This is a genomic window from Sphingomonas sp. Leaf4, from assembly GCF_920939515.1.
In the GTDB taxonomy this organism is placed as follows: Bacteria; Pseudomonadota; Alphaproteobacteria; order Sphingomonadales; family Sphingomonadaceae; genus Sphingomonas.
In genome coordinates, this window is record NZ_CAKLBB010000007.1 from 221,911 (window position 1) to 312,611 (window position 90,701).

The following is a 90,701-nucleotide window of genomic DNA, read 5'->3' on the forward strand; positions in this document are numbered from 1 at the left end:
GTTTCAGGGAGGTCGCGATGCCCGATAGCACGCCGCTTCTCGACGAAATGGAGCGCTGCACCGACGCGCTCGACCTCCTGATCGCGCAGGGTCGCGCTGCCATCCCAAGCCATCGGCTTTACGAAACGATGGCCGATGGCGCGCGCGACATTGCGCGCCGGCTCGACGAGGCGGCCCGGGGCAAGCCCCAGCCGGCCACCAACCCACCGCGCTATCTCAGCGCGGACGGCCAGCGAGGCGGTTGGTAGGCGGTCAAATCGTCCCAACTGTTGGGATGGACCCCCTTTGGGTCCTCCCCGGCATCTGAGGTTAATGCGGGGGGCGACGGCTCATCGCACGCGCGTTTCCTGCTCCGGGAAACCGTTACGCCTTATTATTACGCCTTTGGGTCCGGTGGCGGGGGCGCTGGAGGTGTCATGGCCGATCTCGATCACGACGAGGATCGGTCGGACCTGGTCGTCACCCTCGACGAGCTGGCATCGATCTGCGGCGTCACGCCCGAGACGATGCGCAAGCATCTGAAGGCTGCCCCCGACGATGCCGACTGGCTGCTCGAGCGTGGCCGCGCCGGCGTCAGTTATCAGATCCTCGCGGCCGGCGCGGTCGACTGGTGGAAGGCGCGGGAGCAGGGCGGGGGGGAGGACGCCGCGCGGCGGGCGGTGCTGGCGCAGTGGCGCCAAGCCGCGCTCGGCGATCTCGCCGACAGTGAAAATGAGCTGACGGGTAAGCAGCGGTACGAGGAATTCCGCGCTGCGCAGGCTGAGCTGAATTACCGGATGCTGATCGGGGAACTCTGCCGCGCGGCAGAGGTCGAGGACCATACCGTCAACGCCGTGATCGAGCTGCGCCGCAAGCTCCAGCAGGTCGGCGCGGCGATCCGGAGGCAGTTCAATCTGTCCCGCGAGGTCGAGGACGCGATCGAGGCGAAGATCGGTGAGCAGCTCGCTGCGTTCGTCAAGAAGCTGGGCACTGACGGTGAGCCCGGCGAGACCGATGCTGAAGCTTAACCAGGCGCGAATTGCGGTCCTCGCCGAGCTCGAGCGTGCGAAGGGTGTCCCGCCTCGATTTGCACGGGCAGCGGCAGCGATGCAGCGCGCTTTCGCGGAGATCCTGTTCCCCAAGAAGCTGACGCCGATGGAGGCGGCGGACGAACACCGGTTCCTGCGCAACCCGGGCGCATATAGCGGTCCGTGGCGCGACAGCCCGGTGCCGATGCAGCACCTGGTCCAGCCGACGAATTCGCTGGCGATGACCAGCCCCTACGCGATCGTCGCGGTGATGGGGCCGAGCCAGATGGGCAAGTCGGAGGTCGGCAACAACTGGCAGGTCCACTCGGTCATCTACGACCCGGCGGACATCGCCTTCTATGCGCCGACCAAGGAGCTGGTCGCGTCGTATGTCACGACGCAGATCGACAAGCTGCTGGAGGAATGCCCCGACGTCTATGCCCGCCAGCTTAGCGGGATCGGGTCGGACAATATCAATATCAAGCGGTTCAAGGGGTGCGACTGGCACTTCCTGCACCCGAGCGGACCGAATTTTCGCGCCCGGCCGTTCTCGCGCGGTCGCATGGACGACCTCGACGATTTCGACGACGACATCGGCGATCAGGGCGATGCGGTGTCGCTGTTCGGCGGGCGCACCACCAGCTTCCTCGAATACGGCACCAAGCTGTATGTGAATTCGAGCCCGAAGAAGGGGCCGAAGCGAGGCATCGAGCCGCTGGTGGCGTCGGGCACCGCGAATAGGTGGTATGTCGACTGCCAAGCCTGCGGCGATCCTTTCGAGATGTCGTGGGACCGGCTGGACTTCGTGCGCGACGGGACCGCTATGCAGGCCGGCGCCAGTGTCGAAATGATCTGCCCGACCTGTGGCGGCTCGCACAAGCAGACCGACAAGCCGGCGCTGATGGCAACCGGCCGCTGGATCGGGAAGGGGCAGCGCGCGGTTCCAGGCGGACGCGAGGGTGAGCTCGAGCCGAATACGATCGACAGCTATTACTGGGACGGGACCTTCGGCCTCGCGCCCTGGTCGAGCATGGCGGAGAAATACCGCCTCGCCGAGCTGCGGTTCGCGGACCACCAGGACGAAGGCCCGCTGAAGTCGCATTCGCAGACGGTCATCGGTCGAAATTACGTCTCGCGGGGATCGGGGGACGCGCCGGTGACGGTCGACATGCTGACGCAGCGCGCGGCGGCGTCGACCTATGTCATGGGTGTGGTGCCCGATGGCGTGGTCGCGCTGACCGCCACGGTCGATCTGGGCATCGACCGCTTTTCGGTGATGATCGTCGGGCATGGCGTCGGCAATCGGGCGTGGATCATCGACCGGTACGACATCCTGACGCTGGCGGACGGGATTACCAAGCTCGAGCCATTCAAGCGGCCCGAGCATTGGAGCGTGCTGTACGAGAAGGTCCTTTCGCGGACCTACCCGATGCAGCGCGATCCCAGTCTTCGGATGAAGATCCTCTGCACCGGGGTCGATACCGGCGGCACCGACGACGCTACCGACAATGCCTATGCCTGGTGGCACGATATGGTCACCGGCAATCGGAAGGCGAAGCGGGCGGCCTTGGCGGCGACAGTCATCACGCTGCTGAAGGGCGGCAATAAGCCGAACGGGCGGTTGCTGCCGCCGCCGACGGTCGATGCCAAGCGACAGGTGAAGGGCGCGCCGGAGTGCGAGCTCTACGTGCCGAACGTCAACCGCATGAAATCGATCGCCGATTATCGCCTGCGGCGTCCGCATGCCGGGCCGGCATTCATCGATCTGCCGTCCGATCTGCCAAGCAATCGGATCGACGAGCTGCGGGCCGAGGAGCAGGCCGAGGGGCTGTGGACCAAGCCGGAAGGCGTCCGCAACGAGACGTGGGATCTACTGGTCTATTCGCTGGTCGTGATGCTGCGGCTGGTCGGGCTCGACCAGAATTTGACGCGGGTGCCGCAATGGGCGCGACCGCCGCGCGCGATCGCGCCGGCAATCGTGCTGGCGACCGACACGCCGGCGACCGAGCAGCCGAAGCCTGCGGCGGCCACCACCACCGTTCAGGTGCAACGTCCAGCGGCCGTTCGACCGGCGCAACCGAAACGCCGCGGCGTCCGCGTCGTCCGCCAGCATTGAAAGGAGATGCCATGACCGACGTCGGCATCACGCTGGAAACCGCGTCCGCGCGCCTCGCCCTGTATATGAAGGCAGAGGCGCGCGTGCTCGACAACCAGAGCTATGAGATCGCCGGGCGCAAGATGACGCGCGCCGATCTGGTCGAGATCCGCAATGGCATCGACTATTGGTCGAGCTGGGTCGACAAGCTCAATCCGGTGCAACGCGCGCTACCGACGCCCCGCGCGGTCGGTCGGGTGCGCGGCGGCCGGTACCGGATGCGCTGACGATGGGATTCGAGGTGCGCCCGACCCTGCTCGATCGCGCGATCGGCTTCTTCAGCCCGCGCGCCGGTGCCGAGCGTATCGTCCAGCGCGGTGTGATCGCCGCGTCGACATCGATGCTCGGCACCGGCGGATACCGCGGCGCGAACAGCGAGCGGGGCCGCCGGCGGGGCAGCACAGCGCGGGCGCGATCGGCGAATGCCGATATGCTGCCGGGATCGGATCGTCTCCGTGCCGAGCAGCGTGATGCGGTGATGAACCAGCCGATCGCGACCGCGGCGATCGGGCGGATGGTGACCTTCGCGATCGGCACCGGCCTCATGGCAATGCCGGCGATCGACGGCGAGGCGCTGGGGCTGACGCCGGAGCAGACCGAGGCTTGGCAGCTCCGCATCGCGACCGACTATGATGCCTATCTGTCGTCGAAGGACCCGGATGCCGAGCGCAAGTCGACGGGCTATGGCCAGCAGGCGGTGGTCTATGGCGGGGCAATTACCTCGGGCGACATCCTCGCACTGCGCGTCATGCCCGACGATCAGCCCGGGCGGGTGGCGCTGACCGCGTGGAAGCTGATCGAAGCGGATCGGCTGCGCAATCCGCCGGGCGTGATGGATGGTGGGATCGACCCGAAGACCGGCCGGCAGATCGCCGGCGGTGTCGAGGTCGATGCCTATGGCGCGGCGGTCGCCTATCATATCCTCAAGCAGCATCCGGGCGACCTGGTGCTGCGCAGCGCCGACCATCTGGTCCCCGAGCGTATCGAAGCCTGGGACCGCGACCTCCAGCTTCCGCGCGTGGTCCATATCTTCAAAAGGGAGCGGCCCGAGCAGGTGCGCGGCGTCGGCATGCTCGCGCCGATCATCGAGCCGCTCAAGACGATCTCCGATGCCAGCGACGCCGAGCTGTATGCTACGGTGCTCTCGGCGATGCTGGCGATCGTCTACAAGACGCCCGGCGGCCAGCCGATGCCCGAGCCGGATTATGGCGACGGGACGGACGGCGAGGATGGTGTCGCCCCGCTGGAAGCCCCGGCCGAGCCGAACCAATACCGATTCGAGTCGGGGTCGGTGCTGGAAATCGACAGCGACGCCGAGGTCGAAATTTCGACGCCGGGGCGGCCGAATTCCAATTTCGACCCGTTCTTTCAGGCGATTTGCCGGCAGATCGGCGCGGCGATCGGCGTGCCGCATGGCGTGCTGATGCTGATGTTCAATTCCAGCTATACGGCTTCGAAAGCCGAGCTGGAGGCGCTGTACCTCAAGGTTCGCGCCGAGCGGGCATGGATCGGGGGCGACCATTGCGTCCCGACCTATGTCTGCTTCCTCGCCGAGCAGGTCGCGACCGGCGCGTACAAGATGCCGGGCTTCTTCCGTGACCTGCGCGTGCGCGCGGCATGGTGCGGCGTCGACTGGCGCGGCGATGGCAAGATCTCGCTCAATCCGGCGCAGGAGGCAAAGGGCTTCCAGACCCAGCAGGACAATGGCTGGCGGACCGGTGAGGACATCACCGCCGAGCTGACCGGCGGCAGCTTCCGCGAGAATATCCGCCGGCGCGGCGCCGAGCATCGCGCCTGGCTGGCCGAAGGATTGCCGGTGCCATCGCAGCCGGGTGCCGCGAAACCCACGGCCGAGCCGGCCGACGCCGAGCCAGCCGACCAGAAAAAGGACGAGGAATGAGCATGCGCTCCTTCAGTCGCGCGGACATCACGCGCCGGCTCTTCAATACACCGCTCGCGGTGCTGCCCTCGACCGCCTCAATCGTGCTCGGCGCGGTCGGGCCGCGCTTCGATGTCGGGCAGCTCCTCGTCCACGCCGGTGGCGAGCAGCTCGGCATCGACGCACTGGTCGCGCGTGCGGCTGGCGCGCGTGCGGAAATCGAGGCCAAGCGCACCTCGGCCGAGCGCTTCCCAGCCGCCAATACCGGCGAGTGGGGTATCGACGTCCAGGAAGGCGTCGCCCACATCAATATCCGGGGTGAGCTGATCGCCGAGAACGGCGGCGGTGTGAATCCGTCGTCGGGCTTCACCGGCTATGACGCGATCCGCGCGGCGTGGACGATCGCGCAGCGCGACGCCGGCGTGAAGGGCACCATCGTCGACATCCATTCGGACGGCGGCGAGGTGACCGACCTCAACGAGCTTTGCGCGATGATGATGGCGGACCGGGGCAAGAAGCCCAGCCGTGCGATCATCCGCGGGTCGGGCTGCTCGGCCGCCTATGCGATCGCGGCGTGCTGCGACGAGATCACCGTCCAGGACCTCGGCTTCGCCGGATCGATCGGCGTCATCTGCATGCACGCCGATTTCTCGGCCAAGCTGGAGAAGGACGGGGTCAAGGTCACGCTGATCCACGGCGGAGCGCACAAGGCGGACGGGAACCCGTTCGAAGCGCTGCCCGAGGAGGTCCGCCAGTCGATCCAGACGAATATCGACCATGCCTATGGCCGCTTCGTGGCGCACGTCGCGACGGCGCGCGGCATGTCGGAAGAGGCGGTCCGGGCCACCGAGGCCCGCGTCTATCGCGGCGAGGAAGCGGTCAAGGCCGGCCTCGTCGACAAGGTCATGGGATGGGCGGATTCGCAGGCCGAATTCGTCTCCCGCGTCAACGGCCGGACTTCGCCGGCACAACCCTCGCGAGCCGGACGGTCCGGTGCGCGCCAATCCACGGAGAATACCGCCATGGCGAAGACCATCGCCGGAATCACTGCCCTTTCGATCATGGGGTCGGCCGACATTGCCGCTGCCATCCAGTCCCAGCTCGCCGAGGCGGGCTTCGAGGGCACCACCGTCACCGCCGTCGCCGAGCCGACCGAGACCACCGCGCAGGCAGCGGACGGCGAACGCGGTCGGATCCTCGCGCTCGCCGAGCTGTGCCCGGAGACGAGCATGTCGGCATCGCTGCGCGCGGCGATCGACACCGGTCAGAGCGCCGGCGACTTCGCGATCGGGCTGGCAAAGGCGAGCCGTGACCGCGGTGCGACCGTCGACCAGCTCCGTGCGGGTTCGGTGCAGCCGGGCGAGCTGCCGGTGACCGGGGCATCGGCGACCGCCGACCCCAGCAAGCCGAAGACGGGCGCGGACAAGGCGGCGGGTATCCTCGCCTTCGCCCGGACCGCCGGTCACGCCGCGCTGTCGCATTTGAAGGGCTGACGCCCACCCCTCCGGCGGCGCGGACGGTCCGCGCGGCCCATTCCAGAAGGACCCGCGCATGTACGCAAACGCGCAATTTTCGTCGGAGACCTCGTCGCCGGCCAAGACCCTCATCCGCAGCGGATCGCCCATCACCCGCAAGGTTACGCTGGTGGCCGGTGTGCTGTATGCCGCCGGCAGCGTGCTCGGCACCGTCACCGCCGATGGCAAGGCGAAGCTGTCGGCCGCCGCATCGAGCGATGGTAGCCAGACGCCCGATGTCGTGCTGCCCTACGCCGTCGACACCCGCGATGGCGAGAAGCAGGCGGTGGTGTACGAGCGCGCCGATCTGATCGGCGACCAGCTCGTCCTCGGCGCCGGCCACACCCTCACGAGCATCCGCGAGGGCCTGCGTCTGAAGAGCATCACCTTCTCGATCTGATCGGTCGGCACTCGCCCTCTACACCCATTCAAGGGGCCGTCCGACGGTGATCGGGCGGCCCTTCTCCGTTTCCGGAAGGAGTATCCGCGATGGATACCTATGACGTCACGACCCTCGCCGGCCTGATCGCCCCGCTGCGCGGCCCCGGCAATTTCCTCCGCGCGCTGTTCTTCGGCGCCGCTCCGATCGAATTCGACACGCCCGACGTGAAATTCGATCGCGTGTTCGACGACCTGCGCATCGCGCCGTGGGTCAGTCCCTATGCGCCCGGCACGCCCGACCAGGACAAGCCGTTCCAGACTGACAGCTTCGCCCCGGGCTATACCAAGCCGCTGACGCGCATCGAGCCGGACAAGATCTCGAAGCGGCGGCCGGGCGAACCGCTCGGCGGCGCGTTCACGCTGGCCCAGCGCCGCGATCTGTATTTCCTCGATTATCTCCAGAAGCACGTCAATCGTATCGACCGGCGCGAAGAGGTCATGTCGGCCGAGATCCTGCGCACCGGCGGTGTCATCATCGAGGGCAAGGACTATCCGCGATCGGTGGTCAGCTTCGGGCGCAAGGCATCGCTGACCAAGGCCCTCCTCAATACCGCGCGCTGGGGCGAGAGCGGCGTGTCGCCGTTCGACAGCCTCGATGCGTTCATCGAGGAGATCGCCGAGGAGTGCGGCGCGGCACCGAGCCATGTCGTCTTCGAGAAACTGGCGTGGGCGCTGTTCGCCGCCGATCCCAAGCTGAAGGACCGGCTCGACACGACCTATGCCGGCAACACGAGCGCCATCGATCTCGGCTTCAAGCCGGGCGTGCTCGGATCGCCGGTCTTCAAGGGCCGCGTCGGCACGGTCGAGCTGTACGTCTACAATGACAGCTACGAGGACGTCGACGGCACGCTGCGCAAGCTGCTCCAGCCGTACGATCTGATCGTCGGTGCGCCGGGCGCCTACGAGGGTACGCCCTGCTACGGCGCGATTCAGGACCCGCGCAACAATTACGGCGCGGCGCGGCTCTTCAGCAAAAACTGGATCGAGGAAAATCCGGGCGCCGAGATCCTCATGACGCAGTCGGCACCAATCTTCGTGCCGAAGCGCGTCAACGCCAGCGGGCGCATGACCGTCCGCTGACGCCGAACGATCGGGCCTCCCGGTAGCCTAGCTACCGGGGCGTCTTCCTGTCCGATCGATCACGGTCGGCACTCTCCAACGGGAAAATACAATGGACCCCACGACCTCCACCGCACGCGGATCGCGTGGCAAGCCTGCCGATACCGCCGACGATACCACCACGGCCGATACCGGCACGACCGCGCCGCGCGAGGAAAAGTTGCCGCGCGCGGTCCACGAGCTGCGCACCGGCCCGGAGCCCGACGACAAGATCGATGGCGGCACGATCATCACCGACGAGCTCGCCGCCGAGCATGATCTCGACGACGCCCAGCTCGAAAAGCTGTTCGGTGCCGGCGCGATCGAGCTGGTCGACGTCCTGATCCGCTGACGCCCATGCCTATCGAATCGCCCGACGACATCGCGTCCTTCTTCAATGAGGAGGAATTCGGCACGTCGGTGCGGATCGATGGGCAAGGTCCCTTCGCGGCGATCCGGGAAGAGGGATCGGCGATGGCGAGCTGGGGCGACGGTGAATACGTCCAGCCGAAAACGCGCTTTTTGTTTCCCACATTGCCTGCCGTCGCATTGGTGGAGGGCGGAACCATCGAAATCGTCGATAGCGGCGAGCAATTCGAGGTTTTCGGCGCGCCGACGAATGACGAGGGTATCTGGAGCGTCACCGGGTCGCCGATCGCGTGAAGATCTCGCTCGACCTTCCCGACTTTCAGGAGGTGGCACGCGAAATCCGCGGTGAAATCGGCTCCGTCGCCACCGAGACCATGCGAGTCACCACCAGAAAGACGATTCTGGATCTGCGCCGCTCGACGGTCGACGCCGGGCTCTCGCAGCGTCTCGCGAATACGTGGCGCGACCGGGTCTATCCCGAGCAGCGCCGCAGCATGACGCCGACCGGCTATATCTGGTCGAATGCCCCCGAGATCATCGACAGCCTGAGCCGCGGCGCGACGATTTATCCGAAGAACGGGCAGCGCTTTCTCGCCATTCCGACCGACAAGGTGCCCTATTCCCGACGCAGTGGCTTCGGCGGCCGGCGGGTCAAGAGCGGCCGGATGACGCCCAACGAAGTCGAGCGCGCCTTCAACCAGGACCTGTTCTACCAGAAGGGGAAGGGCGGGAATCAGCTCGCCTTCCTCAACCTGGTCCGCGCGAAAAGCGCGAGGCGCCCGGGTTTTCGTCCCGCCTCGGCAGGGCGATTGAAGGCAGGTCGGGAGACCGAGCGCGTGCTGATGTTCGTGCTCGTCCCGCGCGTCACCATGCCCAAGCTCTTCGACCTCGATCACGTCGCCGACGAATGGGCCGGTCGCTACAGCGCGGAATTCGCGCGCCGCATGGGGGGCTGACATGGCCAAGCGCGACGACGTCCTCTTTGCGATCCGTGCCCTGGTCGCGCGGGCGCTGCCCTTGATGGAGGTCATCGGCCTTGATGGCGACGATGCGCCGCCGGGGAGGGTGGGCCCGCACGGACGCGCGATCGTCCGCAGCGGCGAGCCGGGCGATCCCGAGGTCGACCTCGGCGCGCTGTCGTACAATTACGACCACCGGGTGCCGGTCGAGATCATCCTGCCGGCACCGGCGGGAGCGATCAGCGAGCGGGCGATCGCGCTGAGCCTTGGCGCGATCGGCCGCGAGATCGTCGCCGACCGTTTCCTCAGCGGCCTGTGCGACTGGATCGAGGCTACGGCGCCGATGACCGGCGATGTCCATGCCGAGGGTTCCGGCCGCCCTCCGCGTGGCGCGCTGCTCGACATCGTCGCATCCTATTCGACCAGCTCGCCGATCTGATTTTCCGGCTGCGATCCGCGCGGCCCACCTTCCACGCCATTTTCGACAGGAGACCCTATTATGGCGGTCATTCCGACCAAGCGCGCGCGCGGCGCGAATGCGCTGCTACATACCGGCTTCGAGAGCACCTATGGCCAGCCGCCGGCGAGCGGCTATCGGCGCGTGCCGTTCGTCAGCCACCAGCTCGGCGCGACGCGCGGCTGGATCGAGAGCGATCTGCTCGGGCAGGGGCGCGCGCCCTTCGATCCGACGCAGGATGTGACGGTCAACGACGGCAATCTCGTCGTGCCCGTCGATACCCGCGCGATCGGGGTGTGGCTGCGCGCCCTCTTCGGCGCGCCGGTGACGACCGGGCCGGTGTCGGGCCTCTATACCCACGTCTTCACCAGCGGTGCCGCGGCGCTGCCGTCGCTCGCCGCCGAGGTCGCGCTGCCCGAAATTCCGCGCTACTCGACGAATTATGGCCTGCGCGCCAATTCGGTGCAGATCGCCATGTCTCGCACCGGCCTGCTGAACGCCACGTTGGCGATGATCGGCAAGGGCGAGACGTCGCCGCTCACCGCGTCGTCGGCCGGCGCGCCGACCGCTTATGCGGCGATCGACCGCTTCGCGCAGGCGGTCGGCTATGTCGGTGCGGCCAGCGACACCTACAACGGGGTCGCCAGCGCGCAGTTCACCTATTCGAACGCGCTCGACAAGGTCGAGACGATCCAGCCGGACGGCGAGATCGAGGACGTCGACCCCGGCATGCCGTCGTTCACCGGCAGCCTGACCTTGCGGGGGCTGGATACGCCGATGGAAGCATCGGGGCGTGATGGCACGCCGCGTCCGCTGGTGTTCGGCTGGGCGCGCGGCACGTCGTCGCTGCGCTTCTCGGCGCCGCGCGTGTTCTTCCCGCGCGTGAAGACCCCGATCGAGGGGCCGAATGGCATCCAGCAGAGCGTCGATTTTCTCGCCGCCGCGTCGGCCGGCGTGCTGGTCACGGCCACGCTCGTCAATGACGTCGCGAGCTATTGAGGTGGACACGATGCAGCACCTGACCAGCGCCCCGGCCGCCGATATGCGCGTGGTCGACGCCGCCACTGGCGACGAGATCACCCACGTCCTGACCCTCGACGAAGGTGCCGGCCGAATCCGCCGCCTGAAGGTCAACGGGGACAGCCTCGTCGTCGAGCGCGGCGACTTCGTCATCATCGATGAGGAACGTGCGTTCCGGATCGAGCCGCGCGTCGCACTGTTGCCGGCGCCGAGCGAAGAAGCTCCAGCCGGGGATGACGCGGAATGATGCTCGTCGCCCCCGCCGCTCCCAAGGAGGAGTGGAAGACGATCATGGGCGCGCGCGTCCTTTTCGCGCCGATCGATCGAGCGATGATGCGCCGCGCCCGCCGCGCTGCGCTTGCAGCACTAGGGCAGGATGAACACGGGCCGGAGCCCGAGGACGATGCGACCGACACGCTGCATGATCTGACCGACAGGCTGAGCCACGCGCTCATCATGGCGGGCGCGCGCGACTGGGACGCATCGACCGTGGCGGTCCATCGGCTCGACGATGACGGCAATATCGTGCTCGGCGACGACAACCATCCGGTTTTCGACCAGCTTCCATTCTCGAGCGACGCGCTCGCACGCCTGCTCGCCGATCCGGTGATCTTCGACGCTTTCGACAATGCCTATGTCCTGCCCTTCGCGCAGCGGGAGCGGGCAAAAAACGGCTTCGCCGCCTCTCCGACTGGCACTGGAGCGGCGGCGACGCAGGCGAGCGATATTGTGAGCTTAGCTGCGATGCCCGGCAGCACGGACGGTGCGAAGCCTGCCCCTATCGTGCCGAAGCGCCGCAAGACGCGGAAGCCGAAGGCGTCTGGGACGTCCTGACGACCTGTCAGCGACAATTGCGGGTCAGCGGCACCGGGCTGCCGTTCGCACTCGATTACGGCGCGGTGATGAGCGTCGGCCAGGCGCTCGGCGCGGATCTCGACATGCTGGCGGACGTCCTGCCGCGTGCCGATGCGGCGATCGTGCGGCGGATCAATGCCGATAGCGACGAAGGGGGCAGTGATGAGTGATCGCAAGGCTGCCATCCGCCTTGGCACCGAGGGCAAGGCCCAAGTCATCCGCGACATCGGCGAAATCGCGGACAGCGGGGATGCCGGCGCGAAGCGCTGGGCGCGCGCCTATCAGCGTGCCGGTGAGGACGTCGAGGAGGCGATGCAGCGTCAGGCACGGACCGCTGCGAAGCTGGCCACCTTCATGCCGACCAGCCCCGTCCAGCAGCGTGTGGACGCCACCGCTGGCCCGGCATCGGTATCGGGCAAGTCGGCGCGCGATTCCGCGCTGGCGTTCAAGGAACTGCTCGACGCGCAGGAGAGGGCCGAAGCCCGCGCCCGGGCGCTGATGCTGGCGATTGATCCCCTCGCCGCCGCGCAGGACCGGTTCAATCGCGCGATGTCCGAAGCAGACGAGCTCGCAGCGGCCGGCGCGCTGTCCAGCGACGACTATGCGAAAAAGCTGTCCTACGAGCAGCAGGCGCTCGACCGGGTCACCGAAGCGCTGAAGCGGAAGTCGGTCGCCGAGCAGGGCGTGGCCTATGGTGGGGTCAGCGCCGAGCGGCTAGGGCCGCTTCCCGGTCCAGCCGCGCCGAGCAAGTCGGCACAGGAATCCGCATCGGCCTTCACCGACCATTACGACCAGCTCGAAGCGCGCGCGCGGGCGATGGTGCTGGCGATCGACCCGGCCGCCGCCGCGCAGGACCGCTTCAATCGGGAGATCGAGGAGGCGCGGACGCTGGTCAGCGCCGGTGTGCTGTCGCTCGACGACTATGCCGCCAAGCTGCGCCACGAGAAAGCCGCGCTCGATACCGTAGCTGTCGCCAAGGCGCGTGACGTGCAGATGTCCGGGCAGCAGCGCGCCGGCTATCAGCAGCTCGGGTTCCAGATCAACGACGTGGCCGCCAGCTACGCATCGGGCGGTAGCTTGATGACGATCCTGTCGGTTCAGGCCGGCCAGTTCTTCCAGGCTCTCGGGATGATTACCGAGGGCAGCACCAAGGCGGGGACCGCGATCGAGGCGACCGGCGGGGCGTCGGACGACGCTGCCGTCGATGTAGGCGGCCTCGCCGAAAGCGTCGCCGGCGTCAGCGAGAAGGTCGAAGGCGCGACGGGTAAATTCGGTGCGTTCGTAGGTTTCATGTCGGGTCCGTGGGGCGCGGCGGTGGTCGCGGCGATCACCATTCTGACGCCTTTCGTCATGAAGCTGTTCGAGACGGAGGAATCGCTCGACGATGTCGTCGCCAAGCTGAAGGAGGATGCTGCCGCCAGCGACAAGGCGGCACAGGCGAAAATTCTCTTCGGCCAGTCGCTCGACGGGCTGGTACAGGCGCTTCGTGCGGAGGAGGAGGCGCTGAAGGGCGTCGCTGCCAGCGAGGAAAGCGCCGCCGTGCGCGCCGCGAGCCAGACCCGCGACATCCGCGACCGGGTGCTGGCGATCCGGATGGAGACGCAGGCTATCCTCGAGCGCGAACTGGCGAAGCGCCAGGCACTGGAGGAGAGTGCGTTCGCCAACACCGATCCGCGTGCTGCTGCCATGGCGCGCCGTGATCGCGACGACCGGATCGAATTCCTCGAGGAGCGGCTGGCGCAGGCGAAGCAAGCCACCGATGCTGCCCAGCGCCTGTTGAATATGCGCATCGTCGACGTCATCGCTGAGAACGTCGCGACGCAGACCGATCCGATCAAGCGGATCACCAAGCATTACGACGATCTGGCGAAGGCGGTGAAGGATCGGGCCCGGCTGGCAGCCGACGGCAGCAAGGCGGCGCGCGCCGCGCTGGACGCCGAGCTGCGCGCGATCACCAAGAACCGCGACGCCGCGATCGAGGCCGAGCAGGCCAAGCAGCGCGAGCGGAACAAGACCACGTCGCTTGGCAGCGAGCTGTCGGCCGAGCGCGGCGCGGCGCTGCTCGCCACCGCTCGGCGGTATAATGGCCTGAGCGAGAACACCGCCGGCGGCCGCTCCGATCTTCAGGCGCTTTTCAAGTCGGCGAGCATGAATGTCGATCCGAAGATGGTCGCGTGGTGCGCCGCCTTCGTGAATGCCGTGCTGGCGACCAATGGCCTGCCGGGCACCGGCAGCCTGTCGGCGCGCAGCTTCCTCGGCTATGGCACCGCCACGACGAAGCCACAGCAGGGCGACATCGTCGTCCTGAAGCGCGGCGACAATGCCGCGCAGGGCCATGTCGGCTTCTACGCCGGGACCGCGGCGAACGGGCGCGTGCTGGTGACCGGCGGCAATCAGGGCGACGCGGTGAACACCTCGTCCTTCAAACGTAGCGACGTGCTCGGCTTCCGCCGCGCGCCGACCGATGCCGCCACCTTCAAGGATGCCGCGCAGCAAGCGAAGGAAGACGCGGACGCGCTGGCGGACCTGACCCGCCAGTATCTGCCGCTCACCGCTGCCGCGGACAGCTACCGTGTGACGCTTGCGGAGATCGCGCGGCTGTCGCCGGCCAATGCCGAGGAGCTGAAGACGGCGGCGCGGACCGACTATCTGAAATCACGCGCCGGACTGCTTGGCGACCGGATTGGACTGTCAGGGTTGGAGGCCGGCGGCCGGGAAGAGCAGGCCGCGATCGATAAGCGCGCCGAGCAGGACAAGCGCCGCGCCGAATTCGTGAAGGGCATGCTCGCCGACCAGGGTGACGCGCTCGGCATCGCCCGGGCGGAGTTGTCGCTGGTTGCCGCGAACGATAACATCCGCGAAGAGACGCTGTCGAAACTGAAGCTCATCGCTGACCTGAAGCGCGCTGGCGTCGCGATCGACAGCGCCGAAGGCGTGCAAATCCTCGCCAATGCCGACGCCTTGAACGAAGTGCTGGCACAAATGCAGCGTCAGCGCGCGATCTGGGAGGAGATCCGTGGCTTCGGCAGCGACCTCGTCGATACGGTCCTGTCGCCTGACACGTGGAAGGACTGGGGCGATGGCGGCAAGCGCGTGCTGGACATGCTGAAAGCCGAATTCGTGAAGCTCGCGCTGCTCAACCCGGTCCGAAATCTGTTGTTCGGCGAAAGCAATGCCACGCTGAGCAGCGTCTTTGGCGCGCTGGGCAAGGTCTTTGGTGCGGGCGCCGGCGTCGCAACGCCGGCCGCCGGCGGGTCGCAGGGCTTCATCGGTCCGCCGGGCGCGGCCAGCGGCACGCCGTACACCTCGGGCGGCGACATGCTGGTCGGCGAATTCGGACCCGAGATTGCGCGCATGCCACGCGGCGCGAGCATCGTCCCAGCCGGCGAGACGCGGCGGATGCTGGCGGCGAATGATCGAGGACCGGCACAGGTGTCGCAGTATTTCGATCTGCGCGGCGCGCTGGTGCAGGAGAAGGTGTACCAGGACATGGCCGCCATGGGAGCACAGGCGGCAACCGCCGGTGCCGCCGGTGGTGCCGCGATGGGGCAGGCGGAAGCGAGCGCCGCTGGCGCGCGGCGGCTGGGGCGGCAGTGGTGAGCGTCGAGATCCCGTGGACGCGGATTCGGTCGCTCACCGTCCGGCCACGCATCTTCGGCGGGGAGCAGGCCGGCGCTTTCGGCGTCGACCTGCGCACGCCGCGCCCGGGTGATCGATGGGCGGCTGACCTTGCCACTGCCAATCTGCGGCGGGACACCGACACGCTGCTGCTGATCTCGGCGTTGACCGAGGCGCTGTCGATTGATGGTCGCATCGAGCTGCGCCAGCCGGGGATCAAGCGCCCGCTCTATGGCTATGCCGTCGAGGTCGACGGCGCGGGCCAGGCGGGGTCGGTGCTGAAGGTGCGCGGCGTCCGCCGGTCGGCGCCGGTGACCCCGGGCCAGCAATTCTCGATAGTGCACAAGGGGGTGCATCACGTCTATCAGGTTGCGGGGACGCGCCAGATCCTCGCTGGCGCTGACGGGAAGATGACCTTTCCGATCTGGCCGATGCTGCGCGGCCTGACCGTCGACGGCTCGCGCGTCGCGCTCGACGATCCGATGATCGAGGGCAAGGTGCTGGGCTTCGCCGAGAAGGGTGTGACCAGCGTGCTGAATCGCACCGAGCCAGTCAGCTTCACGATCGAGGAGCGGCGATGACCTTTCGACTGACTCCTGCGATGTCAGCCGAACTGCGCGCCGGCGTTTCGCCAATCGCGCCGCTGATCGAGATTGCCTTCCCCGACCACACGCTTCGCCACGTCGTCGGATCGATCGAGGTCATGTGGGGTGACCGCCTGTTCGCGGGCGAAGACGAGCGGTTCGGGGTGCTCGATGCAGCCGGCACCCTGATGGACGGCGTGGGCGATGATGCGCCGGACTGGTTGCTGACTTTCCGGCCGCCGTCATCCGCTGCGGTGGAGGATCTGACGCGCGCAAACGTGCAGGGCAGCGAGGTGTCCGGCTGGCTGGCGGTGATCGATCGCGCGACGGGGTTGCTGATCCCTGAGCCGATCCGCGTCTTTTCGGGATCGCTTGATATGGCGCGGCTGAAGGTAGGAAAGGATGGGCGGTCGGTCGAATGGCGGTGCGTTTCGGCGCTGGAGGTCTTTCACGACACCGAGCGGGGCATGCGACTATCTGACGCGACACACCAAATGGTGTGGCCGGGCGAAACCGGGCTGGCGAATATGACCGGCATCGAGCGGACCTCGTACTGGGGTGTCGAGAAGGTACCAGCCGGGGTCACTTACGGCACCGGCGGCGGTGGTGGCTCCGAGTATCTGGCCCGCGCGCTATGAGCCGGATGATCCGACGCCAGCAGGCGACGCAGGCGGCCGTTGATCGCTTTCAGGGCAAACCCTTCGAATGGGGCCGATACGACTGCGTGCGCCTCGCCGCTTTCATGCTCCGCGAGATGGGGCACCGGCCGGGCCTTGGTCGTGCCGGGAGCTACAAGACTGCGAAGGGAGCGGTCGGGGCTTTGCGGCGAGCGGGCTATGCTACGCTCGCCGAGGCGATGGACGGACTGGGATTGCAACGGATACCGCCAGCCGCCGCACTGCCCGGTGATATTGTCATGGTGCCGAGCGATGGTGCGTGGAGCGGTTCGCTTATGGTCGCAGTCGGCAACGGGCGGACGATCGGCTGGGCGGAAGGCTTGGAAGCTGCTGACGTTTTCCAGCCGGTGGCATTCGTTGCGGCGTGGCGGGCGTAGTTCAGCACATATCCGCGCGTAGTAGGCCCGTCAGATCCCCGCACACTCCCGTATAGCTTTTACCGGAAGCCAGGATTTAACCGTCGTTTTCGAGCCATCGCGACTAAGGTCGACCCGGCCTGCGGCATTGCCAGCAGCAGTCCATACGATTGTCACTTGGTCCGGCCGGTCGGGCTGCCGATAGACGATCGGTGGGTATCCATACCGGATCATACACCGTTCAACGTCCTCCATCTTGCGATCGACCGTTGCTGAAAATGCCGGGGGCCGGCTGTCGAACTTGTCGATCTGCTGGCTGAGCAGCGCCGCAACCGTGAGAAAAATCATTTCACCTCCGGAGGTTGTATGCCCAAGGCATTGAAGACGGCCGCGCTAGTAGTAGGCGCTGCCGCGCTAATCGCAACCGGAGTTGGAGCGGCCGCCACGGTTGGACTTCTTGGCGCCGCGGCCACCACTGGCACCATAGCCGGCATCGCGACCGCGACCACGCTCACCACGATCGGCTCACTTGCGGGCGCCGCCAGCGCGCTTGCCATGGCCGGGGCGCAAGTCGCCACGCCGAAAGGCACGGTCGGCGGCAACCCCACGAAATATAAGATCGATAAGGATGCTGGCATCCCCATTGTTTTCGGCCGGACCTCAGTCGGCGGCAACGTGGTCCACCGTCAGTATTACGACGACCCCGCTTCGCGCATGCGCAATCAGCGCGAAAGCTGGGTGACCGCACTCTCGCTTGGGCCGGTAAAGAGCATCGGGCCGCTGATGGTTGACAAGGTCGCGGTGACGTTCGACGCGAACGGTGCGGCGATCGGCAGCTACGCCGGGAACATGTGGCTCGACACCCAGCTCGGCGCATGTCCCGAAACGCGCGCACTGCGCGGCCCGACGGGCAACTTCCCCGGCTGGGATGCAACGTCGAAGCTGTCTGGCCTAGCGGCGGATCTCTGGACGCTGGATTACGACAGCAAGGGCGTCAAATATCCGAACGGCATTCCCCAGCGAGCGCGTGTCGTCGAGGGCGTGTTCGTCTGGGACCCGCGGCTGGATGACACCTATCCCGGCGGTATGGGGCCGTGCCGTAGGGACGATCCGAGCACGCACGTCTACAGCGAGAACCCATGGCTGCTCGATCTCCAGTTCGCGCTGGGCTTCCGGCAGAACGGGCACCTGATGGCCGGCGGCGGCATGGCTCCCGGCGGCGTGGACGTGAATGCGTTCGTTCAAGCCGCCAACGTGGCTGATGAGAATGAGTGGGTAGCCGGCGGGCAGGCATACACCACGTCGGACAATGACTGGGATGTCCTCAAGATGCTTGCCCAGGCGGGCGGCGGCGAAGTCATGACGGTGGCGGGTACGCTGTCGTGCTTGTGCGCGACGCCGCGCGTCTCGATCGGCACCATCACGTCGGAAGACATCATCGGCGACCTTGACGTGCCGTCGACCGCATCGATGCGGAAGCGGCGCAACACGGTGATTCCGCGCGTGCGGCTGGAGGCGCAAGGCTGGGAAGTCGTGCCGCTTCAGGCGGTCAGCGTGCCGGAATATGTCACGCTCGACGGCGCCCCGCGTCCGCGTGAGATCGAATATCCGCTGGTGCAGAATGCGAAGCAGGGCGCGCAGTTGGCGATGTACGATATGCTGAACGACCGCGAGCTCGACGGCATCGTGCTGCCATGCTCGATCGCGGCACTGGGTTATCTGCCGGGCGACTGCCTGACGCTCAACATTCCCGAAGCCAATCTCATCAACCGGCAAGTAGTACTGCGCACGCGCGAGCTCGACGGTGGATCGCTTGGCGTGACGTTCACGGCGCGGACGGAGGATGCGGCGAAGCATGGATATGCGCTCGGTGCGGTCGGCGTGCCGCCGCGCACGCCGGACCTGTCGATTCCCAGCCCCGACACCGCCGCGCCGAGCGCTCTGGATTGGAATGCGGCGGGCACGACGTTGACGGCCGGGGGCGTCTCGATCCCGGCGCTGATCGTCTCGGGCGCCGCGCCGCGGGGCAATGTCGAGGCGGTCGTCTTTGACTTTCGCGTCCACGCCGCCGGCCAAGCGGCAGAGGCGGGCTGGATCGCTGCGGGCAGCGAGGTGCCGACGGTCGCACGCAAGGAGTTGACCGGCGTCACGCCCGGCACGTCGTACGACGTCAGCGTGCGCTATCGCATCCGGGGGTTGCTGACCGCGCGGCTGATTCTGGGGCCGGCGACATCGGGCGACTTCGGAACCCCGCCGGCCGAGCGCGCCGCGTATCAGATCGTCAGCCGCAGCGTGGCCTATCCGATCACCAGCGACGACAATTCGGTGATCGTCACAGCATTTACCGGCGTGCTCGATGACGGCCGATCGATCGCCTTCCCGGCGGCCGACATCGCGGCGGGCTCGGGCATCACCTATGGCCTGTTCTACGACCTGAGCGCGGGCACCTATTCGATCGTCGCCAGTCCGGCGCTGGCCGAGCGCGCATCTCCCGCGTTCGCCTTCCTCGGGTGGAGCACGACGTCGAGCGGCGGCACCTACCCGACGCAGCCGACACCGCCGCCGGGCTGGGGCGGCAACGGGCAGTATGTGGAGCAGGCGGCGTGACGCATATGGTCCCCGACCCGCACGTGCAGCGGCGGGTATACCTGACGCTATCGATCGGCCTCGACGGCAGGGTGGCTTTGCAGGCGTCCTATACCCAGCCAACGGTCGGTGTCTGCGCGGTGCTGCTCAATGGGCGCGGCATGCTGGCCACCGATCCGCTGAGCATCCCGCTTATCAGCCTGCTGCCAGCCCCACTGGTAAACGACCTCGGCACGGTCACGATCGCCGAAAAGGCTTTGGTGCAAATCGCCGCCGGACCGCGCACGATCGCGCTGCCCCTTGCGGGTGTGGTGAAGGGCGACGCGCTGCTGCTGTTCCCGACCGACCCGCTGCCTGCCGGCTTCATGATCCAGACCGCCGCCGTCGCGCCGGCCGCTGGCACGCTGCGCGCCACGCTCATCGCGCCGCTACTCGCGATCGGCGCATCCTATTCCATCACCTGCCGCGTCATCCGGCTCGGCTAGAAAGGGTCACCCCATGGCAATCGACGCACGCTTCGGGCTTCGCCTGCGGCGCAATGAGGCGCGCACCTTCCTGATCCGGGTGATCGGTCTTTCCGCCGAGACGCTCGCCGCCGCAGTGCCGCGCATGCAGATCCGTGACAGTCAGGACGCCGCCGGCGCACCGCTGGTCGACCTCGGTGTCGTGTCCGGTGATGCGCAGGGCATTCGGATCGAACCGCTGGCCATCGAAGGCGGCGTGCCCCGTGCAATGCTGCGCGTCCAGATCAGCAAGGCGACTGCGACCAATCCGGCGATCTTCCAATATGGCGCGCTCGGCGAGCCGGTGCCCTTCGCCTATGGATTGCAGTGGGGCGGCACGACCCGCCTGCACGGTGAGATCGAGGTGGTCGGCAACGCGATCGACAGCGACGGCGCGCCTGCGAACCGCCCGCTGCACGGCGGGGCCGCCGATCAGGGCGCGATCGATCAGGGTCTGACCCTCACGATCGCTGCCGACCAAGTCGTCGACTTGGTGATCGACGGTGCGGGCCAGCTCGGCGATATTGCCGCAGTCGCCAAGACGGAGGCGGACCGTGCCGTCGCGGCGGGAGTAACCGCGACGGCCGCGCGCGACGGCGCGAAAGAGATCCTCGACAAAGCCACCGCGCGCGGTCGTGAGGTCGCGTCGACGCGCTATGCCGCCGTCACCACCGACCAGTCGGACAAGGTGGTCGACGCGATCGGGCTGGACGGGGTAAGCCGGGTCGCCTCGGCGCGCATCCGCACGCTGAACGGGCGGAGGCCCGAGGCAATGACGCTCGGGCAGCTTCCCTTCGCCGGGCAAAATCTGACCGCCATGACGCTCATGCTCAATGCCGGGCAGTCGCTCGCCGCGAATCATAGCGGCGGCGGCAATATGACGCTGACGCAGCCGGGCAAGGCGCTCGCCTTTCCCTTCGGCGTCGACGCGCCGGCGGCCGTCGCGGCCACGCTGCTGCCGCTGATCTCCACCGACGCGAATGTGACGGGGGCGGAGGTAGCGATCCGCGACGGCGAAGCGCCGCTCTTCGGGATGTGCGAATTCCTCGCCGAGCTGATCCAAAAGGAGAATGGCCTTTCGCCGGCGGATCTCGGGCTGGTGCCGGTGACGGCGCAGAATGCCCGGGGCGGCACGGCGATCGTCGAAAACAACAAGGGCACCGCCCGATACCAGCGCGGTATCGCGCAGGCCGGTGCGCTGCGGACGATCGCGCAGGCGGGCGGCGGGCGGGCGCGCTGCTTCGGCGTCGCGTGGTATCAGGGGGAGAGCGATGTGCCGAACGGCTACGCCTATTACCTCCAGAAATTGCGCGAATTGGCGCGCGACTATTCCGCCGACCTGCGCGCGGCGTTGCCCGAACAAGGGTTCGCGCCGCACCTCGTCACCTATCAGACCTGCCAGTATTCGACCGGCACCGATCCCTTCGGCGTCGGTCGGGCGCAGCTTCAGGCGGCGATCGACTTCGCCGCAGGCACGGTGCCGGCCGGCTTCGCCAGCGCGCCGCCGGTCGGCTTCAGCACGCCGATCTATCACATGGATTTCCGCGCCGATCCGACCGGCGTCCATGTGAAGGCGCGCGATGCCAAGTGGCTCGGGGCCTATGCCGCGCTCTACTTCAAGCGGGTATTCATTGACGGCGCGGGCTGGCCGCCGATGGTCCCGATCGCGGTCGAACGCGAGGGCCGCGCCCTCTACATCCGCTACCGGCTGCGCAGCCCGGCGGTGCGCCTGATCGTTGCCGAGGGCCCGGGCTTCGACGGACTGACGGTGCCGGCGCAGCCCGGCCGGGGTTGGGCGGCAGCAGCGGCCGCCGGCGGCGCGATCGGGCTGGCGCAGGTGCCCGACGTGGTCGCGCCCGACACGATCCGCGTCGTGCTGGCGCGTGCGCCGGTCAATGGCGATCGGCTGCTGTACGCGCAGTCGGCATCGGTGAAGATGCGGCCGTTCGTCGGCGGTGCCGGCAATTTCCGCGACACCCACGGCGACCTTGTTCGGTACGACGCGATCAATCGTCGCATGGACAACTGGTTGCCGGCCCATTCCATCGTGCTCGACGCATCGTCGGGCGGCTTCCAGATCGGATAATCCCATGGCGATCGTTATCCAGCTTCCCGATGTCGCCTCGGCGGGCGACTTCGGTCTCATCGCGCTGCCCTCGCTGTCGAAATGCCGGGCGTATCACCTGCTCGGCGGTTCGCAGGCGGAGAGCATCGCCAACCGCGTGGCGGCGGATCAGCCGCTGACCGTCGCCGGTTTGCCAATCTACGAACCGGATTGCGCGGTGCTGAGCAGCACCGCCGGCTTCGTCCGTCCGGTCGCCGGATCGCAATACGACCGCACCGTCGTGATCGTCTTTGCCGATCCGTATCAGGCACCTGCCAGTGCGCCGGCCGAGCCAACCGAGGCGGCGATGGCCGACAGCCTCCCCGTCGTGTGGTGGGGCGGCCAGTACAATGGGCTCTTCCTTTTCGCGAACGTCTGGAAGCTGCGGCCGCGTGCGGACGGAGGCACGTCCGACATTGATACCAGCGCATACAACGGCAGCGCCGATCGGCCGTGGTTCTATCCTGACGGCACGATGCGCAAGGGCGGCTATCGTATGGCCGTGATCCGCCAGCGTGCGGCCGACGCGACGCTGTGGGTGCAGAATGGTGCGATCCTCCAGCTTATCGGCACGGTCGCCCGCAATGATGTCGGCGGCGCGCCCATGGCATCGAAATTCGGCGGGATCGGCGGCACCGCCGCGTCGGTGCTGCGCGTCGCGGCGATCGCCGAATTCACCGCGCTGACCGATGCCGAGGTCGCGGCGGTGGCCGATTTCATCGCCGCCGACGTCGAGGCGCGCGGCATCGATTTCTGGGGCCGGTCGGCCGGCTGACCCGACCGCTCACTTAGCTGAAAAATCAAACCGAAGGATAAGACATGGAACAGATCACCGCAGGCGGACCCTATCCTTCGTCGGTCGGGATCGCTTTCGGCGCGAACGCCGGACAGGCGACCGATGTTAGCACCACCACGCCGCTGCCGGCGTACATGCCCGGCGGACTGACCGTCGTGTCCGCCTCGCTGACGCGGCCGGCTGACACCACCGCCTATGCCGCCGGCGATCTGGTCGCAAATAATGTCGCCGCCGGCGCGGTCGTGCCGATCGAGCTGACCGAGGTCACGCGCGCCGGCGTCGAGGCGATCCGCATCGAGCGGGTGCGGCTGCGCAAGACCAGCTCGGCGCTGGTGGGAGCGGTGTTTCGCGTCCACCTGTTTCGCCGCGTACCGGTGGTGACGGCGGGCGACAATGCCGCGTTCGACAATGGCGCGGGCCTGCTCAGCCTCGCTGACATCACCGGCTATGTCGGGTCGGCCGACATCATCATGGACCGCGCGGCGGCGATCGGCGCGATCGGCATGGGGCTGGTCAATGGCGGCGGCGGGATCACCTGCGAGACGGGCGCGGTCGTCGGCAAGGAGCGCAGCCTGTGGGCGCTGATCGAGGCGCGCGGGGCGTACACCCCGGCCGCCGGCGAGACGTTCGCGCTGATGATCGAGGGGGCGCGGAGCTGATGCACGCCGCCCTTCGATCCGCGCTGTTCGGCAGCGCGCTTCCGCTCGCTGGCTTCGAGCTGGGGATGGATTTCCGTGCCGGGTGGTATCGATCGGGCGCGGTCGTCACGCGCGATCCGGCTGCGCTGCCGGGGCAGGCATTTACGCGGCCCGACCTGAAATTCGAGGAAGTGGGCGGCGTATTGGTGCGGGTCGCTCCAAGCGCGCCCCTCATTGTCCCCGGTCTTGGGTTCCTTGCCCGAACTTCGTACCGAAATTTCATGCCGAACAGCAGTTGGTCGGGGGCGGCGCCCAATAGCCAAGTCCCGCAGATTGGGATTGCCACCGCCGCACAGAATGGAATTACCCGCCGTGTCGAGGCATTGGGCAGCATAGATTTTGGCAACGGGACCGTACTGCCATACATAGACTTGCGCGTATTTGGGACCGCGACGGCGAACACCAGCACTTATCCAGTGCTAAGTGGCACGAATAACGCCTCGATGCCTGACGCGGCCGTAGATGAGCGGTGGACGGCGTCGATAGGCGCGCGGCTCCTTCCCGGTGGCGTCATGCCGGGCTGCAACATCGGCCTGACCGCCAGTGCGCGAAGCCGGGATGGAAGTACCATTTACGGCACATACAGTAATGACCTGATGACGCTGGGCGAATGGAAAGTCGCAGGTGACTGGGCCATCACCACGACCCCGGCGCTACCTGCAAATACCGGTAGCATGTGGATGTTTCTTTCAATGTTCATCCCGTCTGGGGCGACCGTGGATTATACCATCCGCCTGTTCGCGCCGAGCCTTGTGAAAGCCGCGATCCGTGGGCCGTACATTCCGACCGGTGGCGCGTCCGTCGGCATCAACACCGATAACATGCGTCTGGGGCAACCGATCCCTGCTGACGATAACTGGGTGATTTTGCACTCCGCCGTCATGCAGCGGACGACGGCGCAGCAGAATGGGAACGATCGCCTCTGGAACCTCGCGCATGGTGCGGTGGAGCGCTTTGCCGTTTACCGAAGTGGTCCTGCCGATGGTGCGCCTGGTCGGATCAATGCCTTGTCCACCATTGCTGATGGCACGCGGACGGGATCGGGGACGGCCACTATCCTGCCTGCTGGGCGGATCGTCACCGCGCTTGTGAAGACGGGCGGAAGCTACCGTCTCGTTGTGCGGGGGCCGGACGGCGCGATCTCCTACTCGCCGCAATGGACGCCAAGCGCCTATCCGTCGCCTATCGACTATTTCTACCTGTCACCGGCCATCGACGGCTACCACGAATTCTTCGGCTATCGACGGGGCACCTTCAGCGATGCGCAGGTCGCCGGCATGATGGCGGCGGTGGCATGAGCGCCGATCCCCGGCCGGCGTTCGGGTGGAAGGAAGCGGTGATGCTCGCCTGCTCGATCGTCGGCCCGATCGCCGTCGTCGGTGGCGCGGTCCGGTCGGACGGCAAGACCGAGGCGCTGATCGAGGACACGTCGCGGCGTGTCGTCCAGCTCGAGGCGGAGATCCGCACCGATCGCGAGCGGCGCGAGGCCGACCGCGAGATCGAGCGCGTGCAGGCCGGGCAGACCGCCGACCGGCTCGCCCGGATCGAGACGCGGGTGCTGCTGGTGCTGCCGGCGGCGGGGGCAGGGCGATGATGCCCGATCCCGCCGCCCTGATCCTCGCCGGCTCGGCGATCTCCGCCGTGCCGCCGCTCGGCCGCCTGCTCTCCACGCTGCGGCCCCGCCGGCCGGACATCGCCGCCGCCGCGGCGCTGCTCGCCTCGACCCCGCTCTATCATCTCGACCCGGCGCTGATCGGCGCGCCACCGCGCGCGATCGTCACCCGGGCATAGACCCAAGCTTAGACCGAAGCTTGCGCCCAAGCTCGGCATAGACCGCCGGCGGCCGGACGCCGCCCTCCCGAAAGGACACTCCGACATGAAGACGTTGCTCGAACGGGCACGGGTGCTGACGCGCGCGTGGTCCGTGCAGCTCGCCGCGATCGGCGCACTGCTCTCCGCCATCCTCGCGATCGATCCGGTCGCCCTGCAGGCGGGCTGGCAGACGATGCCGCCCGAGCTGCGCGCGCTGATCCCGGCCCATGTGTCGACGTGGATCACCGCGATCCTTTTCGCCGCCGTGATCGCGGCGCGCGCCATGCCGCAGTCGGCGGTGACGGCGCGCCTGGGCCTGCTCTCGACAGCGCCGGCACCGGTGCCGGCATGGCTGACGGCCGCGCGCGCGCCGATCGCCCGCGCGATCAATGGCATCGTCATCCATTGCTCGGCTACCCGCGAAGGGCAGCATTTCACGGCAGCCGATATTCGCGCGTGGCACCTCGCCAAGAAGTGGGCCGACATCGGCTATCATTTCGTGATCGGACTCGATGGCACGATCGAGATCGGCCGGCCGCTGGCTCAGCCCGGCGCGCATGTCGCCGGCTACAACGCGCGGACGATCGGCATCTGCTATGTCGGCGGCTGCGCGGCCGACGGGAAGACGATCAAGGACACGCGGACGCCGGAGCAGAAGGCGGCGCTGGTCACGCTGCTGACCGCGCTGAAGGCGCGGTGGCCGAAGGCGACGATCAAGGGGCACCGTGATTATTCGCCGGATACCAACGGCGACGGCCGGATCACGCCGGGCGAATGGATCAAGGGGTGCCCGAGCTTCGATGCCGCCGCCGAGTACAAGGGCCTGTGATGGTGCGGCCCTTCGCTCCCGTCGCGATCGCCATGGCGCTGGCGACCACCGGCTGCACCGCCGGCGTCCGCCTCGCGACCGCCGGCGCCGCGATCGATGTCGTGCAGCAGCAGCTCGATCGCCTTCAGACGATCCGCACCGAGATCCTGCCCGCGCTTGACCCGGACCGGGCCGCCCGGATCGAGCGCGCGATCGTCGCGGCCGAGGAGCTGCTGCGCATCGCCCGCGTCGCCGTCGACGTCACCACCCGGGCGGCCGCGCTGCGCCAGGCGGACCGGACCGTCGCGGTGATCGAAAAGGCATCGGCGCGATAGACGGGCGCGGGCTGATCTGGCATCGAGCGGGCGCTGGTCCGATCGTAGCCGTGAAGGTCAGCCCGCGCGCGCGGAAATAGGTCAACCGGTTCGCCGGGTGGCCTGCGAAATACAAGACCCCTCCGGGGAATACGCGGGGCGCAGTGCCTATTCTGCGCGGCTAACCACCCGGTACCAGGTGGTCGTGCCAAGCACCGTCTCCGTATTCCCCGGAGCCACCCCACCATCGATCGCCATCCTTCCAACCGCCGGCCCCGGGCCAGCGGTTCGATGGGTCGCGACCCTATCCGGCGTCCCGCCGGCTCACCGAGCGTGCGTAGCCGACCGCTCCTCTCGATGAGGAATATTCCCGCATGCGTACAATCACCGCCGCCGTTCCCCCTGCGCCGTACCTTGGCGGCAAGCGCAATCTCGCGAAGCGCCTATGCGCCTTGATCGAGACCGTGCCGCACCGCGCCTACATTGAACCGTTCGTGGGCATGGGCGGCATCTTCCTGCGCCGGCCGACGCCAGCGCCGATCGAGGTCATCAATGACGCCGCCGGCGACGTCGCCAATCTCTTTCGGATCGTGCGCCGGCACTACGAGCCTTTCGTCGCCGAGATGCGCTTCCTCCCTGCCGGGCGCGACGAATTTTACCGGCAGAAGGCGCTCGACCCATCGGCGCTGACCGACATCGAGCGCGCCGTCCGTTTCCTCTACCTCCAAAAGCTCACCTTCGGCGGCAAGGTCGACGGGCGGACCTTCGGCGTCCGGCGCGACCAGTCGTCGCGCTTCGACCATGCCCGGCTGCGCGCCGAGCTGCGTCTGCTCAGCAAGCGCCTCGGGCGCGTGACGATCGAGCAGCTTGATTTCGCCGAGCTGATCCGCCGGTATGATTCCGCCGGCGCGCTGTTCTATCTCGACCCGCCGTACGACGAGACGACCGGCTATGGCCTGCCCTTCGGCCGGGAGCGGTATGTCGAGCTGGCGGCGCAGCTCGCCGGCATCGCCGGGCAATTCATCATGTCGATCAATGCCACCGACTTCATCCGGCAGACCTTCGCCGACTTCGTGATCGAGGAAGTGCCGACGACCTGGACGGTCGGCGGCCATGCCCGGGGCGAAGGTCAGCACGTGACCGAGCTGGTGATCCGAAGCCGGCCACGGTAGGCGGACCCTAAGCCCGCCGATCCTGACTTTCGCTCTAGGCAGATTTTCTAGCCATGGTATGAAACATGGACATTCTGTCCAACAGTGTTCCAGACCCTAGGATTTCTGCGGGTTTCGGGGTTTGGTTCGGCGGGCTCCCTCTCCGCCACTACACGCATGAAATCCGGCGGCTCGGCGATTTCTCGCTAGCCCGTCAGGCATGTGGCCAATCCTGGCGATTTGCTTTCGCCATCGCACGGTCGACCATGTGGTTGGTCTTGTCTTCGGTCAAAATTTGGCTTTGCCGGTTGGCCGGCCTGTTTCTTTGTCGGGCGACGTGCCACGTCCTTGCGCAACCCGTGCGAGGAGCAATGAGGCCGATCGGGTCCTGATCGAAAATGTGTCGCTGACTCGCCATTCGCCGATGCGGCAGATCGCCAGCGAATAGCCAGCAGTCTATCGGATTCTGCCAAGCTATATGCTTGGGCGAACGATGTCCTGACGAGCATTGTTCTACATGGTTCGGGTTGACTGCGAACCGTTTTGGTCGGAAATTATCTTCATCATTCTCTGAACCAAATATCACGCACGAATGCGCGATAATTTTCGGTGCCTTGTAATATTGAAAAATATTTATGAAGTAATTATATGACTTACCCGCGCGTTTCGATTTTGATCGGTAAGTAATGTTATGATAAAAGTGATTTAAATTGAAGCTATCAAGAATTTTAAACAGAAAATACCCGTTTTTCATTTACGTGTATTGTATAATATTGCAGCTTATTTTCGGGAACACCCAGAACGTAACCAAGCCGGCATAGCATTATTTCCATATTGCTTCGGAACCGATGCGGTATGTTGCACGATTAGCTGCGGACCATGCGGGTTCGACTAGGTTCGGACACCCAAGCCCATGCACGACTTCCATCAGGAAGTCTTGCACAAGCATTGAGCCAAATCCTGTCTGGTCGGATTTGGGCGGCGCTTCGATAGAAGCGTCGCCGCCATCGATGTGTAGACAAGTCGGAGAGACGTAATGGCAACGGCAATCGTCCCTCCCGGCACCGCCCGAAGCTCGCGCGGCACGACGCCGACCGGTACGCTCGATGCGCTCAACTTCTTTCTCGCCGATGTGCGCGACGGACTGGGTCCGTATCTGGCGATCTATCTGCTGGTGGTACGCGGGCCGTCGCATGGCTGGAACGAGGCGACGGTCGGGCTGGTCCTGACCATCGCCGGGATCGTCGGGCTGTTGTCGCAGACGCCGGCAGGCGGGCTGATCGACCGGGCGAAGAACAAGCCGCGCATCGTCATCGCCGCCGCGCTGCTGGTGACGGCGAGCAGCCTGTCGCTGCCGATCGTCTCCGGCTTCACGATGGTGACGATCACCCAGTCGATCGCGGCGGCGGCGGGTGCGGTGTTCGCCCCCGCCATCTCGGCGATCACGCTGGGACTGGTCGGGCCCAAGCTGTTCGCCAAGCGCGTCGGTCGCAACGAAGCGTTCAACCATGCCGGCAACGCGGTGTCAGCCGGGCTGGCAGGCGTGCTCGCGTGGTCGTTCGGACCGGTCGTCGTCTTCTGGCTGATGGCGGCGCTGACCGTCGCCAGCGTCGTGGTGTCGGCGCGGCTGAACAACGACGACATCGACAACGCCGTCGCGCGTGGCCTCGACTGCGAACCCGAGGAGGGGTGCGAGGAGCCGAGCGGGTGGAAGACGCTGCTCGAAAACCGCCCGCTGATGATCTTCGCGCTCGCCGCCTTCACCTTTCACCTCGCCAATGCGGCGATGCTGACGTCGGTCAGCCAGTTGCTGGGGCGCACCGTCGGCACCGACAAGGCGACGTCGCTGACCGCCGCGTGCATCGTCGCCGCGCAACTGGTGATGGTGCCGGTCGCGATCGTCGTCGGCCGCAACACCGAACGCTGGGGCACCAAGCCGATGTTCCTCGTCGCGTTCGGTTTCCTCGCGATCCGGGGCGCGCTCTACACCGTATCAAACGATCCGTGGTGGCTGGTCGGGGTGCAGGCGCTCGACGGGATCGGCGCCGGCATCTTCGGTGCGCTGTTCCCGGTGATCGTCGCCGATCTGACCAAGGGGTCGGGCCGGTTCAATGTCAGCCAGGGGGTGGTGTCGAGCGTCTTCGGGCTTGGCGCGGCACTGTCGGCGACGCTCGCCGGATCGATCATCGTGTGGGCGGGATATAGCGCCGGCTTCCTGACGCTGGCCGGTATCGCTGCCGTCGGCTTCGTCCTGTACCTGATCGCGATGCCGGAAACGCACAAATGACCCGGCCGGCGGTGCTGAGCTGGGTCCATATCGGCGACCTGCATATGGACGAGGCGAGCGGCTGGGAAAGCCGCGACCGGCTGGCGGCGATCGTCGCCGAGATCAACGACCATGTCGGTGACGGCGTGGATTTCGTCTACCTGCCCGGCGACAACGCAAACCATGCCACCGCCGAACAATATCGCGTGATAACCGATACGCTGGCGTCGCTGCGCCTGCCGTACCGCGTGATCCCCGGCGACCATGATTACGAAACGGTCGATCTTGCACGGTATGAGGCGGCCTTTCCGGCAGAAAACCGGCCAGAGGTGGAAGTGGTCGCCGGTCATCGCTGCATCTTCCTCGACATCGTGTCCGCCGGCGCGGGCGGCCCCGACTTCCGCCTGACCATGCACCACCGCAACCGCTTGCTGGCCGAACTGGCGCGAGCGGAGGCGGCGGGGCAGGTGCCGGTGGTGTTCATGCACGCCTATCCCGGCGACCTTGCGGCGGATGGCGAGGAGATCGCCCGCATCCTCGCCGATGCCCGTGTCGCGTTCGTCGATACCGGCCATACCCATTATAACGAACTGCTGAACGACGGCCGTGTCGTCTATGGCGCGACCCGGTCGACCGGCGAGATCGAGGAAGGCGACGGCCGGCCCGGCTTTTCGATCATCACGCTCCACGACCGCGTGCCGAGCTGGCGGTTCAAGGAAACGGGTGGCACTTGGCCGTTCGTGCAGATCGTCGCCCCCGCCGACATCCGGCTGGTGACGCGCCCCGCCGATCCGACGCAGGTGCCGCGCCCCGGCACGGTCGACATCGTCGCCAGGCTATTCGGCGATACCGGTGGCCCGGTGCTGCTGTCGGTCGACGGCGGCTCTGACACGCCGATGGTCGCGGCCGGCGAGGGCGGGCTGTGGTCGGCGGCGGTCGAACTGGCGGCCGGCGCGCACCGGATCGCCGTCACCGCCGGCGACGACCGCGACGTGATCGGGATATTGGTGCGCGGCGAGGCCGATATTCCCCGGCGCGGTGCGCCGATCGCTCCCGGCCGCGACCTCCACACCATTGGTGCATGGCCCGACCATGGCATCATGGGCACGCAACTCGGCCCCAACAAGAACGGACGACACTGGTGATCCTCGCGACCGGGGCGACCTGGGGAATCTGTGCGGCCGCAACCGCGGCGGTGATCGCGCGGCCGTTCCGCTGGCCCGAAGCGGTCTGGGCGCTGGCCGGTGCCGCCATGCTGCTGATCCTCGGCCTCCTGCCGGTGTCGGCGGCGCTGGGGGCGGTGGCGAAGGGTGGCGACGTCTATCTGTTCCTGATCGGCATGATGCTGCTGAGCGAGGTCGCGCGCGCCGAAGGACTGTTCGACTGGGTGGCGGCGACCGCCGCGATCCATGCGCGCGGATCGCCCACCCGGCTGTTCGCGCTGGTCTATGTCACCGGCATCGTCACCACCACCTTCCTGTCGAACGACGCGACCGCCGTCGTGCTGACCCCGGCGGTGTATGCCGCCGCGAAGAAGGCGAAGGCCGATCCGCTGCCGTTGCTGTTCGCCTGCGCGCTGATCGCCAATGCCGCCAGCTTCGTCCTGCCGATCTCCAATCCCGCCAACCTCGTGCTGTATGGCGGCAAGATGCCGCCGCTCGGGCAATGGTTCGCGTCGTTCGCTTGGCCGTCGCTGGCGGCGATCGGGGTGACGTTCCTCGTCCTGCGCTGGCTGGAGCGCGACCGGTTGGCGGGAACGTGCATCAGCACCGTCGAGCGCACGCCGCTGACGCTAGGGGGCAAGGCCGCGTTCGTCGGTATCGTCGCCACGGCGGCGGTGTTGCTGGTGGTATCGGCGCTCGACATCGAACTGGGGCTGCCGACCGCGATCGCCGGGATTGCGACGACGCTGGTCGTCTGCGCCATCGCCCGCTCGTCGCCGGTCACGTTGCTGCGCGACGTGTCGTGGAGCGTGCTGCCGCTCGTCGCCGGGCTGTTCGTACTGGTCGAGGCACTCGACCTGACCGGAGTGATCGGACAGGTCGCGGCGGCGCTGCGCGCGGCATCGTCCGATCCGGTCCGGGCAGCGGCGGTGTCGGGCACGATCCTCGCCTTCGCATCGAACCTGATGAACAACCTGCCCGCCGGGCTGGTCGCCAGTACCGCCGTGGCACAGGCGCAGCCGCCGCGGCTGGTGGTCGATGCGCTGCTGATCGGCGTCGACCTCGGCCCCAACCTGTCGATCACCGGTAGTCTGGCGACGATCCTGTGGTTGCAGGCGATCCGCCGCGAGGGGCAGGACGTCGGCTTCTGGCGCTTCCTGAAGGTCGGCGCCGTCGCGATGCCGCTGGCGCTTGTGGCGGCGCTCGGCACGCGGATCGCGCTGGGCTGACGCGACCACCCATCGGCGTGCCGGAGCGGCGCGAGTTGCCGCCAAACTGCCGTGTTTCCCGATCGCTTCGGTTCTTGTGCGGAATTACTGTCAGACGCCGGCCGGGTTCGGTCCGATCGACCCGCACGGTCGTGGCGTCAGGCTTCCGCTGCTGCCGAGTGACGAACCCCGCTGCCTCATGCCGGCCGCGTTCCTCAAGGGACGACGGGGCAGGGGTCGATCACGAACATCAGGCGACGGCCGCCGGTCGCCGCGATCGGTGGCGACCGGTGCAGGACGCTCGGCGGGTCGAGCAGCAGCCGGCCCTTGAACACTCCGACCGACCCGGTCGCGACATCGCGAACCGCGTCCGGTTCGTCGGCGTCGCACCACTGCGTCCCCGGCCCGGCATAGGTGCATAGCAGCCGCAGCGTGACGTAATCGGCGTGAAACCGGCGGCAGGAGTCGGTCTCGATCACGTCGAGCCGGACCCGCAGCCGGTCCTCGCCGGTCAGCGCGGCATGACGGGCGACGAGCATCGCCATATCCCGCCCCAGCACATCCGCGAGCATGTCGTCATAGCCGGCTGCCCGCAGGTCGCCGTCGAGCGCATCGCCCGCGCGGCAATCGAGACGGACGTCGTCGATCGTCGCATAGTCGAGCCCTTCGAGCGCATCGCGGAGCGCCGGGTCGAGTTCGCGCGACCAGAGCGCGAGCGCGGCTTCCGGCCGGGCGATCGCATCGAGCGCGGCGGCATCGGTGCCGGCGACGACCTGCCGGGGCAGCGTCGTCACGGTCATGCCGCCAGCTCCGGCTGCGGCTGGCCCCATTGCGGGAACGGGTCGGCAAGGTCCCGCCAGCGTTCGGGGGCGAAGCCGTCCGCCGCGACAAGACAGGCGTCGAGGCGATCGCGAATGCGTCCCTCATCCATGTCGATACCGATGAACACCAGTTCCTGCCTGCGATCCCCCCAGATGCCGTCCCAGTGGCGGGCGACGAATTCCTCGAACCGGCCGTCGTCGGGCCAGTGGTGCTTGGGGAGGGCGGCCCACCACTTGCCCATGCGCGACGTCGTCGTCTGGCTGCCCGCCACCGCCAGTTCACCGACCCAGTCGGGGCGGGTCGCCAGCCAGAAATGCCCCTTGGCCCGCACGACATGGTCGAGCCCGCCATCGGTCAGGAAGCGGTGGAATTTCGCCGGATCGAACGGGCGGCGCGCGCGATAGACGAAGCTTTCGATGCCATATTCCTCGGTCTCCGGCTGATGCTGCGCATAGCCATAGAGTTCCTTGGCCCATAGCGGGTGGCGCGACGCCGCTTCCTCGTCGAACCGGCCGGTCGCCAGCACATGGTCGAGGGCGACCCGGCCATGATCGGCGGCAACGATCAGCGCATCGGCGTTGAGGCTGGCGACCAGCTTTTTCACGATCGCCAGTTGCTCGGGAGAAACCGACGACGCCTTGTTGACCACGACGACATCGGCGAACTCGATCTGTTCGACCAGCAGCCCGACGAGGCTGCGATCATCCTCGTCGCCCATCGCCGCGCCGCGCTGGGCAAGGAAATCCTGGCTCGAATAATCGGCGAGCAGGTTCACCGCGTCGACCACCGTCACCATCGTGTCGAGCCGCGCGACGTCGCCGAGCGACACGTCCTCCTCGTCGCGGAACGAGAAGGTCGTGGCCACCGGCAACGGTTCGGAAACGCCGGTGCTTTCGATCAACAGATAGTCGAACCGTCCCGCCTCGGCCAATGCGCGCACCTCGGCCAGCAGGTCGTCGCGCAGCGTGCAGCAGATGCAGCCGTTGGTCATCTCGACCAGCGCCTCCTCCGACCGCGACAGCGCCGCCTCGCCGCCGCGGACGAGGTCGGCGTCGATATTCACCTCGCTCATGTCGTTGACGATCACCGCCACCCGCCGTCCCTCGCGATTGGCGAGAATATGGTTGAGCAGCGTCGTCTTGCCCGCCCCCAGAAAGCCCGACAATACGGTAACGGGGAGGCGGCGGTCCACGGCGGCAGAGATACCCATAGCGATAGTCCAGATAGTAATGTTACAACATTACATAACGGATGGATCGACCGCTGTCCACGCCGACGATCACCGGACAGGTTCAATCGCGGTGGGGCACGACGTCCCGATATACCGCGCGATAGGCCGCCGCCTGTCGGTCCAGCCCATGGTCCGCAACCCGCTGGCGCGCCGCGCTGCCGAGGCGGTGTCGCAGGTCGGGCGAGGTCGCCAGTCGCTCGATCGCCTCCGCCAGCGCGCGCGGGCTGCGGCGGGGGACGAGCAGGCCGGCATCGCCGACCAGCGCCGGGATGCCACCCACCGCCGAGGCGACGATAGGCAGGCCGGCGGCCATCGCCTCGATCAATGCCACCGGCGTACCTTCATGATCGGACGGCAGAACGAAGCCGTCGAGCCGGCCGAGAAACCCCGCGACATCATCGACCGCGCCGAGCAGCATGACGTCGAGCCCCGCGCCTGCCTGACGGATCGTGTCGTCGGCGGGGCCATCGCCGGCGATCAGCAACCGGTAGCGTTGACCCCGCCGATCGAGCAGGCGCAACGCTGCGATCAGGTCGCCGTGCCGCTTGACCGGGTGAAGCCGGGCGACGATGCCGAGCGTGAAGCCGCCGTCGCCGACCCGCTGCACGCCGGCGAAGCGGGCAAGATCGATCCCCGGCGCAATCACGCGGACCGGACGCCCGGCCCAGCGAAAGCGGCGGGCGAGATCGTGCGAAACGGCGGTGATCGCAGCGCTGCGGCGAAGCCCGGCCGCGATCGCCGGAAGCCAGCGCCAGCCGCTGCCCAGCGCGACATGCAGCGTCGTCACCACCGGCACGGCAAGCCTTGGCAACAGCGCGGCGGTGACATGGCCATGTGCATGGACGACGTCGATCCGCTCCGCCGCGATCGTTTCGTGCAGCGACCGGGCGAAGGTCGCGGACCGCCGATCGAGCGCAACGACCGGGGCCTCCGGTTCGACAACCGCGCCGGTCGCCGCGTCGAAGGTGACGATGACCGGCATCACCCCGTGGCGCGGCGTGGTTCGGCAAAGATCGGCCACGATCCGTTCACGTCCGCCCACCGCCATATGTGGCAGGACGTGCGCGACGCGGATCACGTTCGGGCGAGCCGATCGGCCGCGTCGCGGCGGTATTTGCGGAACGACGGGGCGTGCTTCTCGACCCGTGCGCCCGCCTCGCAATGGCAATTGGGGCAGTTGAGCTGGAACGCATCGCGTGCCGCGCGATGATGTTCGGGGGTGTAGAGGATCTCCGCCAGCCGCTTCTCGTGCAGATTGCCAAGCGGGAAGGTGACGTAGCAGAGCATCACCGACCCGTCGGCGCCGACCCACAACAGCTTGCGGGCATCGCACGGGATGCGCATCCCCTGCTGCTCCATCGCCCAGTCGGCGAAGGCGGCGATCGCCGGGGCGGACTCGGTCAGCAGGTCGGGCTCGGCCGCCTTCAGCTTCAGCAGATGGTCGATGACGCGGTCGATCGCCGGCTTGTCCTCCGGCCGGAACTGCAACTCGCGCTCCGGCCCCTCCTGAAAATAGGGCAGCGAGTAATGGACGACGTCGACATGCACCTTGGCCTGAAACCGCCGGGCAAAGGCGATCATGTCGTCGACCGCCTGAAGATTCGCCGAACGCCGGCTGAGCAGGAAGTTTATCTGAATATCGAGCTCGTCCGGCCCGAACATCGCGCGGGTATTTTCGAGGCTCTCGACGAACCGGGCATAGCGGCCCGGCCGCTGGACATACTCGTCGAACGCACCATCCTGCCCATAATAGCCGATCGTCACCTTGCGCAGCCCGGCGGCGTGAAGGTCGGCGATCTTGCGGTCGAGGATCAGGGCGTTGGTCGTCATGTAGCAGCCGACGCCCAGCCGGTTGGCGGTTTCGACCATGCGCACCACGTCGGGATGGAGCAGCGGCTCGCCGCCATAGAGCCGCACCGCCGGCACCTTGGCGACGGCCGCATCCTCTAGCAGTTTCTCGACGATTTCGAACGGCAGTTGCGCGCCGGGCATGAAGTCGCGCCCGTATTTGCACCCCTGACATCGCAGGTTGCAGTGCGCGGTGATGGCGATCGTGATCTTTTCGGTGTTGGCGCGGATGGTCTGCGGCCAATGGGCGGCGAGCGATGATCGCATCCGTTCGGACACGCGATACCCCGCCTTCAACGTCGGTGCGGTCGCGGGAAGGGCTTTGGCCAGCGAACGTGCAAGCGTCTCGATCGTCATTGTCGGAACCTCCAGTATTGGCGACGGTATACGGTCGGAAGGTTGACGGTATCTTGCGTTGTCGGCCATGGCGGCGGCGCATTGTCGACGGACAGGCGCGTTACCGCGACGCCTTCCATGATTTCCTCGAACCGGACAGCCATCATGCCCAGCATTCTTCCCGGCAGACGGACGTTACTCGGCTGCGTCGCGGCGGCCGCATTGTGTCAGCTCGTGCCGGCCCCGGCGACCGGCGGGCAACGTGCCGGCGGCGTGCCTAGCGCGCTGACGACATGGCTCGAACGGCCGGCGGCCGAACGGGCGATCGATGCGCCGGTCCTCGCGCGCCCGCTCGACCGGGCGGCGGCGGCACGGGCGTTGTCGCTGCTCTCGGCGGCGCGGTTGCGGACCGTCGCCGAGGCGGGGCGCGCGGCGATCGATGCCAAGGCGATCACGCTGGATGGCCGGACGCTGCGCTGGGAAAGCCGGACCTTCGGCAACGCTCCCGCCGGCAGCCGCAGCCTGTGGATCTCGCTCCATGGCGGCGGCAATGCCCCGGCGGCGGTCAACGACCAGCAATGGCGTAACCAGATTCGCCTCTACGAACCGGCGGAGGGCATCTATCTGGCGCCGCGCGCACCGACCGATACGTGGAACCTGTGGCATGAGCCGCATATCGATCCGCTGTTCCAGCGGCTGATCGACTATCAGGTCGCGGTCAACGGCGTTGATCCCGACAAGGTGTATCTGCTGGGCTATTCGGCCGGGGGCGACGGCGTGTGGCAGCTCGCGCCGCGCATGGCGGACCGCTTCGCGGCGGCGGCGACGATGGCGGGCCATCCCAACGAAGCCCGGCTCGAACCGGTGCGCAACCTGCCGTTCGCGATCTTCATGGGCGGGGCCGATGCCGCCTACGACCGCAACCGGATCGCCGCCGAGAAGAGCGCCGAGCTCGCAGCGCTGCGCCGTGCCGATCCGGGTGGCTATGTCGGGCTGTCGCGCATCTATCCCGGATTGCCGCACTGGATGAACCGCAAAGACGCCGAGGCGCTGCCGTGGATGGCGCAGTTCCGCCGCGACCCTTGGCCCAAACGCATCGTGTGGGTGCAGGACGATGTGACGAGCGACCGCTTCTACTGGTTGCAGATTCCACCGGGTGCCAAGGTCGCCGCCGGGGACCGGATCGTTGCCACCGTCACCGGACAGACCATCGCGCTGACCGGCGCGGTCCCGGCGGGAACGACGCTGCGCCTGTCCGACCGGCTGCTCGATCTCGACCGGCCGGTCACGGTGACGATCGATGGCCGCCGGGCGTTTCACGGGCGGGTGCCGCGCACCGCGCGGGCGATGTGGCTGTCGCTGCTCGATCGTGCCGATCCGGCGAGTGCCGCCAGCGCGCTGCTGCCGCTCAAATAACGAAAAGGCCCGCCGCGAACCAGTCGCGGCGGGCCTGTCCGGTAGCGCAGGATCAGAAGTTCAGGCCGATCCCGGCGACGACGTTGCGACCGAGCAGGTCGTAGCGGAACACCGTGTTGGTGCGCAGCAGGCCCAGCAGGTTGCGCGAGTTCGGCACCAGCGGCGGATCGGTGTCGAACACGTTGTTGACCGACAGGCGGAACGTCATCCGCTTGGCGATTTCGAACGCGAAGGCGACGTCGATGTAGTCATAGGCATCGATCCCGCCATAGGTCGTGCGGCGGTCGGCGGCGGTGAACGGAATGCCCAGATCGGTATCGGTGACGTTATAGGTCACCGTGGTCGGCGCGGTATGCCGCCAGTTGACCGACGTGTTGAACACGTTGTCGGCGGTCGTCCAGGTGGCGCGCATGTTGTGCGTCCACTTGGGCAGGCTCTCGCCGCAGAACGGCCCGTAATAGCCTACGCAGTTGCGATCGGCGAGTTCGGGGGCGTCCTGGTTGCCGACCTTGGTGGCGAGCGATCCGTTGAACGACAGGTCGATCCGGCCCGCTTTGCCGAGCGAGCGGCCATATTGGCCTTGGAAGTCCCAGCTATGGAACGACGACTTGAAGGCGTTGGTCAGCCCCTGTGCGAAGAAGCCGGTTGTCGGATTGTCCGCTGCCGGGCTGAACAGCGTGAAGGTGCCCGGATTGCGCACCACGCCACGGCAGTAGAAGTCGGTCTGGATGCTCAGACAGCCGTTCAGGAAGTCGTTGGCGGCGTAGTAATTGATCGAATCCTCAAGGTCGACGAGGATGCGATCGACCGACACGGTCAGGCCCGGCAGGAAGCGCGGACGCAGGATCATGCCGAACGTCTTGGTATAGGCGGTTTCCGGGGTCAGCCCGAAGCCGCCGTTGCGGATCGTGCAGGCGTCGTCGGGGCAGCTCAGCGTCCGGCTGCCGTACAGATTGTCGGGCAGCCCGGTCGCGCGGCACTGGGCGATCGTCGCGGTCGGTGCGCGGAAGTTGTTGGGGTTGCTCGGGTCCGGCGTGCTGGCGCACGGATCGTTGCGCGAACCGATGTTGTTATAGACGATGTTGCTCGCCGAATCGGCCTGGGTCACGCTCGGTGCGCGCTGCGCCTTGTTGTATGCGCCACGGAAACCGATATCGGGAATCGGCGACCAGATGCCTTCCAGTTTCCAGGTGTTGAACGTGCCGCGCAGGCGGTTGTACTTCGATACGCGGTAGCCGGCGTTGAACTGGAGCAGTTCGGTCCATGGCCGGTTCTCGATCAGCGGCGCCTGCAACTCGGCGTTCACTTCGACGATGTTCTGCGTGAAGCGGGCGTCGGTGCCGCCGGCCGCCGCACGGAACGCGGCATTGGCGGTGTTGGTCTGCTTCTCGGCGCGGAACTCCCCGCCGAAGGCGACCGCGACGCCCTGTTCGGCGAGCGGCGAGGTGATGCCGTATTTGCCGAGATCGCCGCTCAGCGTGGCCAGCGCCTGCCACATCTGCGGGCTGCTGGTTTGCGACGTGTTGGAGAAGTTCACTGGTCCGACCGCGAAATAATAGGCGTTGACCGCCGGATCGCTGTTGTACGGGATGAAGGCGTTGAACGGTACGCAGGCAGGATCGCTGCCGTTGATGACCGAGCGGCACGTCGGCACGCCGTTGACCAGCGTCACGTCGAGCGAGCGGTTCACCCGGTTGAAGTCGGGATTGGCGAGGCCGAAGCTGGTGGTGTTCAGCCGCGACAGCACGCCCGCCACGTCATAGTTCCAGTTGTCGTCCAGCACCTGTCCGCGCAGACCCGCCGTGACGCGGAAGCCCTTGTTCACGAAGCGCGCGTTCACCGGCGGTGCGCCGTCGAAGCGATAGCGCAGGTCGATCGGTGCATAGGTAGCGGTGCCCGCCGCCGCGCCGCAGATCGTCGTCGCCTGCGACGCCGACAGATAGGGGTTGTTGCAGGGCAGCGAATACGGCGTCGAGCCATAGGCGCCGAAGTTCAGCGTCCGGTTGAGCTGCGGGTTGCGCGACTTGTCGCGATAGAACAGCGCCGACGAATAGAGTTCGATGTCGTCGGAAATCCGCGCGGTCAGGAAGCCGCCGGTGTTGATCCGCTCGAACTCGCGCTGGAAGCTGAAACCGTCGAACGGATTGGCGGCGGTGTTCGGCCCCGAATTGATCGGGACCAAGGTCCGGTTGCCGGTCGGGCTGTTGACCAGCACGCGTCCGCGATTGGCCCCCGATTGCGGGATGATCGTGCCGTTGGGGGTGAAGCTGGCGATCGAGCAGGCGAGCGGCCCGTCGCGGGTCGGCTGGGTCACTTCGCAGGCGGCATAGGACCGGTCAGCCGTGCGCACGAGGTCCGACTGGCGATAGTTGACGAAACCGGTGATGTTCACCGCGCTGTCGAACAGGTTCTTGCCGAACGACACGGTGATGTTGCTGCGCCCGCCGTCGTTGGCGGTGCCGGTGCGCGCCGGGAAGAACGCGCGGCCGGCGGCGTCGGTCACGGCGTTGGCGCGGTTGTCGTGGTTGTAGAAGCTGTAGTTGGCGTCGAGCCGCACCCCGTCGAAATTCTTCTTCAGGATGAAGTTGACGACGCCCGAGATCGCATCCGATCCGTACACCGACGACGCACCGCCGCTCAGCACGTCGATCCGTTCGACCAGCGCGCTGGGGATGATGCTGGTATCCATCTGGTTGACCAGACCCAGGCGAAGCCCGTCGACCAGCGACAGCGTGCGCTCGAAGCCCAGGCTGCGCAACTTGATCCGCTGCGCGCCGTTCGAATCGGCGTAGTTCTGTTCGGCGTTGGGCTGGATCTGCGGAAGGCGGTTCAGCACTTCCTCGATCGTCGTCGCGCCCTGTGCCGCGATCTCGGCGGCGGTCGTGGTCACGATCGGTGCGGCCGACTTGTTGTTCGGACGGACGATGCGCGTGCCGGTGACGATGATCGTGTCATCGTTCCGCTGCCCCGAATTGTCGGTGGCGCGGGTATCCTCCAGCTTGGCATCGGCGACCGGATCGCCGGTAGTCGTCTGTTCTCCGGTCGATCCGACCTGCGCGACCGCGGGAAACACCATTCCCGTCGCCAGCACTGTCGACAATAGCGACAGTATCACCGTACGTTTCATTCCCACCATTCCTTCCCTGTTGGTATTACAGCACTTTTTAGTGCGTTCCTGTCAAAGCGCTCGTCGGACGCGGTCCGGTGTCGAAGTCTTGCGACCGCGAACCCGGCTGACCGCGTGACGCCGGCTCTGGCCGGTCGTTCGATCGACGAGTGACATCAGAACGGGGCTGGATTTGATTGCCGCGAACAAAGTCGGCGGTTCGCAGCAATGGAACCGGTTCCGGCAGCATCGTATCGCGTGGCGAATAGAATTATGCTCAAAATCATTCCCCCCGAAATGTCCAGCCCCGGGCGGAACCTGCGTGTTTCGCAGAACTTTTCAATTGTAAAATGCTACGTCACCTAGAAAAAACGTCATTTTGTATAAATGATGCGGAACTGTCACCTTCCGCTATGCTATTGTTAGCGTACGCACCAACCCGTGCCGCCTGCCGGTGGCCCACGCCGACCCCCAAGAGGAACCGCATGGTATCGCCCTTGCTCACCGTGCTGCTCGCCGGAGCGCTTCAGGCCGCCCCGCCGCAGCAGCCGGCCGAAGGCGAGATCGTCGTTACCGCCGCGCAACGCGACGCGATGCGCGAAACCGCGCGCCGGGTGGAGGCGGTGCTTCCCCCGACGACCATCGATCAGCCGCTGGCGCGGTTTACCGATCCGATCTGTCCGGGGGTGGTCGGCCTGTCGCGTGAAACCGGGCAGGCGATCGTCGACCGGATCGGCATCGTTGCCGACGGCATCGGCTTGCGCATCGGGGCACCGGGATGCGACCCCAACGTCCTGCTGATCGTCACCGCCGACGGGCGCGCCATGGTGCGCGGCCTGATGACGCGGCGCACCGCCAACCTGCGCGCGCAGACCCTTGCCGACATGCGCCGTATCCTCGGCGAGCCGGGCGGCGCGCGCGGCTGGGTGGAGTGGGAGACGCGCAGCCGCGACGGCGAACGTGCGACCGTGAGTGGCGACGGACCGCCGACGCTGGAGGTGCAGGGGGCCAGCCGGCTGGCGAACGCCTTCCGCCGCGACATCGTCAGCGCGGTGGTGGTGATCGATACCGCCGCCGCCACGACCCGGTCCCCGCTGCAGATCGCCGATTACGTGGCGATGCGCGCGCTGGCCGACGCCCGCCCCGGGCGACGGATCGAGGCGGAATCGATTCTCGCCGCGTTCGCTCCCGGCGACGGGCAGGCGACACCGGACACGCTGACCCCGTTCGATCGCGGTATCCTGCGCGGGCTCTACAGCGGGCAGGGTAATGTAACCGCCGGAATGAAGCGCGCGACGATGGTGCGCGCGATCCTCGATCCCGGCGGTGGCGAGGCACCCGGCGGCTAAGGCGAACCGCCGGTGCTTGCCCGTCATCGTCAGGATCGTCGGTAGGTTGGCGGATCGATCGACAGGACGAGGCGGCGGCCGTCGCTGGCGGCGATCGGCGGCGGCCAATAAAGCACCTCGGGCGGGTTCAGTAGTTCCCGGCCCCTGAACCCGCCGGTCGCGCCGGTCGGCACCTCGCAGATCGCATCCGGCCCATCGACGCAGCATCATTGCGTGCCGGGACCGACATAGATGGGTTCAGGCCCAGCGTGCGGCAGCCGGTGTGAAAGCGGCTACCCGCATCGGTTTCGATCAGGTCGAACCGAACCCTTAACCGGTTCTCGCCGGTCAACGCGGCACGACGCCGGACGAGCAGGGCGGTACCGACCGATCGGTCCGCATCGACCTCGTCCGACAGATCGCCGATGCTCGCCAAGTCGATCGTCGCGATCACCGCCCGCACCGGGCCGGGCGATACGATCAGGGCTGATACGGCAGCGATGACTGGTGAAGGACGATCCGCACCTTGCCATCGCCGCATTCCTTGAACACGAAGCTCTTGTTCACGAAGATGTGGCTGTCGTCGGCGCCGATGAAGTGGACGTTGCACTGCACGATGGCGATGTCGCCGTGCAGGACATAATCGAGCTTGTTGTACCACACCTTGACCCATGGTTTGAGCTTGAACCCCTTGTCATCGGGGAACTCGGGATCGCCACCGACGAAATAGGACAGCGCACCGGCCTTTGTCGGGCGGAAGGTCTGCGCACCATGGGTCAGGGTCGGCTTGAACAGCACCTTGCCCGCGCCATAGTCGTAATTGTCGCTCAATACCTGGGTCGCGAACGCATGGACGTCGCCACTGTCGCTGTGGACCTTGCCGACCGCGACGACATTGTCGCACCACGTCTGCAACGTCGCATGCACCATCTGATCCGTAAACATTCCGTTCGCCTCTTCGTGCATGACCTTCGGACCAGCAACAGGTAGAGGATATAATATTACACTGTATTGGCGAAGTGTGAATAATCGTTTCCGGCACGGGGAAGGCGCGGACCGTGTCGACCTGTCCCGCGCCGGCCCGGCCGGTCAGCGCTTCGGCGGCTCGAACAACCGGCGCAGGAACACCGTCTCGACCTCGCGGCGCAGGTCGTTGTTCGGTTTCTTCTGGAAGCCATGCCCTTCGTCGGCGAACAGCACATACCATGCCTCATTGCCCCTGGCGCGCAGGCTGGCGACCACTTGGTCGGACTCGGATTGCGGCACGCGGGGATCGTTGGCGCCCTGCATCACCAGCATCGGCTTCGTGATCCGGCCGACATCGGCGACCGGCGAAATCCGCGTCAGCACCTCGCGCATCGCGGGCACGCGCTCGTCGCCATATTCGGCGCGGCGATTGTCGCGGCGATAGGCTTCGGTGTTCTGGAGAAAGGTGATCCAGTTGCTGATGCCGTACCGCTCGACCCCGCCGACCAGCCGGTCGGAATAATGCGTCATGACCGCAAGGCTCATATAGCCGCCATAGGACTGGCCATAGACCGCGACCCGCTTCGCATCGAGGCCCGGCTGGCGCGCGATCCAGTCGAGCAGCGCGCCGATGTCCTTCACCGAATCCTCGCGCTTCTCGGCATTGTCGAGGTTCAGATAGCGCCGGCCATAGCCGTCGCTGCCGCGGACGTTGGGCAGGATGACCGTCGCTTTGAGTACATCGGCGAAATATTGCGCGCCATAGTTCCAGCCGGGGCGGGTCTGCGCTTCCGGACCGCCATGGATGTCGATGATGACCGGGGTGCGCGTGCCGGGAGCTACGTCCTTCGGGCGATAGACGAACGCCGGGACCGACAGCCCGTCGAACGAGAGGAAGCGGATCAGCTCGGGTTCGACCAGTTTCGCGGGGTCAAGATCGCCCAGTTCCGACATCGTCCAGCGGGTCAGCGTGCCATCGGCCACGCCCCAGCTCCACACGTCGCCCGCCGAGGTCGCCGACGTCAGCCCGATCGCGAGGTTGCTGCCATTCCTCGAGAAGCGCAGCGCGGTCAGCACGCCCTGCGGCAGTTTCGGCTGTGGCAATGCGCGGCGGGTGATCCGGTCCTGCACCACCACCCGCGACAGCCCGTCCTCGTTCACCGAATAGGCGAGCACCCGGCCATCGTCGGTCAGGTCATAACTTTCGACGTCCCATTTGAGGCCGGGAGTCAGCACCGTCCGCTTGCCCGTGGCCAGGTCGATCTCGACCAGGTGCCGCGTGTCGCTGCCCGCATCGGAAATGGCGATCAGCCGCTTGCCGTCGGGCAGGTAGCGCGGATCGTTATAGAGCGCCGGCGGGGCATCGGCGGCGATGCGGCGCGCCTTGCCGGTGGCGATGTCCAGTTCGAACAACTGGTCCTCGCGGTTCGACAGGCTGCGCACGAAGATCAGCCGCGATGCGTCGGCGGCGATGGCCGCCGGCGCGACGGCCCCGTCCGCGCGATAGAGCACTCGCGCCGCGCCGCCGGCCTTCGGATCGGCGGCGAGGATCGAATAGGCGGCGCTGCCCTTGGTCGCCTGCGACCACGCCAGCAGCGTGCCGTCCTTGCTGAACACCGGATTCTCGTTGCGCGTCCCCGCCTCGGTCAATTGCCGCGCCGGCCCGGTCAGCCCGCGCGCATAGAGCTGGAACCATTCGTCGCCGCCGGTGTCGCGGGTCAGCACGAAACGGTCGGTGCCGGGGATCACCATGGCCCCCGCCACCGGCTCGGCCCCGAAGGTCAACTGGGTGCGGCCCCCGCCTGGCCGCGCGACGTGATGGAGCTGCTGGGTCGAACCGAACCGGGTGGCGATCAGCATCGACCCGTCGGGCAACCAGTCCTCGAACTGCGCGGCGCGGCTGTTCTGATAGCGCTGGACCGCCTCGCGCACGTCGCCCGGAATGTCGGGCACGCCCGACAGGGTGGCGCTGCCCACCTGCCGCTGCGGGGCGGTCTGGGCGGAGACGCCTGCGGCAAGGGCCAGCAGGCTGATCGAAAGCGCGATGGGTTTCAGCATGGCGCGATCATCGGACAGCACCGGTGACGGCGTCAAGCGGTCCGCATACGCGGCGTGGCGTCGAGGCGCATGGATCGACTATAGCCCTGCCATGGTTCGCGTATTCTTCCGCTTCTGCACGGCGTTGCTGACGCTTGCGGCATCATCGCCCGCCCTGGCCCAGCAGGGCGGGTTCGACCTGACCGGCCCGCAACTGACGATCACCGTCGGCCGGGGCGACGCCACGCTGCCGCTGACCGCCGTGCCGTCGCTCAAGCCCGGCGACCGGCTGGTCGCGCGGGCGGAGCTGCCGGCGGACCAGTCGGCACGCTATCTGATGGTCGTCGCCTTCCTGCGCGGCGCGACCAATCCGCCGCCCAAGCCATGGTTCTTCCGTGCCGAGACGTGGAAGCCCAAACGCAGCACGCTGACCCTGAGCGTGCCCGAAGGCGCCGAACAGGCGATCGTGCTGATGGTGCCCGATGCCGGCGGCGGCTTCGACGCGGTACGCGATGCCGTACGCGGTAGGCCCGGCATCTTCGTGCGGGCGGCGCAGGATCTCTATCAGGCGTCGCTCGACCGGGCACGGCTCGACACCTTCGTCGCCATGGTCGGGTCGATCGGCGAGCGTGCTCCCGAACGGCTGGCATCGGTCGCGCCGGTCCTGGCCGACGCGCTGCGGATCAAGCTGAATGCGGAATGCCTGACGCGCCAGCGGGCGTTGCAGGCGGCGTGCCTGATGCAGGATCGCAGCGCGACGATCCTTCAGGCCGGGCGGGGCACTAGCTTCACCGAAACGCTGACCGGCGCGCCGGTGAACCTCGCCTATGGCGTTGCCGCGACGCGCGAGGGCGGGGCGGGGTTCTACAGCCCCTATATCGGCCTCGCGCGTGATCTGGCGCGGCTGTTCGGCGCGTTTCAGAGCGCGCAATATCAATATCTTCCCGCGCTGACGACGGGCAGCGGCGATCGGATGACGCTGCAACTGAACGCCGCGCCTTCGTTTCAGAATCCGCGATCGGTGCTGGTGGCACCGCTGCCGCCGATCGGCCCGGCGATGCCGCCGCTGTTCCGGGCCGGTGCGACCGCCCCGGTCTGCCTGACCCGGCCCGATGCGGTGCTGACGCTCGACGATGCGTCGTTGCTGTTCGCGACCGATTACACCCAGGATCTGACGCTGCGGATCACCACCACCAACGGGCAAAGCGTTGACGTGCCGATGGTGCGCGACGTGGAACGTGGCGGCGTTCGCGCCACATCGGGAATGCCGGCGATCGCCGGGCCGGTCACGGGCGGCGTGCTGCAAGGGCGCTGGGGCTTCGATCGCTTCACCGGGCCGCGCCTTGCGGTGCAGGCCGATGCCGCCGGTACGTGGCACGCCGAGCCCGACGCCTCGGTGGTCGTCGGTCGCGAATCGCCGCTGACGTTGCGTGGCGGAGCATCGGCGTGTGTCGCCGGCCTCGCGATCGTCGCGGGCGACGACACGATCCTGCCGGTCGAGTGGAAGGCCACCGCACCCGACGAACTGCGCGCGATGTTGCCGCTGGGCAAGGTCCGGCCGGGTCCGCTGACGCTCCGGATCGCGCGCTACGGCGTGGCCGATCCGGTCGCGCTCGCCCTGACCGGCCGGGTCGAGGCGAGCCGGCTGGATCGCTTCACGGTCCATGCCGGCGACCGCGACGGGGTGCTGACCGGGCAACGGCTGGATCAGGTCCAGTCGCTCGATTTCGCCGGGCGGCGCTTCGTGGCGGGTGTGTTGACGCGCGGCGCGAAGGGCGACCGGCTGGTCCTGCAAGCCGATGGCGCGATCGACGGTGGCCAGAAGGCGACGACCGCGAAGGTGCGGCTGCGCGACGAGCGGACCGCCGGCGTCGACGCGACGCTCGCCCCACAGCGTCCGTCGCTCGCCGTCATTGGTCGGGACGTGACGGTTCGGCCGGTGGCGGGAACGTTGCCGCTGCGGCTGCCCGACGGGATCGTGCCGGTCGATGCGACGCTGCGCTTCTCGCTGCGGGTCGACGGCGGCGTGACCGGCGATGACACGATCGAGATCGCCGGCGCGGAGGGAAGGACCGTATCGCTCGATTTCGCGTCGGGCGGGGTACAGCGGATCGGCAGTGACGTCGTCGTTGCGTCGATCGTGCCGCAGGCGTTGCTCGGGCCCGACGCGGCGGGGCCGCTCAGGGTCCGGGTCCGGCGCGGGGAGGCGGCGGGGGACTGGCGGCCGTTGGCGCAGGTCGTCCGCCTGCCGGCGATCACCGGCGTGACCTGTGGCGCGAGCGGCGGGTGCGTGCTGAGCGGACGCGACCTGTTCGTGATTGCGGCGGCGGGCGATCCGGCCGATCCGCAGCGGATGACGATGGTGCCGGCCGGGTTCGTCGGATCGTCGATCACGCTGCCGGCGCCGTCGGGAAGAACGGTCGCGCTGCGGCTGCATGACGCGCTCGACACGCCGGTAGAGCTCGAACGGCCCGCCGGCAGCTAACCGACGGCCCCGCCAAGACAGGCGTCGAGCCGGTCGGCGGTGCCGGCGGGAACATGCAGGCCGAGCTTGCTGCGGCGATACAGGATGTCCTCCGCCGTCCGCGCCCATTCGCTGCGGACGAGGTAATCGACTTCGGCGCGATATAGCCCGCCGCCGAAATCCTGCCCCAGATCGTCCAGCGTCCGCGCCTGCCCCAGCAGCCGGTCGACCCGCGACCCATAGGCACGCGCGAGGCGGCGCAGCAGCGGTTCGGGCAGTGCTGGATAACGATCGATGACCCCTGCCACAAATCGATCGAAATCGGCGAAATCGCCGCCGGGCAGCGCGCTCGCTCCGGTCCATGGTCCGCCCGCGTCGCGAAAGAACGGCGCCAGATCGCGCATCGCCTGTTCGGCGAGACGGCGATAGGTGGTGATCTTGCCACCGAACACGCTGAGCAGCGGTGCGTCGACACCCCCGGACCCGGCATCGAGATCGAGCACATAATCGCGCGTGACCGCCGAAGCATTGGCGGCATGGTCGTCGTAGAGCGGACGGATGCCGGCATAGCTCCACACGATGTCGCCTTCCGCCACGGTCCGCGCGAAATAGCGGTTGATGGTGCCCAGCAGATAGCGGGTTTCCTCCGCGCCGATCGCCGCCTTTGCCGGGGCACCGGTCCATGGCAGATCGGTCGTGCCGATCAGGGTGAAGCGCCCTTCATAGGGGATCGCGAAGACGATCCGGCGATCGTCGTTCTGGAGCATGAACGCATGGTCGCCGTCGTAGAGGCGCGGCACGACGATGTGGCTGCCCTTGACCAGCCTGACGCCACGATCGGCACGCGCGCCACCGATGCGGCCGATTACGTCGGCGACCCACGGTCCGGCGGCATTGACCAGCGCCGTGGCCCGGACGATCCGCGCGCCGCCGTCGGACCGCAGCGTCGCGACCCAGCCGTCGCCCTCGCGCCGCGCATCGATCAGCGTTGTGCGGGTGGCGATCGTCGCCCCCCGTTCGGCGGCGTCGAGCGCGTTGAGCACGACCAGACGGCTGTCCTCGACCCAGCAATCGGCATAGACGAACGCCTTGCCGCGCCGCTCGCGCAAGCCCTTGCCCAGCGGCGAACGGTCGAGCCGGACGGTGCGTGTCGCCGGCAGCGTTTTCCGCCCGCCGAGGTGATCGTAGAGGAACAGCCCCAGCCGGACCATCCACGCCGCCCGCGGGCTGTGCGTCTGCGGCAGGACGAACGACAATGGCCAGATGATGTGCGGGGCGATGGCCAACAGCCGCTCGCGCTCGATCAACGCCTCGCGCACCAGCCGGACCTCGCCATATTCGAGGTAGCGCAGGCCGCCGTGGATCAGCTTGGTCGAGGCGGACGAGGTATGCGCCGCCAGATCGTCCTGCTCGACCAGCAGCACCGACAGGCCGCGCCCGGCGACATCGCGCGCGATGCCGGTGCCGTTGATCCCACCGCCGACCACCAGCAGGTCGAAGCGTTCGGTATCGTCCTGCGCCATCGTGGTCCTTGACCCCCTGCCGTGCCGGTGATCGAACGAAACGACCGCCCGGCGCGTTCCGGCGGGTGAAGGGAGAGCGCAGGTGGCGTCGCATCTATTGGTCGTCGATCAGGGGACCACCTCGACCCGCAGCATCCTGTTCAATGCGGCGGCCCGCCGCATCGCCATCGCGCAAACCGAATTCACGCAACATTATCCCGCACCCGGCAGGGTCGAACATGATCCGGAGGAAATTTGGCGCGACGTGGTGGCGACCGCGCGCGAGGCGATCGCGACCAGCGGGGTGCCGGTGGCATCGATCGCCGCGATCGGCATCACCAACCAGCGCGAGACGGCGGTGGTGTGGGACCGCGCGACCGGTGTGCCGATCCACCGCGCGATCGTGTGGCAGGACCGGCGCGGGACCCCGCAATGCCAGCAGCTTCGGGCCGACGGTGCCGAGGACATGATCCGCGAGCGCACCGGACTGATCGTCGACCCCTATTTTTCCGCCACCAAGATCGCGTGGCTGCTCGATCATGTGCCGGGCGCGCGGGCGCGGGTCGAGCGCGGCGAACTGGCGTTCGGGACGATCGACAGTTTCCTGCTGTGGCGGCTGACCGGCGGCAGGTCCCACGCGACCGATGCGACCAACGCCAGCCGGACGATGTTGTTCGACATCCACCGCCAGTGCTGGGACGAGGAATTGTGCCGGCTGCTGCGCGTGCCGATGGCGCTGCTGCCCGAGGTTCACGACAATGCGCATGGGTTCGGCACGACCATGCCCGACCTGTTCGGCCGCGCCATCCCGGTCGCCGGCATGGCGGGCGATCAGCATGCCGCGCTGTTCGGGCAGGCCTGTGTCGACAAGGGCATGGCCAAGTCGACCTATGGCACCGGCTGTTTCATGCTGCTCAACACCGGCGATACGGCGGTCGCGTCGCGCCACCGGTTGCTGACCACCCCGGCCTATCGGCTGGGTGGCCGGACCACCTATGCGCTGGAAGGATCGATCTTCATCGCCGGCGCGGCGATCAAATGGCTGCGCGATGGCCTTGGCGTCATCACCCACGCCAGCCAGACCGACGATCTGGCGACGCAGGTGCCCGACAGCCACGGCGTCTATATGGTCCCGGCGTTCGTCGGGATGGGCGCGCCCTATTGGGAGCCGGACGCGCGCGGCGCGATCTTCGGGCTGACGCTCGGCGCGACCGCCGCGCACCTTGCCCGGGCGGCGCTTGAATCGGTCGCCTATCAGACGATGGATCTGACACAGGCGATGGTGGCCGATGGCGGTGGGCAGCCGGCGAAGCTGCGGGTGGACGGCGGCATGGCGGCGAACGACTGGCTGTGCCGCTTCCTCGCCAACATGATCGGCGTGCCGGTCGAACGCCCCGCCGATCTGGAGACGACCGCGCGCGGCGCGGCGTTCTTCGCGGGGCTGGCGACCGGCGTCTGGTCGGGACTCGGTGACATTCGGGCGTTGTGGGCGCGCGAACATTGCTTCGACCCAGCGATGAGCGCCGACGAGCGCGCGCCACTCGTCGCCGGGTGGCGCGACGCGGTGCGCCGCACGCTTGGTTAACTGGTCTGCGGCAGCGCGGCCAGTTCGCCGCTCTCCCGGCCCTTGCGGCCATAGAACAGCTCGAACAACGGGCTGGCCATCATCGTCGTCACGATCGCCATCAGCACCAGCATCGAGAACAGCGTCGGGCCGATGATGCCCTTTTGCAGCCCGATGTTGATGATGATGAGTTCCATCAGCCCGCGCGAGTTCATCAGCGCGCCGATGCCCAGCGCCGTGCGATTGTCCTCGCCCGACAGGCGCGCGGCGAGATAGCAGGCACCGCCCTTCGCCAGAATCGACGCGACGAGGATGCCGAACGCGATCAGCAGCAGCCCCGGCGAATTGACCATGTCCATCCGCGTGTTCAGCCCCGAATAGGTGAAGAACATCGGCAGCAGCAGCACGACCGTCAGCGGTTCGAGCTTGCGGCGGATTTCCTCCGTCAGCAATCCGCGCGGCATCACCGCGCCGAGGATGAACCCGCCGAAGATCGCATGAATGCCCACGACGTCCATCAGGAACGCCGAGACGCAGAAGGCGATCATCACCAGCGCGAACACCGGAATGCGCAACTCCCCGTCGCGCTCGACCATGCGGGCGAGCGGGGCGAGCAGCCGTGGTCCGGCCAGCAGCACGAACAGCGCCCATGCCAGCCCGCCGCCGATCGCGAGGATCGCGACGCCCGCGCCCCCGCCAAACGTGGCCAGCACAATCGCCAGCACGCACCACGACACGGCATCGTCGAACGCCCCGGCGGTCAGCGACAGCGTGCCGAGCGCGCTGTCGGCAAGGCCGCGTTCGTTGATGATCCGCGCGAGCATCGGAAAGGCGGTCAGCGCAATGCACGCGCCGAGGAACAGCGTGGCGTTCGACTGGCTGATGCCCGGCGTGAACAGGTCGGGCACGCCGAGCAGCATCGGCGTGATGAGGACCGCGATGCCGAACGGCGCAACGATCCCGGCCAGCGACACGAACGACGCGCTGCGTGCCTTCGACTTGAAATGATCGAGCCGCAGCGTCGTGCCGACGAGGAACATGTACAGGCCGACACCCAGTTGCGCGCCGGCATACAGGACGTTCTTCGTTTCCTTCGGGAAAATCGCCGCCTGAAGATCGGGCGAGAACAGCCCCAGCAGCGAGGGGCCGAGCACCACCCCGGCGATCATCTCGCCGACCACCTGCGGCTGCGCCAGCAGCTTCTTGCCGAGCCAGCCGACAACACGGCAGGCAATGAGGATGACCGCGAGTTGCAGGAAGAAATGGACGCTGAAATCGCCCGGCGCATAGCTTTGCGCGGTGGCGGGTATCGCCGGCCCATGCGCCGACAATAGTCCCGATGCCGTGCGTCCAAGGCTGTCCAGCCAGTCGTTCATTCCTGTTCCTCCCCCATGACGGCCGGCCGTCTGCGGACCGTATCGGGCGCTTACACGCACGGCACGCGATCGATGCAATAGGCCGTTCGGATCGACGGCCATGATTTTCGCCGACGGGCGGGCGATCGTTGTACCGGTGCCACAAGATAGGTACGTACCTACATATCTTGCGATCGATACGGGGCATTTCGCCATGAAACTGCTGTCCAGCCGGGCGTTCAATCAGGACGTCAGCCATGCCAAGCGACTCGCGCAGGACGGTCCGGTGGTCGTAACCGATCGTGGGCGGCCGACGCATGTGCTGGTCGGTATCGACCTGTTCCGGCACCTGTCGGGGCAGGGCGACGGCATCGTCGAGGCGCTGGCGATCGACGAGGCGATCGCGACCGATCCCGACTGGCGGGCGATCCGGGGACGGGTGCCATGATCCTGCTCGACACCGATGTGCTGTGGGAATTGCGCCACGTTAGCAGCGGCCGGGGTGATGCGGCGGTCGCGGCATGGGCGGTGGGGCAGTCGCGCGCCGACCTGTTCGTGTCCGCGCTGGCGCTGGCCGAACTGGGGGCAGGGGCACGATCGATCGAACGCGCGGACAAGGCGGGTGCGGCGGCGCTGCGGCGCTGGGCGGACGGGGCGGTGCGGCGCGCGTTCGACGGGCGCATCCTGCCGGTCGATACCGGGGTGGCGATGCGGGCGGCGACGCTCGGCTATGCCAACATGGTCGACGGGCTGATCGCCGCCACCGCGCTCGAACAGGGGCTGACGCTTGCGACCGGCAATCCCGCCGCGTTTCGGATGGGCAAGGTGCGGACGGTCAATCCGTGGCGCTATACGCCCGCGCCGGGCGAGCTGCCCGCCGACGACGGCGACTGGCGACAGGCATCGCGCGGGCGCGCGACATGGCTCAGGAACCTGTTCGCGCGGGGATAGCCGGCAGTCCGCGCAATCCGTCGACCAGCACGCGATGCGGCGGCAGGTCGCGCACCGCATGGTCGCCATAGCTGCGGATACGGGCGAACAGCCGCTGCGCCTCGGCATGCTGTGCCGCGCCGCCCGGCGGCGGCACCGTCGCGAAGCCCATGCCGTACAGGATATATTGATAGTTGAAGAAGGCGAAGGTTTCGGTGTCGACCGGAAAGTCGAACCGGCTGGGCGGGCGATGCCGCCACTGGTCGAGCAGATCGGTCAGTCGTGGCGACCAACTGGCAGGATCGGCATTGTCGCGCCAGAACGGCTCGGTCCGGTCGCTGAGGCAATAGTGCAGCTTCAGAAAATCGACGATCCCCGCGAAGCGCGCTGCCATCACTGCATTGAACCGCCCGGCCGGGGCATCGACCGGCCCGGCATGCGGCAACAGTTCGGCGATCATCGCCGCCGCCGCCTCGATCAGCACGACGCCGGTCGATTCCAGCGGTTCGAGGAACCCGGCCGACAGGCCGACCGCGACGCAATTGCCAACCCATTGTCGCGGACGCCAGCCGGCGTCGAACGTCAACCGGCGTGGCGTGACCCCGTCCGCCGCCGGCCCCAGATAGGCGCGCAACAACTGGGCGGCGCGATCGTCGTCGATATAGCGGCTAGCATAGACGCAGCCGATGCCGCGCGCGCCCGACAGGCCGATGTCCCAGATCCAGCCCGCCTCGTGTGCGGTCGCGATCGTCGTGCTCTCGATCGGGGCGTCGGGATCGCCGCAGGGCAGCTTGCAGGTCAGCGCCCGGTCGGTGAACAACTGGTCGGCCACCGACCGGAACGCCGCGCCGGGCAACCGGCCGATCAGTTCGGCGCGAAAGCCGGTGCAGTCGACGAACAGGTCGGCGTGGAGCGGTCCGGCATCGGTATCGATCCGCTCGATCGTGCCGTCGTCATTCTGGACCACGTCCGCGATCCGCCCCTCGACATGGGTGACGCCCGATGCGCGGGCGCGATCGGCGAGGACGCCGGCCAGCCGCACCGCGTCGAAGTGATAGGCATAGGCGAGCGGGCCGTCGAAATCCTCGTCGCCGGGCTGTTTGGGCGCGCGGTTGGCGGCGGCTACCGGATGCTGGATCGTCACCGCCTGCGCGAACGGCGGGCGGGTCGCGGGATCGGCGCGCAGCCAGTGCGCGACCAGCCGGTCGGCGGGGAAGGGCGGCTCGAACGGATGATAATAGCGGTGCGGCACCGCTCCGCCGCGCCGCCATCCGTCGAAGCGCACGCCCTGCTTGAACGTCGCTCCGGCGGCGGTGACGAACTGCGCCTCGTCGATGCCGAGGAAGCGGAGCGTTTCGCGAATCGTCGGGAAAGTGCCTTCGCCGACGCCGATGATGCCGATGCCGGGCGATTCGAGCAGGGTGATCCGCACCGAACTGCCCAGCGCCCGTGCCAGATAGGCGGCGGTCAGCCAGCCGGCGGTGCCGCCACCGACGATCGCGATGCGTCTCTCTGCGCCCATACCCGCAGGTCTAGCGCGGATCGACATTCAGCGAAATGGCTTCCCAATCTGCTCCCCTCCCTGACAAGGGAGGGGTTGGGGGTGGGGCGGCCAGTTGTGGAGCGATTACGTTTCCTATCGGGCCGACCCACCCCCGGCCCTTCCCTTGTCAAGGAGGGGAGCCGCCTAGAGCCGCCGCCTGGCTGAATGTCGATCGGCCCTAGCGCAAAGTGCTGCTCAACGCACGGGCCGGAAGTCGAGATTGGCGTCGCGGGCATGGGCGTCCCACGCCGCCGCCGAGCGGAACCCGCCGACGCCGCGACTCCACGCCGATCCGGCATGATAGACGAACGGCTGCCCCGGCCGGACGCGCAGGAAGATGAGGTAATTATCGGCATCCTGCCCGATGCCGACGATCGTCGCCGGATCGACGCGGATCGCAAGGCCCATCGTTCCATGCCCGGGATGCTCCGGCCCCCATAACGTCATCACGCCGCGCGCGCGATCGACGTTCAGCGTCGGGCCGTCGCCGCCGGCCTTCTTCGACAAGCCGATGCCAACCGTCAGCGGCCCGGGCGAACTGGAGCGGAGGACCGACTGCATCCGCGTGAAATGCGTCCCCATCGGCAGGGTGAATCGCCGCGTTTCCCATACCCGCCGGCCGGTATCGACCGGCCACGGGGCATAGTCGACCTCGAACTCGGCGACCGCGCCGCCGGTCTGGCGGATGCGGTGCGCGGTGAAGTTGCGCGATGTCCACAGCTTGTTGTCGAACCAGATGCCGAGGCCCCCCATGCCCCGACTGCCACCGACATTGTAGAAGTCGATCCCCTCGCCATGAAAGCCATGCTGGTCGCCGGTGCGAAGCTGGCGATCCATGAACGGCCGCGCGACATTCTTGCCCCACGCATCGATGCCCGATCCCGATGGCGGCTCTACCGCTTCGAGCGCATGGCCATAGATGCGATGCGCGGAGCGATCATTCTCCCACAACAGGTCGTCGTGGCGATAGTCGGCCAGCACCACCCGCGCGCCCGGCAGGCGATCAGCGGCGGGCGGTTCGGGCAGCGGGCGGATGACCGGCGGCAGCGGCACATCCTGCGCCGGCCCGGTCGCGGTGGTCAGCAGTCCGAGGGCGGCGATCCAGCCGTGGCGCATGTCCGATTCTCTCCGCCATTCCGGCTGTCCTGCCGGCAGGATAGGGCAACCGACCGGCAAAGTCATCGAACGGTGTCGGCCCGCTCGCCGCTCAGGGCAGGACAAGCCGCAGCGTCGTCGGCTCGGGAATGTCCGCCGTCGGCCGGTCGCGGTTCGGCGGGCGGGTCGGCCATGCGATCGCCACGCCGTCGCTCTCGACGGTGTTCAGCGTCATGCCCGGCGGCGTCGCGATCAGCGGCGCAAGCGTGTCGGCCAGTGTCGTGCCGGGGCGCTCACCCCGTCGGGCGAGCGTCGCCTCGTCGACGATCAGGTCGATCGGCGCGCCGTCGCGCCGGACCCGGATGCGCAGCAGCCCAGCGGCATCGGCCACCGCGCCCTCGACGAACAGCCGGCTGTCGAGCGACCCGCCGCCGCCGAAGTCCCAGCGGAACCCCGCCCACTCGCTCGCCTGTGCGATGTGCCAGCGGCGTCCCTCCCACCGCGCGAGGAATATCTGGGTCGATCCGTCGGCGACGAACTTGTGATAGGTGATGATCGGCCGATCCTGCCGGTCGAAGCCGATGACGCTGTTGTTGTTTATCATGCCGCCGCGCACCGGTACCGGATCGACGATCCCTGCTGCCTTCAGCGTGATCGGCAGCGGCAGCGGCGTGCCATCGGCCCGGGTCCAGTGGACCAGATCGCGGCTGACGGCATAGGACAGGTCGTGGTTGGTCGCGGCGTCGGGCGTCTCGCGCCACACCCATGCCAGATGAAAGCGCCCGTCCGGCCCCGGCGTAGGTCCCACGAAATAGGCGTTGCGCCGCCCCTCGCCATTGACGAGCGGGCTGGCGAGCAGCGCGCTCCACCGTCCGGTGGCGGGGTCGTAGCGATTGTAGATCTCGTTGCCGTTGCCGCTGCCCCCGTCGCGATATTTGAAGATCAGCCCGCCCGCGCCGTCGCGAAGGAAGACGGGATAGGTCATCCGTCGTTCGCGCTGTCCATCGACCATCGCCGCCACGCCCACGAAGCTGCGCGGATCGCCCGCACGCATGGTACGGAAATAGACCAGCGGATCATTGTGCAGATTGGCGACGACATGAATCTGCCCGGCGGAATCCACCGCCGCCGCGATATAGTTATGGCTGTCCCACCCGGTCCAGCTCGCCAGCCGGTGATAGACCCAGCTCGCGCCATCGTCGCGCGCACGGGTCGCGACGGTCAGTTGCCGGTTGGCATCATAATAGGCGACGATGATCCGCCGCTCGGTCGTGACCAGCGCGAAGCGGCTGTAATGGCCCGCCCATACCCGGTCGATCGCTTCGATACGCGGCAAGGCTGGCCGTGCCGCCGACGACATGGTCAACATCAGCGTGGCAAACAGCAGGCGGGCGATCGGCATCGGCGGCATCCGTTGGAACAGGCGTGACCACCGGTATCCCACCACCGGGGTGCTGCACAGGGGCGGTAGTGCTGCACGTCGGGACGGCACTCTTGGTGCGAGCGGTGCGCTGCTGGATCGTTTCGATCTCGAATCCCAAGCGTATCGACAGAGATCGATCCAGATATGGAATTAAAGTCCGTTCTGGATCAAATTGCGGTCCGCGCTATCACCTGCCTTGCAAAGACAAGGCGGATAGAAATATGAAAATAATCTTTCGGTTTGTTTCTGTAGCCACTTGCGTACATCATGCTTCGCCACCCGTTGTTTGCGATGGACAGTATTCGCGGACTGCGATAGCGCTGCCCCCCGATACAGGGGGAATGTTATGATGAATCGCGCGTCCGGTCGTGGCTTGGTCAAGTCGCGGGCTCTGGCCTCGAGCGGGATGTTGTTCGCGATGATGGTCGCGGCACCCGCCTATGCCGAATGCGCCCCCGACCCGGCCGTCGCAAATACCGACGTTACCTGCAGCGGGACCGACAACAACGGCATACGGATCGCCGTCGTCAATCCGCGTGTCATCGTCGAAAACGGTGCCGTCGTGCGCGGGGCAGGGGCGCCCGCGATCGATTTGACGCCACCGGCGGAGAATTATTCGTCGGCATCGGTCACGGTCAACGGTTCGGTCGACGGCAACGGCAGCGCCGGTATCCGGCTGCTGCGCGCGTCGTCGAACAACTTCTACAACTTCCAGTCGCTGTATCTGAACCTGAACGTTGCCGCCGGGGCGAGTGTTACCGGCAATGTCGGCGTTGTGCTGACCGGACCGGCGGTGCCAAGCAACTTGTATTTTGGCGATACCTTCGCGACGATCGACAACGCCGGCACGATCAACGGCACCACCGGCATCGGACTGCTGGCCAATGCGTCGAACAGCGGTTTCCAGTCGATCATCAACCGGACGGGCGGCACGATCGGCGCGATCGTGGGTCAGGTGCGCAGCCTGACCAACAACGGCACGATCGACGGTGGCACTCGCGGCGCGTTGATCCCGCTCGGTAACAGCACGTTCTACTACACCACCTCAATCACCAACACCGGCACGATCACCGCGTCGGCCACCGGAGCGACAATCCAGAGCGATCTGTCGTCCAATAATTTCGGTTCGCTCAATCTGACCAACAGCGGCGTCATCGCTAATGCCGGGACCGGTGCTGCGCTCAATACCCGCACGGCGTATCTGTCCAACACGGCGACCGGGCAGATCACCACCGCCGGTTCGACCGCGATCCGCGCCGCCGACCTGCTGTCGCTCGAAAATCGCGGCACCATCACCGGCGACGTCGTGGTGGCCGCCACGTCGAACGGCTCGAACTTCGTCAATGGCAGCACGATCACCAACCGTACCGGCACGATCACCGGCAACGTCCGTTTCGGTGCGGGCAACGACACGCTGGTCGTCACCTATGAAAACGGCGCGCTGCGCACCGGTATCAGCGGCGCGATCGACGGCGGGGCGGGCACCGATCAGTTCCAGGTCCGCTTCGCCGACAGCGCGACGCTCGCGTCGTCGCTGTTGCAGTCCGCGACCGGGTTCGAAACGCTCGGCCTGTATCTGGCACCTGCGACCACCGTGACGCTCGCGACCGGTTTCACCTCGCCGGGCACGTTGCGCGTCGGCGGCGATGGCACGCTCGTCAACAACATCGATCTGACGGCCGCGCAAACGGTCGTGATTAACGATCTGGGCAGCCAGTCCTACAACGGGTCGAACTTCACCAACGCCGGCACGATCCGTTCGACCGCCGCGACGCCCGATGTCTATGCCGTGGCATGGAACAACGGTGGCCGGGTCGATAACAGCGGCAGCATCGTGTCGACCGGATCGGGTGTCTCGCTTCAGTCCGGCTCGGCAAGCCGTCTGGTCAACACCGGTACGATCACGGCTGTGGGGACCGGCGCGAACCTGTTCTCCGCCGGGCTGACCAACAGCGGCACGATCCGTTCGACTGCCGGGGTCGGCGTCGTTTTCAACGGCTCGAACTATTCGAACGAACCCAATGTCAACACCGGCCGGATCGAAGGGGCGCAGGCGGGCGTGGTGCTTGGTGGCGATCTGCGCAACGCCGGCACAATCACGTCGGCGAACACCGGGGTCGCGATCAATGGTGGCGCGCAACTGGTGAACCGCGCGGGCGGTACGATCTCGGGCGGTGCGCGCGCGATCGGTCCGGCATCGAACGGCCAGAATTTCTATCAGTCGATCAACAACGTCACGATCGCCAACGCCGGCACGATCACCGGTGATGTCGTGCTGTCGGATGGCAGCGTCTACAGCTCCAGCAGCAACACCTATTTCGCGCTGCGCGGCGGCGTCCTGAACGGCAATCTGGTCCTCGGCAACAACGGCCGGATCGTGACCGAACTGGCCAACGGCGGGCCAGGCATCTTCGCCGGCATCAACGGCACCGTCGATGCGCCGGGCGCGGCCATCACCTACCGGGTGCGCGGCGACGCGACCGTCAGCGTCAATCCCGGCACGTTCGGCAACGTCGGCTATGACCTGTACGACAACGCCGCACTGACGATCGCCAGCACCACCGGCACCCGCCCGCTGATCTTCGCCGGCAACGGCAGCGTCGATACCTCGGTCGACGTCACCACCAGCGCCGGTCCGATCCTCATCCTGACGACGCCGACGCTGGCGGTCGAAGAGGCGGCGGCGACGCAGAACCTGCGCGTGACCAGCCGTGGGGTGCTGACGCTCAACTACGGCACGAATAGCAGCGCCAATGCGGCGGTCGTCGCCGGCAGCGGCAGCACGTTCACCAACGTCGGGACCATCGCGGTCGTCGATCGCGGGCCGTCGTTCCCGCGCGCCTATGCCATCGCCGGCGGTGAATCGATCGTCAATACCGGCACGATCAGCCTCAACGGCGGCATCGGCATCGGCAACAGCATCAACGTCACCAACACCGGCCGGATCGTCCAGGCGACCGGCGGGCTGGCGGCGACCGGTCTGTCGAACGTGCGCAACCTGACCAACAGCGGCACGATCGAGGTCGCCGGCCCGGCCGTAGCATATAACGATATCTACCAGACCATGACGCTGACCAACAGCGGCCGGATCGCCAGCACGACTGGACCGGCCATCACGCAGGGCACGTACAGCTACTATCCGCTGCTGCTCACCAACCAGGCGGGGGGTACGATTTCCGGCGGCGGACAGACTGCGATTCTCGGCCGTTCGATCATCATCGACAACGCCGGGACGATCACCGGCAGCGTCAATCTGCGGCAGGACCAGTTCAGCTGGGGTTCGTCGGCCTATGTCAACGCGGGCGGCACGCTGACCGGCGACCTCCAGTTCGGCAATTCGACCGACCTGTTCGTCGAAACCGATGGTCGCACCGGCGTGACCGGTCGGGTCGATGGCGGCGATGGCACCGACGTCTATCGCTATCGCCGTACCGCCACCGGCACGGTGACGCTGGGGCAACGCAGCGCGACCGGGTTCGAGATCGAGGAAGTGGAAGCGATCAACGTCGCGACGACGCTGACGATCGCCGGCACGCCGACCTACAACGCCTTGTGGCTCAGCGGAAACGGCGCGTTCGTCAACACTGTCGACTTCAGCGGTGGGGTCTATACCGGCAGCGCCTTCAACTACAACGCTTTCAACTACAACGATGCCGGCAATCTGGTGCGCTTCCCGCAGGTGGGCGGCTTCACCAACCAGGCGACGATCGGCTTCTTCAGTGGCCGGACCGGGTCCTTCACCAACGCCGGGACGATTGGTCGCGCAGGATTGACCGGCTCGGCGGTGACGGTTTCGGCGAAGGGCGCGATCGGCTTCGATAATAGCGGGACTATCCGCAACAGCGGCATTTCCAACTATAACTGGTTCGGTAATGGCAATAACTTCGGCCCGGCGGATACGGTCGCACTCTACGGCGACTGGTCGATCGTCGCACGCAACAGCGGCACGATCCAGGGCGGCGGCCTGATAGCCAGCACGACCGGCCAGTTCGCCGGCGCACCGGGCGAGAGCTTCGGCGTGGTCGTCATCAACACCGGGACGATCGCGGCCCGGCGCGGTCCCGATGACTATGGTGCCGCACTGTACATGAACGCGCGGGACAGCGTAACCAGCGGCAAGCTGCAACTCGTCAACGGCGGATCAATCGTCGCCGAAGGTTCGGGCAGCGTGGCGGTGGCTGCCAGCTTTGCGCCGGCCGAATTCGCGGGCGTGACGCGGACGGTCGAGATCGCCAACTCTGGCGTGATCCGCGCCAATGGCGGCGGTATCGAGCGAGTGTTCGATACCGGCAACGGCCCCGGCCTCTATACCTTGTCGGGTGCGGCGATCTCGGTCGACGGGCCGTCGAGCGTGCGCGCCACCATCGCGAACTTCGGCAACGGCGTGATCGAGGCGACCGGCGCGCGTTCGTCCGCGATCACCGTGTACGGCAGCACCCTCGATCTCACCAATGCCGCCACGATCCGGGGCGGGGCGGGCACCACGCTAGCCAGCGACGATCTGCTGGCATTGACGCTCGGCACGCCCTATCTGGCGGGTGCGGTGCAGGGCAGCCGTGGCGACGACCGGATCAGCAACACCGGCACGATCATCGGTTCGATCGCGCTCGGCGCCGGCAACGACTATGTCGAGAATTACGGCCGGATCGATGGCAACGTGTTCCTCGGCGCGGGCGATGACACTTTCCTCCATGCCGGCTATGCGACTCAGATCGGCACGGTCGATGCGGGCGAGGGCGTCGACACCTTCGTGCTCAACGCCGGTGGCGGCGGCAGCGTCAACGGCGACCAGTTCGTCAACTTCGAACGCTTCCGTCAGATCGGCGCCGGCAACGTCACCTATTCGGGTACGTTCCGCTTCAACACGGTCGACGTCAGCGGCGGTTCGCTGACCGTCGCGGCGGGGCAGACGCTCACCAGCGCCGGGGCGACGACGATCACCGGCGGTGATGGCGCGGAGACGATCTACAACTACGGTACGATCGCCGGATCGGTGGCGCTGAACGGGGGTAACGATTATTTCCTGAACGCCGGGCTGGTCGCCGGATCGGTGCTGCTGGGGTCGGGCAACGACGTGTTCGTCGACCGTCCGGGGTCGCGCGTCACCGGCACCGTCGATGGCGGCGATGGCGACGACCTGTACAACGTGATCCTCGCCGGTGATCGCAACGGCCTTGGCAGCATCCGCGGGTTCGAACGGCTGTTCGTCGAGGGTAACGGCACGCTCAGCCTCACCCAGACCGAGGCGCTCGATCGCATCGCGCTGGCCGGCACCAGCCTCAACCTGACGCAGCAGGGCAATCGCGTCGGGTTGATCGGCGGCACCGACGCCGCCGAGCGGGTCGTGATCGACGGCGATGCCGGCGTGATCGCGCTGGGTGGCGGCGACGACCTCGTCTCGATCGGCAGCGCGACGGCGGCGGGCTTCTATGCCGGCGGCACCGGCAATGACCTGTTGCGCTTCGCCAATACCGGCGCGGTGACGCTGAGCGGTCAGGCGATCGGCTTCGAAACCGTCTCGCTCGCCGGTGGCGCGCTGACCGTGACCGGCAGCTTCGGCGAAGGCGGGGCATCGGTTGCGTTCGGTGACGGCGATCAGTCGCTCACCATCGGCACTGGCGGCCGTGCCTATGGCAGCATCGACCTGGGAGCGGGCAACGACAGCTTCCGCCTCGCGGCAGGCGGCGCGCTGTTCGGCACCGTCGCGGGCGGTGCGGGCAGCGATCTCGCGACGATCGAGGTGAACGGCATCCGCACGCTGGCCGAAGGCACGCTGACCGGGTTCGAGACGCTGGCGAGCGCCGGCAGCGGCATCCTGACGCTGACCGGTACGCAAGCCTATGAGCGGATCAACGCCGCGACCGACCTGACCATCGCGTCGGACGGACGGGTGACGGCACCGATCGCTTTCGGCGCCGGCGATCAGCGACTGATCGTCAGCGGCCTGTTCGCCGGATCGGTCGACGGCGGGGCGGGCAATGACGCCATCACCGTGACCAGCGGCAACGCCGCCTCGGCCAACGCCTTCAGCTCGATCAGCAATGTCGAGGCGTTCGCGATGACCGGCGGCTATGCCACCATCTCGGGCACCGCCTCGCTCGGCGTCGCCTCGCTCAGCGCCGGGCGGCTGGTCGGGCTGGCCGGATCGACGATCAACGCATCGCGGATCAACGTCGGCGCGGGCGCGACCTTCGGGTCGGCGGGCACGGTGAACGGTAATCTGACCGTTGCCGGGCTGCTCAGCCCCGGTGCGTCGATCGGCACGATGACCGTCAACGGCAATGTCGCGCTGCTGTCGGGATCGATCTCGCAGTTCGAACTCGCCCAGTCGGGCGGCGACCGGCTGGTCGTCAACGGCGCGGTTTCGATCGAAGCGGGATCGACGCTGCAACTGCTCACCACCGGCACCATCCGGCCGGGCACGTCGTTCGACCTGATCGTCGCCAGCGGCGGGATCACCGGCAGCTACTCGACCATCCAGAAGCCGTCCGACCTGTTCGGCTATGTCGCGCAGCGGTCCGATCGCATTTCGCTGCTCGGCCAGTTCCGCACCGACGGCAGCGTCACGCCGCAGGTCGCGCGCAGCATCGACTATGCCAACCGTACGCTGGTGCTCCAGCCGGACGGCAGCGCGCTGGGCCTTGCCGCACCGGCGCTGCTCAACGCCAATGGCGGGGCGGATGCGGCCCGCTTCGCGCTCGTCACGCCCGAAGCCTATGCCTCCGCGACGCAGATCGGCGTCGACAATGCGCTGACGCTGGCGCAGACGACGCGCGGTCCGGCCTTTGCTACAGGTCGCACCGACGCGGGGGCCTATACCTTCGCGCAGGTCCTCGGGCAGTGGCATACGCTGGGCGCCGACGCGACGCAGGGCACCGCCAAGGCGCAGACGCGCGGCAACGGCTATCTCGGCGGGATCGGCTATGGTGATGCCAACGCTTCGTTCGGGGTGTTCGCCGGCTGGCTCGACACGCGCCAGTTCATCAACACGCTGGCGACGCAGACCCGTGCCGACGGCCTCGTCGCCGGTGCGACCGCGCGCTACCAGAGCGCGGGCGGCTTCGGTTTCGCCGGATCGCTGGTCTATAACGACGCACGGGCACGGACCGACCGGTTGGTGCCGGGGCGGATCGGCGCGGCCACCAGCCGCTATGACCTGACGAACTGGAGTGCCGATGCGTCGGTGTTCTATGCCGCGCCGATCGGCGATAGCTGGGCGCTGACCCCGCGCGTCGGCGGCACCTTCGTCCGCACGACCCGCGAGGGGGTGGGCGAAACCGGCGGCAGCCCGTTCGCGCTGACCGTCGCGCGCGACCAGCATCGCGCGGGCTTCGTCGATGCGGGCCTCGGCTTCGGTCGCAGCGAACTGTCCGATGCGGCGTTCCGGCCGTTCGTGACGCTCGGCGGTCGCTATCAGGTTCAGGGGACGCGGACCGAAGCGCTCGGCGGTTATGCCAATGGCGGACTGGGGCTGCTGGCGCTGGGCGCGGGGCGTGCGCCGATGGTCGGCACCGCGTCGGGCGGCGTCACCTATCGCTACACGCCGAACTTCGAACTGTATGGCGTCGCCAGTGCCCAGACCGGTCGCGACGATCATCAGGAATCGGTGATAGCGGGCGCGCGGCTGCGCTTCTGATGCGAAAACACCGGGGCGATCGCGTGATCGCCCCGGTGTCCATTACGTAACGGTCGGGATCAGCCGCAGACGCGGCGACCGTTGCGGATCACATAGCGGCAGGGACCACGATACTGGACGCCCATCGCACGCGCTTCGCGCGAGCGCGGGTCGATGATCCGCTCGCCACCGCGATAGCGCGAATTGCCCCACCGGCGGTCGTTGCCCGCCCGACGGTCGTTGCGCCAGCGGCGATCCCCACGCCGGTCACGATCCCAGCGCCGGTCGTTGCGGCGATCGCGGTCCCAGCGGCGATCGTCGCGCAGGTCGTGACGGCCATCGCGCGCGTGATGCGGCTGTGCCTCGGCCACGCCGGGGGTGGCGGAGACGGTGGCGGTAGCCCCGGCCAGCATCAGCCCGATGCCGGCAAAAATGTTCAACAGTTTCTTCATGTTCGTTCCTCTCGCGCCGATACTGTGCCGTCGGAGGTGAACCGGCGATGACGACAGTGCGTCATCAAAGCCATTGCGCCGGGCAAGGTTCCCGGCGCGTGGAACGAGACATCAATAGGCGGGCGACCACATCCGCCGCGCAATCGCGGCCCGATCGACGGTGTCGGGTGTCGTCGCCACCCCGTCGGCGACCGCCTGCGCCGCGACGACCTCGGCGATGTCGAGCGCCACGTCGCGCAGCCGTTCGATCGGCGGCAGCAGCGTGTCGTCGCTGCCCATGCCGCCCAATGCCCGCGCGGCGGCCATGAACATGCCATCGGTGATCGAGCGCGCCCCCGCTGCCAGCGCGCCGAGGCCAACGCCGGGAAAGATATAGACGTTGTTGACCTGCGTGACCCCGGCGATGCCGAACGGGCTGCCGGTGCCGACCAGCGCACGGCCGGCGCTCCAGCGCAAGAGGTCGGACGGATGCGCCTCGGCACGCGATACCGGGTTGGACAGCGGAAAGATCACCGGCTGCGCGACCTGCTGCGCCATGGTCCGCACCACGCCTTCGCCGAACGCGCCATGCTGGCCCGATGCGCCGATCAGCACGGTCGGACGGACGTTGGCAACGGTATCGAACAGATCGATGGCCCCCAGCGAAGTGCGGGTCCAGCCGGCACAGTCGGCCGGATCGCGCGCCAGCGCCGCTTGGGGTCCGCTCAAGCCGTCCATATCGGACAGGATCAGCCCGTCGCGATCGACCGCCCAGATCCGCGCCCGCGCTGCCTCCTCGTCCAGCCCGTCGCCAACCAGCGCCCGCACCAGCATTTCGGCGATGCCGCTGCCCGCCGCGCCAGCACCGAACAGCACCACCCGCTGGTCGGCCAAGGGCACCCCGGTCCGCCCGATCGCCGCCAACAGCGTGCCGACCGCCGTCGCCGCCGTGCCCTGAATATCGTCGTTGAAGCTCAGCAATCGGTCGCGGTAGCGATCGAGCAGCCGGTACGCATTGTGTCCGGCGAAATCCTCCCATTGCAGCAACACGCCGGGAAAGCGCGCGGCAACCGCACCCACGAAATCCTCGACGAAGGCGTCATATTCCGCCCCCCGGATGCGCGGGTTGCGCCAGCCGACATAGAGCGGATCGTCGCGCCGCGCGGCATTGTCGGTGCCGACGTCGAGCAGGATCGGCAGCACCTCGGCCGGATGGATGCCGGCGCAAGCGGTATAGAGCGCCAGCTTGCCGATCGGGATGCCCATGCCCCCGGCACCCTGATCGCCAAGGCCGAGGATACGCTCGCCATCGCTGACCACGATCACCTTCACCCGGTCGAGCGCCGGATCGGCGAGCATGTCGGCGATGCGGTGGCGGTTGGGCCATGACAGGAACAGGCCCCGGGGCCGCCGCCAGATTTCGCTGAACCGCTCGCACCCCTCGCCGACGGTCGGGGTATAGACCAGCGGCAGCATGGCGGGCAGGTCGCGCTGGACCAGTGCGTGGAACAGGATCTCGTTCGAATCCTGCAACTCGCGCAGGAACGCATAGCGCTGGAAATCATCGCCCATCCGCGCCAGCGCGCGCCGCCGCCGCTCGATCTGGCTGTCGAGCGTGCCGACATGCGGCGGCAACAGGCCGTGCAGCCCGAGCGCGTCGCGCTCCTCCTCGGTAAAGGCGGTACCCTTGTTGGTCAGCGGGTCGGCGAGCAGCGCGCGGGCGGCGGCATGGGGGGCGGGGGACATAAGCGGACTCGTTTCAAACAGGCAAGGAAATGCCCCGGTGACGGGTACCGGGGCGTCAGGAGAGTCGCGATCAGAAACGGAAGCTGACCCAACCGGCCACGAAGTCGGAACTGCGGTAATTGGCATCGGTCAGCGCCGGGCCGGCGATCAGATGCTCGTAGCGCGCGGTCAGGCTGACCCGCGGGCTGACGGTGTAGATCGCCTGAAGGCGGATGGTATCGGCGATCTTGCGCGCGTTGCCCAGTTGCGTGCCGGCGAACGCCTGTCCGTTGGCGCGGTAGACCGCATCGTTCAGGCTGTCGCGCCACGACAGTTGATATTCGGCGGCGACGCGCAATTTGCTGTGCGGCTGGACCTGCACGCTCGGCGCGAAGGCGATCATGTTGGTCGGCGTCGCATAGAGCTGGTAGCTGTAATAGATGTTGTTGCCGAACGGCGCGAGCGAGGTCTTGAGCGTACCACCGTTGTACGAATTGCCGCCGCTCGCATAGTCGAAGTGGAAGCCGACGCGCGGCGCGGTCTTCGCCTTGCCGATCTTGTACGTCTGTTGCAGCAGGATCAGCCATGCCGAGATCGGCCGGTCGTTGAACTCGCCGCCCTGATGGTTGACCGTCCAGTCGAGGTTGACCGGACCGGCATCGCCATAGAGGTGCAGGCCGTAGAATTTGCGCACTTCCTCGGCGGTGCGGCCGCCCCATACCGCTGCGCTGTTGCGCAGCCGCCAGACGAAGGGGTCGAAGAACAGGTTCGATCCGCCGAACAAGGTCTTGGGCAGGACGAAGCCGGCGGTGCCGCCCGAAAAACGGCGGTTATCGTCGACGATGTCGTCGCGCGTGCCGCCGACGCCCAGCCGGGTGGTCTTGAAATCGAACACGTCGCCGCGAACCTTGTCGCCCTTCGCCCAGGCGCGCACGCCGTTGTAGACGAAGAAGATGGTGTTGTTGTCGCGCGGCACGACCATCAGATTGGGACCATCGGCGAAGGTCTGCCGGCCATAGCGCACGCCCACGTCGACGCCGCCGATCGTCCCGGTCACATCGGCGAAGCTCTGCTGCACGACGAGGTCGTTGTGCAACTGTCCGGCCTTTGCCCCCAGATTGCGGCCCGACATGCCGGCATGCGCCAGTTCGCCGTACAGGCGGACATGCTCGCCGATATGCAGGTCGGCACCGCCGACGACGCGGAAGATGTCCTGCCGCTGCGCTTCGCGGTCGCGCAGATTGGGATTGGTGGTCAGGTTGACGCGGGCGCGGAACTCGCCGGACAGCGTCAGATAGACGTCGTCGCCGACGATCGGGATGTATTTCAGCCGATCGAGGATGTCGTCGCGCTTCTTGGGATCGCGATACTTGCTCCAGTCCTCGGCCCAGCGCGACTGGTTGTAGCCGCCGGCGGTCACGCCGTCGCCGACGCCGGTGGCGGGATATTCCTGCGCCACCGGGCGGGCCGTCCCCTTGTCGGCCACCGGACCGCGCATTGCGGACGGCGAGTTGCGGTTGTCCGAACCGGTCTGCGCCACGACGGCGACCTGGGTGCGGAAGGGCGAGGCTTGCGGAGCGGTCTGCGCAGCGGCGGACGTTGCGGCGACGAGGGCGATGGCCGGGATCGTCAGGGCGGTGGTGGTGCGGCAGAGCCGCGGGAACATGGTCATCGATACCTCTCCGGTGCCTCGCGGGGCGGAACATGCCACCGGCCGGGGTCTTCCCTCCGGCCGATCGCTTAAAGGATGGTTACTCGGCCGGAACGGCGCCTTCGGGCATCTGGTCGACGCGCAGGCTGCGCCCAGCCAGCGCCTCGTCGAACTGATGCTTGTCGAGCTTGCCCTCCCACTTCGCGACGACGACGGTGGCGACCGCGTTGCCGATGAAGTTGGTGAGGCTGCGGCACTCGCTCATGAAGCGGTCGACGCCGAGGATCAGCGCCATGCCGGCGACCGGCACGGTGGGCACGATCGAGAGCGTGGCGGCCAGCGTGATGAACCCCGCACCGGTGACGCCCGCCGCACCCTTCGACGACAGCATGGCGACCGCAAGCAGCAGGATCTGCTGGCCGATCGTCAGGTCGACGTTGCATGCCTGGGCGATGAACAGCGCCGCCAGCGTCATGTAGATGTTGGTGCCGTCGAGGTTGAACGAATAGCCGGTGGGCACGACCAGACCGACGATCGACTTCGGAATGCCGGCGCGTTCCATCTTCTCGATCAGCGAAGGCAGCGCGCTTTCCGACGACGAGGTGCCGAGCACCAGCAGCAGTTCGGCCTTCAGATACGAGATCAGCTTGAAGATCGAGAAGCCGCAGGCCCGGGCGACGAGGCCGAGGACGACCGTCACGAACAGGAAGGCGGTCAGATAGAAGGTGCCGACCAGCGCGGCGAGGCTGAACAGCGTGCCGATGCCGTATTTGCCGATGGTGAACGCCATCGCGCCGAACGCGCCGAGCGGTGCCGCCTTCATGACGATCGCGACGACTTTGAAGAAGGCGATCGAGATGTCGTTGAGCGCGTCGAGCACGCGCTCGCCCTTGTCGCCGATCATGGCGAGGCCGATGCCGAACAGGATCGCGACGAACAGCGTCTGGAGGATGTTGCCCTCGGTCAGCGCCGAGATGAAGGTGTCGGGGATGATCCCGGTCAGGAAGCCGGTGATCGTCGAATCATGCGCCTTGGCGGCATATTCGCTGACCTTCGACGTATCGAGCGTCGTCGGATCGATGTTGAGCCCGGCGCCCGGCTGGACCACGTTGCCGACGATCATGCCAACGACCAGCGCCAGCGTCGAGAAGGTCAGGAAATAGGCGAACGCCTTGCCCGCCACCCGGCCGACGCTGGCGAGGTCGCGCATGCCCGCAATGCCGGTGACGATCGTCAGGAAGATGACCGGCGCGATAATCATCTTCACCAGCTTGATGAAGGCATCGCCGATCGGTTTCAGCGCCTCGCCGGTCGACGGGTAGAAGTGCCCGAGCAACACGCCCGCGACGATGGCGACCAGCACCTGGATATACAGGTGGCGATACCATGGCTTCGCGACGGGCGGGACCGGCGGGTGGCTGGCGGTGGGGGCAATCATCATGCGGGTGCCTTTCATCCTCTGAACTGCGCTTTGCCGTTCTGCGACGGGGCTTGGCGCGATGGAGGCACGATAGTTTGCTGCAACCCGGCTTGTCCTAAACGCAATCGCAAATAAAATATCGTTCAATACCAGAGCCATGGCTTAAGATGTAGCGTGTCGGCATGCAGCTTTCTGCCACATCGGACGGTGCGATGTGCAAATTCTTGCACAGGTGCGGCGTGCGACCTATACCGACTCCATGACGAAGCCATCGCGTCCGTGGACCGGCTGGACCCTCGCGGCGCTGTTGCTCGGCGTCGCGGTGGCGCTGCTGGTCGGGCGAGTCGTCGAACGGCGCGCGCGCAGCGACATGGTCGCGGGGATGACCGCCGATGCCCGGCTGCGACAAGTACTGCTCGCCAGCGAGATCGCGCGGTTCCGGCTGATGCCGCTGGCGCTGGCCGACGACCGCGACGTGGTCGGCGCGGTGCGCGGCGTGCCCGGCGCGAAGGACGCGCTGAACGTCAAGCTGGCCGCTCTGGTGCGCACCACCGGCGCCTCGGTCATCTATGTCGTCGATCGCGGCGGCATGGCGATCGCCGCGAGCAACTGGGCCGATCGCCAAAGCTTCGTCGGCAACGACTACCGGTTTCGCCGCTATTACCGTGATGCGCTGCGCGATGGTGCCGCCACCCAGTTCGCACTCGGCACCGTCAGCCACCGCGCCGGCCTGTACCTCAGCCGACGGACGCGCGAGGGCGGGGTGGTCGTCGTCAAGCTGGAGTTCGACCGGATCGAGCGCGAATGGCACGCGGCGGGCGGCATCACCTTCGTCACCGATGCGGCGGGGGTGGTGCTGATCGCCAGCCGCCCGGCATGGCGTTTCACGACGACGCGGCCGATCGCGCCGGCGGTCGCCGCTGCCGTCCGCACCGATACCGGCGCGCAGGCGTTGGGGTCGCCACCGTTCGTGCGGCAGGGCGACACGCTGCGCCTGCCGCGCTCGACCACTGCCTATGAACTGGTGACGACCCGGCCCGACGATGCCGGCTGGCAGGTGCATCTGGCGATGGCGCCGCCCCGTACGATCGCTGGCGTCGTGCGCGGCGCGGAGCTTGCCGCCGCGCTCGTCACGCTGGCGCTCGCCGGCCTCGGCTGGACGCTGCGCGAACGGGCACGCCGCCGCCGCCTGCGCACCAGCGAGTTGGAGGCGGCGGTCGCCGACCGCACCCGCCTGCTGCGCGCCGAGATCGAGGACCGGATCGCCGCCGAAAGCCGCGCCGCCGATCTGCGCGAGGGATTGCGTCAGGCAAACCGGCTGGCGGCGCTGGGGCAGATCACCGCCAGCGTCGCGCACGAAACCGCGCAGCCGGTCGCCGCGATCCGCAACTATGCCGCCGCCGCCCGCCAGTTGCTGGCACGCGGCGACCTCGCGGCGGTCGACGGCAATCTTGGCACCATCGCCCGGCTGACCGATCGCATCGGGTCGGTGACGGCGGAACTGCGCGGTTTCGCGCGCAAGGGCAGCGGGACAATCGGCCCGGTCGTGCTGGCCGATGTGGTCGACGGCGCGCTGCTGATCCTGAAGGAACGGCTGTCGCGCGTGACGTTCCATGGCGTGACCGTGCCCGGCGACCTGCTGGTGATCGCCGGGCGCGTCCGGCTCGAACAGGTGCTGGTCAACCTGTTGCAGAACGCGACCGAGGCGCTCGATGGCCGCGACGATCCGGCGATCACCCTGACGCTGCGCAGCGAGGAGCAATGCGTGTCGCTCACCATCACCGACAACGGCCCCGGCATCGATCCGGCGATCGCCGACCGGCTGTTCACGCCGTTCGCCACCAGCCGGCCGAGCGGCCTCGGCCTTGGCCTCGTCATCGCGCAGGACATCATGACCGATCTGGGCGGATCGCTTCGCCTGCTGCCGTCCGACCGGGGTGCCCGGTTCGAACTCACGCTGCGGCGCGTGCCATGAGCGCGGGGCGGGTCGCGCTGGTCGAGGATGACGAGGATCTGCGGATCTCGACCGCGCAGTTGCTGACGCTCGCCGGGTTCGACGTCACGACCTTTCCCGCCGCGCCGCCCGCGCTGCTTGCGATCGACGCCTATTTCGACGGCATCGTCGTCACCGACGTGCGCATGCCGCACATGTCGGGGATCGAGCTGTTCCATATCCTCAACGAACGCGATGCGACGCTGCCGGTCGTGCTCGTCACCGGCCATGCCGATGTGGCGATGGCGGTCGATGCGATCCGGCGCGGGGCGTGGGATTTCCTGTCCAAGCCGTTCGATCCCGACGCGCTGATCGCCGCCGCGACGCGGGCGATGGCGGCACGCTCGCTGGCGCTCGACAACCGGCGACTGCGCGCGCAGGCGGCCAGCGCCGAACAGGTCGCGCTGGTCGGCAATTCGCCCGCCGTCGCCCGGCTGCGCGAGATGATCCCGGCGCTCGCCAATGCCGACATCGACCTGCTGATCGAAGGCGAGACCGGGACCGGCAAGGAACTGCTCGCCCGCCTCATCCACCGCGCGGGCAGGCGGGCACGGCATCGTTTCATCGCGGTCGCCTGTGCCGCCTTGCCCGATGCGCTGATCGACAGCGAATTGTTCGCCAGCGTCGGTGATCGCGGCGCGATCGGCGCGCATCGCGGCACGTTGTTCCTCGACGATATAGATCAGGCATCGCGGCCGCTCCAGGCGCGCCTGACCCAGTTGGTCGAGGAACGCGCTATTCGCGGCTCGCGCGATCCGGTGCCGGTCGACGTCCGGGTCATCGCCACCGCCGCCGAGGAAGCCCGGCGCGCGGCCGATGCGGTCGCCCCGGCGCTGCTCTATCGACTTGCCGCGGTACGGCTGCGCATGCCGCCCTTGCGCGAACGGCGTGAGGATGTGCCGCTGTTGTTCGCGCATCTGGTCGATGCCTCGGCCGGGCGGTTGCGGCGCGCCGTACCGCCGCTGACCCATGAAGCCCGCGACCTGCTGGCGCGGCACGACTGGCCGGGCAATGTGCGCGAACTCGCCCATTTCGCCGACCGGTTCGTGCTCGGGCTGGACGACGTGGCGGGCGATGCCGCCGACCCGTCGGACACGCTGCCCTTGCCCGATCGGCTGGCGGCGTTCGAACGCGACGCGATCCTGTCGGCGATCGCCGCGACCGGCGGCGAGATCGGCGCGGCGATCGACCGGCTGGGGATTCCGCGCAAGACTTTCTACTACAAGGTTCAGCGCCTTGGCATCGATCTGCGTACCGCCCGGCGACCGGGATGAGCGAAATCCGCCACCCGCGCGCCCGATCTACGGGTGCATTCGGTCCGAAACGTACCGATCTTCGGCATCGCGACCGCTTGCGGACGATCGTCATCCAGCGTTTGTGGAAATCGAAACGGGGCGGATACGCCGGCATGACCGGACAGCAGGGGGAATGATGACGGATCGGGTAGCGTGAGCGTCAGGGACATGGAGCGCGCCCGGCTGGCGATGGCGATCGGGCAGTTGGGAACCGGCGATTCGGTGGCGATGCGGCTGGTCTATGACCGCACCTCCGCCAAGCTGTTCGCGGTATGCCTGCGCGTGCTGAAGGACCCGGCGCTGGCCGAAGAGGTGTTGCAGGACGTGTATCTGAAGGTGTGGCACCACGCCGACCGGTTCGACTCGGTCCGCGCCAGCCCGATCACCTGGCTATGCAGCATTGCGCGCAACACCGCGATCGACCGGCTGCGCTCGGCGCAGCGGCAACCGGTCGCCGACGGCGAATTGCCCGACATCGTGCCCGACGAATCGCCGCTGGCCGACGTGGTCATCGAACAGCGGCAGGAACAGGACCGGATGCTCGCCTGTATCGCCAAGCTGGATGGCGGCCATGCGATTTGCATCCGGGCTGCTTTTTTCGACGGCTACAGCTATGGCGAACTGGCCGACCGGCACCGGGTGCCGATCGGGACGATGAAGAGCTGGATCCGCCGTAGCCTGCTCCGCCTGCGGGAATGTCTCGACGATGCCTGATGCCGCCGCCCGTGAGGACGATGACCTGACCGCCGCCGAGGCCGCACTGCGGTTGATCGACGGTGCGGATGGCGACGCGGTACGCCTGCGCGCCGCCAACGATCCGGGGTTTGCCGATGCCATGGCGCGCTGGGACGAACGGCTGTCGCCGCTGTTCGCCGAAATCGCGCCCATCGCGCCGCCCGACGCGGTGTGGCGGCGGATCGCGGCGCAACTCGACGATCCGGTCATGCGGTTGCAACGGCGGGTTCGCCAGTGGCGCTGGACCAGCGCGGCGCTGGGCGCGGTCGCCGCCGCCTTTGCGGTCCTGCTGTTGCGCCCGGTCGCGCCGCCGCCGGTCGCGGTGCCGGTCGTGCCGCTGCTCGCGGTCGCGCAATTGTCCGATCCACAGGGCAAGCCGCTGCTCGCGGTCGGGATCGAACGGCGCAGCGGCGAGGTGCGCGTGCGGATGCACGACCTGCCGCGTCAGGCGCTGCTGCCCGAATTATGGATCATCCCGGCCGGCGGTGCGCCGCAATCGCTGGGGCCGATCGGTCACGACGGGATGCTCGCCATCCGGCTGCCGGCGGCGCTGCGCGGCGAGACGGTGGGACCGGCGACGCTGGCGATCAGCATGGAACAGGCCGCCGGTATGCCGCACGCCGCACCCGCCGGGCCGATCGTGGCGACGGGGACGATGATCGCGCTGTAACGCGGATTATCGTTGAAAACCCGCGAAAGCGAGAGTTTCAAACGAACGCTTAGCCCAGCCCGTCGGCCGCGACATAGGCCAGCCCGGCGCGCCCCTCCAGACCGGGGCGGTCGCGCAGCACGATCCGCCCGCGCGAACAGCGCACCAGATGCTCGCCCTCTAGGACGTGCAGGCAATCGGTCACCGTCGCCCGGCGCAGGTTCAGCGTGGTTGCGATCGCGGCATGGGTGACGGCCATGGTATCGCCGTCGATCCGGTCCTCGATCATCAGCAGCAGCCGGGCGATCCGCCGCTCGGGCGCGTCGCGCAGCGCCGAGGCGAGGGTGCGCGCGGTCTGCATCGAAAACCGCTGGGCAAAGGCCAGTACCGCGGTCACCACCGCGCTGTCGTCGGCCGCCGCGTCGATCATCGCGGCGGCGGGAACGACGATCGCCGTGCCGCCCTGGATGCGGATCGTCGCAGTGAACGGCGCCGGATGCTCGCCCAGCAGGCGGGTCCAGCCGATCACCCCGTCGCGCCCGACGATGCCGATGTCCTGCGACGATCCGCCGGTCGACACCGACAGCATCACCGGCGCGCTCTCTGGAAAGATCAGCCGGTCGATGGGATCGCCGGCGCGCATCACCACGTCGCCCGGTTCCAGTTTGATGCGGCTGGCCGCCATCGCCAACCGACGACGCGCGGTCGCGTTCAGTCCACCGACCAGTCGGTTGTCTGTTGTTGGCAGATAAGACGCGGTATCGCCCGAACTGTCTATCTTCACCCGAAACTTCCTTACGCAAAACAATTGCCCGTAAGTTTCGTCGCGATCAACGCGGCGGATGCACCCGGTACGGAACCGTACCCCGGTGGATCCGAACGGGCCGGTCCATCGAAGCTGATGGTTGAAGCGCAAAAGGATAATCAGGGAGAATACGGATGGCCGATCAGATGCTTGTTGCCGAAGCGTTCGACGCCCGGGCAAAACGACGCGAAGAACGACGCGATTTCTTCCGTCTGATGGGCGGTGCCGCCGCTGTCGGCGGGGCTGCGGTCCTCGCCAGCCAGTCGGGAATCGCCGAGGCGCAGACCGCGCCAAGTGATGCCGATGTGCTCAATTTCGCCCTGAACCTCGAATATCTCGAAGCGCAATTCTATTATTATGCGGCGTTCGGCACCGGTCTGCCGACCTCAATCCTGAGCGGCACCGGCACGCAGGGTGCGGTGACGGGCGGACGGCAAGTGTCGTTCTCCGATCCGCTCGTCGGCCAATATGCGCGCGAGATCGCGCAGGACGAGCGGGCCCATGTCGAATTCCTGCGCACCGCGCTCGGCACCGCCGCCGTCGCCCAGCCGGCGATCGACATCAGCGCGACCCCGACCAGCGCCTTTTCCAACGCCGCCCGCGCCGCCGGACTGATCGCCGCCGGTGCTACCTTCGACCCCTATGCCAGCGACGAGACGTTCCTGCTCGGCGCCTATATCTTTGAGGACGTCGGCGTCACCGCCTACAAGGGCGCGGCACCGCTCTTGACCAACAAGACCTTCCTCGAAGCCGCCGCCGGCATCCTCGCGGTCGAGGCATATCATGCCGCGATCGTGCGCACGACGCTGTACGCCAAGGGTATCGCGACACCATCGGCGATGTTGATCGAGGCGACCGACAAGATTTCGGACGCGCGCGACAGCCTCGACGGCAGCACCGATCTCGACCAGGGCCTCAGCCCGCTGTCGAGCAATGCGACCGCGACCAACATCGTGCCGCTCGACACCAACGGCATCGCCTACAGCCGCTCGGCCGGCCAAGTGCTGAACATCGTCTACCTCAACCGGGCTCAGACGAACGGCGGCGGGTTCTTCCCGAACGGTGTCAACGGCACCATCCGCACCAGCGCCGCCAACTAACGCCGAAGAGCGACACGGAGATTCCCATGACCATCCAGGATCCGATTCTCGAAGTGCTCGAAGCGTGCGACGAACGTCGCGCCGCCCGGCGCCAGTTCATGCGCTACGCCGGTGGCGCAGCGGTCGCCACCGCCAGCGCGTCGCTGCTCGCCGCGTGCGACGACAAGGGGGACGGCTATGTCGCCCCGGTGCCGACCCCCACGCCGACGCCGACGCCGACCGCGACCACCGCGATCAGCGATGCCGACGTGCTGAACTTCGCGCTGAACCTCGAATATCTCGAAGCGCAATTCTATTCGTTTGCCGCCACCGGCGCGGGGCTGCCCAACAGCAGCCTTAGCGGCACCGGCACGCAGGGTGCGGTGACGGGCGGCGCCCGGGTCAACTTCACCGACCCGCTCGTCGCGCGCTATGCCCGTGAGATCGCCGCCGACGAAGTCGCCCACGTCAACTTCCTGCGCGCGGCGCTGGGGTCGGCGGCGGTGGCCCAGCCGGCGATCGACATCGGCGTGACCGCGACCAGCGCCTTCTCCAACGCGGCGCGCGCCGCCGGGCTGATCGGTGCCGGAGAAGCGTTCAACGTCTATGGCAGCGACGAGGCGTTCCTGCTCGGCGCGTTCATCTTCGAGGATGTCGGCGTCACCGCGTACAAGGGGGCGGTCAGCTTCATCAACAACAAGACCTTCCTCGAAGCCGCCGCCGGCATCCATGCCGCCGAAGCCTATCACGCTGGCCTCGTCCGTACCGTGCTGTATCGCAAGGGGATCAACTCCCCCAACCTCGACCTGATCGGTCAGGTCGAGGCAATCTCCAACGCGCGTGACAGCCTCGACGGCAGCACCGATCTCGATCAGGGCATCCGCCCGACCGGCAGCGGCACCAGCGCGGTATCCAACCTCGTCCCCACCGACTCGAGCGGGATCGCGTTCAGCCGCACCCCGGCGCAGGTGTTGAACATCGTGTACCTCAACCGCTCGCTGCAAACCTCCGGCGGTTTCTTCCCGAGCGGGGTCAATGGTACGATCCGTACCAGCGCCAACAACTGACCCGATCGCTTCTGCACCCGACATGCCGCCCCTGTGGGGCGGCATGTTCTTTTCGGGGCGGGAAAGATCCGGTACGATACTGGTTTCACTCCATTAGTGCATTGATTTAACTGTAGATTGTCCTGGTGTCCCGGCATTAAGAACCGCAGCGATACGGCGATCGGAACCGTAGCGGAGAATGATCGGGATGACCGGAACGCAACAACGATCGCGGGTCGACCCTGTCGCATCGGCCGGCCAGCGCCGATGACGGTCGCCCGCCTGTTCCTTGCCGCCGGCGACCGGTTTCCCGCGCCGGCCGGAGCCATTTGCTGCACGACGCTCGACGACCTCGACCGGGTCCACCGCGACACCGCGCCGCGCGACGTCGCCATCCCGCTGGGGCTGACCCCGGCAATGCGCTGGTCGATGCTGGCGCTGCCCATCGGCCGCCACCGGATCGCGAGCGATGCGATCCACGCGATCTCGGTGATTCGCGCGACCGGCAGCATACAGGTGGCGGGACGCACGCTGGACCGCACCGCGCTGCTCGCCGATCGCCACCCCCTGCGCATGCTGGAGGCCCGTCTCGTCGAGGCGATCGTCGAAGCGATCGGCGAGCACGACACCGCGCGCTGGGCCGAGGATTGCAGCGCGGCGATCGGCGCATGGCAGCAACGACGATCGCGGCTGCGCGCCGAACGGCATGGGTGTCCGGTTGCATCAGCGATGTCACCGTAAAGGCGGGTTTTGGGGGTAGTTGCAAAAAGGTGATTGCACAACGCGTCACCTAACTCGGCCGTTTTTTGCACACTCGTCACCTATCCCCTGAAAACAAGGGGTTACGAGGGGCCATTTTGGGGGGCTTCACGAGTTGGTGCGCGGGGCTTTCCGCGCCCCGAAGTCCACTCAGCCGATCAGGCTGAGGTGGCGGCGAGCATCTTCCGATCGGCAAGCGTCAAGATCGTCAGCATCTCGTTGCCATGCGCCTTCACCGACTGCTCCAGGATGTTGAAGCGATTAGCATCTCGCCGGTCAAACCACAGGCTGGCGGATACGTTCTGGGGGCGAGTGCGATCAACAGTTCCGAACAGCACCTGAAAGGATGGCGATGAAGCGTCGACGTCCTCCCTGGGAAACCAGTGGTCGGGTATCAGATGGCTGCGCTTGAAATAGCGCCTTCCCGATCGGGAGTGGCAGATCAGGACGATCGGCCAATTGCCGAGGTCGACCATTCGAAGAGAGGTTGCGATCCTACTGGTCGAGTAGAGACCTGCGAGTGCATCGACGCCTTCGAAGTCGGGTTTCTTCATTTCTGCGAGCGAGGAGGCGAAAAGATATCGCGGCATGAGCAGATCGGCTGCGAACCTGTCGGCCTGCTTCTCAAGCTGGCTGGCCGCTCCTGGGTTGCCGATCTCGCTCGTTCGACAAATGGATGATCGACCGCGATGGTGCATCCAGTGCCCCAGTTCGTGGCCGATGGAAAATCGGCGGCGACGAGGGTCCCCGTCCTTACTGACGGTGATGATGGCCCGGTCGCGGAAACCGATGATGCGCGCCTCGCAACTCTCTAACTCCTCCTCGCGCACTTTTGCGCCAACGGTCCAGGCGATGGCATCGAGGTCAATGTCGCCGGGGGCGTCGATACCGAGTGATCGGAGCAGCGCCTCGGCCGGGCTGTCATCCGTCACTCGGGTTTCCGTCATCGTCGATGGCTCCAAGCTCACGCAGATTCCTTAGAATCGCATCAGCTTCGTTGGCCGTGATCCCCTCACCGTTGCGGGCGGCCATCGTCAGTCTGGACTTGAGCTTCACGTCATCATTCGCAAAGCGCGCGAGCACGTCTGCCCGGCGGTCACTGCTGACTGCCAGATGCACGACATGCGCCGTCCGGTCGCGAGTGACCGCCGCGCGTGCCTCCTCGAGTTTCACCCGACCGGCGCGGTTCAGACCGGCAGCGATCGCATCACGCGCAGCCTCTGCCTCGGCGACCGGATCGGTGCCTTCCTCAGCCAGTTCGGCGAGGAGTTCAGCGTCGGTCATGCTCATGACGTCTTCGGTCAGTTCGTCGAGAAGTCGGTCCAGCGTGGGGTCGGGTTTCTTGTCCCGGCTCACGAAGTCCACCGATTTGGAGACCTCCCGTTTATCTTGCGACGGATCCGACGTCGGATCGTGTCGTAGCCCGTCTCCGTGAAATCGTAGGTCGACATGATTTCCTCCTTGGATTGTGGTTCCAGCAGCGCGAGGATGACGAGCATCGCCTCATCGTCGTCGTCGAAGATCTCGTGCAATTCAGCGATCCGGAGTTCGACGTCTTCGGCCCGCAATCGAGCAGTCTCAGCATCCGGCTCGACACCGATGGGAACGACGATCGGATTTCCATCCGTCCCGGTGGCGTCAAGCGTGTAGTCGATGCCAGCTACGCGCTCTCTTTCCCGGGCTGCCGATGAGATGCTTCGCATGGCGTTGATCAGGAACTTCACGAACGCCACTTCGCGCGGGCACTGACGGCGGCCGGTCGATGCCGCCAGGATAGCTTCCTGAATGAGGTCATCGACCTCATGTGCGGAACCCCACGCGAATGACCTTCCGGCCCGCCGCATGCGGATCAGGTCGGTCTCGGTCAGGCCGTCGATCGCGATCCCGATTTCTTCAAGGCCAAGAACGTCGTGGTGCACGTCACTCCCATGGGCTGCCTGATGCATAGGCTGGCCGGGAAGGGACGCGCGGACAAGGCGCGCGAAATATTTTTTCTGTCCGCGGATCTCCCCGGATCCGGCCTAGGTCCGTGAATGCCAATCACGGGGTTCGGGAGCGGTGTCGCAAGCCGGCTTACCCGACAGCGCGAGGAAGGAGGAATATCGACATGGGCAAGAACCAGCATGTGGTGCCGCACGAAGGCGGCTGGGCGGTTCGCGGCGCCGGCAATGAGCGGGCGACCTCGGTCCACACCACCCAGTCCGAAGCGATCGGCGCGGCGCGTGACATCGCGCGCAACCAGCAGAGCGAACTGCTGATCCATGGTCGCAATGGCCAGATCCGCGAACGCGACAGCTTCGGTGGGGACCCGTTCCCCCCGCGCGGCTGACGCATGACCGGGGTCGCGTTTCGGCGCGGCCCCAACCTCGATGACCCGATGATTGGAGAACAGGCATGGCTAAGGGAAGGAGTGGCGGTTCCTACCGCAGTGCGATCTCCGGGCGGTTCGTCACGGCAAAGCACGGGAAGGCGTCTCCACGCACGACCGTCCGCGAGGCCGCGGGCGGTGGCAGCACCGGTGGCACCTATCGCAGCGCGATCTCCGGGCGATTCGTGACGACCGCGCATGGGAAGCGCAGCCCCAACACCACCATCAAGGATAGCTAATCGGCTGCTCCGATGATGATGGCCGGAGCGCCCATTGCCCTTGAGGCAGTGGGCGCTCTTTCGTTGGTTCAATGCCGATGAGCCTTGAGGGCTCAACGACATGACGCAAATCCTAGGAGGCGGCAGGGCTTGGCGAAAACGTCGCGACAGAGCGTTTTCGCGGTTGAGCCGGACGCCCCCGCAGCCCTTCCGGTCACCTCAGCCGATCACGCGCCTCGCGAACGCCGTCGCCGCCGCCAGACCGTCCTGCCCGACGCTGTGCCCGAGACCGGGCGACACGTGCGTTTCCACGGTCACGCCGGCAGCCGCCAGCGCCGTCGCCGCTAGATCCATCGACCGGAACGGGACGACATCGTCCTCGGTCCCGTGGATCAGCAGCACGGGCGGCCGGCTGCGGATGTCTGCCTCCAGCCGGTCCGGCGCGACGAGCATCCCGGAGATGCCGACGATGCCGGCGACCGGTTGCTCGCGCCGCAGGCCGACGTGGAGCGCCATCATCGTGCCCTGGCTGAAGCCGACGAGCAGCAGGCGGTCGCTCTTCAGCCCGGTGGCCTCCAGTTCGGCCGTGATGAAGGCGTCCAGTCCGGGCGCCGCGGCGGCGGCACCGGCGGCGCGCTCCGCCATGGAGAAGGTCTCGATCGGCCACCACTGGTGGGCGGCGGCCATGCGCGGGATCATCGACGGGGCGTTCGGCGCGACGAAGGCGGCGTCAGGCAGCGCCGGCTGGATCATGGCGGCGAGCGAGATGAGGTCGTCGCCGTTCGAGCCGTAGCCGTGGATGAGGATGACGAGCGCGTTCGGTTTATTGCCTGACAGCGGGATGAGACGGGGTCCATCAAGTGACATGCGAAACCTTTAGTTCGATTAGTTGAGAGTCGATCGGTGGCACGGCAAATTCAGGTGTCTCGTTCACCCGCTCATTCCTCGTCCATATCGGCACCTGCTCCCGCGTCCGCGGCCGCTTTCCGATCGGCTTCCATACGGGCGACGTTCCTTGCGATGTATGCCCGGAAATCGGCCTCGCTCACCTTGTCGTGGCGACCGTCATAGGTCCCCGTTGTCAGGTTGTATGGAGATCTCGTGCTGAAGATTACGAGCGAACCTTTCAGTAGGCGGGAGACCAAAGCGGCGCCGGCTGGAAGAGGCGAGCCCTTGTATTCATCGTTTTCCCAGGCTTCTGGCGTAACATACTCTCCGGGACGAATTTCGCATACTGCCTCGTAGTGGCCATTCCGGCTGATGTAGGCGCCGGGGGTGCCAGTCGGATCAACGTCTTCAAGCTCGAGCCGGAAATAGTTCATGCGGGCGCCCATTCCGAAAGCCTCGTATGTTAGCTTCCGCGGCTTCGCGACCGAGAGCAGCCCAGCATCGAGGCGGATGAACCCGGGTTCCGCTGCGAGCGTAACCGCTCGCAAGGTGTTTCCGCCGCCTTCCGCGAAGAACATGTGGTTGAGGCCTTCGGTGCTGGATGCAAGCCGAAGGACGGAGCATATTTCGTCGATCCCGGTCCAAGTCGCTTGCGAGGGCGCGCCATGCGGGAACAACTGCTTTTGGATGGCGAACCATTCGCTGAGATTGCGTTTGTGGAAGTCCTCTTCGGTCACGATCCAGTCCGCCAGGCGCCGTTGCACAACGACCATCGACGGGCGCTTGGTGGGATCGTTGTCCGTGCATTCGGACAGCAGCTCGTCAAGCGGAGTGCTGAATATGCGAGGATGTCTATCTCCAAGCGACAGGACCCCGACGGGAGAGTATTGCCCATCGAAGCCGCGAAGCTCTCCGACGAGTGCGATCCACAGGGTTTTGGCGAACGAGTAGACGTCGGCAGCCGACCCATCCGCCTTTGCCGCCTCGCGCCGCATCTCCGGTGCCATTGTGTATCTCGGCCCGACATCGGAGCGGTCCGGGGTGATGTCCTTCCGGGAGGGATACTTCACGAGCCCGAAATCGGAAAAGCACAGGCGCCCGTTCAGCACGAGGAGGTTGGCAGGCTTGATATCGCGATGGTGGATTCCAAGCGCATGGAGTTCCGCCAAGGTCTTCGCCAGCGGGACGAAGTGCTTCACAACGGCAAGTGCGTCACGTTTCCCGAGAAGCGTCGATATGTCTCGCGCGATCGGCATGACGAACCACCGCGGCGCCTTTGCCGGGTCAAAGGGAAGATCATGCTCGAGCAGGGGAATTATCCCCTCGATTCCCGCTGCTAGCCCGAGCGCCTCGATTTCGGCAGCAAGTCGGTCTCTCGCTATGGCGCTGAGATTTCGAAGCTCCTTCAGCGCCCTCTCTGGTTCACCTGCCTTGCTGACGCGCCAGACGATGCCATTGCCTCCGCCGCCGATCTTCTCCTGAAGGCGCCAACCGCCAATTTCATCCCCGATACGTCGTTTCGCCGCTTTTGCCATGAGCAGAAGATATGATGGGGGCGGGTGTCCGCAAAGCGCGATCGATCGAATATCTCGGACGTGTTCGCAACCGATGCGTCACTGCGCAGCGAGGCTCGCCCGCATTCTCGGCAGCGCGAAGTCAAGGAGGGCGCGCAGGCGCGGCGCCATCGTCTGCCCGCCGGTATGGACGGCGAACACCTCCTCGGTCTCCGGCGGCGACACGTCCTCAAGAATCCGCACCAGCCGGCCCGCTCGAATGTCCTCGATGGCGTGGAAAAGGCCGATCCGCGCGAGGCCGGCACCTCGCACGGCCATGCGCCTCACGGCCTCGCCGCTGTTACCGAGGAAGTTGCCCGTCACGGGCTGCTCGGTCACGCGGCCGCCGTCCCGCATGGGCCAGCTCGACACCGACCGGCGGAAGTTGAATCCAAGGCAATTATGCCCCTCCAGTTCCGCAATGGTGCTAGGGCTGCCGTGCTTTGCGAGATACTGCGGCGAGGCGACTATTACGCGCGGAGAGCTGCCGATCCGGGTGGCGACGAGGTTCGAGGCGGGGAGGGAGCCGACCCGGAAGGCGAGGTCGGTTCGCTCCAGATAGAGGTCGACCACTTCATCGGACAGCGACAGGTCGATTGTGACGTTCGGGTGCATAGCCCAGAACTCGGGGAGTAGCGGCTCCAGCTCATACATGCCGAAGCCGACCGAGGCGCTGATGCGGATCGTGCCGCAGATCTTCGAGCCTCCCTTGGAGAGGTTGTTGTCGAGATCGTCCATGTCCTGCAGGATCTGGAGGCAGCGGTCATAGTAGACCTGTCCGTCGTCGGTCAGCGCGAGCCTCCGCGTCGAGCGTTCGATCAGCCTGACGCCGAGCCGCGTCTCGATCCGCCCGACCATCTTCCCTACCGCCGACGCCGTCATGTGAAGGCGGCGTCCCGCCTCGGAGAAGCTGCCGGTCTCGACGACGCGCGAGAACACGCGCATCTCGCTGGCTCGGTTGTCCATCGAATCGCTCCGTTGCGGAATTGAGTTCCTAAGTCTTGATCGTGGGCGTGCGGTTATCAAGTTGCGTGAGGCGTCGCATCTGTCGGGTCGAACAACTTCGCCCAGGATTCGCCGATGACTGCTCTCTTCACGCCGTTCACCCTCAAGGACGTCACGCTCCGCAACCGCATCGGCGTGCCGCCCATGTGCCAATACAGCGCGCGGGACGGCTACGTGACCGAGTGGCACCAGCCGCACTATGTCGGTCTGGCGCGCGGCGGTGCCGGCTTGGTGATCGTCGAGGCGACCGGCGTGTCGCCCGACGGCCGGATCACGCCCGGCTGCACCGGCCTGTGGGAGGACGGGCAGATCGAGGGCATGGCCGCCATCGCCCACGGCATCAAGGCGGCGGGCGCCGTGCCGGGCATCCAGCTCGGCCATGCGGGCCGCAAGGCCAGCGCCAACAAGCCGTGGGAGGGCGACGACCACATCCCGACCGGCGAGCCCGGTGGCTGGGACACGATCTCGCCGTCCGCCATCGCCTTCGGCGGCGGTCTGCCCAAGGTGCCGCGCGAGATGACGATCGCCGACATCGAGCGGGTGAAGGCCGACTTCGTCAGTGCGGCGGTCCGTGCGCTCCAAGCCGGGTTCGAGTGGCTCGAACTGCACTTCGCCCACGGCTACCTTGCCCAGAGCTTCTTCTCGGTCCATGCCAACCACCGGACGGACCAGTATGGCGGGAGCGCCGAGAACCGCGGCCGCTTCCTGATCGAAACGCTGCGCGCCGTCCGCGAGGTGTGGCCGGAGAACCTGCCGCTGACCGCCCGCTTCGGGGTGCTGGAGTTCGACGGTCGGGACGAGGAGACCATGGTCGACGCAATCGACCTGGTGCGGAAGTTCAAAGCCGAGGGTCTCGACTTCCTGAACGTCAGCATAGGCTTCTCGACGATCGAGGCGAAGGTACCGTGGAGCAACGGGTTCATGGCGCCGATCGCGGCCCGCGTGCGGACCGAAACCGGACTGCCGGTGGCGACGGCCTGGGGCATGGACAAGCCCGAGGACGCGACGGCAGCGATCGATCAGGGCAGCATGGACGTTGTGATGGTCGCGCGCGGGCATCTCGCCGATCCGCACTATCCGTTCCGACTGGCCCGCAACCTCGGCATCGCGAAGTCGTCGTCTGTGCTGCCCGACCAGTATGCCTATTGGCTGGCGCGCTATCCCGGCCCGCAGAACGGCGAGGTTGTCGACTGAGGGCCGGGGGCGAGCACCCGAGGCTGGCTACGCGGCCTCCTGCATCCCATATTCGGGGAAAGGAGGCCGCATGACCGACTATCGCAAGACCGACGAAGTCGTGATCGTTGGTGGCGAGACCGTTCCCTGCCTCGGGCAGGGAACCTGGAACATGGGTGAGCGCGCGGACCGGCGCGCGGACGAGATCGCGGCGCTGCGCGCGGGCGTCGAACTGGGTATGACGCTCGTCGACACGGCGGAGATGTATGGCGATGGCGCGACCGAGGAACTGGTCGGCGAGGCGCTGTCCGGCATCCGTGACGACGTGTTCCTCGTCAGCAAGGCGTATCCGCAGAATGCCTCGCGCGACCGGCTGGAACGCGCGTGCGAGGTCAGTCTGCGACGGCTGCGGACCGATCGGCTCGACCTCTATCTGTTGCATTGGCGCGGTCGAGTCCCGCTTGCCGAGACGGTCGGGGCAATGGAGGCGCTCGTGACGGCGGGGAAGATCCGCCACTGGGGCGTCAGCAATCTCGACGTCGACGACATGGAGGAGTTGGTGGCGGCAAGCGGCGCGGCCTGCGTCACCGACCAGATCCTATACAACCTCGGGCGACGTGGCCCCGAACGAGAGCTGCTTCCGTGGCTGACGGAGCATGGCATGTCGGCCATGGCCTACAGCCCGGTCGAGCAGGGGCGTCAGGACCTCGAGATCGCGCACCTGCATCGCACGGCAGACGGATCGTTCGTCGCAGCGCATGGATTCCGTGCCACGCAGGATAAGGACGTCGCGCTGCGTGCCGCCGGACGTGAGCACCTCATCCTCGACGTCGGTGAGATCGAGACCGATCTGGATCGACTTGCCCCGCGTTGCTGGCAAGATCTGATCGACGTGATAGACGTCGCCATCGATCATCATCGGCTCACCGCCCATCGCGAGGCGGGCGGCAGGAGTGATCTTGGCGGTCGCCGGCCACGCCGCTCCGCCCCACTCGTGATCGGGATCCCGGTCGAACTGCGTCGACGGGCCGGTCGGCAGCGGGCGGCGCAGGGCAGCCAGCAGGCGCTTGCGCGTCGCCCCACGGCTAGCCACATGCATGGCGTATCGCGTCGGGACCTTCACGCGCGGCCTTCGGTGCGGCGACCCTGGCGCCAGCTGGAGGTGCGGCTGCGGGGACGGCGACGGTAGGAGCGGACACGCTCCAGGCGAGCCAGGTCGCGGTCGAGCAGGAGGAAGAGCAGGTCGTATTCGGGCGTAAGGGAGTTGTTAACGGTGGGGTCGGTAGGGGTAGGCATCGAGACGCTCCTTGCTGCTGCGTTTCGATCCAAAAGTGGCACCGATGCCGCTTCATTTCAAGTCAAAAAGATGCGTCGCGATCCAAAAAGTGCGTGAACGGAATTTAACCTTGTGCTATGTAGGCACGGTTATGACGAGCGACTTGAACAAAACTCATGAAATCTGAAGGTGTTGGCTCAGATGCCGCGTCGGACGGCGCGATGCCGACATCGCTCCCAGAGGTCGACCGCGAGCGCTGGAACGCGATGACGGCGGCCCAACGGAGGCGCGCGACGGACCGGCTCGACGCCATCGAGAAGTGGAATGCGGGGACGATCGACATCGAATCGGCGCTCGAATCAACTGGCCTGAGCAGCAGCCGATTCTACCGGATGGCGGCGGACTGGCGTGCCGCGCCCTCGCTGGTGGCGCTCGGCGCCTTCGCCGGGACGGGCGGCACGAAGTCGCGTCTGAACCCCGAGGTCGTCAACGCACTGCAGTCCGTGGTGTCGAAGGTCGTGTCGATGAACGCGGGCGCGAGCGTCAGCCAGCTTGTGCAGATGATGGTGCAGGAGGCGGGCGTATCCACGGACGACCTGCCCGGCACGTCGAAGCTGCGCGCGATCGTCGAGGACGAGCAGCGCCGTGTCGCCGCCACCGGCGAGGCCGGCCACGCGGTCAAGTTCGACTGCTCGGCGATCAACCTGCCGCGTGCGGACGGGCGCCCATATGCCATGTTCGCCTGTCTGGATGAGGGCACGCGTTTGATCCTGGGCGCGGCCATCATCGAGGATGCCACGGCTGCCGAGGGATACCGGCTGGCTGCGGTCGACGCGCTGGAGCGTCTGGCCCGCATCGGCGCACGCCTGCCGTGGGCGCTGCGCACCGCGCGCATGGAGATCACAGCCGGCACCGATCTGGACGCGTCGACTAGCCTGCTCGATCGTCTGAAGGTGGGGGGTGTTCGCGCGAACGTGCAGCTCGCCCGGGTGCCCCGCCGGTTCGGGCGCTATTTCCGCGCGATCGTGGGCACGCGTATCGCGCGCGTGGAGATCACGCCGCTGCGTACCGAGGAGGGACTGGCTGCGGCTGACAACGGCGACATGACCCCGTGGTCGATCGAGGAGGCGAGGGCCGCGCTCCGCGTCGGCGTCGACCAGCACAATGAGGCGGTGCTCGCTGACCTGGTCGGCGAGGGGGGCAAGCGCATCCCGGACGACCTGCTGCAGGCACTGCGCACGCTCGCTGATTGATCCGGTGGCACCCGCGGAGGCGCCTGTAGCGGGCCGTCGCAAGGTTGCCACCGCGCGATGTCGAACGTTGGCGTGTCGATACGAACGGCGGCGTTGTGGATATCGATCGCACTCTCGTGTCTACTACGGCAGCACCGCAAGAACCGCCTCCTGACGGAGATGCGCTATCGCTGCCGGAGCAGTCTGGATCCCACGCATCAGTGCGGCTTGCCAGCTATTGGTGCCCTTCGACATAATTGCGACGCGAAGTTCGAGGGCGATTTGATCCGTGACACTCTGGAGGCTGAGGACGGGGTCGCGCAGCTTTATCTGGCCGGGCAGGGTGGACCACTCGGTCGCCATCGACAGGTGAAACTGCGTGCCGAGCACGTTCTCGAGGTGGAAGGCGGCGATCTGGTCCCTTGGCGCAGCCAGTCCGGCTAGGACGCGTGGCTGGAACGTCGCTGCCTTGAACGGCGGGACGATCTCGACATACCAGAGAGCGTCGGCGGCCCAGGTGTCGAAATACGGATGGATGAAGCGGCGGGGATTCCTGCCGTGGACCGTTGTTCCCTTCACGCCCGAATTGCAGTGCCGGCATGCTGGAACGAGGTTGGCCCGCATGATCGAGAACTCGCGATACAGGTCGCGGGGAAGATAGTGGTCGAGGTCGCCTGTCACCGGCGAGCCGCAAACTGGGCACGATTTCAACCCCGCCTTCTGGCGCATTCGCTTCAGGTCGCCGGACCGCTTTCGGGTATCGTATAGGTCGTATTGACGCTGACCGACACCGGGACCGAAGTCATGCGCGGCCACGGCAAAAGGGCTACCGCCGTTCGCACGATACGTCTGATATGCGGTGAGCCAGTCAGCCTCGTGCGCGGTCCACTCGGCCTTCTTGACGAGTTTCTTCACGACGGCCTCGTCCTCGGCGGCGGTTGCCGGCAGGGGAAGGTGTTGCATCGGTCAGAACGCCTCCGGCTCGTCGGGGGCGGGCTGGGCGGCCGGAGGCTGAGCCAACCGACGTGCGATGAAGGATAGGCTCTCCGAATTTAGCTCGGCGCCATACTCTTCGATTACGCCGTCGATCCCGAGTTCGCGGCCGGCGCCCTCGGCCCAATCGGAGAGCGTCCTCTGGTAGCGGTGCGAGATGTTCGTATCGCCGAACACGAACTGTGAAATACTGTCGATCGTTGCACCGAATGTCTGCATGCGCGGCGCATCGATCCGGATCTCGCGTTCCTCCAGCGTCAGGATGTTCACTCGGTCGCGTGGCGTCTCACGGACCACGTATGCCGAGTGCGTGGCGATTACCGCGATTGATTTCGTCGATTGGAGCAAGTTGTCCAGGATCTCCATCAGATCGGATACGAAGTTCGGATGCAGGTGGGTCTCGGGTTCATCGAGGAGCAGCAGGCTGCCCTGTTCGATCGCAGCCGCCGATTGTGCCGCGAAGCGCAGCATCGCGTATTCGCCGCTGCTCAACCGGCGGGGCTCCATCTGCCCGTCGAGGACGATTGCCGGACGGTTCCAGTCAATCTGCTGGATGAGCCGGATGGTGTTCTGCTCGTTGAGGCGTCTTCCGATGGGGAAATAGCTTTGACCTCCCGGCTGGATGACGTGGGGAAGCTCGTCGTCCGGACGTCGAGGGCGGAGCGGAAGATGAAGTCGGTCCCAAAGACCGATCGCGTCGAGGGCGGCTTCGACCACATCCAAGCGTGATTTGTCCCGGTTTTCGCCGAACCCGTTCCTCTCCTCCGATTTCTTGCAGGCGACGAGTGCGACCAGCAGCGGGTCTGCACCTTCGTCGCCAGACGCGTTCACCGCGAAATATTCGTAGTCGATGCCGTGCCACGGTGCGATCCAGCGGGGAAACGGATCTGTGGGCACGGAGGAGAAGACGAGAACCCGCGAGGGTCGAAAGGCGGGCAGGAAGTGCGGTCTGAGAAAGCCTGCTGCATGGTCCGAGTGAAGACCATCGACAATCGCCTTGAGCAGTTGGGTCTTCCCGACCCCGTTTCTACCGATGAGGACGGACGCCCGGTCACGAAAGATGCCGTCACGGTTGAAACGGAAGGGTAGGGTGTAGAGATTGTCGGCGCTAAGCACGTGGGCCGAGAAAACGAAGTCGATGGCCGCGTCCTCGACCGGGGCCGGGTCGTCCGGGCGGAAGAAGCGGCTTCCGCGTCGCAATGAATCATACGCCCCGCCGTTTCGCAGCGCTCCGAAGTGGAATTCCTCACCATCGACTAGCGCGAGCAGTGCCTGATCCACTCCCTCGGTTCTGGCAACGGTGTAAGCGTGGCCGGCAGGCCGCCTTGCGGTAGCATTGGCATCCGGGATGCTTGTCGCCTTTGACGAGGGCGCGGACGGTGCGGGAAGTTTTCGGTTTGACGACTGGTCATACGAGCACTCGTATGA

At 67.0% G+C, this 90,701-nt stretch carries 78 protein-coding genes and 1 pseudogene; 52 read left to right on the top strand and 27 right to left on the bottom strand.

Translation table 11 applies throughout. The annotated features are described in order from the left end of the window. The first annotated feature begins 17 nt into the window (after positions 1 to 17). From LRA89_RS12680 to LRA89_RS12775, 20 genes are all read left to right on the top strand, one after another. Positions 18 to 248, top strand: a complete 231-nt coding sequence (locus LRA89_RS12680) for a hypothetical protein (protein WP_230770671.1) — start codon at positions 18 to 20, stop codon at positions 246 to 248. A gap of 168 nt (positions 249 to 416) precedes the next feature. Further along, on the top strand, positions 417 to 1,007 hold the full coding sequence (locus tag LRA89_RS12685; protein ID WP_230770673.1) for a hypothetical protein: 591 nt from the start codon (positions 417 to 419) through the stop codon (positions 1,005 to 1,007). A gap of 79 nt (positions 1,008 to 1,086) precedes the next feature. After that, complete coding sequence (locus LRA89_RS12690) at positions 1,087 to 3,123, top strand: terminase gpA endonuclease subunit (RefSeq protein ID WP_230770675.1); 2,037 nt, start codon at positions 1,087 to 1,089, stop codon at positions 3,121 to 3,123. Between the two features lie 11 nt (positions 3,124 to 3,134). Beyond that, positions 3,135 to 3,389: a hypothetical protein gene (locus tag LRA89_RS12695; RefSeq protein WP_230770677.1), complete on the top strand. Its 255-nt coding sequence runs from the start codon at positions 3,135 to 3,137 to the stop codon at positions 3,387 to 3,389. Positions 3,390 to 3,403: 14 nt separating this feature from the next. Then, positions 3,404 to 5,062, top strand: coding sequence for a phage portal protein (locus LRA89_RS12700; RefSeq protein WP_230770679.1), 1,659 nt, complete (start codon positions 3,404 to 3,406; stop codon positions 5,060 to 5,062). Next, positions 5,059 to 6,534, top strand: coding sequence for a S49 family peptidase (locus LRA89_RS12705; protein WP_230770681.1), 1,476 nt, complete (start codon positions 5,059 to 5,061; stop codon positions 6,532 to 6,534). Before LRA89_RS12700 ends, LRA89_RS12705 begins: the two co-directional genes overlap by 4 nt. A 58-nt stretch (positions 6,535 to 6,592) precedes the next feature. Continuing rightward, positions 6,593 to 6,955 carry a head decoration protein gene (locus tag LRA89_RS12710; RefSeq protein WP_230770683.1) on the top strand — a complete coding sequence of 121 codons (363 nt, stop codon included), beginning with the start codon at positions 6,593 to 6,595 and terminating at the stop codon, positions 6,953 to 6,955. An 89-nt stretch (positions 6,956 to 7,044) separates the two neighbouring features. Further along, positions 7,045 to 8,076 (top strand): major capsid protein, encoded by a 1,032-nt coding sequence (locus tag LRA89_RS12715; protein WP_230770685.1) that lies wholly within the window; start codon positions 7,045 to 7,047, stop codon positions 8,074 to 8,076. Between the two features lie 91 nt (positions 8,077 to 8,167). Continuing rightward, positions 8,168 to 8,446, top strand: a complete 279-nt coding sequence (locus LRA89_RS12720) for a hypothetical protein (RefSeq protein ID WP_230770687.1) — start codon at positions 8,168 to 8,170, stop codon at positions 8,444 to 8,446. 5 nt (positions 8,447 to 8,451) lie between these two features. Then, positions 8,452 to 8,757: a head-tail joining protein gene (locus LRA89_RS12725; protein WP_230770689.1), complete on the top strand. Its 306-nt coding sequence runs from the start codon at positions 8,452 to 8,454 to the stop codon at positions 8,755 to 8,757. Continuing rightward, complete coding sequence (locus LRA89_RS12730; RefSeq protein ID WP_230770691.1) at positions 8,754 to 9,419, top strand: DUF6441 family protein; 666 nt, start codon at positions 8,754 to 8,756, stop codon at positions 9,417 to 9,419. The genes LRA89_RS12725 and LRA89_RS12730 overlap by 4 nt, the downstream gene beginning before the upstream one ends. Position 9,420: 1 nt before the next feature. Continuing rightward, the gene (locus tag LRA89_RS12735; protein ID WP_230770694.1) at positions 9,421 to 9,861 is read left to right on the top strand and encodes a hypothetical protein; all 441 of its coding nucleotides are present in this window, start codon (positions 9,421 to 9,423) and stop codon (positions 9,859 to 9,861) included. A gap of 60 nt (positions 9,862 to 9,921) precedes the next feature. Further along, positions 9,922 to 10,878 carry a phage tail tube protein gene (locus tag LRA89_RS12740; RefSeq protein WP_230770696.1) on the top strand — a complete coding sequence of 319 codons (957 nt, stop codon included), beginning with the start codon at positions 9,922 to 9,924 and terminating at the stop codon, positions 10,876 to 10,878. 10 nt (positions 10,879 to 10,888) lie between these two features. Further along, complete coding sequence (locus LRA89_RS12745; protein ID WP_230770699.1) at positions 10,889 to 11,146, top strand: hypothetical protein; 258 nt, start codon at positions 10,889 to 10,891, stop codon at positions 11,144 to 11,146. Between the two features lie 83 nt (positions 11,147 to 11,229). Then, positions 11,230 to 11,733: a hypothetical protein gene (locus tag LRA89_RS12750; RefSeq protein ID WP_230770702.1), complete on the top strand. Its 504-nt coding sequence runs from the start codon at positions 11,230 to 11,232 to the stop codon at positions 11,731 to 11,733. 17 nt (positions 11,734 to 11,750) lie between these two features. Next, positions 11,751 to 11,924 carry a DUF7697 family protein gene (locus tag LRA89_RS12755; protein WP_230770704.1) on the top strand — a complete coding sequence of 58 codons (174 nt, stop codon included), beginning with the start codon at positions 11,751 to 11,753 and terminating at the stop codon, positions 11,922 to 11,924. Beyond that, positions 11,917 to 15,354 carry a TIGR02594 family protein gene (locus LRA89_RS12760; RefSeq protein WP_230770706.1) on the top strand — a complete coding sequence of 1,146 codons (3,438 nt, stop codon included), beginning with the start codon at positions 11,917 to 11,919 and terminating at the stop codon, positions 15,352 to 15,354. Before LRA89_RS12755 ends, LRA89_RS12760 begins: the two co-directional genes overlap by 8 nt. Then, entirely contained in the window at positions 15,351 to 15,953 is a 603-nt protein-coding gene (locus LRA89_RS12765) for a hypothetical protein (RefSeq protein WP_230770708.1), read from the top strand. Before LRA89_RS12760 ends, LRA89_RS12765 begins: the two co-directional genes overlap by 4 nt. Then, positions 15,950 to 16,594: a hypothetical protein gene (locus tag LRA89_RS12770; protein WP_230770710.1), complete on the top strand. Its 645-nt coding sequence runs from the start codon at positions 15,950 to 15,952 to the stop codon at positions 16,592 to 16,594. The genes LRA89_RS12765 and LRA89_RS12770 overlap by 4 nt, the downstream gene beginning before the upstream one ends. Continuing rightward, positions 16,591 to 17,010 carry a DUF6950 family protein gene (locus LRA89_RS12775; RefSeq protein ID WP_230770713.1) on the top strand — a complete coding sequence of 140 codons (420 nt, stop codon included), beginning with the start codon at positions 16,591 to 16,593 and terminating at the stop codon, positions 17,008 to 17,010. The genes LRA89_RS12770 and LRA89_RS12775 overlap by 4 nt, the downstream gene beginning before the upstream one ends. Positions 17,011 to 17,040: 30 nt before the next feature. Here LRA89_RS12775 and LRA89_RS12780 read toward each other — a convergent pair whose 3' ends face one another. After that, positions 17,041 to 17,337, bottom strand: a complete 297-nt coding sequence (locus tag LRA89_RS12780) for a hypothetical protein (protein ID WP_230770715.1) — start codon at positions 17,335 to 17,337, stop codon at positions 17,041 to 17,043. Between the two features lie 18 nt (positions 17,338 to 17,355). Between LRA89_RS12780 and LRA89_RS12785 the strand changes: the two genes are divergently transcribed. From LRA89_RS12785 to LRA89_RS12835, 11 genes are all read left to right on the top strand, one after another. Next, the gene (locus tag LRA89_RS12785) at positions 17,356 to 19,596 is read left to right on the top strand and encodes a hypothetical protein (RefSeq protein WP_230770717.1); all 2,241 of its coding nucleotides are present in this window, start codon (positions 17,356 to 17,358) and stop codon (positions 19,594 to 19,596) included. Then, positions 19,593 to 20,060, top strand: a complete 468-nt coding sequence (locus tag LRA89_RS12790; RefSeq protein ID WP_230770719.1) for a hypothetical protein — start codon at positions 19,593 to 19,595, stop codon at positions 20,058 to 20,060. Before LRA89_RS12785 ends, LRA89_RS12790 begins: the two co-directional genes overlap by 4 nt. A 13-nt stretch (positions 20,061 to 20,073) precedes the next feature. After that, the gene (locus LRA89_RS12795) at positions 20,074 to 22,164 is read left to right on the top strand and encodes a sialate O-acetylesterase (RefSeq protein ID WP_230770721.1); all 2,091 of its coding nucleotides are present in this window, start codon (positions 20,074 to 20,076) and stop codon (positions 22,162 to 22,164) included. A 4-nt stretch (positions 22,165 to 22,168) separates the two neighbouring features. Beyond that, complete coding sequence (locus LRA89_RS12800; RefSeq protein WP_230770723.1) at positions 22,169 to 22,957, top strand: hypothetical protein; 789 nt, start codon at positions 22,169 to 22,171, stop codon at positions 22,955 to 22,957. A 44-nt stretch (positions 22,958 to 23,001) separates the two neighbouring features. After that, positions 23,002 to 23,637, top strand: coding sequence for a hypothetical protein (locus LRA89_RS12805; protein ID WP_230770725.1), 636 nt, complete (start codon positions 23,002 to 23,004; stop codon positions 23,635 to 23,637). Next, positions 23,637 to 24,974, top strand: a complete 1,338-nt coding sequence (locus LRA89_RS12810; protein WP_230770727.1) for a hypothetical protein — start codon at positions 23,637 to 23,639, stop codon at positions 24,972 to 24,974. The genes LRA89_RS12805 and LRA89_RS12810 overlap by 1 nt, the downstream gene beginning before the upstream one ends. Further along, positions 24,971 to 25,270, top strand: coding sequence for a hypothetical protein (locus tag LRA89_RS12815; protein ID WP_230770729.1), 300 nt, complete (start codon positions 24,971 to 24,973; stop codon positions 25,268 to 25,270). The genes LRA89_RS12810 and LRA89_RS12815 overlap by 4 nt, the downstream gene beginning before the upstream one ends. Further along, complete coding sequence (locus LRA89_RS12820) at positions 25,267 to 25,467, top strand: hypothetical protein (protein WP_230770731.1); 201 nt, start codon at positions 25,267 to 25,269, stop codon at positions 25,465 to 25,467. Before LRA89_RS12815 ends, LRA89_RS12820 begins: the two co-directional genes overlap by 4 nt. An 85-nt stretch (positions 25,468 to 25,552) precedes the next feature. Continuing rightward, positions 25,553 to 26,317 (top strand): N-acetylmuramoyl-L-alanine amidase, encoded by a 765-nt coding sequence (locus LRA89_RS12825; RefSeq protein WP_230770733.1) that lies wholly within the window; start codon positions 25,553 to 25,555, stop codon positions 26,315 to 26,317. Beyond that, positions 26,317 to 26,631 (top strand): hypothetical protein, encoded by a 315-nt coding sequence (locus LRA89_RS12830; protein ID WP_230770735.1) that lies wholly within the window; start codon positions 26,317 to 26,319, stop codon positions 26,629 to 26,631. Before LRA89_RS12825 ends, LRA89_RS12830 begins: the two co-directional genes overlap by 1 nt. A gap of 353 nt (positions 26,632 to 26,984) precedes the next feature. After that, positions 26,985 to 27,782: a DNA adenine methylase gene (locus tag LRA89_RS12835; protein ID WP_230770737.1), complete on the top strand. Its 798-nt coding sequence runs from the start codon at positions 26,985 to 26,987 to the stop codon at positions 27,780 to 27,782. Between the two features lie 193 nt (positions 27,783 to 27,975). Here LRA89_RS12835 and LRA89_RS12840 read toward each other — a convergent pair whose 3' ends face one another. Further along, positions 27,976 to 28,515, bottom strand: a complete 540-nt coding sequence (locus LRA89_RS12840; protein WP_230770739.1) for a hypothetical protein — start codon at positions 28,513 to 28,515, stop codon at positions 27,976 to 27,978. A 282-nt stretch (positions 28,516 to 28,797) separates the two neighbouring features. On the opposite strand from LRA89_RS12840, the gene LRA89_RS12845 reads away from it, so the two are divergent. The 3 genes from LRA89_RS12845 to LRA89_RS12855 are packed head-to-tail and all read left to right on the top strand — an operon-like array spanning position 28,798 to position 32,419. Then, entirely contained in the window at positions 28,798 to 30,048 is a 1,251-nt protein-coding gene (locus LRA89_RS12845) for an MFS transporter (protein WP_056497273.1), read from the top strand. Next, positions 30,045 to 31,172 (top strand): metallophosphoesterase family protein, encoded by a 1,128-nt coding sequence (locus LRA89_RS12850; RefSeq protein ID WP_230770742.1) that lies wholly within the window; start codon positions 30,045 to 30,047, stop codon positions 31,170 to 31,172. The genes LRA89_RS12845 and LRA89_RS12850 overlap by 4 nt, the downstream gene beginning before the upstream one ends. After that, positions 31,169 to 32,419 (top strand): arsenic transporter, encoded by a 1,251-nt coding sequence (locus LRA89_RS12855; RefSeq protein WP_230770743.1) that lies wholly within the window; start codon positions 31,169 to 31,171, stop codon positions 32,417 to 32,419. Before LRA89_RS12850 ends, LRA89_RS12855 begins: the two co-directional genes overlap by 4 nt. Before the next feature lie 194 nt (positions 32,420 to 32,613). On the opposite strand, the gene LRA89_RS12860 is transcribed toward LRA89_RS12855, so the two are convergent. The 4 genes from LRA89_RS12860 to LRA89_RS12875 all read right to left on the bottom strand — a co-directional run bounded on the left by LRA89_RS12860 (position 32,614) and on the right by LRA89_RS12875 (position 36,656). Then, on the bottom strand, positions 32,614 to 33,198 hold the full coding sequence (locus tag LRA89_RS12860) for a DUF1826 domain-containing protein (protein WP_230770745.1): 585 nt from the start codon (positions 33,196 to 33,198) through the stop codon (positions 32,614 to 32,616). Then, positions 33,195 to 34,430: a GTP-binding protein gene (locus tag LRA89_RS12865; protein WP_230770747.1), complete on the bottom strand. Its 1,236-nt coding sequence runs from the start codon at positions 34,428 to 34,430 to the stop codon at positions 33,195 to 33,197. The genes LRA89_RS12860 and LRA89_RS12865 overlap by 4 nt, the downstream gene beginning before the upstream one ends. Positions 34,431 to 34,512: 82 nt before the next feature. Beyond that, a complete protein-coding gene (locus LRA89_RS12870; protein WP_230770748.1) occupies positions 34,513 to 35,529 on the bottom strand; it encodes a glycosyltransferase in 1,017 nt (338 codons plus the stop codon). Further along, complete coding sequence (locus LRA89_RS12875) at positions 35,526 to 36,656, bottom strand: radical SAM protein (protein ID WP_230770751.1); 1,131 nt, start codon at positions 36,654 to 36,656, stop codon at positions 35,526 to 35,528. The genes LRA89_RS12870 and LRA89_RS12875 overlap by 4 nt, the downstream gene beginning before the upstream one ends. A 144-nt stretch (positions 36,657 to 36,800) precedes the next feature. On the opposite strand from LRA89_RS12875, the gene LRA89_RS12880 reads away from it, so the two are divergent. Further along, positions 36,801 to 38,051, top strand: coding sequence for a dienelactone hydrolase family protein (locus tag LRA89_RS12880; RefSeq protein WP_230770753.1), 1,251 nt, complete (start codon positions 36,801 to 36,803; stop codon positions 38,049 to 38,051). A 52-nt stretch (positions 38,052 to 38,103) separates the two neighbouring features. On the opposite strand, the gene LRA89_RS12885 is transcribed toward LRA89_RS12880, so the two are convergent. After that, on the bottom strand, positions 38,104 to 41,178 hold the full coding sequence (locus tag LRA89_RS12885; RefSeq protein WP_230770755.1) for a TonB-dependent receptor domain-containing protein: 3,075 nt from the start codon (positions 41,176 to 41,178) through the stop codon (positions 38,104 to 38,106). Positions 41,179 to 41,642: 464 nt separating this feature from the next. Between LRA89_RS12885 and LRA89_RS12890 the strand changes: the two genes are divergently transcribed. Further along, on the top strand, positions 41,643 to 42,506 hold the full coding sequence (locus LRA89_RS12890; RefSeq protein ID WP_230770757.1) for a hypothetical protein: 864 nt from the start codon (positions 41,643 to 41,645) through the stop codon (positions 42,504 to 42,506). A 459-nt stretch (positions 42,507 to 42,965) separates the two neighbouring features. On the opposite strand, the gene LRA89_RS12895 is transcribed toward LRA89_RS12890, so the two are convergent. Further along, complete coding sequence (locus LRA89_RS12895) at positions 42,966 to 43,430, bottom strand: hypothetical protein (RefSeq protein WP_230770759.1); 465 nt, start codon at positions 43,428 to 43,430, stop codon at positions 42,966 to 42,968. Positions 43,431 to 43,574: 144 nt separating this feature from the next. Continuing rightward, positions 43,575 to 45,509, bottom strand: coding sequence for a S9 family peptidase (locus LRA89_RS12900; protein WP_230770761.1), 1,935 nt, complete (start codon positions 45,507 to 45,509; stop codon positions 43,575 to 43,577). Positions 45,510 to 45,600: 91 nt separating this feature from the next. On the opposite strand from LRA89_RS12900, the gene LRA89_RS12905 reads away from it, so the two are divergent. After that, positions 45,601 to 47,973 (top strand): hypothetical protein, encoded by a 2,373-nt coding sequence (locus LRA89_RS12905; protein ID WP_230770763.1) that lies wholly within the window; start codon positions 45,601 to 45,603, stop codon positions 47,971 to 47,973. On the opposite strand, the gene LRA89_RS12910 is transcribed toward LRA89_RS12905, so the two are convergent. Beyond that, positions 47,970 to 49,475 carry a glycerol-3-phosphate dehydrogenase gene (locus tag LRA89_RS12910; protein WP_230770765.1) on the bottom strand — a complete coding sequence of 502 codons (1,506 nt, stop codon included), beginning with the start codon at positions 49,473 to 49,475 and terminating at the stop codon, positions 47,970 to 47,972. The two genes, LRA89_RS12905 and LRA89_RS12910, sit on opposite strands and share 4 nt — an antisense overlap. An 82-nt stretch (positions 49,476 to 49,557) precedes the next feature. Between LRA89_RS12910 and glpK the strand changes: the two genes are divergently transcribed. Next, a complete protein-coding gene (gene glpK / locus LRA89_RS12915; protein ID WP_230770767.1) occupies positions 49,558 to 51,039 on the top strand; it encodes a glycerol kinase GlpK in 1,482 nt (493 codons plus the stop codon). On the opposite strand, the gene LRA89_RS12920 is transcribed toward glpK, so the two are convergent. Further along, a complete protein-coding gene (locus LRA89_RS12920) occupies positions 51,036 to 52,394 on the bottom strand; it encodes a cation:proton antiporter (RefSeq protein ID WP_230770769.1) in 1,359 nt (452 codons plus the stop codon). The two genes, glpK and LRA89_RS12920, sit on opposite strands and share 4 nt — an antisense overlap. Before the next feature lie 193 nt (positions 52,395 to 52,587). Here LRA89_RS12920 and LRA89_RS12925 point away from each other — a divergent pair, with 193 nt between their 5' ends. Beyond that, positions 52,588 to 52,821: a type II toxin-antitoxin system prevent-host-death family antitoxin gene (locus LRA89_RS12925; RefSeq protein WP_230770771.1), complete on the top strand. Its 234-nt coding sequence runs from the start codon at positions 52,588 to 52,590 to the stop codon at positions 52,819 to 52,821. Continuing rightward, on the top strand, positions 52,818 to 53,324 hold the full coding sequence (locus LRA89_RS12930; protein ID WP_230770773.1) for a PIN domain-containing protein: 507 nt from the start codon (positions 52,818 to 52,820) through the stop codon (positions 53,322 to 53,324). Before LRA89_RS12925 ends, LRA89_RS12930 begins: the two co-directional genes overlap by 4 nt. On the opposite strand, the gene LRA89_RS12935 is transcribed toward LRA89_RS12930, so the two are convergent. From LRA89_RS12935 to LRA89_RS12945, 3 genes are all read right to left on the bottom strand, one after another. Then, positions 53,299 to 54,825: a tryptophan halogenase family protein gene (locus LRA89_RS12935; protein ID WP_230770775.1), complete on the bottom strand. Its 1,527-nt coding sequence runs from the start codon at positions 54,823 to 54,825 to the stop codon at positions 53,299 to 53,301. The two genes, LRA89_RS12930 and LRA89_RS12935, sit on opposite strands and share 26 nt — an antisense overlap. A 216-nt stretch (positions 54,826 to 55,041) precedes the next feature. After that, on the bottom strand, positions 55,042 to 55,962 hold the full coding sequence (locus LRA89_RS12940; RefSeq protein ID WP_230770777.1) for a DUF4861 family protein: 921 nt from the start codon (positions 55,960 to 55,962) through the stop codon (positions 55,042 to 55,044). 91 nt (positions 55,963 to 56,053) lie between these two features. Continuing rightward, on the bottom strand, positions 56,054 to 57,343 hold the full coding sequence (locus tag LRA89_RS12945; protein WP_230770779.1) for a BNR repeat-containing protein: 1,290 nt from the start codon (positions 57,341 to 57,343) through the stop codon (positions 56,054 to 56,056). Between the two features lie 439 nt (positions 57,344 to 57,782). Here LRA89_RS12945 and LRA89_RS12950 point away from each other — a divergent pair, with 439 nt between their 5' ends. Further along, positions 57,783 to 65,000, top strand: coding sequence for an autotransporter outer membrane beta-barrel domain-containing protein (locus tag LRA89_RS12950; protein ID WP_443024972.1), 7,218 nt, complete (start codon positions 57,783 to 57,785; stop codon positions 64,998 to 65,000). Positions 65,001 to 65,059: 59 nt separating this feature from the next. On the opposite strand, the gene LRA89_RS12955 is transcribed toward LRA89_RS12950, so the two are convergent. The 4 genes from LRA89_RS12955 to LRA89_RS12970 form a co-directional block, all read right to left on the bottom strand. After that, positions 65,060 to 65,431, bottom strand: coding sequence for a hypothetical protein (locus LRA89_RS12955; RefSeq protein WP_230770781.1), 372 nt, complete (start codon positions 65,429 to 65,431; stop codon positions 65,060 to 65,062). 111 nt (positions 65,432 to 65,542) lie between these two features. Continuing rightward, complete coding sequence (locus tag LRA89_RS12960; protein WP_230770783.1) at positions 65,543 to 67,156, bottom strand: NAD-dependent malic enzyme; 1,614 nt, start codon at positions 67,154 to 67,156, stop codon at positions 65,543 to 65,545. Positions 67,157 to 67,226: 70 nt separating this feature from the next. Continuing rightward, entirely contained in the window at positions 67,227 to 68,807 is a 1,581-nt protein-coding gene (locus tag LRA89_RS12965; protein ID WP_230770785.1) for an alginate export family protein, read from the bottom strand. Positions 68,808 to 68,886: 79 nt separating this feature from the next. Beyond that, a complete protein-coding gene (locus LRA89_RS12970) occupies positions 68,887 to 70,227 on the bottom strand; it encodes a dicarboxylate/amino acid:cation symporter (RefSeq protein WP_055755448.1) in 1,341 nt (446 codons plus the stop codon). A 238-nt stretch (positions 70,228 to 70,465) separates the two neighbouring features. On the opposite strand from LRA89_RS12970, the gene LRA89_RS12975 reads away from it, so the two are divergent. From LRA89_RS12975 to LRA89_RS12990, 4 genes are all read left to right on the top strand, one after another. Next, on the top strand, positions 70,466 to 72,181 hold the full coding sequence (locus tag LRA89_RS12975) for a sensor histidine kinase (protein WP_230770787.1): 1,716 nt from the start codon (positions 70,466 to 70,468) through the stop codon (positions 72,179 to 72,181). Then, positions 72,178 to 73,473, top strand: a complete 1,296-nt coding sequence (locus LRA89_RS12980) for a sigma-54-dependent transcriptional regulator (RefSeq protein WP_230770788.1) — start codon at positions 72,178 to 72,180, stop codon at positions 73,471 to 73,473. Before LRA89_RS12975 ends, LRA89_RS12980 begins: the two co-directional genes overlap by 4 nt. Before the next feature lie 174 nt (positions 73,474 to 73,647). Further along, positions 73,648 to 74,208, top strand: coding sequence for a sigma-70 family RNA polymerase sigma factor (locus tag LRA89_RS12985; RefSeq protein WP_230770789.1), 561 nt, complete (start codon positions 73,648 to 73,650; stop codon positions 74,206 to 74,208). Next, positions 74,201 to 74,899 carry an anti-sigma factor gene (locus tag LRA89_RS12990; protein ID WP_230770790.1) on the top strand — a complete coding sequence of 233 codons (699 nt, stop codon included), beginning with the start codon at positions 74,201 to 74,203 and terminating at the stop codon, positions 74,897 to 74,899. The genes LRA89_RS12985 and LRA89_RS12990 overlap by 8 nt, the downstream gene beginning before the upstream one ends. A 49-nt stretch (positions 74,900 to 74,948) precedes the next feature. Here LRA89_RS12990 and LRA89_RS12995 read toward each other — a convergent pair whose 3' ends face one another. Then, on the bottom strand, positions 74,949 to 75,662 hold the full coding sequence (locus LRA89_RS12995) for a Crp/Fnr family transcriptional regulator (RefSeq protein ID WP_156348999.1): 714 nt from the start codon (positions 75,660 to 75,662) through the stop codon (positions 74,949 to 74,951). 155 nt (positions 75,663 to 75,817) lie between these two features. On the opposite strand from LRA89_RS12995, the gene LRA89_RS13000 reads away from it, so the two are divergent. The 3 genes from LRA89_RS13000 (at position 75,818) to LRA89_RS13010 (ending at position 78,549) form a co-directional block, all read left to right on the top strand. Next, positions 75,818 to 76,783 carry a ferritin-like domain-containing protein gene (locus LRA89_RS13000; RefSeq protein ID WP_055755453.1) on the top strand — a complete coding sequence of 322 codons (966 nt, stop codon included), beginning with the start codon at positions 75,818 to 75,820 and terminating at the stop codon, positions 76,781 to 76,783. A gap of 26 nt (positions 76,784 to 76,809) precedes the next feature. Then, complete coding sequence (locus LRA89_RS13005; protein ID WP_230770791.1) at positions 76,810 to 77,829, top strand: ferritin-like domain-containing protein; 1,020 nt, start codon at positions 76,810 to 76,812, stop codon at positions 77,827 to 77,829. Between the two features lie 246 nt (positions 77,830 to 78,075). Then, the gene (locus LRA89_RS13010; RefSeq protein WP_230770793.1) at positions 78,076 to 78,549 is read left to right on the top strand and encodes a hypothetical protein; all 474 of its coding nucleotides are present in this window, start codon (positions 78,076 to 78,078) and stop codon (positions 78,547 to 78,549) included. 176 nt (positions 78,550 to 78,725) lie between these two features. Here LRA89_RS13010 and LRA89_RS13015 read toward each other — a convergent pair whose 3' ends face one another. The 3 genes from LRA89_RS13015 to LRA89_RS13025 are packed head-to-tail and all read right to left on the bottom strand — an operon-like array spanning position 78,726 to position 80,486. Further along, positions 78,726 to 79,499: an ImmA/IrrE family metallo-endopeptidase gene (locus LRA89_RS13015; protein WP_230770795.1), complete on the bottom strand. Its 774-nt coding sequence runs from the start codon at positions 79,497 to 79,499 to the stop codon at positions 78,726 to 78,728. After that, a complete protein-coding gene (locus tag LRA89_RS13020; protein ID WP_230770798.1) occupies positions 79,489 to 79,923 on the bottom strand; it encodes a hypothetical protein in 435 nt (144 codons plus the stop codon). The genes LRA89_RS13015 and LRA89_RS13020 overlap by 11 nt, the downstream gene beginning before the upstream one ends. Beyond that, complete coding sequence (locus LRA89_RS13025) at positions 79,920 to 80,486, bottom strand: hypothetical protein (protein WP_230770800.1); 567 nt, start codon at positions 80,484 to 80,486, stop codon at positions 79,920 to 79,922. Before LRA89_RS13025 ends, LRA89_RS13020 begins: the two co-directional genes overlap by 4 nt. Positions 80,487 to 80,674: 188 nt before the next feature. Between LRA89_RS13025 and LRA89_RS13030 the strand changes: the two genes are divergently transcribed. Then, a complete protein-coding gene (locus tag LRA89_RS13030; RefSeq protein ID WP_230770802.1) occupies positions 80,675 to 80,896 on the top strand; it encodes a DUF2188 domain-containing protein in 222 nt (73 codons plus the stop codon). 476 nt (positions 80,897 to 81,372) lie between these two features. On the opposite strand, the gene LRA89_RS13035 is transcribed toward LRA89_RS13030, so the two are convergent. The 3 genes from LRA89_RS13035 to LRA89_RS13045 all read right to left on the bottom strand — a co-directional run bounded on the left by LRA89_RS13035 (position 81,373) and on the right by LRA89_RS13045 (position 84,560). Then, positions 81,373 to 82,020 (bottom strand): alpha/beta hydrolase, encoded by a 648-nt coding sequence (locus LRA89_RS13035; protein ID WP_230770804.1) that lies wholly within the window; start codon positions 82,018 to 82,020, stop codon positions 81,373 to 81,375. Between the two features lie 71 nt (positions 82,021 to 82,091). Next, the gene (locus LRA89_RS13040) at positions 82,092 to 83,576 is read right to left on the bottom strand and encodes a protein kinase domain-containing protein (RefSeq protein WP_230770806.1); all 1,485 of its coding nucleotides are present in this window, start codon (positions 83,574 to 83,576) and stop codon (positions 82,092 to 82,094) included. 78 nt (positions 83,577 to 83,654) lie between these two features. After that, the gene (locus tag LRA89_RS13045; protein ID WP_230770808.1) at positions 83,655 to 84,560 is read right to left on the bottom strand and encodes a LysR family transcriptional regulator; all 906 of its coding nucleotides are present in this window, start codon (positions 84,558 to 84,560) and stop codon (positions 83,655 to 83,657) included. A 114-nt stretch (positions 84,561 to 84,674) separates the two neighbouring features. Here LRA89_RS13045 and LRA89_RS13050 point away from each other — a divergent pair, with 114 nt between their 5' ends. The 3 genes and pseudogenes from LRA89_RS13050 to LRA89_RS13060 all read left to right on the top strand — a co-directional run bounded on the left by LRA89_RS13050 (position 84,675) and on the right by LRA89_RS13060 (position 88,301). Next, a complete protein-coding gene (locus LRA89_RS13050; RefSeq protein ID WP_230770810.1) occupies positions 84,675 to 85,793 on the top strand; it encodes an NADH:flavin oxidoreductase/NADH oxidase in 1,119 nt (372 codons plus the stop codon). Positions 85,794 to 85,863: 70 nt separating this feature from the next. Beyond that, positions 85,864 to 86,472: pseudogene (locus LRA89_RS13055) on the top strand (aldo/keto reductase); the annotation flags it as partial. Between the two features lie 797 nt (positions 86,473 to 87,269). Then, positions 87,270 to 88,301: a hypothetical protein gene (locus LRA89_RS13060; RefSeq protein WP_230770812.1), complete on the top strand. Its 1,032-nt coding sequence runs from the start codon at positions 87,270 to 87,272 to the stop codon at positions 88,299 to 88,301. A gap of 123 nt (positions 88,302 to 88,424) precedes the next feature. Here LRA89_RS13060 and LRA89_RS13065 read toward each other — a convergent pair whose 3' ends face one another. Continuing rightward, positions 88,425 to 89,243: an HNH endonuclease gene (locus tag LRA89_RS13065; protein ID WP_230770814.1), complete on the bottom strand. Its 819-nt coding sequence runs from the start codon at positions 89,241 to 89,243 to the stop codon at positions 88,425 to 88,427. 3 nt (positions 89,244 to 89,246) lie between these two features. Further along, positions 89,247 to 90,701, bottom strand: a 1,455-nt coding sequence (locus LRA89_RS13070) for an ATP-dependent nuclease (protein ID WP_230770816.1), incomplete at its 5' end; no start/stop codon positions are given.

Coding starts and splice junctions, on each gene's coding strand:
- LRA89_RS13005 (WP_230770791.1), top strand. CDS start 76,810: ATGACCATCCAGGATCCGATTCTCGAAGTGCTCGAAGCGTGCGACGAA.
- LRA89_RS13030 (WP_230770802.1), top strand. CDS start 80,675: ATGGGCAAGAACCAGCATGTGGTGCCGCACGAAGGCGGCTGGGCGGTT.
- LRA89_RS12825 (WP_230770733.1), top strand. CDS start 25,553: ATGAAGACGTTGCTCGAACGGGCACGGGTGCTGACGCGCGCGTGGTCC.
- LRA89_RS12680 (WP_230770671.1), top strand. CDS start 18: ATGCCCGATAGCACGCCGCTTCTCGACGAAATGGAGCGCTGCACCGAC.
- LRA89_RS12850 (WP_230770742.1), top strand. CDS start 30,045: ATGACCCGGCCGGCGGTGCTGAGCTGGGTCCATATCGGCGACCTGCAT.
- LRA89_RS13050 (WP_230770810.1), top strand. CDS start 84,675: ATGACTGCTCTCTTCACGCCGTTCACCCTCAAGGACGTCACGCTCCGC.
- LRA89_RS12720 (WP_230770687.1), top strand. CDS start 8,168: ATGGACCCCACGACCTCCACCGCACGCGGATCGCGTGGCAAGCCTGCC.
- LRA89_RS12710 (WP_230770683.1), top strand. CDS start 6,593: ATGTACGCAAACGCGCAATTTTCGTCGGAGACCTCGTCGCCGGCCAAG.
- LRA89_RS12890 (WP_230770757.1), top strand. CDS start 41,643: ATGGTATCGCCCTTGCTCACCGTGCTGCTCGCCGGAGCGCTTCAGGCC.
- LRA89_RS12885 (WP_230770755.1), bottom strand. CDS start 41,178: ATGAAACGTACGGTGATACTGTCGCTATTGTCGACAGTGCTGGCGACG.
- LRA89_RS12685 (WP_230770673.1), top strand. CDS start 417: ATGGCCGATCTCGATCACGACGAGGATCGGTCGGACCTGGTCGTCACC.
- LRA89_RS12695 (WP_230770677.1), top strand. CDS start 3,135: ATGACCGACGTCGGCATCACGCTGGAAACCGCGTCCGCGCGCCTCGCC.
- LRA89_RS12775 (WP_230770713.1), top strand. CDS start 16,591: ATGAGCCGGATGATCCGACGCCAGCAGGCGACGCAGGCGGCCGTTGAT.
- LRA89_RS13065 (WP_230770814.1), bottom strand. CDS start 89,243: ATGCAACACCTTCCCCTGCCGGCAACCGCCGCCGAGGACGAGGCCGTC.
- LRA89_RS12750 (WP_230770702.1), top strand. CDS start 11,230: ATGATGCGCCGCGCCCGCCGCGCTGCGCTTGCAGCACTAGGGCAGGAT.
- LRA89_RS12880 (WP_230770753.1), top strand. CDS start 36,801: ATGCCCAGCATTCTTCCCGGCAGACGGACGTTACTCGGCTGCGTCGCG.
- LRA89_RS12895 (WP_230770759.1), bottom strand. CDS start 43,430: ATGTTTACGGATCAGATGGTGCATGCGACGTTGCAGACGTGGTGCGAC.
- LRA89_RS12990 (WP_230770790.1), top strand. CDS start 74,201: ATGCCTGATGCCGCCGCCCGTGAGGACGATGACCTGACCGCCGCCGAG.
- LRA89_RS13010 (WP_230770793.1), top strand. CDS start 78,076: ATGACGGTCGCCCGCCTGTTCCTTGCCGCCGGCGACCGGTTTCCCGCG.
- LRA89_RS13000 (WP_055755453.1), top strand. CDS start 75,818: ATGGCCGATCAGATGCTTGTTGCCGAAGCGTTCGACGCCCGGGCAAAA.
- LRA89_RS12805 (WP_230770725.1), top strand. CDS start 23,002: ATGGAACAGATCACCGCAGGCGGACCCTATCCTTCGTCGGTCGGGATC.
- LRA89_RS12935 (WP_230770775.1), bottom strand. CDS start 54,825: ATGGGCGCAGAGAGACGCATCGCGATCGTCGGTGGCGGCACCGCCGGC.
- LRA89_RS12860 (WP_230770745.1), bottom strand. CDS start 33,198: ATGACCGTGACGACGCTGCCCCGGCAGGTCGTCGCCGGCACCGATGCC.
- LRA89_RS12950 (WP_443024972.1), top strand. CDS start 57,783: ATGATGGTCGCGGCACCCGCCTATGCCGAATGCGCCCCCGACCCGGCC.
- LRA89_RS12965 (WP_230770785.1), bottom strand. CDS start 68,807: ATGACCATGTTCCCGCGGCTCTGCCGCACCACCACCGCCCTGACGATC.
- LRA89_RS12920 (WP_230770769.1), bottom strand. CDS start 52,394: ATGAACGACTGGCTGGACAGCCTTGGACGCACGGCATCGGGACTATTG.
- LRA89_RS13060 (WP_230770812.1), top strand. CDS start 87,270: ATGCCGACATCGCTCCCAGAGGTCGACCGCGAGCGCTGGAACGCGATG.
- LRA89_RS12785 (WP_230770717.1), top strand. CDS start 17,356: ATGCCCAAGGCATTGAAGACGGCCGCGCTAGTAGTAGGCGCTGCCGCG.
- LRA89_RS12815 (WP_230770729.1), top strand. CDS start 24,971: ATGAGCGCCGATCCCCGGCCGGCGTTCGGGTGGAAGGAAGCGGTGATG.
- LRA89_RS12905 (WP_230770763.1), top strand. CDS start 45,601: ATGGTTCGCGTATTCTTCCGCTTCTGCACGGCGTTGCTGACGCTTGCG.
- LRA89_RS12740 (WP_230770696.1), top strand. CDS start 9,922: ATGGCGGTCATTCCGACCAAGCGCGCGCGCGGCGCGAATGCGCTGCTA.
- LRA89_RS13040 (WP_230770806.1), bottom strand. CDS start 83,576: ATGGCAAAAGCGGCGAAACGACGTATCGGGGATGAAATTGGCGGTTGG.
- LRA89_RS12745 (WP_230770699.1), top strand. CDS start 10,889: ATGCAGCACCTGACCAGCGCCCCGGCCGCCGATATGCGCGTGGTCGAC.
- LRA89_RS12900 (WP_230770761.1), bottom strand. CDS start 45,509: ATGCTGAAACCCATCGCGCTTTCGATCAGCCTGCTGGCCCTTGCCGCA.
- LRA89_RS12845 (WP_056497273.1), top strand. CDS start 28,798: ATGGCAACGGCAATCGTCCCTCCCGGCACCGCCCGAAGCTCGCGCGGC.
- LRA89_RS12795 (WP_230770721.1), top strand. CDS start 20,074: ATGGCAATCGACGCACGCTTCGGGCTTCGCCTGCGGCGCAATGAGGCG.
- LRA89_RS13035 (WP_230770804.1), bottom strand. CDS start 82,020: ATGTCACTTGATGGACCCCGTCTCATCCCGCTGTCAGGCAATAAACCG.
- LRA89_RS12910 (WP_230770765.1), bottom strand. CDS start 49,475: ATGGCGCAGGACGATACCGAACGCTTCGACCTGCTGGTGGTCGGCGGT.
- LRA89_RS12800 (WP_230770723.1), top strand. CDS start 22,169: ATGGCGATCGTTATCCAGCTTCCCGATGTCGCCTCGGCGGGCGACTTC.
- LRA89_RS12970 (WP_055755448.1), bottom strand. CDS start 70,227: ATGATGATTGCCCCCACCGCCAGCCACCCGCCGGTCCCGCCCGTCGCG.
- LRA89_RS12955 (WP_230770781.1), bottom strand. CDS start 65,431: ATGAAGAAACTGTTGAACATTTTTGCCGGCATCGGGCTGATGCTGGCC.
- LRA89_RS12705 (WP_230770681.1), top strand. CDS start 5,059: ATGAGCATGCGCTCCTTCAGTCGCGCGGACATCACGCGCCGGCTCTTC.
- LRA89_RS12940 (WP_230770777.1), bottom strand. CDS start 55,962: ATGCGCCACGGCTGGATCGCCGCCCTCGGACTGCTGACCACCGCGACC.
- LRA89_RS12975 (WP_230770787.1), top strand. CDS start 70,466: ATGACGAAGCCATCGCGTCCGTGGACCGGCTGGACCCTCGCGGCGCTG.
- LRA89_RS12770 (WP_230770710.1), top strand. CDS start 15,950: ATGACCTTTCGACTGACTCCTGCGATGTCAGCCGAACTGCGCGCCGGC.
- LRA89_RS12930 (WP_230770773.1), top strand. CDS start 52,818: ATGATCCTGCTCGACACCGATGTGCTGTGGGAATTGCGCCACGTTAGC.
- LRA89_RS12725 (WP_230770689.1), top strand. CDS start 8,452: ATGCCTATCGAATCGCCCGACGACATCGCGTCCTTCTTCAATGAGGAG.
- LRA89_RS12735 (WP_230770694.1), top strand. CDS start 9,421: ATGGCCAAGCGCGACGACGTCCTCTTTGCGATCCGTGCCCTGGTCGCG.
- LRA89_RS12780 (WP_230770715.1), bottom strand. CDS start 17,337: ATGATTTTTCTCACGGTTGCGGCGCTGCTCAGCCAGCAGATCGACAAG.
- LRA89_RS12865 (WP_230770747.1), bottom strand. CDS start 34,430: ATGGGTATCTCTGCCGCCGTGGACCGCCGCCTCCCCGTTACCGTATTG.
- LRA89_RS12830 (WP_230770735.1), top strand. CDS start 26,317: ATGGTGCGGCCCTTCGCTCCCGTCGCGATCGCCATGGCGCTGGCGACC.
- LRA89_RS12835 (WP_230770737.1), top strand. CDS start 26,985: ATGCGTACAATCACCGCCGCCGTTCCCCCTGCGCCGTACCTTGGCGGC.
- LRA89_RS12715 (WP_230770685.1), top strand. CDS start 7,045: ATGGATACCTATGACGTCACGACCCTCGCCGGCCTGATCGCCCCGCTG.
- LRA89_RS12980 (WP_230770788.1), top strand. CDS start 72,178: ATGAGCGCGGGGCGGGTCGCGCTGGTCGAGGATGACGAGGATCTGCGG.
- LRA89_RS12690 (WP_230770675.1), top strand. CDS start 1,087: ATGCAGCGCGCTTTCGCGGAGATCCTGTTCCCCAAGAAGCTGACGCCG.
- LRA89_RS12875 (WP_230770751.1), bottom strand. CDS start 36,656: ATGACGATCGAGACGCTTGCACGTTCGCTGGCCAAAGCCCTTCCCGCG.
- LRA89_RS13045 (WP_230770808.1), bottom strand. CDS start 84,560: ATGGACAACCGAGCCAGCGAGATGCGCGTGTTCTCGCGCGTCGTCGAG.
- LRA89_RS12925 (WP_230770771.1), top strand. CDS start 52,588: ATGAAACTGCTGTCCAGCCGGGCGTTCAATCAGGACGTCAGCCATGCC.
- LRA89_RS12960 (WP_230770783.1), bottom strand. CDS start 67,156: ATGTCCCCCGCCCCCCATGCCGCCGCCCGCGCGCTGCTCGCCGACCCG.
- LRA89_RS12820 (WP_230770731.1), top strand. CDS start 25,267: ATGATGCCCGATCCCGCCGCCCTGATCCTCGCCGGCTCGGCGATCTCC.
- LRA89_RS12810 (WP_230770727.1), top strand. CDS start 23,637: ATGCACGCCGCCCTTCGATCCGCGCTGTTCGGCAGCGCGCTTCCGCTC.
- LRA89_RS12760 (WP_230770706.1), top strand. CDS start 11,917: ATGAGTGATCGCAAGGCTGCCATCCGCCTTGGCACCGAGGGCAAGGCC.
- LRA89_RS12840 (WP_230770739.1), bottom strand. CDS start 28,515: ATGAAAAACGGGTATTTTCTGTTTAAAATTCTTGATAGCTTCAATTTA.
- LRA89_RS12945 (WP_230770779.1), bottom strand. CDS start 57,343: ATGCCGATCGCCCGCCTGCTGTTTGCCACGCTGATGTTGACCATGTCG.